The 115,343-nt window shown below is 65.5% G+C and carries 96 protein-coding genes and 1 other RNA gene (1 of these 97 running past the window's edge); 57 read left to right on the plus strand and 40 right to left on the minus strand.

Annotated features, from left to right (window positions below):
- Together ABQY74_RS00470 and ABQY74_RS00475 are read right to left on the minus strand one after the other, a co-directional pair.
- Nucleotides 1-968, minus strand: partial view of a M4 family metallopeptidase gene (locus ABQY74_RS00470; protein ID WP_349792854.1) — the 5' portion only. Its footprint begins 103 nt before the window's first position; 968 of the gene's 1,071 nt are visible here — the first part of the coding sequence; its start codon is at nt 966-968; the stop codon falls past the left edge of the window.
- Between the two features lie 110 nt (nt 969-1,078).
- The gene (locus tag ABQY74_RS00475) at nt 1,079-1,735 is read right to left on the minus strand and encodes an SDR family oxidoreductase (protein ID WP_104544289.1); all 657 of its coding nucleotides are present in this window, start codon (nt 1,733-1,735) and stop codon (nt 1,079-1,081) included.
- Between the two features lie 322 nt (nt 1,736-2,057).
- On the opposite strand from ABQY74_RS00475, the gene ABQY74_RS00480 reads away from it, so the two are divergent.
- The 5 genes from ABQY74_RS00480 (at nt 2,058) to proP (ending at nt 6,638) form a co-directional block, all read left to right on the plus strand.
- Nucleotides 2,058-2,516 carry an NUDIX domain-containing protein gene (locus tag ABQY74_RS00480; RefSeq protein ID WP_228960798.1) on the plus strand — a complete coding sequence of 153 codons (459 nt, stop codon included), beginning with the start codon at nt 2,058-2,060 and terminating at the stop codon, nt 2,514-2,516.
- Nucleotides 2,517-2,797: 281 nt separating this feature from the next.
- Nucleotides 2,798-3,934, plus strand: a complete 1,137-nt coding sequence (locus tag ABQY74_RS00485) for an alpha/beta hydrolase (RefSeq protein WP_228608236.1) — start codon at nt 2,798-2,800, stop codon at nt 3,932-3,934.
- A 100-nt stretch (nt 3,935-4,034) separates the two neighbouring features.
- A complete protein-coding gene (locus ABQY74_RS00490) occupies nt 4,035-4,433 on the plus strand; it encodes a host attachment family protein (protein ID WP_016902952.1) in 399 nt (132 codons plus the stop codon).
- Nucleotides 4,434-4,454: 21 nt separating this feature from the next.
- A complete protein-coding gene (locus tag ABQY74_RS00495; RefSeq protein ID WP_349792857.1) occupies nt 4,455-4,790 on the plus strand; it encodes a thioredoxin family protein in 336 nt (111 codons plus the stop codon).
- Nucleotides 4,791-5,147: 357 nt separating this feature from the next.
- Nucleotides 5,148-6,638, plus strand: a complete 1,491-nt coding sequence (gene proP / locus ABQY74_RS00500; protein ID WP_349792859.1) for a glycine betaine/L-proline transporter ProP — start codon at nt 5,148-5,150, stop codon at nt 6,636-6,638.
- Between the two features lie 136 nt (nt 6,639-6,774).
- On the opposite strand, the gene ABQY74_RS00505 is transcribed toward proP, so the two are convergent.
- On the minus strand, nt 6,775-7,248 hold the full coding sequence (locus ABQY74_RS00505; RefSeq protein WP_104562078.1) for an SRPBCC domain-containing protein: 474 nt from the start codon (nt 7,246-7,248) through the stop codon (nt 6,775-6,777).
- A 173-nt stretch (nt 7,249-7,421) separates the two neighbouring features.
- On the opposite strand from ABQY74_RS00505, the gene ABQY74_RS00510 reads away from it, so the two are divergent.
- Nucleotides 7,422-8,210 carry an EcsC family protein gene (locus ABQY74_RS00510; protein ID WP_349793131.1) on the plus strand — a complete coding sequence of 263 codons (789 nt, stop codon included), beginning with the start codon at nt 7,422-7,424 and terminating at the stop codon, nt 8,208-8,210.
- 95 nt (nt 8,211-8,305) lie between these two features.
- Here the strand turns inward: ABQY74_RS00510 and ABQY74_RS00515 are convergent, their stop codons facing one another.
- Nucleotides 8,306-8,662: a hypothetical protein gene (locus ABQY74_RS00515; protein ID WP_126961714.1), complete on the minus strand. Its 357-nt coding sequence runs from the start codon at nt 8,660-8,662 to the stop codon at nt 8,306-8,308.
- A gap of 183 nt (nt 8,663-8,845) precedes the next feature.
- Between ABQY74_RS00515 and ABQY74_RS00520 the strand changes: the two genes are divergently transcribed.
- A complete protein-coding gene (locus tag ABQY74_RS00520; protein WP_349792861.1) occupies nt 8,846-9,490 on the plus strand; it encodes a DUF938 domain-containing protein in 645 nt (214 codons plus the stop codon).
- A gap of 127 nt (nt 9,491-9,617) precedes the next feature.
- Here the strand turns inward: ABQY74_RS00520 and ABQY74_RS00525 are convergent, their stop codons facing one another.
- From ABQY74_RS00525 to ABQY74_RS00575, 11 genes are all read right to left on the minus strand, one after another.
- Nucleotides 9,618-11,378, minus strand: coding sequence for a carboxypeptidase regulatory-like domain-containing protein (locus ABQY74_RS00525; RefSeq protein WP_349792863.1), 1,761 nt, complete (start codon nt 11,376-11,378; stop codon nt 9,618-9,620).
- 115 nt (nt 11,379-11,493) lie between these two features.
- Complete coding sequence (locus ABQY74_RS00530; RefSeq protein WP_349792866.1) at nt 11,494-13,761, minus strand: hypothetical protein; 2,268 nt, start codon at nt 13,759-13,761, stop codon at nt 11,494-11,496.
- Nucleotides 13,758-14,945: a BatA domain-containing protein gene (locus ABQY74_RS00535; RefSeq protein ID WP_349792867.1), complete on the minus strand. Its 1,188-nt coding sequence runs from the start codon at nt 14,943-14,945 to the stop codon at nt 13,758-13,760. Before ABQY74_RS00535 ends, ABQY74_RS00530 begins: the two co-directional genes overlap by 4 nt.
- A gap of 43 nt (nt 14,946-14,988) precedes the next feature.
- Nucleotides 14,989-15,885 (minus strand): DUF58 domain-containing protein, encoded by an 897-nt coding sequence (locus ABQY74_RS00540; RefSeq protein WP_349792869.1) that lies wholly within the window; start codon nt 15,883-15,885, stop codon nt 14,989-14,991.
- A gap of 13 nt (nt 15,886-15,898) precedes the next feature.
- Nucleotides 15,899-16,891 carry a MoxR family ATPase gene (locus ABQY74_RS00545; protein WP_024940482.1) on the minus strand — a complete coding sequence of 331 codons (993 nt, stop codon included), beginning with the start codon at nt 16,889-16,891 and terminating at the stop codon, nt 15,899-15,901.
- Between the two features lie 95 nt (nt 16,892-16,986).
- A complete protein-coding gene (locus ABQY74_RS00550; protein ID WP_349792871.1) occupies nt 16,987-17,805 on the minus strand; it encodes a DUF4159 domain-containing protein in 819 nt (272 codons plus the stop codon).
- The gene (locus tag ABQY74_RS00555) at nt 17,802-19,136 is read right to left on the minus strand and encodes a TldD/PmbA family protein (protein WP_024940480.1); all 1,335 of its coding nucleotides are present in this window, start codon (nt 19,134-19,136) and stop codon (nt 17,802-17,804) included. Before ABQY74_RS00555 ends, ABQY74_RS00550 begins: the two co-directional genes overlap by 4 nt.
- Before the next feature lie 14 nt (nt 19,137-19,150).
- A complete protein-coding gene (locus ABQY74_RS00560) occupies nt 19,151-20,785 on the minus strand; it encodes a TldD/PmbA family protein (RefSeq protein ID WP_161961326.1) in 1,635 nt (544 codons plus the stop codon).
- Nucleotides 20,786-21,540: 755 nt separating this feature from the next.
- On the minus strand, nt 21,541-23,169 hold the full coding sequence (locus ABQY74_RS00565) for a TldD/PmbA family protein (protein ID WP_349792874.1): 1,629 nt from the start codon (nt 23,167-23,169) through the stop codon (nt 21,541-21,543).
- A gap of 195 nt (nt 23,170-23,364) precedes the next feature.
- Nucleotides 23,365-24,519, minus strand: a complete 1,155-nt coding sequence (locus ABQY74_RS00570; protein WP_349792876.1) for an epoxide hydrolase — start codon at nt 24,517-24,519, stop codon at nt 23,365-23,367.
- A gap of 1 nt (nt 24,520) precedes the next feature.
- Entirely contained in the window at nt 24,521-25,435 is a 915-nt protein-coding gene (locus tag ABQY74_RS00575; protein WP_349792877.1) for an NmrA family NAD(P)-binding protein, read from the minus strand.
- 178 nt (nt 25,436-25,613) lie between these two features.
- On the opposite strand from ABQY74_RS00575, the gene ABQY74_RS00580 reads away from it, so the two are divergent.
- Entirely contained in the window at nt 25,614-26,255 is a 642-nt protein-coding gene (locus tag ABQY74_RS00580; RefSeq protein ID WP_039529326.1) for a TetR/AcrR family transcriptional regulator, read from the plus strand.
- 149 nt (nt 26,256-26,404) lie between these two features.
- Here the strand turns inward: ABQY74_RS00580 and ABQY74_RS00585 are convergent, their stop codons facing one another.
- From ABQY74_RS00585 to ABQY74_RS00605, 5 genes are all read right to left on the minus strand, one after another.
- Nucleotides 26,405-26,659, minus strand: a complete 255-nt coding sequence (locus ABQY74_RS00585; RefSeq protein WP_039509942.1) for a DUF2164 domain-containing protein — start codon at nt 26,657-26,659, stop codon at nt 26,405-26,407.
- Between the two features lie 119 nt (nt 26,660-26,778).
- Nucleotides 26,779-27,165, minus strand: a complete 387-nt coding sequence (locus ABQY74_RS00590) for a hypothetical protein (RefSeq protein WP_104574792.1) — start codon at nt 27,163-27,165, stop codon at nt 26,779-26,781.
- A gap of 79 nt (nt 27,166-27,244) precedes the next feature.
- Nucleotides 27,245-27,712, minus strand: a complete 468-nt coding sequence (locus ABQY74_RS00595) for a LuxR family transcriptional regulator (RefSeq protein ID WP_104574794.1) — start codon at nt 27,710-27,712, stop codon at nt 27,245-27,247.
- 312 nt (nt 27,713-28,024) lie between these two features.
- Nucleotides 28,025-29,041 (minus strand): class 1 fructose-bisphosphatase, encoded by a 1,017-nt coding sequence (locus ABQY74_RS00600; protein ID WP_016903904.1) that lies wholly within the window; start codon nt 29,039-29,041, stop codon nt 28,025-28,027.
- A gap of 262 nt (nt 29,042-29,303) precedes the next feature.
- Nucleotides 29,304-30,506: an amino acid aminotransferase gene (locus tag ABQY74_RS00605; protein ID WP_349792880.1), complete on the minus strand. Its 1,203-nt coding sequence runs from the start codon at nt 30,504-30,506 to the stop codon at nt 29,304-29,306.
- A 157-nt stretch (nt 30,507-30,663) separates the two neighbouring features.
- On the opposite strand from ABQY74_RS00605, the gene ABQY74_RS00610 reads away from it, so the two are divergent.
- From ABQY74_RS00610 to ABQY74_RS00625, 4 genes are all read left to right on the plus strand, one after another.
- On the plus strand, nt 30,664-32,802 hold the full coding sequence (locus ABQY74_RS00610) for a TonB-dependent receptor (protein WP_349792882.1): 2,139 nt from the start codon (nt 30,664-30,666) through the stop codon (nt 32,800-32,802).
- 137 nt (nt 32,803-32,939) lie between these two features.
- Entirely contained in the window at nt 32,940-33,239 is a 300-nt protein-coding gene (locus ABQY74_RS00615; RefSeq protein ID WP_115510599.1) for a hypothetical protein, read from the plus strand.
- A gap of 123 nt (nt 33,240-33,362) precedes the next feature.
- A complete protein-coding gene (locus tag ABQY74_RS00620; protein WP_039517928.1) occupies nt 33,363-33,743 on the plus strand; it encodes a cupin domain-containing protein in 381 nt (126 codons plus the stop codon).
- Nucleotides 33,653-34,432: a hypothetical protein gene (locus ABQY74_RS00625; RefSeq protein ID WP_260400692.1), complete on the plus strand. Its 780-nt coding sequence runs from the start codon at nt 33,653-33,655 to the stop codon at nt 34,430-34,432. The genes ABQY74_RS00620 and ABQY74_RS00625 overlap by 91 nt, the downstream gene beginning before the upstream one ends.
- Before the next feature lie 123 nt (nt 34,433-34,555).
- Here ABQY74_RS00625 and ABQY74_RS00630 read toward each other — a convergent pair whose 3' ends face one another.
- Nucleotides 34,556-36,445 (minus strand): sigma-54-dependent Fis family transcriptional regulator, encoded by a 1,890-nt coding sequence (locus ABQY74_RS00630; RefSeq protein ID WP_349792884.1) that lies wholly within the window; start codon nt 36,443-36,445, stop codon nt 34,556-34,558.
- A gap of 238 nt (nt 36,446-36,683) precedes the next feature.
- On the opposite strand from ABQY74_RS00630, the gene adh reads away from it, so the two are divergent.
- From adh to ABQY74_RS00645, 3 genes are all read left to right on the plus strand, one after another.
- Nucleotides 36,684-38,213, plus strand: a complete 1,530-nt coding sequence (adh, locus tag ABQY74_RS00635) for an aldehyde dehydrogenase (RefSeq protein WP_104554704.1) — start codon at nt 36,684-36,686, stop codon at nt 38,211-38,213.
- Between the two features lie 131 nt (nt 38,214-38,344).
- The gene (adhP, locus tag ABQY74_RS00640; RefSeq protein ID WP_053046109.1) at nt 38,345-39,373 is read left to right on the plus strand and encodes an alcohol dehydrogenase AdhP; all 1,029 of its coding nucleotides are present in this window, start codon (nt 38,345-38,347) and stop codon (nt 39,371-39,373) included.
- A gap of 21 nt (nt 39,374-39,394) precedes the next feature.
- Nucleotides 39,395-39,790: a DUF779 domain-containing protein gene (locus tag ABQY74_RS00645; RefSeq protein ID WP_016902914.1), complete on the plus strand. Its 396-nt coding sequence runs from the start codon at nt 39,395-39,397 to the stop codon at nt 39,788-39,790.
- 49 nt (nt 39,791-39,839) lie between these two features.
- On the opposite strand, the gene ABQY74_RS00650 is transcribed toward ABQY74_RS00645, so the two are convergent.
- Nucleotides 39,840-40,019, minus strand: coding sequence for a hypothetical protein (locus ABQY74_RS00650; RefSeq protein WP_039529303.1), 180 nt, complete (start codon nt 40,017-40,019; stop codon nt 39,840-39,842).
- 154 nt (nt 40,020-40,173) lie between these two features.
- Between ABQY74_RS00650 and ABQY74_RS00655 the strand changes: the two genes are divergently transcribed.
- Complete coding sequence (locus ABQY74_RS00655; protein ID WP_349792887.1) at nt 40,174-41,124, plus strand: Ku protein; 951 nt, start codon at nt 40,174-40,176, stop codon at nt 41,122-41,124.
- A gap of 9 nt (nt 41,125-41,133) precedes the next feature.
- Nucleotides 41,134-43,914 carry a DNA ligase D gene (gene ligD / locus ABQY74_RS00660; protein WP_349792889.1) on the plus strand — a complete coding sequence of 927 codons (2,781 nt, stop codon included), beginning with the start codon at nt 41,134-41,136 and terminating at the stop codon, nt 43,912-43,914.
- Nucleotides 43,915-43,979: 65 nt separating this feature from the next.
- On the opposite strand, the gene ABQY74_RS00665 is transcribed toward ligD, so the two are convergent.
- Complete coding sequence (locus ABQY74_RS00665; protein WP_349792891.1) at nt 43,980-45,143, minus strand: TDT family transporter; 1,164 nt, start codon at nt 45,141-45,143, stop codon at nt 43,980-43,982.
- A gap of 112 nt (nt 45,144-45,255) precedes the next feature.
- Between ABQY74_RS00665 and ABQY74_RS00670 the strand changes: the two genes are divergently transcribed.
- Nucleotides 45,256-46,173 carry a LysR family transcriptional regulator gene (locus ABQY74_RS00670; protein WP_349792894.1) on the plus strand — a complete coding sequence of 306 codons (918 nt, stop codon included), beginning with the start codon at nt 45,256-45,258 and terminating at the stop codon, nt 46,171-46,173.
- Nucleotides 46,174-46,250: 77 nt separating this feature from the next.
- Here ABQY74_RS00670 and lldD read toward each other — a convergent pair whose 3' ends face one another.
- Entirely contained in the window at nt 46,251-47,414 is a 1,164-nt protein-coding gene (gene lldD, locus ABQY74_RS00675; RefSeq protein WP_349792896.1) for an FMN-dependent L-lactate dehydrogenase LldD, read from the minus strand.
- Nucleotides 47,415-47,811: 397 nt separating this feature from the next.
- On the opposite strand from lldD, the gene ABQY74_RS00680 reads away from it, so the two are divergent.
- On the plus strand, nt 47,812-48,924 hold the full coding sequence (locus ABQY74_RS00680; RefSeq protein ID WP_349792898.1) for a serine hydrolase domain-containing protein: 1,113 nt from the start codon (nt 47,812-47,814) through the stop codon (nt 48,922-48,924).
- A gap of 1 nt (nt 48,925) precedes the next feature.
- Here ABQY74_RS00680 and ABQY74_RS00685 read toward each other — a convergent pair whose 3' ends face one another.
- The 3 genes from ABQY74_RS00685 to ABQY74_RS00695 all read right to left on the minus strand — a co-directional run bounded on the left by ABQY74_RS00685 (nt 48,926) and on the right by ABQY74_RS00695 (nt 51,666).
- Nucleotides 48,926-50,443: a carotenoid oxygenase family protein gene (locus ABQY74_RS00685; protein ID WP_349792900.1), complete on the minus strand. Its 1,518-nt coding sequence runs from the start codon at nt 50,441-50,443 to the stop codon at nt 48,926-48,928.
- Between the two features lie 26 nt (nt 50,444-50,469).
- Nucleotides 50,470-50,892 carry a DUF2141 domain-containing protein gene (locus ABQY74_RS00690; RefSeq protein WP_238150248.1) on the minus strand — a complete coding sequence of 141 codons (423 nt, stop codon included), beginning with the start codon at nt 50,890-50,892 and terminating at the stop codon, nt 50,470-50,472.
- A 207-nt stretch (nt 50,893-51,099) separates the two neighbouring features.
- On the minus strand, nt 51,100-51,666 hold the full coding sequence (locus tag ABQY74_RS00695) for a PEMT/PEM2 methyltransferase family protein (RefSeq protein ID WP_349792902.1): 567 nt from the start codon (nt 51,664-51,666) through the stop codon (nt 51,100-51,102).
- 33 nt (nt 51,667-51,699) lie between these two features.
- On the opposite strand from ABQY74_RS00695, the gene ABQY74_RS00700 reads away from it, so the two are divergent.
- The 3 genes from ABQY74_RS00700 (at nt 51,700) to ABQY74_RS00710 (ending at nt 54,591) form a co-directional block, all read left to right on the plus strand.
- On the plus strand, nt 51,700-52,926 hold the full coding sequence (locus ABQY74_RS00700) for a sensor histidine kinase (protein ID WP_349793133.1): 1,227 nt from the start codon (nt 51,700-51,702) through the stop codon (nt 52,924-52,926).
- Nucleotides 52,923-53,555 carry a response regulator transcription factor gene (locus tag ABQY74_RS00705; RefSeq protein WP_024939865.1) on the plus strand — a complete coding sequence of 211 codons (633 nt, stop codon included), beginning with the start codon at nt 52,923-52,925 and terminating at the stop codon, nt 53,553-53,555. Before ABQY74_RS00700 ends, ABQY74_RS00705 begins: the two co-directional genes overlap by 4 nt.
- A gap of 577 nt (nt 53,556-54,132) precedes the next feature.
- On the plus strand, nt 54,133-54,591 hold the full coding sequence (locus tag ABQY74_RS00710; RefSeq protein WP_349792903.1) for a hypothetical protein: 459 nt from the start codon (nt 54,133-54,135) through the stop codon (nt 54,589-54,591).
- 298 nt (nt 54,592-54,889) lie between these two features.
- Here the strand turns inward: ABQY74_RS00710 and ABQY74_RS00715 are convergent, their stop codons facing one another.
- Together ABQY74_RS00715 and ABQY74_RS00720 are read right to left on the minus strand one after the other, a co-directional pair.
- Nucleotides 54,890-55,294, minus strand: coding sequence for a hypothetical protein (locus tag ABQY74_RS00715; RefSeq protein WP_024939867.1), 405 nt, complete (start codon nt 55,292-55,294; stop codon nt 54,890-54,892).
- Nucleotides 55,291-58,641, minus strand: a complete 3,351-nt coding sequence (locus tag ABQY74_RS00720; RefSeq protein ID WP_349792904.1) for a winged helix-turn-helix domain-containing protein — start codon at nt 58,639-58,641, stop codon at nt 55,291-55,293. The genes ABQY74_RS00715 and ABQY74_RS00720 overlap by 4 nt, the downstream gene beginning before the upstream one ends.
- A gap of 293 nt (nt 58,642-58,934) precedes the next feature.
- On the opposite strand from ABQY74_RS00720, the gene fabV reads away from it, so the two are divergent.
- Nucleotides 58,935-60,143, plus strand: a complete 1,209-nt coding sequence (gene fabV / locus ABQY74_RS00725; RefSeq protein ID WP_349792905.1) for an enoyl-ACP reductase FabV — start codon at nt 58,935-58,937, stop codon at nt 60,141-60,143.
- A 167-nt stretch (nt 60,144-60,310) separates the two neighbouring features.
- Nucleotides 60,311-60,598: a hypothetical protein gene (locus tag ABQY74_RS00730; RefSeq protein ID WP_349792907.1), complete on the plus strand. Its 288-nt coding sequence runs from the start codon at nt 60,311-60,313 to the stop codon at nt 60,596-60,598.
- Between the two features lie 169 nt (nt 60,599-60,767).
- Here ABQY74_RS00730 and ABQY74_RS00735 read toward each other — a convergent pair whose 3' ends face one another.
- Entirely contained in the window at nt 60,768-61,790 is a 1,023-nt protein-coding gene (locus tag ABQY74_RS00735; protein ID WP_039517872.1) for a sugar kinase, read from the minus strand.
- A 285-nt stretch (nt 61,791-62,075) separates the two neighbouring features.
- On the opposite strand from ABQY74_RS00735, the gene ABQY74_RS00740 reads away from it, so the two are divergent.
- The 16 genes from ABQY74_RS00740 to ABQY74_RS00815 all read left to right on the plus strand — a co-directional run bounded on the left by ABQY74_RS00740 (nt 62,076) and on the right by ABQY74_RS00815 (nt 82,513).
- Nucleotides 62,076-64,856 carry a TonB-dependent receptor gene (locus ABQY74_RS00740; RefSeq protein ID WP_104596915.1) on the plus strand — a complete coding sequence of 927 codons (2,781 nt, stop codon included), beginning with the start codon at nt 62,076-62,078 and terminating at the stop codon, nt 64,854-64,856.
- A 245-nt stretch (nt 64,857-65,101) separates the two neighbouring features.
- Complete coding sequence (locus tag ABQY74_RS00745; RefSeq protein ID WP_039517866.1) at nt 65,102-68,302, plus strand: TonB-dependent receptor; 3,201 nt, start codon at nt 65,102-65,104, stop codon at nt 68,300-68,302.
- A gap of 13 nt (nt 68,303-68,315) precedes the next feature.
- Nucleotides 68,316-69,293: a pectinesterase family protein gene (locus ABQY74_RS00750; protein ID WP_349792910.1), complete on the plus strand. Its 978-nt coding sequence runs from the start codon at nt 68,316-68,318 to the stop codon at nt 69,291-69,293.
- On the plus strand, nt 69,293-70,321 hold the full coding sequence (pelA, locus tag ABQY74_RS00755; RefSeq protein WP_349792912.1) for a pectate lyase: 1,029 nt from the start codon (nt 69,293-69,295) through the stop codon (nt 70,319-70,321). The genes ABQY74_RS00750 and pelA overlap by 1 nt, the downstream gene beginning before the upstream one ends.
- A gap of 88 nt (nt 70,322-70,409) precedes the next feature.
- Nucleotides 70,410-74,249, plus strand: a complete 3,840-nt coding sequence (locus ABQY74_RS00760) for a LamG-like jellyroll fold domain-containing protein (protein WP_349793135.1) — start codon at nt 70,410-70,412, stop codon at nt 74,247-74,249.
- Between the two features lie 55 nt (nt 74,250-74,304).
- Entirely contained in the window at nt 74,305-74,604 is a 300-nt protein-coding gene (locus tag ABQY74_RS00765) for a hypothetical protein (protein WP_349793146.1), read from the plus strand.
- A 160-nt stretch (nt 74,605-74,764) separates the two neighbouring features.
- Nucleotides 74,765-75,439, plus strand: coding sequence for a hypothetical protein (locus tag ABQY74_RS00770; RefSeq protein ID WP_349792914.1), 675 nt, complete (start codon nt 74,765-74,767; stop codon nt 75,437-75,439).
- 197 nt (nt 75,440-75,636) lie between these two features.
- Nucleotides 75,637-76,542: a hypothetical protein gene (locus tag ABQY74_RS00775; RefSeq protein WP_349792916.1), complete on the plus strand. Its 906-nt coding sequence runs from the start codon at nt 75,637-75,639 to the stop codon at nt 76,540-76,542.
- Entirely contained in the window at nt 76,487-76,948 is a 462-nt protein-coding gene (locus ABQY74_RS00780) for a hypothetical protein (RefSeq protein WP_372470003.1), read from the plus strand. The genes ABQY74_RS00775 and ABQY74_RS00780 overlap by 56 nt, the downstream gene beginning before the upstream one ends.
- An 84-nt stretch (nt 76,949-77,032) precedes the next feature.
- Nucleotides 77,033-77,647, plus strand: coding sequence for an AbiV family abortive infection protein (locus ABQY74_RS00785; RefSeq protein ID WP_349792920.1), 615 nt, complete (start codon nt 77,033-77,035; stop codon nt 77,645-77,647).
- Nucleotides 77,648-77,820: 173 nt separating this feature from the next.
- Entirely contained in the window at nt 77,821-78,474 is a 654-nt protein-coding gene (locus tag ABQY74_RS00790; RefSeq protein WP_349792922.1) for a hypothetical protein, read from the plus strand.
- Between the two features lie 146 nt (nt 78,475-78,620).
- A complete protein-coding gene (locus ABQY74_RS00795; protein ID WP_372470004.1) occupies nt 78,621-79,517 on the plus strand; it encodes an HNH endonuclease in 897 nt (298 codons plus the stop codon).
- Between the two features lie 80 nt (nt 79,518-79,597).
- On the plus strand, nt 79,598-80,407 hold the full coding sequence (locus ABQY74_RS00800) for a hypothetical protein (RefSeq protein WP_349792924.1): 810 nt from the start codon (nt 79,598-79,600) through the stop codon (nt 80,405-80,407).
- A 123-nt stretch (nt 80,408-80,530) separates the two neighbouring features.
- Nucleotides 80,531-81,004: a nuclear transport factor 2 family protein gene (locus ABQY74_RS00805; RefSeq protein WP_349792926.1), complete on the plus strand. Its 474-nt coding sequence runs from the start codon at nt 80,531-80,533 to the stop codon at nt 81,002-81,004.
- 363 nt (nt 81,005-81,367) lie between these two features.
- Nucleotides 81,368-81,721, plus strand: a complete 354-nt coding sequence (locus ABQY74_RS00810; protein WP_349792928.1) for a SymE family type I addiction module toxin — start codon at nt 81,368-81,370, stop codon at nt 81,719-81,721.
- 54 nt (nt 81,722-81,775) lie between these two features.
- Nucleotides 81,776-82,513, plus strand: coding sequence for an RNA polymerase sigma factor (locus ABQY74_RS00815; protein ID WP_349792930.1), 738 nt, complete (start codon nt 81,776-81,778; stop codon nt 82,511-82,513).
- Nucleotides 82,514-82,647: 134 nt separating this feature from the next.
- On the opposite strand, the gene ABQY74_RS00820 is transcribed toward ABQY74_RS00815, so the two are convergent.
- The 3 genes from ABQY74_RS00820 to ABQY74_RS00830 form a co-directional block, all read right to left on the minus strand.
- Nucleotides 82,648-82,953: a hypothetical protein gene (locus tag ABQY74_RS00820; RefSeq protein ID WP_349792931.1), complete on the minus strand. Its 306-nt coding sequence runs from the start codon at nt 82,951-82,953 to the stop codon at nt 82,648-82,650.
- A 103-nt stretch (nt 82,954-83,056) separates the two neighbouring features.
- Complete coding sequence (locus ABQY74_RS00825) at nt 83,057-83,344, minus strand: hypothetical protein (RefSeq protein ID WP_078537354.1); 288 nt, start codon at nt 83,342-83,344, stop codon at nt 83,057-83,059.
- A gap of 1,421 nt (nt 83,345-84,765) precedes the next feature.
- A complete protein-coding gene (locus ABQY74_RS00830; RefSeq protein WP_349792933.1) occupies nt 84,766-85,011 on the minus strand; it encodes a hypothetical protein in 246 nt (81 codons plus the stop codon).
- A 361-nt stretch (nt 85,012-85,372) separates the two neighbouring features.
- Here ABQY74_RS00830 and ABQY74_RS00835 point away from each other — a divergent pair, with 361 nt between their 5' ends.
- Complete coding sequence (locus tag ABQY74_RS00835; RefSeq protein WP_349792934.1) at nt 85,373-85,942, plus strand: hypothetical protein; 570 nt, start codon at nt 85,373-85,375, stop codon at nt 85,940-85,942.
- A gap of 124 nt (nt 85,943-86,066) precedes the next feature.
- Here ABQY74_RS00835 and ABQY74_RS00840 read toward each other — a convergent pair whose 3' ends face one another.
- The 3 genes from ABQY74_RS00840 to ABQY74_RS00850 form a co-directional block, all read right to left on the minus strand.
- Complete coding sequence (locus ABQY74_RS00840) at nt 86,067-86,798, minus strand: carbon-nitrogen hydrolase family protein (RefSeq protein ID WP_349792936.1); 732 nt, start codon at nt 86,796-86,798, stop codon at nt 86,067-86,069.
- A 236-nt stretch (nt 86,799-87,034) separates the two neighbouring features.
- Nucleotides 87,035-88,270 carry a hypothetical protein gene (locus ABQY74_RS00845; protein WP_349792938.1) on the minus strand — a complete coding sequence of 412 codons (1,236 nt, stop codon included), beginning with the start codon at nt 88,268-88,270 and terminating at the stop codon, nt 87,035-87,037.
- Between the two features lie 303 nt (nt 88,271-88,573).
- On the minus strand, nt 88,574-89,239 hold the full coding sequence (locus ABQY74_RS00850; RefSeq protein ID WP_166775298.1) for a hypothetical protein: 666 nt from the start codon (nt 89,237-89,239) through the stop codon (nt 88,574-88,576).
- A gap of 284 nt (nt 89,240-89,523) precedes the next feature.
- Between ABQY74_RS00850 and ABQY74_RS00855 the strand changes: the two genes are divergently transcribed.
- The gene (locus tag ABQY74_RS00855; protein ID WP_104574493.1) at nt 89,524-90,144 is read left to right on the plus strand and encodes a DUF4142 domain-containing protein; all 621 of its coding nucleotides are present in this window, start codon (nt 89,524-89,526) and stop codon (nt 90,142-90,144) included.
- A 173-nt stretch (nt 90,145-90,317) separates the two neighbouring features.
- Here the strand turns inward: ABQY74_RS00855 and ABQY74_RS00860 are convergent, their stop codons facing one another.
- On the minus strand, nt 90,318-90,557 hold the full coding sequence (locus tag ABQY74_RS00860) for a hypothetical protein (RefSeq protein WP_146097978.1): 240 nt from the start codon (nt 90,555-90,557) through the stop codon (nt 90,318-90,320).
- Nucleotides 90,558-90,922: 365 nt separating this feature from the next.
- On the opposite strand from ABQY74_RS00860, the gene ABQY74_RS00865 reads away from it, so the two are divergent.
- The 9 genes from ABQY74_RS00865 (at nt 90,923) to ABQY74_RS00905 (ending at nt 104,298) form a co-directional block, all read left to right on the plus strand.
- Entirely contained in the window at nt 90,923-94,039 is a 3,117-nt protein-coding gene (locus ABQY74_RS00865; protein WP_349792941.1) for a maltotransferase domain-containing protein, read from the plus strand.
- Nucleotides 94,036-97,383 (plus strand): maltose alpha-D-glucosyltransferase, encoded by a 3,348-nt coding sequence (treS, locus tag ABQY74_RS00870; RefSeq protein ID WP_104574490.1) that lies wholly within the window; start codon nt 94,036-94,038, stop codon nt 97,381-97,383. Before ABQY74_RS00865 ends, treS begins: the two co-directional genes overlap by 4 nt.
- A gap of 11 nt (nt 97,384-97,394) precedes the next feature.
- Nucleotides 97,395-99,578 (plus strand): 1,4-alpha-glucan branching protein GlgB, encoded by a 2,184-nt coding sequence (gene glgB / locus ABQY74_RS00875; RefSeq protein ID WP_349792945.1) that lies wholly within the window; start codon nt 97,395-97,397, stop codon nt 99,576-99,578.
- Nucleotides 99,579-99,966: 388 nt separating this feature from the next.
- Entirely contained in the window at nt 99,967-100,266 is a 300-nt protein-coding gene (locus ABQY74_RS00880; RefSeq protein WP_104553765.1) for a hypothetical protein, read from the plus strand.
- Nucleotides 100,256-100,528: a hypothetical protein gene (locus tag ABQY74_RS00885; RefSeq protein WP_349792947.1), complete on the plus strand. Its 273-nt coding sequence runs from the start codon at nt 100,256-100,258 to the stop codon at nt 100,526-100,528. Before ABQY74_RS00880 ends, ABQY74_RS00885 begins: the two co-directional genes overlap by 11 nt.
- Entirely contained in the window at nt 100,525-102,090 is a 1,566-nt protein-coding gene (locus ABQY74_RS00890; protein ID WP_349792950.1) for a PepSY-associated TM helix domain-containing protein, read from the plus strand. The genes ABQY74_RS00885 and ABQY74_RS00890 overlap by 4 nt, the downstream gene beginning before the upstream one ends.
- Before the next feature lie 156 nt (nt 102,091-102,246).
- Nucleotides 102,247-102,720 (plus strand): metallophosphoesterase family protein, encoded by a 474-nt coding sequence (locus tag ABQY74_RS00895; RefSeq protein WP_349792952.1) that lies wholly within the window; start codon nt 102,247-102,249, stop codon nt 102,718-102,720.
- 103 nt (nt 102,721-102,823) lie between these two features.
- A non-coding RNA gene (locus ABQY74_RS00900) (sX9 sRNA) lies at nt 102,824-102,896 on the plus strand.
- A gap of 253 nt (nt 102,897-103,149) precedes the next feature.
- Entirely contained in the window at nt 103,150-104,298 is a 1,149-nt protein-coding gene (locus ABQY74_RS00905) for an aldo/keto reductase (RefSeq protein WP_349792954.1), read from the plus strand.
- 78 nt (nt 104,299-104,376) lie between these two features.
- Here ABQY74_RS00905 and ABQY74_RS00910 read toward each other — a convergent pair whose 3' ends face one another.
- From ABQY74_RS00910 to ABQY74_RS00920, 3 genes are all read right to left on the minus strand, one after another.
- Nucleotides 104,377-105,330, minus strand: coding sequence for a rhamnogalacturonan acetylesterase (locus ABQY74_RS00910; RefSeq protein ID WP_349792955.1), 954 nt, complete (start codon nt 105,328-105,330; stop codon nt 104,377-104,379).
- A gap of 165 nt (nt 105,331-105,495) precedes the next feature.
- Complete coding sequence (locus tag ABQY74_RS00915) at nt 105,496-107,118, minus strand: carboxylesterase/lipase family protein (protein WP_167705020.1); 1,623 nt, start codon at nt 107,116-107,118, stop codon at nt 105,496-105,498.
- The gene (locus ABQY74_RS00920; RefSeq protein ID WP_372470007.1) at nt 107,115-108,185 is read right to left on the minus strand and encodes an alpha/beta hydrolase; all 1,071 of its coding nucleotides are present in this window, start codon (nt 108,183-108,185) and stop codon (nt 107,115-107,117) included. The genes ABQY74_RS00915 and ABQY74_RS00920 overlap by 4 nt, the downstream gene beginning before the upstream one ends.
- A 140-nt stretch (nt 108,186-108,325) precedes the next feature.
- Between ABQY74_RS00920 and ABQY74_RS00925 the strand changes: the two genes are divergently transcribed.
- The 6 genes from ABQY74_RS00925 (at nt 108,326) to ABQY74_RS00950 (ending at nt 115,018) form a co-directional block, all read left to right on the plus strand.
- The gene (locus ABQY74_RS00925; RefSeq protein WP_039514172.1) at nt 108,326-109,147 is read left to right on the plus strand and encodes a 2-keto-4-pentenoate hydratase; all 822 of its coding nucleotides are present in this window, start codon (nt 108,326-108,328) and stop codon (nt 109,145-109,147) included.
- A gap of 37 nt (nt 109,148-109,184) precedes the next feature.
- Nucleotides 109,185-110,183, plus strand: coding sequence for a TRAP transporter substrate-binding protein (locus ABQY74_RS00930; protein WP_024939517.1), 999 nt, complete (start codon nt 109,185-109,187; stop codon nt 110,181-110,183).
- Between the two features lie 10 nt (nt 110,184-110,193).
- Complete coding sequence (locus tag ABQY74_RS00935; RefSeq protein ID WP_349792957.1) at nt 110,194-110,715, plus strand: TRAP transporter small permease; 522 nt, start codon at nt 110,194-110,196, stop codon at nt 110,713-110,715.
- Nucleotides 110,715-111,998 (plus strand): TRAP transporter large permease, encoded by a 1,284-nt coding sequence (locus ABQY74_RS00940; protein WP_016901232.1) that lies wholly within the window; start codon nt 110,715-110,717, stop codon nt 111,996-111,998. Before ABQY74_RS00935 ends, ABQY74_RS00940 begins: the two co-directional genes overlap by 1 nt.
- A gap of 236 nt (nt 111,999-112,234) precedes the next feature.
- Entirely contained in the window at nt 112,235-113,818 is a 1,584-nt protein-coding gene (locus tag ABQY74_RS00945; RefSeq protein ID WP_349792959.1) for a family 43 glycosylhydrolase, read from the plus strand.
- Nucleotides 113,819-113,959: 141 nt separating this feature from the next.
- Nucleotides 113,960-115,018: a LacI family DNA-binding transcriptional regulator gene (locus ABQY74_RS00950; RefSeq protein WP_024939515.1), complete on the plus strand. Its 1,059-nt coding sequence runs from the start codon at nt 113,960-113,962 to the stop codon at nt 115,016-115,018.
- Nucleotides 115,019-115,343 lie beyond the last annotated feature (325 nt).

Below are 115,343 nucleotides of genomic sequence, written 5' to 3' on the forward strand. Positions count from 1 at the left end.
AAGGTGGCGAAGTCCGCACCGGCGGCCAGGTTGCCGCCGCTGAGCGCGCGGTACCAGATGCGCCCGGTCTTCTCCCAGGCGTGGCCACCGATGGCCACGGCCGCGCGATAGAACGCGTGATTGGGAATGCCGGAGTTGTAGTGCACGCCGCCATCGTCCTCTTGTGTGTCGACGTAGCCGGCCATGCTGGCCGGTTGCGGATCCTTGCCCAGGGCCGGGTCATCGTACGCCGTGCCGGGCGCGCGCATCGAGCGCAGGCCCACGCCGTTGATGCCGGGCATCAACAAGCCGGCGCCGATGATCCAGTCCGCCTCGCTTGCCTGCTGCTGCAAGGTGTACTGCTTGATCAATACGCCGAACACATCCGACAGTGACTCGTTCAAGGCACCGGACTGGCCCTGGTAGATCAGGTTGGCGGTGCGCTCGGTCACGCCGTGGGTCAGCTCGTGGCCCACCACGTCGATGGCGATGGTGAAGCGGTTGAAGACCTCGCCATCGCCATCGCCGAACACCATCTGCTCGCCGTTCCAGAAGGCGTTGTCGTAGCCACGCTCGTAATGCACGGTGCCGATCAACGGCATGCCGTCGCCGTCGATGGAATTGCGCCCGTACACCGTCTGGAAGAAGTCGTGCGTGGCGCCGAGATAATCGTAGGCTTCGGTCACCGCCACATCGTCGGTGGCGGCAGCGCCTTCGGCACGGACCAGGGTGCCGGGCAGCGCGGTGCCTTGTTGGGCGTCGTAGATCTGCCGCTGCACCGCTTGCGCGGTGGGGGCGCTGGCAGCATCGGCGGCCAGCGCCTGGGCGCGTGCGAGCAGGCCGAGCGCGCGCTGCTGGCGCAGCTGCGCGGTGATCTGCCGCGACAACAGCGCGCACTGACGTGCCCGCTCGGGCGCGGCCTGGGCCACATGGTCCAGCAGATACGGCGGCAGGATGCCGGCACGGCGTGGCGTGACGAATGCAGACATAAGCGACCTCCACAATGGGCTGCGCCCGCGACTATGCCGAGGCCGGCTTTAGGAATTCGTTAGGCCGGTGCACGGTGCGCCGCGTGCAGGCATCGCGATAGGCCTGGCGTTCATTCCAGCTGCGACAAGGCCTGCTGGATCGGCGTCTGCCCGTCGATGAAGCCCACCGTCTTGCCGATGGTGGCCGGCATGGCCAGTGCCGCGGCAATGACCTGCGCCACGTTGGCCCGCGACACGCCGCCATCGGCATCGCTGCCCGGATCGCGGGTGATGCGGCCGCTTGGCGGCTCCAGCGTGAGCCGCCCCGGCCCCAGCACGGTCCAGTCCAGCGTGGTGGTGCGCAGCTGCGCATCGGCGGCGGCCTTGGCCTGCGCGTAGGCGAAGAAGCCATCGTCCGGGCCGACGCCGTGTTCCAGCCCGGCGCCGAGATAAGACACCATCACGTAGCGGCGCACGCGTGCCTGCGCGGCGGCATGCATCGACCGGATCGCCGCATCGCGGTCCACCGCATAGGTGCGCGCCGCATTGCCGCCACCGGCGCCGGCCGACCACACCACCGCATCGTGGCCGGCCAGTTGCGCGGCAATCGCATCGGTGTCGGCCTGTTCGATATCGAACACCTGCGGGGTGGCGCCGTCGGCAATCACATCGTCTGCGTGCGCAGGATTGCGAAACAGTGCGGTGACCGAGTGCCCACCGCGCACCAGCAACGGCGTCAGCAGACGCGCGACCTTGCCATGGCCACCAATCACGACGATACGCGACATTCCAACCTCCAAGACGGTGCGCCATGACGGCGCGGGCTGCACGCATCCTCGCCAACCTGGCGCTAAGGCAGCGTGGATGGGCGTGGAGAGGCGCTTCGCATGCGCATGCACTTGCAGGTGCGTGGATTCGATCCAGCGGGTGCTTGCGTAGTGCGGCGCCATGGCGATCGCCCTGCGCATCACGCGAGCAGGTACGTGCGATGCACCGCATCGACTGGCGGCATCGCGCAGCCTTGCCGGCATCCTCGTCACCGGCATGCAAGGCGTAGATGCACCACCTGCCTGCCGCACATCTGGGACACTACGCGCCACAACGTCCGGAATGCCTATGTCCAACTCAATCGATACCGACCTACGTCCACGCGTTGGCTGCGGCGCGTTCATCCGCCGCGCCGATGGCCGCCTGCTGCTGGTGCAGCGCGGGCGTGCGCCCGAGCAAGGCCATTGGGGCCTGCCCGGCGGCAAGGTGGACTGGATGGAAACGGTGGAACACGCGGTGGTGCGCGAAGTGCTGGAAGAAACCGGCCTGCACGTGCAACTGCAAGGCGTGCTGTGCATCGTCAGCTACTTCGAGCCGGACCTGACGCCGCCGCAGCATTGGGTCGCGCCGGTGTATCTGGCCGCGATCCAGGGCAGCGAGCACGCCGAGCGGCGTGAGCCCGAGGCGATCGCCGACATCGGCTGGTTCGCACTGGACGCACTGCCGTCGCCACTGACCACCTCCACGCTGCAGGCGGTGCAGCATCTGCCACCGACTGCGGCGTCGACACCTGCCGCCTAAGCGCAGCGCTTTGTGCATGCGTCGATGCACCGGCACGCGCCGTAGCGGTGCCGGTGATCGCGATGTCGATGTCTGCCGGATGCAAGGAAACGCATCCACCTGCCTGCGATAGAGAACGCTAGCGCACGCTTGATGCGATGCTCCGATTGCACGCTGTGGTGTGCGTAGTTGCAGCATTTGCGTTACATCGCGTCGTTACATGCAGCGCCATTATCTGCACGCGATGCAAGCCGGCCGCTGACGGTATCCTTGGCGGTTCGACTTGCCTGGGAGGGCACTGCATGACACGTCATTGGTTAAACAAAACGCTGGCGCTCACGTTGATCTGTACCGCGTGCAGCGTGCACGCAACCGCCGCCGAACCGGCACCACCGGCGACCGCATCGGCCCCCGATGGCATCCGGCATGTGCCTGCGTTCGACCTGCCGGTGTCGGAATATCTGAGCCCGGCCGCGCGTGCGCATATGGCCGCCGGGGTGGCCCGCGCCGATCCGTTGGACAAGGCCGACAACGCCACCTTACTCAAGCAATTGCCGAGCATCCGCGCCGACACCGAGCGTTGGGCCAAAGGCGTGATTGCGCAGCTGCGCACGCGCTACGCGGTGGAGATCACGCCCGAAACCTGGAACGGCGTGCCGGTGCTGCGGGTGGAGCCGCGCACGCGCACACCCGAGCAGGCCAAGCGCATGTTGATCGAGCTGCATGGCGGTAGCTTCGTGATGGGCAGCGCGGCCTCGTTCGGCTTGATGGAAGCCATTCCGCTGGCGGCGATGACCGGCATGACCGTGGTCGCGGTGGATTACCGCATGGGGCCCGAGCACCATTTCCCGGCCGCCAGCGAGGATGTGGCGGCGGTGTATCGCGCCGCGCTCAAGAGCTATGCGCCAGAGCGCATCGGCCTGTTCGGTTGTTCGGCCGGCGGCGTGCTCACCGGTGAATCGCTGGCGTGGTTTGCCAAGGAGAAGTTGCCGATGCCGGCGGCGGCCGGGCTGTTCTGCGCCGCAGGCGATGCGCGCTACCGCGGCGATTCGCGCATTGTGGTGGCGGCGGTCAACGATGCCTTGTTGCCGGACAAGGCCGGTGCGTTGCCGATCTGGGAAGACCTGTACTACGGCGACAACGTGGACTTCCACGACCCGCTGGTGTCGCCGGTGTTTTCCGATGCGGTGCTGCAGCAGTTCCCGCCAACGCTATTTCTGACCGCCACGCGTGCTGCCGAGCTGAGCAATGCCGCCTACACGCATGCGCGCCTGGTGGATCTGGGCCGCGAATCGGACCTGCATGTGTGGGACGGCTTGGGGCACGCCTTCCACCTCACCAATGCACTGCCGGAGAGCCAGCAGGCGCTGCGGGTGGCCGCACGTTTCTTCAGCAAGCACCTGGGCCTGCCGCCGCCGCCGCTGGCCGCACCACGCTAACGCCACGCTGACACCGGCTAGGCGCGGCGCTTACATCCTCTCACCTAGGTTGAGGCCGACTGGCGTTGCACATGCAACGCCGTTCTATCAGGAGAATCGAATGAGTCTGCAAATTCCTCAGGGTGCGTTGGTGGTGGTGGCCGATGGCGGCGAAGCGCGCTGGTTCACCAACACCGGTAACGAAGCCAAGGTGGTGCTGCGCCAGCACGCGCGCACCGATGTGCAGAACGTCGACGACGATGGCCCGGCTGGCAAGGCGCCGCAGGATCTCAGCGAGGCGGACATGGACGAAATGACCTTTGCCAAGCAGTTGTCGCATGCCTTGAACGATGGCGCGCTGAAGCACGAGTACACGCATCTGGTGCTGGTCGCCGACCCGACCACGCTGGGTCGCGTGCGCCCGCTGCTGCACAAGGAAACCCAGCAGCGCCTGGTCGGCGACCTGGCCAAGGACCTGACCAACCTGCCGCTGGAAGAGATCCAGCGCGCGTTGTCGTAAGCACACCGGAGCGGCTAGACGATGGGGTTTGTTCGCGACTACGCCACCCAGGCACCCGAACGCAGCGAGGTGGATGCACAGGCCGGTCTGCAGGTGCTGGAATTCGGCACCGACTGGTGCGGCCACTGCATTGCCGCACAACCGCTGCTGCAGAAACTGCTGGGTGGCGTGGCGGCGCTCGACTATCGCAAGATCGAAGATGGAAAAGGGCGGCCCCTGGGCCGCTCGTTCCGCGTCAAGGTATGGCCAACCATCATCCTGCTGCGCGATGGTGTGGAAGTGGCGCGCGCCGTGCGCCCGCAGACGCGCGAGGATCTGCAGCCGCTGCTGTCGCAGCTGGGTGAGGCGCTGGTGTAAGCATGCACCGCGCCTGATCGATGGCGCGCATTACGTCATGACATGCGCAGTGCACTGAGGGCGCAATGTACGCGCCCAATCCGCCAGATGTCTTGAAACAAGCACTTTTCAGCGATGCGCCGCCATCGCTGCTGCAGCGATCTGCGCGCTGTAGTACCATAACGGGCTGATCAAGCCCTTGGGCATTGCCCATCCCTTGGTCGTCTGTCCCGCAGCGTCGCTGAGTCCACGCGGCCGTCCGGGAATGCCTCCGGCGTCATCTTGTGCATGTGCCATTGCCATGCCTGCGTGATGCGCCGTGTCCTGTGCGTTGCCAGGGCGAGCGGGCAGCGATGGCCGCACATGGAGACACAACACATGCACGACACGCGCGCGATTGCCTCGCACTTCGGTTGGTTCAAGCGCCGCCGCCAACTGCAACTGGACGAAGTCACCGTGGTGGACCGCGGCATGCTGCGCAAGGCAGTAGGCGCCGCCGCGCTGGGCAATGCGATGGAATGGTTCGACTTCGGCGTGTACGGCTACCTGGCGGTGACGTTGGGGCAGGTGTTCTTTCCGGCCAGCAATCCCACCGCGCAGTTGATCACCACATTTGCCACCTTCACCGTCGCCTTCCTGGTGCGGCCGATCGGCGGGATGGTGTTCGGCCCGCTCGGCGATCGCTACGGGCGGCAGAAGGTACTGGCCGCGACCATGATCCTGATGGCCCTGGGCACCTTCAGCATCGGCCTGATTCCGTCCTACGCCAAGATCGGTCTGTGGGCACCGGCGCTGCTGTTGCTGGCGCGGCTGTTGCAGGGGTTTTCCACCGGTGGAGAATACGGCGGCGCGGCGACCTTCATCGCCGAATACGCCACCGACCGCAATCGTGGATTGATGGGCAGCTGGCTGGAATTCGGCACCCTGGGCGGCTACATCGCCGGCGCCGCCACGGTGACGGCGTTGCACATGACGGTGACCCAGGCGCAGATGCTCGACTGGGGCTGGCGCGTGCCGTTCCTGATTGCCGGCCCGTTGGGGCTGCTGGGCCTGTACATGCGCATGAAGCTGGAAGAAACCCCGGCATTTCGTGCCTATACCGAGCAATCCGAACAGCGCGAGCGCGAAACCGCCGCGCAGGGCCTGCTGACGATGCTGCGCCTGCACTGGCCGCAGCTGCTCAAGTGCGTGGGCCTGGTGCTGGTGTTCAACGTCACCGACTACATGCTGTTGACCTACATGCCCAGCTATCTCAGCGTCACCATGGGCTATGCGGAGAGCAAGGGCCTGTTGCTGATCATTCTGGTGATGCTGGTGATGATGCCGCTCAACATCGTCGGCGGCATGTTCAGCGACAGGCTGGGCCGCCGGCCGATGATCATCGGCGCCTGCATCGCGTTGTTCGCGCTGGCCATCCCCTGCCTGCTGCTGATCGGCAGCGGCCATGACGGCTTGATCTTCGCCGGCCTGATGCTGCTCGGTCTGGCGCTGGTGTGCTTCACCAGTTCGATGCCGTCCACGCTGCCGGCGCTGTTCTACACCCCGGTGCGCTACAGCGCGTTGTCGATCGCCTTCAACGTGTCGGTGTCGTTGTTCGGCGGTACCACGCCGCTGGTGACCGCCTGGCTGGTGGAGCGCAGCGGCGACCCGCTGGTGCCGGCGTACTACCTGATGGGCGCGGCGGCGATCGGCCTGGTGACGATGCTGTTCGTGCGCGAAACCGCCGGCCTGCCGCTGCGCGGCTCGCCGCCGGCGGTGGCCACCGATGCCGAGGCGCGCGCATTGCTGCGCAGCGACAGCCCGGTGACGGTGGATGCGCAGCTGCCTGGCAGCACGGCGCCTGCCATGGGCCAGCCGCACACGGCGTAAGCGGACCCGGCGTGAGCGAGCGGTCCGCTATGTCGCCATCGGGGACGACAGTTGGCACGCCAGGGCGCGTGGCTTGATGGATGGGCGTCTACCGTGTCGCCCTCATGCCAGCGGGCGGCCGTGACATCAGCCGCCACTAGCGCAGCGTGCGACCGCCGCTGTCGGGCAGCTCGGGGTCGTGCATGTCGGCCGACGGCATGCCTTCGCCGGTTTCCACATAGCGCTTGAGGCTGCTGCCCAAAAAGAAGCGCCAGCCGCGTGCGCAGGCTTCCTTGCAGGGCGAGTCGCGGTAGCCGGAATGTTCGAACTCCACCTGCGTGCCCTGGCTGGTGGAACGCAGGTCAAAGCGCATCACCGTGCCCTTCCAGGCATCGGTGTCGAGCATGTTGGAGGCGTGGCAGCGCCAGCGCACCAGGCGGTAGTCGGCACCGTCGTCGATGCTCAGCTCCACCCGCCAGCCCTGCCGGCTCCAGTCCAGCCGCACCCGGTTCTCGACCAGGCTCACCTCGCGCGTCCACCAGCGCGCCAGCTGCATGGGCTCTGACAAAGCGGCGCAGACCACTTCCGGCGCGGCCGCAATGACGATGCTGTGGCGGATCTCACGATTCATCTGATCGGCATTCGCTGCTTGAACCCCGATGATGGCGCATTTTGCCAGCCAATTGCAGGGTAGTGTTTTTCGCTTGCCGAGTTCGCTCGTCCGGCGCTCACATGGCGCTGGGTACCATCGGCGCAAGCCCCCAACGACGAAGAGCAGGCATGACGACGCTTCCGATCCCGGTGATGGATGTTGCCGCGCAACGCGATCTGGCCACCGCGCACGCGCTGTTGGAAAACCCCGGCGTGGCCGCTCGACTGGCCAATGCAATGGGCGCGCCGATCGAGAGCCTGATCACCCGACGGCTGCCGAAGCTGGTCACCCGCAGCATCGACGGTGTCACCCGCCGCGCGCTGCAGGTGGCGATGAAATCGGCATTACTGAGCCTGCGCGGCACGACCGATCTGCAGCAGCCTGCATCCACCGCACGCCACACCATGGCGGTGGCCGTCGCTGGTGGTGCGGGCGGATTCTTCGGCCTGCCCGGGCTGTTGGTGGAGCTGCCGGTGACCACCACGGTGATGCTGCGCTCCATCGCCGATATCGCCCGTTCCGAAGGCGAATCGCTGCACGATCCGGAAACCGCGCTGGCCTGTCTGGAAGTGCTGGCGCATGGCGGGCGCAGTGTCAGCGACGACGGCGCCGAATCGGGCTACTTCGCGGTGCGCGCAGCAATGGCGCAACAACTCAGCGCTGCGGCGCATTACGTCACCGCGCACGGCTTTGCCAGCAAGGGCGCACCGGTGCTGGTGTCGCTGGTGTCGCGCGTTGCGGCCAAGTTCTCGGTCAATGTCGGCGAAAAACTCGCCGTGCAGGCAGTGCCGTTGGTCGGTGCGGTGAGCGGCGCAACCCTCAATACCGTGTTCATGCGCCACTTCCAGGCGATGGCGCGCGGGCACTTCATCATGCGCCGGCTGGAGCGGCGCTATGGCGAGGATGCGGTGCGACGTGCGTATGAGAAATTGACCAGCTAAACGGTGATAAGGCACCGGACCCGCAAGGATGGGGACAGATCCTTGCGATCCGGTGCCACTTTCAGCTGATTAGCAGACGATGTTCCTGCCTGAGTTCAGAGCGGTTGCGGTGTACAGAGTGCGCGCGCACTCGCCGAGCCGATGAACTGATTGTTGGCGTCGCTCACCATTACATTGGCGGTGATGAACGTACTGCTGCGTGGGCAATAGAAGTTGCAATCTTCGCTGTTGTTGCAATTTCTGGGGAAGATGGCGCCAGCAGTATTGTTGAAGGTCCATGCATATTTGAATGGCGTTGGTGATCCCGGGCTATCTACGCCAGCCCAGCAATAATCACTGCCTGTGCAGTCGAGTATTACAGTGGAAGCTTGTGCATTTGCAGTGGGTGCGGCAGCAAAACTCGCAGCAATCGCTAGGAAACTCGTGGTCAAAAAAGCAACGGCCTTGTTCATGCAGATCTCCTCTGGAGTATGTCCCCGCGTCATCATGCACAAACGATAGCGAGGCATTTGGGATGGGGATCGCTAAATCGATGGGCATGCGCCTGCGTGAAAACCACCGATGAGCGCATGAGCTCGCTGGATGTTTTGCATCCATAATGCAGAGATGTCCTGACGTTTCTCTCGATGCTTCCCATGACCAAGCCGTTCTCACCAGCCTCTGCACGCAACCGCGACCCGATCCTGGAGGTGTTGCAACGGCACTTTGCCGACCGCCGCAATGTGCTGGAAATCGGCGGCGGGACCGGGCAGCACGCGGTGCATTTTGCGGCGGCGATGCCGTGGTTGCGCTGGCAGGCCAGCGATCATGTCGACCATCTGCCGGGAATGACGCAGTGGCTGGACGAGGCAGCATTACCGAATACGCCGCCACCGATTGCATTGCAGGCGGTGCTGACGCCGACCACGGGCCTGGCGCCCACGCCGCCATTGCCGCCTGCGCAGGCGGGCGAGCCTGCCGGCTACGACGCGGTCTACAGCGCCAATACCTTGCACATCATGGGCTGGCCGCAGGTACAGGCGTTGTTTGCGGGGCTGCCGGCGGTGATGGCGCCGGATGCGCTGCTGGTGGTGTACGGGCCGTTCAACCGCGATGGCCAATTCACCAGCCAGAGCAATCGCGCGTTCGATGCGATGTTGCGCGAACGCGATGCCGCATCGGGCATTCGCGATGCCGAAGCGGTGGATGCACTGGCGGCGTCGGTGGGCTTGCAGTTGATCGACGATGTAGCGCTGCCGGCGAACAACTGTTGCCGGGTGTGGTCGCGCCAGTCGCGTTGAAAGTGTCGCCGAGAGATTGCTGATGTTGCAGCACTGCTGTTTTCCAGTGCGGTGGAGTGCCAAAGCCCTGTCTGACAGCGCACCGCACGCGAGCCTGCGCTGATGAAGTGGCCGTGCGCTGCGGCAGTCAGCGCCGGCGTCGCTCCAGCCACCACAGTGCTGCGGCCAGCGTGAGCCAGGCCAGCAGCCAGGGCCAGCGGGCGCCGGGTTGTGCTGTTGGCGCGCCGAGGCTTGCGGGCGTGTCGATGGCGGCCATGGCAACGGTGGCGTCGCGGGTCTGCTGGGTGTGCAGCGCGGGGGCATCGCCGGGCGCGCGGACATAGAGCCAGCGCTGTTCGGTGCCGGCCTGCAGACGATGCCAGCCTGCGTCGGCCGGCCAGTAGGCGGCGCAGGCCCGCGTGCCGCTGGCGGGATCGATCAGCAACGCTTGAGATGCGCCGGTAGGGCCGGTGACAGCTGCGTCCGCGGCGATACCGCACAGCGTCATGCGGTGCTGCGACCAGCCTGTCTGTACCGCAGCGGGCGCGTTGCCGCCTGCGCGGGCGACAGCGCTCACCAGCTGCGCCCACAGCGCGGCATGCAGGTCGCCGCGGCCGGCCAGGACCAGGGCGAAGCTGTCTTCGATCAGGCCGATGCCGATGCGGCCGCGGCCTTGCGGACGCCACCAGCCCAACGCGCTGCCGTCGTCTGCGCGTGCGGCGATCACGGCGTCGGCCTGTTGCGGCTGCAGGGTGCGGCGTTGCAGGGGCGGTAGTGGCGCGGCGTCGGCCGGCGCTGCGGCTGGGTCGCTGGCGCCGGGCGATGCCAGCGAGCGCGGCGCGGGGACCGCTGCGCTGGTGCTGCCGCCTGTCACGGCCAGGCCCAGCTCGCCGAGCGCGGCGCGGGCGGCAGCATCCAGGGGGCCGTCGGTGCGCACCAGCACGCCCAGGCCGCGGCCGATCGCGGCGCGCACGCCCTGGCGCTGCGCGTTGCCCAGGGCGACCAGGCGGCGCTGGTCGATGACCAGCAGGTCCAGCGCATCCAGGCTGGCCGCATCCAGCGCAGCACCCTCGCCCAGTTGCACGCCCGGGCCGACGGCGATCTGGCTGCGCACCTGCATGCCGGCATCGCTGGCCCAGCGGCGCAGGTATTTCAGTTCCGGCTGCGGCGCGCCCGCCAGCAACAGCACGCGTGCGGACGGCACTGCGGCGATCAGCACCGGCACCGGCACGCGGCCGCGTTCGGCGCCTGCGCCATCGCGCAGGCGCAGCGCGAACAGCAGCTGCCCCGGTGCGCGCGCCAGGCCACGTAGCTGCACCTGGCCGGCCGTATCGGCGGCGGCGGTGTCGACCACCTGCCCGGCCGGGTCCAGCAGCTCCACCCGCGCGCCCGGCAGGCCCTGCACACGCGCGCTGATGGCGATGCGTTCGCCGGGTGCGGCCGGCGGCGGCGTGGAGACGGCGACCAGACCGGTCGGCAGCGGAGCCAGCGCCAGCCGCACAGGGACGCGCAGGCCGTCGCGGTCGCGCGCCGGCAGGCCGCTGCCATGCACGACCAGCGCGGTGGTGCCGGGCGCGCGCCGCAACGCGGTGGCCAGGTCTGGGACGCGTGGCACGCTCGGCAAGGCGGGCGCTTCGGGCAGGGCGACCCACGGCGCAGCAGTCGGGCGAACCTGGTCTGCCTGGGTGCCCGCGGTGGCGACGTGCAGTTCGCTCGCACTACCGGCGCGCGGCGGCGGCAGCAGCACCGGGTAGAGCAGGCCGGCCAAGAGCGGTTGGGCGGCGAGCAACAGCCACAGCCGGGCGCGCGTGCGTGGTTGCCGGGCATGTGCGCGCAGCAGCCGGAACCAGCTCAGCATCACCAGCAGCAGCAAGGCACTGCCGACCAGCCAGGGCAGCGCGAGCGTCATGCCTGCGGCTCCGCTTGCGTGCATCCAGCCCGCCGTGGCCCCAGGCGCCGGGTTGCCGCGCGCGGGTGCAGCAGGCGCACGCTGCCGCGTGCGGTCAGCCGGGGCGGTGGCAGCATCATGGTTGCGGCTCCTGGCGCAGGGCATCCAGATAGCGCTGGCCGCGCGCGTCGGCAGGGGCGCGGCGGTGCAGCGGGGCCGGCGGGGCGACCAGCGTGCGCCAGACCTGGGCGCGCAGCTGGGCGCGGCAGCTGGCGCAAGCGGGTTCGGCGCGCAGGGTTTCCACCGCCGCGGCCAGGCCCAGCGGATCCTGCAGGCGCTCCTGCTGGGTCTGCAGCCACTGCGCGTAGCGGGCCAGGGTGGCGTCGGGCACCGGAGCCTGCTCGCCGAGGGCGTCCCACAACTGCAGCGCCGACGGGTCCGGATCCGGGCGGCTGTCCAGGCCGGCGGCACGGTCGCCCAGGCCGGCGCGGTCGCCGCTCAGGCGGCGGCCGGGGTCGATCGGCGGCAACTGCGTGCCGACCCGCGCCAGGTAGATGCGTTCGGCCTGCTGCACCTGCTTGATGAAACCCAGCGCCTTGTTGGCAAACGGCAACGCACGCTCCGGGTGGCCCTGGCGCAGCTCGCCCTCGGACTGCCACATCTGGTCCAGCGCGGCGCGCAGCAGCGCGCGGGTCTGCGGGTCGAGCAGGGTGGCGGCTTCGGCGTGGTCGTGGGTGTGCCCGAACTCGGACAGCACGTCCTGCGCCTGGCCGAAGCCGCCGCGCTCCGGCGCCCCGTCGCCATGCGCATGGTCGTGGTCGTCCAGCGCGGCAGCGCCGGCCTCGGCGGCATGGTCGTGCGCATCGTGCCCGTGTTCGTCCCGGGCGGGCGCGGGCGCCGCAGGCGTTGCCGGCGCATCCGCGGTGGGCATGTCGGCGGTGGGCAAATCGTCGGCCGGGGCGTCGCTGGTTGGCGCCTCGTCGGCGGTCGGCGGGCCCTTGGGCGCGCCTTCGCTTTCTTCGCCCAGGAACTGGCCGTAGCGCAGCCGCAGCAGGCGCTGGTCCACGCCGATGGCGTCGGCGCGCTTGAGGTAGGTGGCCGGGTCCAGGCGCGGCTTTTCCTTCAGCAGCGCCTCGGCGTCGATGATGATCTGGCGCTGGCTGCGGAAGTAGGCCGGCAAGGTCTGCTTGACGTTGGCTTCCAGGCCGGCGGCCATGGTCTGCTCCGGCGGTGGCCAGCGCAGGATCAGGCTGGCGCTGCGGCCTTCCTGCGGGCCGGGCTGGCGGGTGTCGCGCACGATGAGCTGGGCGATCAGGTCGTCGCCGGCGGCCATGCCCAGCGCCTGCGGCTGCAGCGTGGTGGAAAAGCCGCGCAACCGGGCCGGGCCGCTGCCAGTGAGGGTGCGGCGCTGGGTCTTGAAGGTGATGTTTTCGCCGCTGCCCTGGGCCAGGGTCAGGCGCAGCTCGGCGCTGGCGGCGACCGCGTAGTCGTCGCTGGCTTCGAAGCGCAGCGTCCAGCCTCGATTGCCGGTCTGGGACGGAGTCCACAGCACCAGGCTCTGTTCGGGCGCCAGCACGCGCACCTGTGGCGGGCGGTCTGGCAGCACGTCGAGGCGATGCAGCTGGCGGTCGGCCGGCGCGCCGTCGATGAGGATGCGGTACAGGCTGGCGCGCTCGGCAACCCATTGGCCCTGCCATCGATCGGTGCTGCCTTGCCGGGCCAGCGCGATGCGGCGGCCGTCACTGAGCCGTAGCGCCACGCTGCGCGGGGCCGGGTTGACCTGCAGCTGCCAGTGCAGCCGGGTGCCGGTGGGGACACGCGCATCCAGGCCGGGCAGGGGCGCGGGCGGCAGGCCGGTGTAGGCGGGCGGGGTGCTGTGCAGCCGCGCCTGACCCAGGGTGGGGGCGCCGGTACCGGCGCGTGCGGCGGCGATCCGGTCGTTGCCTGCGGTGGGCCGGTGAGCGGGGTGCGGCCACAGCAGCACCGCGGCGCAGGCGAGCAGGCCGGGCAGGCCCCATGCCCAGGCGCGCCGCCAGGGCCAGGCCGGGCGCAGATCACGCGGGGTGCTGCGCAGGCGTTGTTCCAGGCGCTGGCGTTGCAGGGCCTGCAACGGGCCGAGCTGCCCGGCCGGGGCGAACAGCAGGTCGCTGCTGTCTTCCAGATCCGCGTCGCGATCCAGCCGGCGGATCAGCCAGGTCTGGTCGAGCCGGCGTGCTGCCAGCAGCGCCACGCCGATCAGCACCAGCAGGCCCAGGAGCAGCAACGGCAGGATCGCCGGCTGCGTACCGGTGCGCCACACCAGCAGCGCCGGCAGCACGGCCAGCGGCAGCCCGCACAGCAGCACGCCTGCGGCCTGCCGTCGCCGCGCGGCCTGCCAGGCCTGGTGCAGGGCAGGCGTGCTCATGCCGCGTTGCTCCGGCGGGGCGCGGTGGCCAGCCAGCGTTCGATCGCAAACAGCAGCAGTACCAGGCCGATCAGCCATGGCGCCAGCGGCCAGGGGGCATTGACCAGGCGGATGGCGGGGCCGCGTTGCGGCTGCTGGGTCTGCGCCAGCGCGCGCTGTGGTGCGGGTGTCGACAGCAGGGCGTCGTGCAGGCGGGTGGGGAAGTCGGCATCCAGCAGCGCCGGCAGCCGCTGCGGCTGCAATGGCGCGGCCCAGCGCAGCAGGCGGCCGCGGCCAACCGTTGCGGCATCGATCAGCGCGGCGCCGTGTGCGTCCTGCAGCAGCGCTTGCAGCGGGCCCGCCAGTGCGGGCGGGGCCGGCGTCTGCGCATCGAGCAGCAGCTGCCCGCCGGCCGCGACCCAAGCGATGACCGGCGCCGGCGGTGGGCGCTGCGACAGCCAGGCCACCACCGTGCCGGCTGGCCAGCGCGCCGGCTCGGCCGCGCCGGGGGCGCTCACCGGCAGCGCGCCGGGCAGTGCCCAGGCGGCATGCACGGCGCGCAGATAGCGCAGGGCCGGCTCGGTGGGGGCATCGGCGATTGCCTGCAACCGCAACGGTGGGACGGGCGCCACCTTGGCAAGCGGCGACTGGCCGGGCAGCACCTGCCAGCGCACCTCGCGCGACAGCTGCAGGCGTTGCGCATCCAGCGGCCCCCACTGGCTGGGCACGATCACACTCAGCGCGGTGTCCGGCGGCAGGCTGGCATCGAGTTCGCGCAGCAGGCTGCCGACCGGCGGCGCGGTGCCGGCGGGCGTGGCGGGTGGGTGTGTGGCATCGGCAGCGATCGGCGGGAAGCCTGGGGCCAGCCACACCCACTGCGCGTTGGCCGCGTGGCCGAGCGCCCGGGCCGCGGCCAGATCCACGCCGGGACTGACCGCAATGCGCGGGCGCGCTTGCTGGTGGTCGCGCAAGGCCGGCTCGGCCAGCAGCAGCGCCACTGCGGCCAGCAGCAGCAGGCGCACCAGCAGCAGCGGCCATTCGTCGAAACGCAGCCGATGCCGGGGCCGAGGCTGCGCGCGCAGCCAGCGCAATGCGGCAAAGTCGGTGGGCCGGTGTTCGCTACGTCGGGCCAGATGGATCAGCAACGGCAGCAGCAGTGCGGCCAACGCGGCCAGGCCGGCGGGGAACAGCAGGAGCAGGTTCATTGCTGCGCTCCCTCAGCTGCGGTGTTGGCGCCGGTGCGCTGGCTCATCGCCGCGCACCGTGTGCAAACAGCTCGCGCAATGCCGCATCCGGTGGCGCATCCAGATAATGCACCGCGTGCGCAATGCCGGCCGCCTGCCAGCGCGCCTGTAGCGCGCGCTGGGCAGCGCCGAAGCGTTGCAGATACGCAGCGCGCATCGCGGTGCCGTCGCCGAGCAGTTCTTCGCCGGTTTCCGGGTCGTGGAAGCGGTGCCCGCCGCTGAAGGGAAAATCGCGTTCGTCGCAGGTCAGCACCTGCAGCTGCATCACCTCGCGGCGTGCGGCGGCGAGTTTTTCCAGCGCGCCGAGCAGGTCCTGGTCGAAGCCGTCGCCGATCGACAGCACCAGCGCATGGGCGGCGATGCGTTCCCACAGCGGACGCAGCGCGTCCATGCCCGGCCAGCGCCCACCGGCGCGCAACCCGTGCAGGGCCAGCCAGAGCCGGTCGCGCTGGCGCGGCCCGCCACCGGCCGGCACGGCCACCAGGCCATCGCCATGCACCGCGAACAGGCCGACCTGGTCGCCTTGCCGCAGCGCGACCTCGGCAGCGCACGCGGCCAGGGTCGCCATCGCCTGCAGGCGCGTGACCTGCGGGCGCGCCTGGTCGGCCTGGCCGGCGGAGGCGGTGGCGTCGAGCAACACCCACAGCGTCAGCGGGCTTTCGCGCTCGGCCTCGCGCACGAAGAACCGGTCCGAGCGGGCGTAGAGCTTCCAGTCGATCTGGCGCAAGGCATCGCCGGGCTCGTAGGCGCGGTATTGCGAGAATTCCAGCCCGGCGCCGCGGCTGCGGCTGGCGTGCTGGCCGATCCCTTGCGCGCCCTGCGCCTGCCGCGCACGCAGCTGCAGGCCGCGCAGGCGGCTGCGCAGCTCGGCGGGAATCAGTGCAGGCACGTCCATGCTCACGCCGCAACCCGCCTCACGCCGGGAACGGCACGGCGCGCAGCAGCGCGGCGACCACATCGTCGGCGCTGCGTTGCTCAGCCTCGGCGGCGAACGACAGCAACAGGCGATGGCGCATCACCGGCGCGGCCAGCGCGACGACATCCTCGCGGGTGGCGGCAAGGCGGCCATGCAACAGCGCACGCGCCTTGGCCGCCAGCACCAGCGATTGCCCGGCGCGTGGGCCGGCGCCCCATTTGATCCACTGGCGCACGTCCTCGCTGGCCTGCGGGCCGGGGCGGCTGGCCCGCACCAGGCGATTGATCCAGGTCAGCAGATCCGCGCCCACATGCACGTGCCGCACCTGTTGCTGCAGCGCCAGCACGCTGTCGGCGTCCATCACCCTGGGCACCTGCGCGCTGCTGGTGCCGGTGGTCTGGCTGAGGATGTCGCGCTCTTCCTGCTCGCTGGGATAGTCCACCCGCACATGCAACAGAAAGCGGTCCAGCTGCGCTTCCGGCAACGGATACGTGCCGGCCTGTTCGATCGGGTTCTGCGTGGCCAGCACGAAGAACGGCGCCGGCAACGCATAGGTGGTGCCGGCGTAGCTCACCGTGCGCTCGCTCATCGCCTCCAGCAGCGCGGCCTGGGTCTTGGGTGGGGTGCGATTGAGCTCGTCGGCCAGCAGCAGGTTGGTGAAGATCGGCCCCTGCTGGAACCGGAACTGGCGATGCCCGGTGCCGTGATCCTCTTCCAGCAGCTCGGTGCCGAGAATGTCGCTGGGCATCAGGTCCGGGGTGAACTGCACGCGGCGGAACTGCAGCTCCAGCGCCTGCCCTAGCGAGCGCACCAGCAGCGTCTTGCCCAGGCCGGGCGCGCCTTCCAGCAGGCAGTGGCCGCCGGCGAGCAGGCCGATCAGCAGTTGCTCCACCACCGCGTCCTGGCCCACCACCGCCTGCGCCAGGGCCGCACGCAACGCGCCGAGTTGGGAGAGCTGCCGGGTGAGGGTGTCGTCGTTGGGGGAAGTCATGGGAACCGTCTCGTTGTGGGACTGCTGGCGTAGGAGCGTGCGATGCGGCGTTAGCGCTAAGGCATCGCGCGCCAGCGCGCTCCTACAGGGGGGTTTCAGTTGGTCAATGCATACATCACGATGTTCACTGCGAACTTGGTGTTGTCTTCGGCCAGGAAGCGTTTGTTGCGCCAGTCGTAGTCCCATTCGCAGCCGTAATCCTTGTTGCTGTACAACACGCCGAGCCGGCCGTCGATGCTGATGCCCCTGAGATAATCGTGCACCAGGTCGTCGCCCCAGCCATTGAGTTCGAAACTGGTGGCCGGCGGGCCGTCGGGGAATTTGAAGAATGCGCTGTAGAGACGGTGGTTTTTGGGCAATTTCTGCAGCGCGGTCTTGCCGAAGATGGAGGCCATCTGCGCTTCGAACGAGGTGGCGAACAGTCCGTCGATATCGTGGTTGCAATCGTCCACGAACACGAAGCCGCCATTGCGCACATAGCGCTCGAAGTTGCGCCGCTCGGCGGGATTGAACTCCACCAACTTGTGCCCGGACAGATAACAGAACGGCGCCTGCAGCATGCGCGGATCGGCCAGGTCCAGCACATGTTCCTGCGGGTCCACGCGCAGCTGGGTGTAGTCGATCAGCGAGGTGATCAGGTTGGACGGCATGCGCGCATCCACATCCCAATCGCCCGAGTCGTAGCGCAGCCGGGTAAACCAGAAATCGTAATTGCCCGCCGCCCGCGCCTGCCGCGGTAGCGCCAACGCAGCGACGCTACCGAGCAGCAATCCAAGGAAATGACGGCGCGTCGCGGGCGCCGCCAGGGCGTGTAGACCGGGAACGGGATGTGCAGGAAAACCATCGGGCCACGAAGAGCTTGCTCCGCTCTCCCATTCCCGATTCCCCACTCCCGATTCCCGGCTCTCAGTCACACCGCATCCGACAACGAGGTAAACGTAAAGTCGCGCAGCCGCATCGGCGGAATCATCATCACGTAGCTGGATTCATCGCCGGCCACGCGTACCGGCCTGCCCAGCTCGTCGATGTTGTTGAGCATGATGATCGGCGATTCGTTGAAACGGAAATTCTTCACCGGGTACTTGATCTGCCCGTTCTCGATGTAGAAGGTGCCGTCGCGGGTCAGCCCGGTCAGCAGCACGGTCTGCGGGTCGACCATGCGGATGTACCAGGTGCGCGTGACCAGGATGCCCTTCTCGGTGCCGCGCACCAGCTCGGCGATGTTCTTGTCGCCACCGGCCATCAGCAGGTTGCCTGGCTCGCCGACCGCGCGCTTGCCGTTCTTCTGCGCCCAGAACCGCGAGTACTGCAGGTTGGCGATCTTGCCGTTCTCCACGATCGGCATCTTCTCGCGCGGCAGGCCTTCCTCGTCCCACGGCAGCACGGCGGCACGCGCATCCCACGGGTCGGCGGTGATGTTCACGCGCGGGTCGTAGACCTGCTCGCCCAGCTTGTTGCCGCCGCCCTTCTTGGACAGGAAGCTGCGGCCCTCGTCGGCCATGCGCGCATCGAAGTAGCGCATCATGAAAGAAATCAGGCCTGCCGCCGCTGCCGGCTCCAGGATCACCGTGTACTTGCCCGGTTCCAGCGCCTTGGCTTCGGACGAGTCGCTGGCCTTGCGCATGGCGATGCGGATGTCCTGCTCGGCCTTGAAGTCGGCGGCATCCTTGAGGTTGCGCCCCACCCAGCCCGAGCCGCGGCCGTCTTCGGTGCGCACGGTGCAGGTGTAGTCGAAACGCGCGCCACGCTGGTAGCCGAAGTTGCCCTTGCTGTTGGCGAACGCGGTAAAGCTCTGGCCATCTTCCAGGAAGCCGGCCGCGATCAATCCCTTGCCCTTGCACGGAGCGATCGAATCGGCGGCCACCTGCGCGCGGAACGCCGGGTCGATGGCGGCGGTGGATTCGCTGAAGGTGGGGCTGGGCCTGTAGGTCTGCTTGTCCACCGCCGGCATGAACTCCGGGTTTTCCGGCGCCAGCCGCGCCAGGTCTTCGGCACGCCGCACAACGCGCTCCAGCGCGGCGTCGTCGAACTCGTTGATGGTGGCGATGCCCACGCGCTTGCCGAACGCCACCTGCACCTGCAGGTCGGTGTTGTCGACGATGCCGCTGGTGGACACGTTGTTGAGTGCGAAACGGATATTGCCGTCGATCGAGCCGCTGAGCGTGGCGGTGCACTCGTCGGCCTTGGACAGCTTGATGACCTTGTCCAGGATGGCCTTGGCCTGCGCTTCGGTAAGGATGCTCATGTGGGTTTCTCCTGTCAGCCGAGCGAGCGGGCGGTGTTGATGACGTTGATGCCGTCGAAACGGGCGGTGGACGAGCCATGCGAGACCGCCGAGGACTGGCTCGGCTGGCCCTTGCCGTCGAAGAACGAGCCGCCCAGGCGGTAGTCGCGTTGATCGGCCACCGCGCTGCAGGCGTTCCAGAATTCCGGCGTGCGGATCTGGTAGGCCACGTCCTCGAGCATGCGGGTGATCGCGCCGTTCTTGATCTCGTAGAACAGCTGGCCGCCGAACTGCGCGTTGTAGCGCTGCTGGTCGATGGAGAACGAGCCGTCACCGATGATGTAGATGCCGTTTTCCACGTTCTTGATCAGATCGCTCACGCTCAACGGTGTCTTGCCGGCGGCCAGCGACACATTGGCCATGCGCTGGAACTGCACGCTCGACCACGAGTCGGCGTAGCAGCACCCGTCGGAGGCGGTCTTGCCGAGGATATGCGCCTGGTCGCGGATGGCTTGATAGTCCACCAGCTTGCCGTCGCGGATCAGGTCCCACTGCTTGGTCTTGACGCCTTCATCGTCGTAGCCCACCGCGCCCAGGCTGCCGGGCTGGGTCTTGTCGGCCAGGATATGCACCTTGTCGCTGCCGTACTGGAAACCGGCCTTGAGCTTGTCCAGCGTGGCGAAACTGGTGCCGGCGAAATTGGCCTCGTAGCCGAGCACGCGATCCAGCTCCAGCGGGTGGCCGACCGACTCGTGGATGGTGAGCCAGGTGTGCGAGGGGTCCAGCACCAGATCGTACTTGCCCGGCTTCACCGACGGCGCCTTGAGCTTTTCCTGCGCCTGTTTGGCCGCGGCGATCGCGTCCTCCTTCATGTCGTAGGACAGGCCGTAATTCACCACGCCATTGGGCGAGACGAACTTGCCCGCGGCGGCGCCATCCAGATACTCGTAGCCCAGGCCCATCGGCGCGGACAAGCCGTCGCGGGTGCGGAACTTGCCGCTGGCCTTGTCGATGGCGGTCACGCTCAGCGGCGCCCAGATGCGGTGCACGTCCTGGTCGATATACGAGCCGTCGGTGCTGGCAAAGTATTTCTGCTCGTTGACCACGAACAGCATCGAATTGACGAAGTTGGCGCCGGCAGCGGTGGCGGCAGCGTTGACGCCCAGCAGCAGGTCCACCTTGTCCTTGATCGGCACTTCCATCGCGTTTTTCTTGATCGGCGTCTTCCAGCTGACCTCGCCCACGCCCGGCGTGGGCGCCAGCTGCACCGGCGTGCCCTGCACCTTGGCATTGGCCTTGGCGATCGCGGCGGCCTGCGAGGCGGCCTTGGCCACGCCCTGTTCGGTGAGCTCGTTGGTGGCGGCAAACCCCCAGGCGCCCGCCACCAGGACGCGCACGCCCGCACCGATGGATTCGGTGTTGACCACGTTCTGCACCTTGTCCTCGCGGGTGATGACGAACTGGCGCAGATAACGGCCGATGCGCACATCGCAATAGCTCGCACCGGCCTGGCGCGCGGCGTTGAGGCCGGCATCGGCCAGGCGCTTCTTGCGGCCCACATCCAGCTGCGTCACCAACTGCTCGGCGGCGATCGCCTTGCCGAAGTAGGCGGGCACGATCAGCCCACCCATGGTCAGCCCGGTCAGGGCCAGGAAATCACGTCGCTGCACGGCAACTCCCCAATGATCCCGCGCGGCGCGCAGGTAGTGTGGTGACGCACAGATCGCTATCTGCGCGGTATCGCCGATTCTTGCCGGGCGATGAACGCTGCGTCAAATGACTTTCGGCAGGGGTCCGTGCGCAAACGCTGTACCCGCATGAAGCGAGTAGCGCAGCAGGCCTGCGCGTGTGGCGAGCGCTGCTGACCGGCTGCGATGGATGTGGCCGCGCGTTGAGAGCTCTGGATGTCAGGCATGCGTGGTTTGTCTGCGATCGTGCATGTGCGATCCGCAGGTCGTCGGGGGCGGTGTTTGCTTCATGTGGGTCTGGCTGAAAGCGTTTGGTCTGCGGCTTGGTTGCAGGGCCCTTGCCCGCCCACCATCGCGGGACACGCCGCGAGTACGTCCGTGTAGGCTCTTACGCGGCATCCATGCCGCGTAAGGTCCCGCGACGGTGGGCGGGCAAGGACCTGTCGAGATGGTCGGCGCGCATGGTTTTCGATAAGGCAACCGACGGACTTTCTGGTGCGGTGTCCTCGCAGCGTTCTCGACGCTGTGGGTTTGTTGCGTGGCCCTCGCCCGCCCACCATCGCGGGACACGCCGCAAGTACGTCCCTGTAGGCTCTTACGCGGCATCCATGCCGCGTAAGGTCCCGCGACGGTAGGCGGGCAAGGACCAGTCACGATGGTCGGGGTGCATGGTTTTAAACAAGGCAACCAATCAACTGTTTGGTGAAGGCACCGCGCCCTCTACCGACCAGGTTCCCTCAACCCAAGGCGCGCGCGGTGTTGATCACGTTGATGCCATCGAAGCGCGCGGTGGACGACCCGTGCGAGACCGCTGATACCTGGCTGGGTTGGCCCTTGCCATCGAAGAACGAGCCGCCCAGGCGGAAATCGCGTTGATCGCAGACCGCGCTGCAGGCATTCCAGAATTCCGGCGTGCGGATCTGGTAGGCGCCGTCTTCCACCAGACGCGTGACCTGGCCGTTCTCGATTTCGTAGAACAACTGCCCGCCGAACTGCGCGTTGTAGCGCTGCTGATCGATCGAATACGAGCCGCGCCCGTGGATGTACAAGCCGCGCTCGACGTTCTTGATCATGTCGGCAACAGCCAGCGGCGCCTTGCCTGCCGCCAGCGAGACATTGGGCATGCGCTGGAACTGCACGCTGGACCACGAGTCGGCATAGCTGCAGCCATCGGACGCGGTCTTGCCGAGCAGATGCGCCTGATCGCGCGTGCATTGGTAATCGACCAGGATGCCGTCCTTCACCAGCTCCCACTGCTTGCCCTTGACGCCCTCATCGTCGTACCCCACTGCGCCGAGGCTGCCGGGCTGGGTGCGGTCGGCGACGAAGGTCACCGCATCGCTGCCCCAGCGGAAACCGGCATCGCGCTTGTCCAGCGTGGCAAAACTGGTGCCGGCGTAATTGGCCTCGTAACCGAGTACGCGATCGAGCTCGAGCGGGTGGCCCACCGACTCGTGGATGGTGAGGAACAGGTTGCTGGGGTCGATCACCAGATCGTATTTGCCCGCCTTCACCGACGGTGCGGTGAGTTTGGCGCGTGCCTGCTTGGCGGCGGCGATCGCATCTTCGCGCGCGTCGTAACTGTGGCCGTAGCCGATGAGTCCGCCAGGCAGCTGGTGCTTCTGGCTGGCATCGCCATCCAGGTATTCGTAGCCCATGCCCATCGGCGAAGACAGCCCGTCGCGGGTGCGGAACTTGCCGCTGGCCTTGTCCACCGCGGTGACGGTGAACGGTAGCCACAACCGGTGCACATCCTGATCGATGTAGGAGCCATCGCTGCTGGCGAAGTACTTCTGCTCGTTGATCGCAAACAGGCGCGAAGCCACGAACGTGGCGCCGGCATTGAGTGCGGCCGCGTTGACGTCCATCAGCAGCGCCACCTTGTCCTGCAGTGGCACCTCCATTGCGTTCTTCCTGATCGGCGTCTTCCAGCTGACCTGTCCGGCCGGCGTCACCGGCGCCAGCTGCACCGGCGAGCCGCCCAGCCGCGCGTTGGCCTTGGCGATCGCCACCGCCTGGCGCGTGGCGGTGGCCACGCCATCGCTGGTGAGCGTGTTGGTGGCCGCAAACCCCCACGCGCCATCGGCCAGCACGCGCACGCCCACGCCGCTGGATTCGGCGTTGACCACGTTCTCCACCTGCGCCTCGCGGGTGATCACGAACTGGCGCAGATAACGGCCCACGCGCACATCGCAATAACTGGCACCGGCTGCCTTTGCGGTGCTGAGCGCGGTATCGGACAAGCGACGGCTGCGCGCGGCATCGTTGGGTGTGAGCAACTGCTCGGCCGCGATCAGGCGCGTGTTCGGCAGCAGCAGCCCGGCAGCACCAATGCCTGACAGGGTGAGGAAGGTACGACGGTCCACGGCGGTTCTCCGTTGAAGGCCAGCGGCACGACTCCCCGCCGCGCCAGCCCCCGAGACTGGCCCGTGCAGGCGACGGCGGTCAAGGGGGCGGTGCCGGCATGGCGTCAGGCAGCTCCAACTGCAAAGCAGGAGACGCCGGCGCCGTCGGCAGGGCGTGGCGCGAAGGCCGTGCCGGCATGCCGGGTGCGGTCGCCGTCACCTAAGCGACCGAAAGGTCGTTCGCAGATGATCGACAAACACCGGCGGATTCTCCATTGCCGCAAAATGTCCGCCCCGCTCCGCTTCGCCGAAAAAGCGGAGGTCGGCAAAGCGTCGCTCTGCCCAGCGCCGGGAAACGCGCACCTGCTCCCCGGGAAACATGCTGATGCCGGTGGGCGTGGGCATTGGATGCGAAGGCATCTCCGCCATCGCCTCATGCGCGGCTTCCCAATACAGGCGTGCAGAGCTGGGCCCTGCGTTCGGGAGCCAGTACAGCATGATGTCATCGATGAGGTGGTCTAACGCGAACACCTTCTCCGGCTCGCCGTCGCTTTGTGAGACGTCCTGAAAGAGTGCATAGATCCATGCCGCCAGGCCCACCGGGGAGTCAGCCAAACTGAAGCCCACCGACTGCGGCCGTGTGCTTTGCAGCTTCATGTAGCCGGAAAATTCCGCGTAGTAGCGCTGGGCGTCTTCCAGCATCTTCTGCTCGGCCGGTGTGGCTTCGGCGATTTCCTGCGTGCTGGGTTCGAACATCACCATGTTCAGATGGAGACCCCGCAAGCCGGGCGGCTGCATGAATCCAAGCGCGGTGGTGATCGCACTGCCCCAATCGCCGCCCTGTGCGGCCCAACGCTCGGCATAACCCAGACGGCGCATCAGTTCGACCCATGCGGCAGCCGTGCGCCCGACGCCCCAGCCACGGGCGGTTGGCTTTGCAGAGAAACCAAAGCCAGGCAAGGATGGGATGATGAGATGGAAGGCGTCCGACGCCTGCCCGCCATGGGCCACCGGGTCGCTCAAGGGGCCGATCACCTCGCGGAATTCGAGCACCGATCCGGGCCACCCGTGCGTCAGTAGCAACGGAAGCGCACCTGGCTCCGGCGAGCGGACATGCAGGAACTGGATCTCCAGTCCATCGATCGTGGTGCGACTGCTGTTCCAGCCGTTCAATAACCGCTCGGTCGCACGCCAGTCGTAGCCAGACTGCCAGCGGTCCACCAGGCGCCGCATGCGCTCGCTCTGCGGGCCCTGGCTGTGGTCCTCCACGGTTTCCCTACTTGGCCACCGCGTTTGCCTAAGCCGGTGTGCGAGGTCATCCAGCTCCGCCTGTGCAACCTGGATGTGGAACGCTGCAATGCCATCGCGCATCTCAGGACTCCCGTACATAGGTATTGGCCAGTGTCTGGCGGGCTGTTTGCCAGGAGCGCGCACCGTAGCGATCGTTATCCAGTGGGACCAGTTTGCCGCGCCCGCTCATCATGTCGCGCAGGTATTGCATGCCCTGCCAGGGAGGGAAGGGATCATCGCTTGCGGGCGTGAGTGCACGCACCGCACTGATGATTGCCGACATCGTCCCGAGCCCGCCGGGCCTGAGCGTGCGATAGCGCTGCCCGGTGAGTTGGGTGAGCAGTTGCGCGATGTCGTTGGGTGAAATGCTGTTGCCGGCAATGCGCAGGTCCCGTGGGGCCCTGGAATCCAGTGCCGCCGCCGCCGTGTAGCGGGCGACGTCATCTTTGGCGGTGAAATCGAGCTGCTGGTTGGCGTCGCCAAAATGCATGACGCGACGGCCCGGCACCACAAGGCGCGCACTGCCCTCGAGAAGCTCCAGAAAACCGCCGCACAGAACCGAGGTGGCCGCGATCGGCGCGGCATCCAGTTGATCTCTGAACCGGCGCCGCAAATCCAGGTTTCGATTGTCGCCCGGCCGTGTCTTCGTATAGTCGAGCGAGAAATCAGACGGGATGAAGCGATGCACGCCAGCGCTGACCGCTGCATGCAACAGTTTTCCCTGTTGACCCAGCATGACGTCTTCCAGGCCGTTGAGCGCGGAAACGACGCATGCCGCATTCCCGACCGCTTCACGCAATGAGTTGGCGTCTTCCATCTCGACGTAGCGGATCGTGATGTTCCTGCGTTGCAAGGCCGCAATACGGTCCTTGCCTGCGCCTTGCCGCACAAGCGCAACCACCGCGGCGCCCTGGTCCTGCAGGGCAAAGGCGATGCGGCAACCCAGGTCGCCGGTGGCGCCTGCGACAACGATTGGGGATCTCACATCTGACGTCATGACTTGCCTCTCGCTTGGGTCTTTTGCGCCAACGACGGCAACGGGAACTGCGACAGAAGATGCAGGCTGTCTGTCACGCAGCACCCAGGCCATTCGCCGGCTTGGCAGACCACGCAGCGAATAACTGAACGATAACGTTCAGTTGATGGCAATGCAAGCGGCGTGTAAGTTTTCGTGCATGAAAGCGGTCAAGCAAAAATCAAAAGGCGGACGGCCGCCACTCGATAAGGCGGGCGATGTCGAACGGCGCTTACTCGATGCGGCACTGCAACTCTTCCTGGAACGCGGGTTCGAGCACACCTCGTGCGAGGACATCGCGCGGCTGGCAGGCGCGGGCAAGGCAAGCCTTTACGCGCGCTATGCCAACAAAGACGCCATCTTTGAGGCGGTGGTCCGCCGCGATGTCGACACCCAGCCGCTGCCTGCCGCAGCCAGCGTCCCCATGGATCTGGAGGGGCGCCTGAGACACGCAGGACAAGGGATACTTGCGCATGCATTACAGCCCCAGACGGTGGCCATGATGCGCCTGGTCGTCGGCACCTCCATCCGCGCGCCAGCGCTTGCCGCTGAAGTCAACCGCATCGGCTGGGAGGGCGGGCTGCGGCGCGTGCAGATGACGATCCTGGACGGCCCGGATCAACCGGCCAATCCGTCTGCGTTGGCAAGCCACTTCGTCGACCTGGTCTTCGCTCCGCATCAACTGCGCGCGCTGCTGGGCGAGCACCCGGACGACCTGATCGCCACCGCATCGGCGCGTGTGGAGTGGGCGCTTGCACTTCTCAAGGCTGCTGGCCAGCTGGAGACCGGAAGTCCTCAGTGACACCCTTGAGTTGCAGGAATCCTTGAACAACGCAACGGAACGACGCGACTTGATGGCGTATCGGCGGTGTCCTTGGGCACGCGCATGTTGTCCCTGCTCTCAGCAGCGAAATGAAACTTCTCAGTGCTGCGACATCGTGAGGTGGCGGATCACTTTTTGAAGTCGGTAGGGCGTTCCAATTGGTAGATCGCCTCACCCAGGTCATCCAGCTTGCTGGCAACGATCGCCTGCGCATCGTAGACGCCCCGATTGTAGAAATAGGCCCCCACCTCTTCGGCGAAGAAATCCAGCAGAAACTCCGCATCGAAGCGGCCGATCTGCTGCTTCAGTTCCTCGCTGAAATATAGCTGGATCTTTCGGGTGATCGCCGCCCGCTCGCCTTCGGTGAATTTGATCTCGGTCATGGATGCTCTGGTTGGCTCAACTGCGGTATCGGGGCGATCTGCGTTGCGACACAGGCAACTTGGGGCGATGGCTGGCGGTTGAACCCAAGCGCTTGCCCGGTCGGCATCGAGATGAAGGGTCAGATGGCAACCGGCCAACGGGAAGGCCTGCCTGCCCGAAGGTAGTCAAGGTATTCGGACTCGGCAATCCCGAGGTTAGTCCAGCGCGTAGGGTCCGCCGCCAGGAATGTGCTGGCATACGTCACAGCAGCGGCTGCGTCCGCAAAGATGGCGGCAGGGGCACGGGGTCCGTCTGGCTCGAAATATGCGAAGTCATACAGATCCGAATAGTCTTCGCTGCCAACGTCCTCGACGTCATACACCCATACCTCGATGCAATTGTTTGCCGGCCGCAACTCGACATGGCGAATGTATGCTGCATCGACTGGACTTTTTCCGAGAAACTGCTCGACCGACCTGCTGCGCCGTAATGTGGCTGCAAGATCGATCGGTAAAAGATAGCGCATACAGGCTCCCTGCCTTCAAACTGTCGCTGCTCCTCAAATAAACGAGCCGCGCCGCGATGCGGCGTCGGCTCGCCCGTGTTCACTTGGACTGACTTGCCGCGCGTTTGAAATACGCCGTGCGCATCACCGGGTTGCCATCCTTGAAGTACGCTTCAATCTCGGTCATGACCTTGCCGTCGGCACTGACCGTATAGGTGCGTGTGGATGCCGGGACACCTTGATACATCAACTGCATCACCAGCACGCCGGGCTCGGGCATTTTGACTGCGGCGCGATCCACCAGGTAGGTGCCCGAGGCCTTGCCCGGTGTGCCGTCCAGCAACAGCGTGGATTGCGCCTGCAGCGTCTTGTTGTCGTGTTCGATGATCTCGGCGTTGGTGGCCCACTTGTTGCCTGGAACCTGTTTGAACTCCAGGACGACACGTTTGGGTCGTGCAGCCGGTGGCATCGGCAGGCTGCTGGTATCCAGCAGCCAGGTTCCGACCAGTGGCGATGGCGCGGTTGATGCGGAGAAGGCGGGTGTGGCCTGCAACATGACGGCAGCCACTAGTGCAACACATGCGGTCTTCATGTGAACTCCCTGATCGATATGTGATCCCTGCGGGCAGTCAGGCGACTGCTTGCAAGGCATTGCGCGTAGAGATCGACTTCCCGTAGACCGTCCCACTCCGGCCCGAGGGCGATACTCACCGCTGCCCGGTGGTGAGTCAACCGACCGCAGGATGTGGCTGCTGGCGCAGTTCTCGTCGCTCTGCAGACCATCATTGATTGCACAATCAGCCGTGGTGACAAACAAAGACACCCGCACGGGGCGGGTGTCTGGCATGCGTCAGCGCGGCGTGTGGCTTGCGCCGAAAATTCAGCCCTGCGCCTTATCGAACTCCACGTGATAGCGCGTGGCCTCGTTCACTTCGTTCTTCGACCCCAAGAACACCGGCACACGCTGATGCAGCTGCGTCGGCTGGAGGTCCAGGATGCGCTCGCGCCCGGTGGTGGCCGCGCCGCCGGCCTGTTCCACCAGCATGCTCATCGGGTTGGCTTCGTACATCAGGCGCAGCTTGCCCGGCTTGGACGCGTCCTTCTTGTCCCAGGGGTAGATGAAGATGCCGCCGCGGGTGAGGATGCGGTGCACGTCGGCAACCATGCTGGCGATCCAGCGCATGTTGAAATCCTTGCCGCGGGTGCCGTCCTTGCCGGCCAGCAGGTCGCTGACATAGGACTGCATGGCCGGTTCCCAGTGGCGCTGGTTGGACATGTTGATGGCGTATTCGGCGGTGTCTTCGGGCACGCGCATGTTGGCCTGGGTCAGCAGGAAGCTGCCTTCCTCGCGCTCCAGGGTGAAGGCGTGGGTGCCGTGGCCGAGCGTGAGCACCAGCATCGTGCTGGGGCCGTAGATGCAGTAGCCGGCGGCAACCTGCTGGGTGCCCGGCTGCAGGAAGTGCTCGTCGCCGGGCTTTTCGGTGCCCTTGGGCGCGCGCAGCACCGAGAAGATGGTGCCCACCGAGACGTTGACGTCGATGTTGGAGCTGCCGTCCAGCGGATCGAACAGCAGCAGGAAATCGCCGCTGGGGTACTGGTCGGGCACCGGCTGGCTGTGATCCATTTCTTCCGACGCGCACGCGGCCAGGTGGCCACCCCAGGCATTGGCTTCGAGCAGGATGTCGTTGCTGAGCACGTCGAGCTTCTTCTGCGCCTCGCCCTGCACGTTGCCGGTGCCGGCATCGCCGAGCACGCCGCCCAGGGCGCCCTTGCTCACGGCGATGGAAATGCGCTTGCAGGCGCGCGAGACGATGGTGATCAGCTGGCGCAATTCCGGGTCGATACGGCCGGCGTGTTGCTCTTCGATCAGGAAGCGGGTCAGCGAGGGACGCGACATGGGAGCGGGCAGCCTGTGTAGGAAGTGGTCCGCCATTGTCGCTATTGCGCCGTTAGATTTCGATCACTGGATGCGCGTTTTGCAGCAAACCTGATCGAACATGCGCGAATGTGGTGCCCAAGACTGGGGTTGCCGACATGTACCACGCGGTCTTGGCGCAGCTCTGCACACGCGCAGGAGCGGCGAACACGCATAAAAAAACCGGGAGGCTGGCGCGCTCCCGGTTTGCAGGTGTCGGCCGTGTCGGCCGATCGCGATGCGCTTACATGCGGCTGACGGTGGCCACGGCCTGTGCCACGTAGTCCAGGTTGCGCTGGCTCAGCGCGGCCACGCAGATACGGCCGGTGCCAACCGCGTAGATCGCGAATTCCTCGCGCAGGCGGTCCACCTGGGTCCTGGTCAGGCCCGAGTACGAGAACATGCCGGCCTGGCGCTGGATGAACTCGAACTCCGGCGCGCCCAGCGTGGCCAGCTTGGCCACCAGGCCCGCGCGCAGCGCGTGGATGCGCTCGCGCATCTCGGTCAGCTCCTGCTCCCACAGATCGCGCAGCTCCGGGCTGGTCAGCACACCGGCCACCAAGGCGGCGCCGTGCGTGGATGGGCTGGAGTAGATCGTGCGGATGATGCGCTTGACCTGCGATTGCACGGCCTTGGCTTCGGTCGCAGTGGCCGAGACCACCGACAGCGCGCCCACGCGCTCGCCATACAGCGAGAACGACTTGGAGTACGAGCTGGCGACCACGTAGCTGTCGATGCCTTCGGCAGCGAGCAGGCGCACCGCATACGCATCGGCCTCGATGCCCTTGTCGAAGCCCTGGTAGGCGATGTCGACGAACGGGAACAGGTTGCGTTCCTTCAACAGCCCGGCAACCTGCTTCCACTGCTCCTTGCTCAGGTCCGCGCCGGTCGGGTTGTGGCAGCAGGCGTGCAGCAGCACCACCGTGCCCGGTTCGAGTTTTGCCAGATCGGCGAGCATGCCGTCGAAGTTCAGCCCATGGCTGGCGGCATCGAAGTAGGTGTAGTCCACGACCTCGAAGCCGGCCGCGCCGAACACTGCGCGATGGTTTTCCCAGCTCGGGTTGCTGATGGCGATGGTGGAGGTGGGCAGCAGTTTCTTGAGCAGGTCCGCGCCCACGCGCAAGGCGCCGCTGCCGCCGACGGTCTGCGAGGTCGCCACGCGGCCGGAGGCCACCAGCGCCGACTCGGCGCCGAACAGCAGCTCCTGGGTGGCCTTGTCGTAGGCGGCCAGGCCGTCGATGGGCAGGTAACCGCGCGGTTTGGCGTCCAGCGCGAGCTGCTGCTCGATCTTGTGCACGGCGCGCAACAGCGGGATGCGCCCGTTTTCGTCGTAATAGATGCCCACGCCCAGGTTGACCTTGTTGGGGCGGCTGTCGGCGTTGTAGGCCTCGGTCAGGCCCAGGATGGGGTCGCCTGGAACCTGTTCCACGTTTGCAAAGAAGGACACGGCATGACTCGCTGAAGGACGAAAGAGTGAGGGACTTCCGGGATGTTCGGCCGCGGCTGGGCCAAACCACTTCATCGTAGCAGCCCATGGCCGGCGTAGCATGCTTCGTTCCGTACGCAACGATGCGGCCACAGTACGGATGAGGGACACTACGCCCATGCCCAGACTTACCTTGTTGGCCGCCGCCTGCGGCCTGTTCGCCACGAGCGCCGCGCCGCCCGTCCTGGCCGCCGATCCGGCGCCGCCCGCCTCCACGCCGATCCAGCGATTGCCCACCGTGCAGGTGGACGCCGCACGCGTGCGCGGGGTGGACGACTTCGACCTGCCGGCCTCCTTCACCGTGGTGGCGGCCGATGCCGACAACCGCCGCGGCGCGCAGGTGTCCGAGCTGCTGGACGGCATCCCCGGCCTGGTGGCGCGCGATCGCCAGAACTACGCGCAGGACACCCAGCTGTCGATCCGCGGCTTCGGCGCGCGCTCCACCTTCGGCGTGCGCGGCGTGCGCCTGCTGGTCGACGGCATCCCGGCCAGCATGCCCGATGGTCAGGGCCAGCTCTCGCATTTCAACGTGCTGGGCGCCGAGCGGGTGGAAGTGCTGCGCGGCCCGTTTTCGGCGCTGTACGGCAACTCCTCTGGCGGCGTGCTGCAGCTGTGGAGCGCCGACGGCAAGCCGGGCGACCCGTGGCGGCTGCGCGCCACCTACGGCAGCAATGCCACCGTCAACACGGGTGCGCAATTGCTCGGCCAGCAGGGCGCGGTGCACTACAACCTGGCAGCCAATCATTTCGAAACCGACGGCTTCCGCGCCCATAGCCGTGCAAAGCGCGATTCGGTCAACGCCAAGCTCGGCTTCGATCTGGCCGACGGCCGCCGGCTGGACCTGGTGCTCAATTACCTGGACGCACCCGACGCGCAGGACCCGCTCGGCCTGACCCGCGCGCAGTTCAATGCCGACCCGGCGCAGGCCACGGCGGTGGCGACCCAGTTCAACACCCGCAAATCGGTGCGCCAGTCGCAGGCCGGCGCCATCTTCACCCAGCAGTTCGACAGCCAGACGCTGCGGCTGATGGCCTACGGCGGGCAGCGCAGCGTGGAGCAATTCCTGGCGATCCCGGTGGCAGTGCAGCGCAACCCGCTGCATTCGGGCGGGGTGATCGATCTGGACAGCAATTACGAAGGCGCCGATGCGCGCTGGGCCTGGCAGGGCGAGGCGCTGGGCCGGCCGTTGCAGCTGACCGTGGGCGCGAATGTCGATCGTCAGCGTCAGCACCGCACCGGTTACGAAAACTTCGTCGGCGACACGCTGGGCGTCAAGGGCGCGCTGCGCCGCAACCAGCGCGACCAGGTCGAGAACGTGGACCAGTTTGCGCAGGCGTGGTGGCAGTGGAGCGCGCGCTGGTCCGCCTTGTTGGGCGTGCGCCATAGCCAGGTGCGCTTCGACTCGGACGATCACTACATCCTCGGGCGCAACCCCGACGACAGCGGCCAGCGCGATTATTCGGCAACCACGCCGGTGGCCGGCATCGTGTTCCGTGCCGCCGAGGACCTGCGTTTCTACGCCTCGGTCGGGCGCGGGTTCGAAACGCCCACCTTCAACGAGCTGGGTTATCGCAGCGACGGCGGCGCCGGCCTGGCGCTGGATCTGGGCGCGGCGACCAGCCGCAATTATGAGATCGGCAGCAAGTGGCGCGCGCAGAGCGGCGCAGCGGTGGAAGTGGCGCTGTTCCGCGCCGACACCGACGACGAACTGGCCGTGGCCAGCAACACCAATGGGCGCAGCACCTATCGCAACATCAGTGCCACCCGCCGCCAGGGCGCGGAGCTGAGCTGGAATCAACCGGTGGGCACCACCCAGCAGCTGCAACTGGCCTACACCTTCGTCGATGCCACCGTGCGCGATGGCTACCTCACCTGCGCCAGCAGCGGCTGCGCCACGCCCACCGCACCGGTGGCCAGCGGCGCGCGCCTGCCGGGCGTGCCGCGCCAGCAGCTGTTCGCGCGCTGGCAGTGGCAGCCGGCGCAATGGCAGTTCGCCGCCGAAACGGTGGCCTCCGACGCCACCGTGGTCAACGACCTGGCCAGCGAGCGTGCGCCCGGCTACGCGCTGGTCAACCTGGAAGCGTCCCGGCGCTGGACCACCACGCTGGGCGGGCTACGCACCTTCGCCCGCATCGACAATGCGCTGGACCGGCACTACATCGGCTCGGTGATCGTCAACGACGGCAACGGGCGCTATTACGAACCGGGTCCGGACCGCACCTACACGGTCGGCCTGCAATGGGATTTCGGCGGCTGAGCTACCGCAGGCGGTGCGCATTCAACAACATGCACACCGCCCGTAGGAGCGCACCCGGGCGCGACGAAGCGGTCCCGCCAACGCACGCGGTCCGCCATCGACACGCCACACCTATGACCACCACACCAGAGCCCACCATGATCGTCATCGATCACGCCCCCGCAGGCTGGTTTCTCCTGCGCGCAGACAACCGCTACTGGCTGGACATCAACTGCACGATCTCGGCCACCGGCTTCTCGCTTCTGCTGGCATTGAACGCAACCGAGCAGGCCGACGTGCTGGCAGACGGGCATGCCGCCTGCGCACGGCTGGCCGCGAAGGTGCAATGGCGGCCGCACGATTTTGCCGCGCGTGATGTCAGCGCCAGTCACGGTACGCAGGTCATCGCAGCGGTGCGGGCGTGGCGCGCGGCAGACGCCAGCAACGCGCGCGCATGAACCCATCGCGCCGGGCAAACCGCTTGCGCTGTTCGCCGCGCGGCTGCAATGCGCCGCGTTGATGCAGCGGTGACTGCCGGCAATGCGATGCACTAAGCTTGCAAGCGCATTCCCCGCACAAGGATGTTCCCGTTGAACACGCGCTACGCCCCGATCGATTTCAGCGACAAGCTCGCCCTGCTGTCGCAGCACTGGTCCCCGCGTGTCGTCGCGGAAATGAACGACTACCAGTTCAAACTGGTCAAGCTGCAAGGTGCGTTCGTGTGGCATCAGCATGCGGACACGGACGAGGTGTTCATCGTGCTGGACGGCAACATGACCATCGAATTTCGCGACGGCGTGGTGGCGCTGTCGGCCGGGCAGATGCACGTGGTGCCCAAGGGTGTCGAACACCGCCCGGCGGCGGAGCACGAATGCAGCGTGCTGCTGGTCGAGCCGCGCGGCGTGGTCAATACCGGCGATGCGGGCGGCGCATACACCGCAGACAACGACGTCTGGATCTGATCGCTGCGCTCGGCGCGCGGGTGCTGGCGGCATCGGTTTGCATCGACGCAGCCACTTCTGCATGGCGGGTTATTGCAAACACCGAGCTGGGTAGGGCGCACCTGGTCCTGCACGGCATCGCCCGCAGCGCCTGCGGCCAACCGGTCGTGGGGTGCGTGCTAGGCTCGGATTTCTGCACACAACGCATGGAGCATGGGATGACATTCCTGCACGTGATGTCGGTTGCGGCGCTCGGCGCGACCAGTCTCCTGAGCGGCATCATCGCCAATGCCGCTGCACCCGCGGAACCAGGCATGCTGCAGGTAACGCGGACCTTTCCGGCCGATAGCCCCGCCGTGGCGCAGGTGCATCGCTGGTTGCTGGCGCAGCCGTCCAGGCAACAGCCCCCGGCAAGCGCCGCCGAGCTAGGCCAGCTGCGCACCAGTTACCGCACGCACGCGCCAGCTGCCGGCGGGCGTGCAGACCTGGCCAGTAGCGAGGTGGCCTTCCCGGAACATGGTCAGCCTGGCGATGCGGTCGCCATCGACGCATGTGGCGCGGGGATGCGCTATCACTGGACGTATCGGTGGACTGCGGCATCGGCCACAGCGGGTTGGCAGTTGCAGTCCTATCACCTGAGAAACGTGCAGGACTGCGCTGCTGCCATGGCCGATCCCGACGTCTTCAAGCCGACTGCACCGCGCGGCTGAGGTGCGTGCGCATGGCGTGCAAGTCACCCGTCGCGATCCACGGCGAGGGGTTCTTGGCGGTGGGCACGCGCATCCGCGCCCTGCCGGGCCGCGTCGGTGGGCGATGCGTTTGCGCGCCCAGTGTCAGGCCCGTTGCGGGCCGAGCCGGCGATACAGCGTGCTGCGGCTGATGCCGAGCCGGCGTGCCGCCTGCGCGACGTTGCCGCCGCAGGCGTCCAGCGCCTGCCGCATCGCCGCCTTCTCCATCTGCTCCAGGCTATCGGCCGGTGCCGGTGCCGGTGCCGGTGCTGCACCGGCGACCGCCGACACTGCGGTCCGGGTGGCGAGGTAGCCCGGCAGTGCGTCGCGGTCGATGCACTCGCCGGGTTCGCTCAGCGCCACCAGCGTGCGCAGGCAGGCCGAGAGCTGGCGCAGGTTGCCCGGCCAGTCGTAATCGGCCAGGACCCGCAGCGCGTCGCTGCTGAGCCGGCGGCCCTGGCCCAGGCGCTGCCACAGCTCCTGCACCAGCAGCGGGCGGTCGGCGTGCGCGCGCAGCGCCGGCAGCGCCACCGCATGATGGGCGATGCGGTAGTACAGGTCGGCGCGGAAGCGGCCGTCGGCGATCGCCGCTTGCAGGTCCTGGTGGGTGGCGCAGATCAGCGCGAAGTCCAGCCGCACCGGCTTGCCGCCACCCAGCGGCGACAGTTCGCGCTCCTGCAGCACGCGCAACAGCCGCGGTTGCAGCGCCAGCGGCATGTCGCCGATCTCGTCGAGAAACAGCACCCCGCCCTCGGCCTGGCGCAGCAGCCCCGGGCTGCCGTGCTTGCGCGCTCCGGTGAAGGCGCCGTCCTCGTAGCCGAACAACTCGGCCTCGATCAGACCCTCGGGCAGCGCGGCGCAGTTCACCGCGACGAACGGGCGGGCGGCGCGCGTGCAGCGGCGGTGCAGCTCGCGCGCGAACACCTCCTTGCCGGTGCCGGTCTCGCCTTGCACCAGCACCGGGAGCTCGGCATCCAGCACCCGGCAGGCGCGCCCGAGCAGGCGCTCGATCTCGGCCTCGAACAGCGGCGCGTCGCGGTCACCGTCCTGGCGGGCGGCCGAGACCGTGATCGGTGGCTGCGTGGCGCGCCGGCGCGGCCGCGCGTCGCCGCGCTCGTCCACGCGCCCGTACAGGGCGCGGCCCTGGCGATCGAACAGGGCGCCGTCGTGGCGCAGCCGGGTCAGCGGCTCCTCGAACAGCGCGTCGTAGCGCGCGCGCCCCAGTTCATGGCGCTCCAGCCCGAACAGCTGCAGGCCGGCGCGGTTGGCTGCCACCAGGCGCCCGCCGCGGAATGCCAGCAGGCCCTCGCGCGCGGTGCCGAGCAGGGCCGGGTCGTGGTGCACGCGCAGCAGTTCGCAATCGGCGATGCCGTCGTCGAAGTAGCGGTGCTCGATGCTGGCGACCGCGCGCCGCGCCAGCCCCAGCGCGTGGATATGCTGCAGACGCGCGTCGCCGGAGATGTCGAGCACGCCCACCAGCTGCCCGTAAGGGTCGAAGATCGGTGCCGCGGCACAGCTGAGGATGCCGTGCGGGGCGAGGTAGTGCTCGCCGCCGCGGACCTCGATCGAGCGGCTCTCCACGATCGCGGTGCCGATGGCATTGGTGCCGAACACGCTCTCGCTCCAACAGGCGCCAGGCATCAGCGCCACCCGCCCGGCGCGCTCGAGAAAGCCGGTGCTGCCCTCGGCATCGAGGATCCAGCCAGCCTCGTCGGTGAGTAGCACGACGCTGCCGGTGGCCGCTGCGTCGGCCGACAGCCCTTCCAGCTCGGCGCGCGCGCGCCGCCACAGGGTTTCGTGGCGTTCGCGCATCTCGCGCAGGCGTGCGGCGCTGACCGGTTCGATCGCCGGTGCCGCCTCGGCGGCCAAGCCCTGGCGCTGGCAGCGTCGCCACGATTGCAGGATCGCGTCCGGTACCTGCCCGGCCGGCATCGCGCCACGCTCGAAGAACGAGCGCCGCGCCCGGCCCAGCTGCTGCTCCGTCGACATCGCCATCCGCCACCTCGTGTCGCAATCTGCGACAGTCCAGAAGATCACTGTCGCGATAAACACCATGTTTGCGGACACAGCGCAAGCGCCGCGCGTGATGCGCCGCAGCGAAGACCGCGCCCATCGGTCGCACCTGCGGCGTGATCGGGCTGACGCAGTGCAGCAGGCAAAACCTGGCATCGCCCTTGCGTGACAACGGAGACGCCCGTCACGGGCTTCCTCCCATGTACCGCAGGAGACACCGATGAATGCCGTCACATCCGCCAAGCCGCTGAACACCGACCCGCAGTCCATCTTCAAACCGCGCTATGACAACTTCATCGGCGGCAAGTGGGTGGCGCCGCACAGCGGCCAATACTTCGACAACACCACGCCGATCAACGGCAAGGTGTTCACCTCGATCGCGCGCTCCAACGCACAGGACATCGAAGCCGCGCTGGATGCCGCGCACGCGGCAAAGGACGCCTGGGGCAAGGCCTCCACCACCGAGCGCTCCAATGTGCTGCTCAGGATCGCCGACCGCATCGAGCAGAATCTGGAACTGCTCGCCCATGCCGAGACCTGGGACAACGGCAAGCCGGTGCGCGAGACGCTCAATGCCGATGTGCCGTTGTGCGTGGATCACTTCCGCTATTTCGCCGGCGCCATCCGCGCGCAGGAAGGCGGCATCTCCGAGATCGACAGCGACACCATCGCCTATCACTTCCACGAACCGCTCGGCGTGGTCGGGCAGATCATTCCGTGGAACTTCCCGCTGCTGATGGCGTGCTGGAAACTGGCACCGGCGTTGGCCGCCGGCAACTGCGTGGTGATGAAGCCGGCCGAGCAGACCCCGGCCTCGATCCTGGTATTGATGGAAGTCATCGGCGACCTGCTGCCGCCGGGCGTGCTCAACGTGGTCAACGGCTTCGGGCTTGAGGCCGGCAAGCCGCTGGCCAGCAACCCGCGCATCGCCAAGATCGCCTTCACCGGCGAAACCACCACCGGCCGGCTGATCATGCAATACGCCAGCCAGAACCTGATCCCGGTGACGCTGGAGCTGGGCGGCAAGTCGCCGAACATCTTCTTTGCCGATGTGATGGCCGAAGACGACGATTTTCTCGACAAGGCGGTGGAAGGCTTCGTGCTGTTCGCCTTCAACCAGGGCGAGGTGTGCACCTGTCCCTCGCGCGCGCTGATCCAGGAATCGATCTACGACAGGTTCATGGAAAAGGCGCTGGCGCGCGTGGCCGCGATCAAGCAGGGCAACCCGCTCGATCCCAACACCATGGTCGGCGCGCAGGCCTCCAGCGAGCAGCTGGAAAAGATCCTGTCCTATATCGACATCGGCAAGCAGGAAGGCGCGCAGGTGTTGATCGGCGGCGAACGCAACACGCTCGATGGCGAGCTGGCCGAGGGCTTCTACGTCAAGCCGACGGTGTTCAAGGGCCACAACAAGATGCGCGTGTTCCAGGAAGAGATCTTCGGGCCGGTGGTGTCTGTGACCACCTTCAAGGACGAGGCCGAAGCGCTGGCGATCGCCAACGACACGCTGTACGGCCTGGGTGCCGGTGTGTGGAGTCGCGATGCGTCGCGCCTGTACCGCATGGGCCGCGCGATCCAGGCCGGGCGCGTGTGGACCAACTGCTATCACGCGTATCCGGCGCATGCCGCGTTCGGCGGCTACAAGCAGTCGGGCATCGGCCGCGAGAATCACAAGATGATGCTCGACCATTACCAGCAGACCAAGAACCTGTTGGTGAGCTATTCGCCCAAGGCGCTGGGCTTCTTCTGACACCCATGCCGGTCGCGCTCGTGCGCGGCGACGATCGGCTGGCACCGCGCGCGCCGCGGCTTTGACCTCGATCAAGGCCCCGGTTGCGGCCCGGGGCTAAGGTTCCTCAACGACAGCGACAGGAGTGCAATGTGGACAAGACGATGAAAGCTGCAGTGGTACGTGAGTTCGGCAAGCCTCTGGTGATCGAGGAAGTGCAGGTGCCGCGCCCGGCCGCCGGCGACATCCTGGTCAAGATCGAAGCCTGTGGCGTTTGCCACACCGACCTGCACGCCGCCGAAGGCGACTGGCCGGTCAAGCCGAACCCGCCGTTCATTCCCGGCCACGAAGGTGTTGGCCACGTGGTGGCAGTCGGCGAAGGCGTCAAGCACATCAAGGAAGGCGACCGCGTCGGCATCCCGTGGCTGTACTCGGCCTGCGGGCATTGCGAGCACTGCCTGGGTGGCTGGGAAACCCTGTGCGAGGCGCAGCAGAACAGCGGCTACTCGGTCAACGGCGGCTTCGCGCAGTACGCGCTGGCCAATGCGGACTACGTCGGTCACCTGCCCAAGGGCATCGGCTTCGTCGAGGTCGCGCCGATCCTGTGTGCGGGCGTCACCGTCTACAAGGGCCTGAAGGTCACTGATACCAAGCCGGGCCAGTGGGTGGTGATTTCCGGCATCGGCGGGCTCGGCCACATGGCAGTGCAATATGCCAAGGCGATGGGACTGAACGTGGCCGCCGTAGATGTGGACGACGCCAAGCTGGCACTGGCCAGGCGCCTGGGCGCCACGGTGACGGTCAATGCGCGCACCACCGATCCGGTGGCGTACCTGAAGAAGGAAATCGGCGGCGCACACGGCGCGTTGGTCACCGCGGTATCGCCCAAGGCGTTCGAGCAGGCGATCGGCATGGTGCGGCGTGGCGGCACGGTGTCGCTCAACGGCCTGCCACCGGGCCAGTTCCCGCTGGACATCTTCGGCATGGTGCTCAATGGCGTGACCGTGCGCGGCTCGATCGTCGGCACCCGGCTGGACCTGCAGGAGTCGCTGGCCTTCGCCGAGCAGGGCAAGGTCGCGGCGACCGTGGCCACCGACACCCTGGACAACATCAACGACGTGTTCGCGCGCATGCACGCCGGAACGATCGAGGGGCGTATCGTGCTCGACATGGCGGCCTGACCGCGCCGCAGGAGGCAGACGATGCAGGGCACCACCACGCAGACAGACCCGCCGTTGCAGGTGATGGCCACGCTGGCGGCGTTGCAGTTGATCGACACGCTGCGCGCTCGCCACGGCGATGTGCTGTTCCATCAATCCGGCGGCTGCTGCGATGGCTCATCGCCGATGTGTTTCCCGGTGGGCGACTTCATCGTCGGCGACCGCGACGTGCTGCTGGGCGAGATCGGCGGCGCGCCGTTCTACATCAGCCCGTCGCAGTTCGAATACTGGAAGCATACCCAGCTGATCATCGATGTGGTGCCGGGGCGCGGTGGCATGTTCTCGCTGGAAAACGGCGAGGGCGTGCGCTTTCTGGTGCGCTCGCGCCTGTTTGCCGACGAGGAGTTCGCCCAGCTGCAGCGGGCAGGCCGGGCGTAACCCAGGCCCGCCTGGCTGTGCTGCCGGGCGGGGAATCAGCCGGCTGGTTTCAGCGGTCTGCCACGGTCGACGGCGCGGTGCCGGGCTTCTTGGCCGGGGTGTCGCCATCGGCGGGAACCAACGTATCGGGCGCATCGCCGGCACCGCGGTCTTCGTAGTGTTCGGCATCGCGTTTGCCGTGCTGTTCGCCTGGCTGGGTCGGTTGGTCGCGCAGTGGGTCGCGGGACATGCGGTACTCCTGGTCATGGGGATGGATGCGCAGTTCACCGCGCGCCTAGTGAAGGGGGCGCAGTGGCTGCTGCAGACGCACGGCTCACGCATGGATCACGGTGGCCGCGCTACAGCTATGGGTTAACTCACACACCACCCGGAGTCACACGCCGATGGCACGACCGATCTGGACCGGAACGCTCTCGTTCGGCTTGCTCAATGTACCGGTGTCGTTGATGTCGGGCGAGCGCAAGGTGGATCTGCATTTCCGTATGCTCGATTCGCGCGACAAGAAGCCGATCCGCTTCGAGCGCGTCAACGCCGACACCGGCGATGAGGTGCCGTGGAAGGAGATCGTCAAGGCGTTTGAGTACGACAAGGGCAGCTATGTCATCGTCGAGGAACAGGACATCCGCTCGGCCTCGCCGGAAAGCCACGAAACGGTGGAAGTGGAGACCTTTGTCGACGCCGCCGATATCGACCCGCGTTATTTCGAAAAGCCCTACATCCTGGTGCCCGGCAAGAAGGCCGAAAAAGGCTATGTGCTGCTGCGCGAGACACTGCGCGACACCGGCAAGGTGGGCATTGCCAAGGTGGTCATCCGCACGCGCGAATACCTGGCCGCGGTGATGCCGCAGGGCGATGCGTTGATCCTGCTGCTGCTGCGCTACCAGCAGGAAGTGGTGGACCCGCAGGACTTCAAGCTGCCGGCCGGCGCGGTGGGCGAGTACCGCATCACGCCCAAGGAACAGGAGATGGCCAAGCAGCTGATCGAGTCGATGTCCGGCACCTGGCAGCCGGAGGATTACCACGACGAGTTCCGCGGCAAGCTCGAGCAGATCCTGCGCAAGCGCATCCAGGCCAAGGGCGGCACCACCACCGTGGATGTCGAGCCACCGCAGCACGAAGACGCCAGCACCAACGTGGTCGACTTCATGTCGCTGCTGCAGAAGAGTCTGCAGGCCAATACGCGCACGCCGGCCAAGAAGAGCAGTGCGCCGGCAACGGGGTCGGCCAAAAAGACCGCCGCCAAGAAAGTGACCAAGAAGGCCACCAAGAAGACCGCGGCCAAGGCCACCAAGACCACCGCCAGCAAGGCGGCACCGCGCCGCAAGGCCGGCTAGGCCCTGCCCATGTCATTGCACGATTACAACGCCAAGCGCCGCTTCGACCAGACCCCGGAACCGACCGGCGACACGCCGGCGCGCGCCAGCAAGCAGCCGATCTTCGTCGTGCAGTTGCATCACGCCAGCTCGCGCCATTACGACTTCCGTCTGGAAGCCGACGGCGTGCTCAAGAGTTGGGCCGTGCCCAAGGGCCCATCGTTGCGCGTGGGCGAAAAGCGCCTGGCGGTTCAGGTGGAGGACCACCCGCTGTCGTATGCCAGCTTCCAGGGCGATATTCCGCAGGGCCATTACGGCGCCGGGCATGTGGATGTGTTCGACCACGGGCATTGGCAGTGCGAAGGCGATGCGTTGGCGGCACTGGAAGCCGGCAAGCTGGAATTCGAACTGCAGGGCACGCTGCTGCGCGGCGGTTTTGCATTGGTGCGCACGCAGATGCGCGGCGGCAAACCGCAATGGCTGCTGTTCAAGCGCAGCGATGCGTACGCGGCCGATCTGGATGCCGATGCGCTGGTGGCGCAGCAGGCCGCCGGCGCATCGGCTGCAGTGGCGCCGGCAACCCGTGCCAAGGCTAGCCGGGCGCGGCGTGCGCCGGCAGCAACGGCGAGCGCCGGGACGACTGCGGCTGGCAAACGCGCGCGCCCGGCGCGTGCGGACGCCCGGCAATGGCGTACCCGCGCCCTGGCGCTGGACGGCGCGCGCGATGCGCCATGCCCAACCGAGCTGCGCGCGCAACTGACCTTGCTGCGCGAGCAGGCGCCGGATGGCGAGCGCTGGTTGCACGAGATCAAGTGGGACGGCTACCGCCTGCTGGCCGACATGGTCGATGGCCAGGTGCAGCTGCGCTCGCGCAACGACCAGGCCTGGACGCAGCGCTTCCCGGACGTGGTGCGCGCAGTGCAGGCCCTGCCGGTGCGCGATGCGCGCCTGGATGGCGAGCTGGTGGTGCTGGACGCGCATGGGCGCAGCGACTTCTCGGCATTGCAACGCGCGCTCGATGGCAGCGTCACGCAGCCGCTGCGCTACATCGTGTTCGACCTGCTCGGCGTGGCCGGAGTGGATCTGCGCGACACCCCGCTGCTGCAACGCAAGCAATTGCTGCACGACGTGCTGGGCGATGTGCCGGGCACGCTGGCGTTTAGCGACCATGTGATCGGCCACGGCCCGGAGGTCTTTGCGGCCAGTGCCGGCACCGGCTGGGAAGGCATCGTCAGCAAGCTCGCCGATGCGCGGTATCGCGAAGGGCGCAGCGCCGATTGGGTCAAGACCAAGCACGAAGACAGCGATGAGTTCGTGGTGGTGGGCTACACCGATCCCAAGGGCGCGCGCAGCGGCTTCGGTGCCTTGCTGATGGCGCAGCGCGAGGGCAAGACGCTGCGTTACGTCGGGCGTGTGGGCACCGGCTTCGACGATGCCTTGCTCGGTAAGATCACCGCGCTGTTGCAGGCGCTGCACAGCGACACCGCCACGCTGGAATTGCCGACGCACATCCCCGGGCGGCCACGCGATGTGCATTGGGTACGGCCGGTCTTGATCGCCGAGGTCGCCTTCCGCGGCTGGGCGAAGGAAGGCCTGCTGCGGCAGGCCGCGTTCAAGCGTCTGCGCGAGGACAAACCCATGAGCGAGTTGGGCGGCGACCGCGCCGCGCCGGGCAAGGCGCGTGCTGCAGGTAAAGGCAGTGCTGCGACCACGGCCACTGCGCCTGCGCGCAAGGCGGCGAGTAAAAAAACGTCGAGAACGACGGTCGACGCATCCACCAGCACCGCCAGCAAGCGCGTGCGGTCGACGGCATCGAAGACGACCGCGACCACGACATCCAAAAAGGCTGCAGCGCCCACGTCCACGGTCTCCAAATCTACGGCGTCCAAGTCCACAACATCCAAATCCAAATCCAAATCCAAATCCACGTCCACGTCGACGGACGGCATCACCATCACCCATCCCGAGCGGGTGGTGTTTCCTGCAGCGGGCATCAGCAAGGGCGATGTGGCCGACTATTACCGCGCAGTGGCGCCGCTGGTGCTGGCAGAGATCGCACGCCGCCCCTTGTCGCTGCTGCGCTGCCCTGACGGCGCCGGCGGCGACTGCTTCTTCCAGAAGCACGAAGGCCGCCACCTGGGTACGCATATCAAGGTGATTCCGCTGCAGCAGAAGAGCGGCACCGAGGACTACATCTACGTCGAAGATGCCGCCGGCCTGCTCGAGCTGGTGCAGATGAACACGCTGGAGCTGCATCCCTGGGGCGCGCAGGTCGACGATGCGGAGCATCCGGATCGGCTGGTGTTCGACCTGGACCCGGGCGACGGGGTGTCCTGGGCCGACGTGGTGGCGGCCGCGCGCGACATCCGCGCCAAGCTGCGCAGTGCCGGCCTGGAGAGCGCGGTGCGCCTGTCCGGCGGCAAAGGCCTGCATGTGGTGGTGCCGATCGTGCCGGAAGCGGACTGGGAACAGGCGCGCGATTTCTGCGCGGCCTTCGCCCAGGCGCTGGCAACGCACGCGCCGGATCGCTACGTGGCCACCATGAGCAAGGCCAGGCGCCATGGCGTGATCTTCGTCGACTGGCTGCGCAACGGGCGCGGCAATACCAGCGTGTGTTCGTGGTCGCTGCGTGCGCGCGAAAAGGCCACCGTCGCCGTGCCGCTGCGCTGGGAAGAACTCGGCAAGATCAGCGGCCCGGACGCCTTCCCGATGGACAAGGCCCTGCAACGGGCCAAGCGTCAGCGTGCAGATCCCTGGGAATCGGTGCTGGCGTTGCAGCAATACTTGCCCACTGCCGACAACGCACGCTGAGCATAGCGGCGGCCACCAACGGCGCCGCCGCTGCCCCGCGCGCAGGCTCAGCGCGGGCGTTGGCTTCAACCTGGCTTGGTCAAGGACGCGATACAGGGCGAGACGAAAAGGTTGCCGCGGTAGGCACCGGCCACCGTCTTGGAAAAGACGAGCCCCCACATGACCGCCAGCAACAACACCAGCGCCGTGCCCAGGCCTTGGAAAAACACCAGATGCAGGCTCGCTCCCAGGCGCAAGGTCGTTACCGCATACACCCCGAGCGGGAAGGTGAAACCCCACCAGCCGAGGTTGAAAGGAATGCCTTTCCTGACGTAGCGCGCGGTGATGAGCACCGCCAATGCCATCCACCACATGCCCAGCCCCCAGAGCAGCAAGCCGCTGATAAGGCCAAGGCCGGCTGCCATGCTTCCGGCGTCACGCAATCCCTGCGCGGCAAAGATCGCCGGCGCATCGGCGCCGAGCACCAGCATGCCCAGCGCGCCGGTCCCGATGGGTCCCAACGACAACCAGCTGGATGCGGCCATGCTTTCGTGCGGAAGCTTGTGCAGTGCCATGCGTAGCAACAGGATGACCAGGATGCTCAGCGCCACCGGCACCGAGTAGGCCCACAGCACGTAGCTGGTGATGAGTACCGTGTATTGGCCGGCCGTGTCGGCCAGATGCGGTGCCAACAAGCCACCGCTGGCTGCGGCGACCTCCGCAGCCACCACAGGCAGCAGCCAGACGGCGGTCATCTGGTCGATGCTGTGCTGCTGCCGGGTGAACATCATGAAAGGGATCAGCACCCCGCACGCCAGCGACATGGCCACGTCGATCCACCACAAGGTCTCGACTAGCGGCAGCACTCCGCTCCCCCAGCGCGGCAGGCCATACAGCACAAATCCGTTGACGATGGTCGCCAGGCCCATGGGAATGGTGCCGAAGAACATCGAGACGGTGGAATGGCCGAAGATCTGCTTGGCTTCGTCGAAAAACAGCATCCAGCGGCTGGCATACAGGACGCTGAACACGACGAACAGCGCGATGTTGAAGCACCACAGCAGTTCCCCAATGGTCTTAAGCCAGGGCGCTGCAAACGGCAGCTGTCCCAAGGCAAGCGCAAGAATCCCGGTGCCCATGGTGGCGGCAAACCAGTTCGGGGTGAATTGCCGGATGGCTTCCCTGGGAGTGGAGAGGGCCGCCAGGGGCCGGTGGTCGCCGACGATGGCGCTCAGTCTGCTTTCACGCATGGCAATGGGTCCGTTTGGCGATGCAGAGGCGATGGATCAAGTCTAGAGCGCGCCGGGTCATTCGGATAACGGGTAATATCGCTAACTGTTACCTGTCTGGAAGGTTACGCAGATGAGGCTGACCCTGCGTCACATGCAGATCTTTTGTGCCATCGCCGAAACCGGCAGCACCACCGGCGGCGGGGTGGCGATCTCGCTCTCGCAGTCGGCCACCAGCGCCTCGCTCAACGAGTTGGAGGGTGTGCTCGGAACGCGGTTGTTCGACCGTGTGGGCAAGCGGCTAGTCCTCAACACCGAAGGCCAGCTTCTGCTTCCGCAAGCCAGGCAATTGCTGGATGCGGCACAGCAGATCGAGGCGGCCTACCGGCCCGGTGCCGGCGACCGCAAGGCCCGCTTGCGGGTCGGATGCAGCACCACGATTGGCAACTACATCCTGCCGCGCCTGCTCGGAGCGCTGCGCAAGGCGGCCCCGTTGCTTCAGGTGGATGCCGACTTGGCCAACAGTGCCGCCATTGCGCGCAAGGTGGCCGATTTTCAACTCGACATGGGGCTGATCGAAGGACCGTGCCACCTTCCTGAGCTACAGGCCGAGCCCTGGCTGGTGGACGAGTTGCTGATCGTCGTAGGGGCCCGACATCCGCTGGCCCACGCGTCGAAAGTGACGAAGGCAGATCTTCGCCGGGCCGACTGGCTACTGCGCGAATCGGGCTCGGGTACCCGGGAGGAAGTGGAATTGCTGTTGTTGCGTCACCTGCATGATTTGTCGGAGACGCAGCAGGTGGGAAGTTCGGAGGCGATCAAGCACACATTGGCGCAAGGCATCGGCATCAGTTGCCTGTCCCGCTGGGTCGTGAGCGACCTGCTGGCGTCAGGACAACTGGTGGCACTCACCGGTGTGCTTCCCTCGCTGACACGACGCTTCTTCCTCATCCGCCACCGCGAAAAGTTCGTCTCCCAGAGCCTGGACGCGTTCGGGAGGGCGTGCCGGAACTTCAAAGACGACGCGGGCGCAGCGACGCACCACGGTTGACCGCACCACTGCCAAGCCGATCGGAGCGCCAAGCGCCCGGTGACCGTGCAGTTCATCGAATGTGACCAACGCGAAGCTCAAGCTTGTGCTTCTTCCATCCCACGCGTCACCCGGCTCAACGCATCGCTGCTGATCTCGGCAATCGAATGGGTGCCGGTCAGGGTCATCGCCACGCGCATCTCGCGCTCGATCAGGGTCAGCAGATTCTCCACGCCGGCCTGGCCGTTGGCCGCCAGCGCATAGACGAACGCGCGCCCCAGCAGCACCGCATCGGCGCCCAGCGCCAGCATGCGCACCACATCCAGGCCGCTGCGGATGCCGGAATCAGCCAGGATCTTCAGCTGCCCCTTCACCGCATCGGCAATGGCCGGCAATGCGCGCGCGCTGGACAGCACGCCGTCGAGCTGGCGGCCGCCATGGTTGGACACCACGATGCCGTCGGCGCCGAAGCGCACCGCATCGCGCGCATCGTCCGGGTCCAGGATGCCCTTGATCACCATCGGCCCGGTCCAGAACTCGCGGATCCATTCCAGGTCTTTCCAGGCGATGGACGGGTCGAAGTTGGCGCCCAGCCAGCCGATGTAGTCCTGCAGGCCGGTCGGGCTGCCGCGGTAGGTCGAGATATTGCCCAGATCGTGCGGGCGACCCAGCAAGCCCACGTCCCAGGCCCAGCGCGGATGCGTCACCGCCTGCAGCATGCGCCGCAGCGACGCATTGGGCCCGCTCATGCCCGAGTGCGCATCGCGGTAGCGCGCGCCCGGCGTGGGCATGTCCACGGTGAACACCAGCGTGGTCACCCCGGCCGCCTTGGCGCGCTCCAGCGCGTTGCGCATGAAGCCGCGATCCTTGAGCACGTACAGCTGGAACCACATCGGCCGCGTGATCGCCGGCGCCACTTCCTCGATCGGGCACACCGACACCGTGGACAACGTAAACGGGATCCCGCGTGCGGCCGCCGCGCGCGCGGCCTGCACTTCGCCGCGCCGCGCATACATGCCGGTCAGCCCGACCGGCGCCAACGCCACCGGCATCGCCAGCGTCTCGCCGAACAGCTCGGTGCCCAGGCTCAGGTCCGACATGTTGCGCAGCACCCGCTGGCGCAGCGCGATATCGGCCAGATCCGCGACATTGCGCCGCAAGGTGTGCTCGGCGTACGCCCCGCCATCGATGTAGTGGAACAGGAACGGCGGCAGGCGCGCCTGCGCGGCGGCACGGTAGTCGGAAGCGGCGGAAATGATCATCGAAGACGAACGGCAGCGGCGGGGTAGCCGCTGAGTGTAAGACCATCGGTGTGGCCGGTGGACCGCTGCGCGATCTGCACGTTGCGCAAGCCGCGCGCGATGTGCGCGGCGTTTCGTCGGACGTACAGGCGGTTTGGTCGCATCGCGCTGGCATCCGAAGCGATGGATCGCAAGACTGCCTGCGCTGCTGCAGCGGGGTCGCCGCTTACCGCCGCCCATGGTGGGCATCTGCAGCAACCACATCACGGACGGAGGGCGCCATGCGTGCAGGCACAGCAGCGGGATGGACGGTAACGGTCGGGCTGGCGATCGGTGTGCTTTGCAGTGGTCAGGCGTGGGCGGGCGGGCCGGTCAGCCGCCCGCGCCGGACGCCATCACACGCACACTGCAGCAACACATGGACGCCGCCGGCGTCGTCGGCCTGGGCGCGGCGATCATCCGCGACCGCAAGGTGGTCTGGACTGGCGGCGTCGGTTTTGCCGACCGCGCACGCGGCACGCCGTTCACGCCCGACACCGTCATGAACATCGGCTCGATCAGCAAGACCGTGACCGGCGTGGCGCTGATGCAGGCGGTGCAGGACGGCAAGCTGGCGCTGGATGCGGACATCAACACCTATCTGCCGTTTGCCGTGCGCAATCCGCAGTTTCCCCAGGTGCCGATCACCCTGCGGCAATTGGCCACGCACACCTCCAGCCTGACCGACCGCTGGGAGGTCTACCGCGACACCTATCGCTGGCAAGGCCTGCCGGTCGCGCCGTTGGGCGACTTCTTGCGCGGCTATCTGGCGCCCGGCGGGCGCGACTACCAGGCGCAGAACTATCTGCAGGTCAAACCCGGCACGCATCGCGAATACTCCAACATCGGTGCCGGCCTGGTGGGCTACATCGTCGCGCGTGCGGTGGGCCAGTCGCTGGAGCGCTATACGCACACGCGCATCTTCGCGCCACTGGGCATGCAGCACACTGCCTGGCATGCGGCCGATCTGCCGGTCGCCGCGCAGGCCACGCTGTATGTGAGCCAGTTCGGTGTGAGCGTGCCGATCCCGCCGTACGAACTCACCACCTACCCTGACGGCGGCGTGCGCACCAGCGTCAACGACCTTTCCAGGCTGTTCATCGCCCTGCTCGATGGCGGGCAGTACCAGGGCGTGCGCATCCTGGACGCCACCACCACCGCGCAGATGCTGCGTTTCCAGTACACCGCCGCCAACAAGCCCGACAATGCCGCGTTGCACGAGAAGAACTCCGGCATCTTCTGGTCCACCAAGTACAACGTCACCCGCATTGGCCACGGCGGCTCGGACCCGGGCGTGCACACCGAGATGCTGTCGGACCTGGCGCACGACAATGCGGTGGTGCTGATCAGCAACACCTCCCTGGACAGCAGTGATGCGAGGGTCAATGCGCAGCTGTTCGACGATCTGTGGGCGTATGCATTGGAGCTCAGGCAGCAGGCGGCGCCCGCTGCCGGCCACGCGACGGCAGTGCAAGCGCTACCGCGACGCTGACTCACCCGGCAGCCGCAAAATGCCCATGAAAACCCAGCGGCAATGCATACGGCAGCCAGGCTTCGGCGATCGGTCCCGCATCGATGTGGCGCGCGTCCAGCACCATCAGCCCGCTGCGTGCGCGCGCTGTGTCCAGCACGGTGCCGACCAGCCAGCCGTCATCGGGACGCTGGCTGCCGGGTCTGGGCACGAACACGTGTTCCTCGGCCAGCACCTCCGGGCCGTAGCGGTGCACCTGGCGGCGGTCGCGCTCCAGGTCGTAGCCGGCAACCGCATTGAGAAACGGCGAGGTATTCGGCCCGTCGATGCACGGTGCGTACAGCCGGGCACCGCGCGTGCCGGGTGTGCGGCGGTCGAACAACGGCAGCTCCAGGTTGTCCACCGGGTGCGCCTGCCAGTGCGCGCTGCCGGTCGCCAGATCCAGATGCAGGCTGCGCAGCTGCACCGCGGCCGGCTGCGCATGCGCATCGCCGAGCATGGCCGCGCGCATCGGCGAACGTGCTTCTTCCGGATCGGTATGCACCACCGCGCGCGCCACGATGCGGTTGCGGTGTTCGTAGGCATCGGCAAAGTGATAGGCCACTGCGAAGTCGGCCTCGAACCAGCGCGGTTGGTCCAGCGCGTCCTTGGGCACCACCGCAATCCGGCACGGCGCGTCCGGGGTGAAACGCAGCTGTTCGAAGAACGCACCATCGCCATCGAGTCGCCGGTACGGCGCCAGCACGAAGATCAGATGGCGCTGCGTCATCGCAAAGCTGTGCAGGTAGCCGGGCGCATCGGTGTGCATCAGCTGCACGTTGCGCAGCGTCGCATCGGCGCCCAACTGCCAGATCACCACCCCGGTCGAGCCGATCACGCCGATCGAGCCGAAATTCCAGGCGCTGCCGTCGTCATCGATCAACGGATGCGCCGAGAACGGCATCGCCGCCAGATCGTCGCGCCAGGTCACCGGGCCAAGCGTGTCCAACGCATCCGGATCCAGTTCGATCGCCGAGCCGGCCTCCCATAACGCGAACAGGCGCCCATTGAGCATCGCCACCGAGGTATTGGCGGTGTTGACGTCGTCGTTGTTGCGGCCCGGCTGCATGTCTGGCACCGAGGTGCCGGCAGCGCGATAGAGAAAGCGACCGGCCTGCTGCTCCCGGGTGAACTTGTGCGTGGCCACCATGCGCGCCTGGTGCTGCACCTGCGCCCCGCCCAACCGCCAGCGGTGCACCATGCCGTCGCCGTCGAACCAGTGCGCGTAGCGGAATCCCGCGCGCTCGGTCCAGGCCGGGCCGTTGCGATACAGGCTGCCGGCCAGCCCATCGGGCAGCGTGCCGCGCAGTGTCGCCATGGTTGGAGCAAAGCTTGGGCTGGTGACGCTGCGCCAGCCCAGCAGCCACGGAGTGCGTTGCAATTGCGCATGAAACGCCGCCGCTTCTGCGGCCTGGGCCGGCAGGCTGCGCACAGCCCAGCTACCGAGTGCGGCGCTGCCGGTGGCGGCCAGCAAGGACTGCAGAAAGCGACGGCGGTGCATGGCGGTTCTCCTTGCGCGTGCCGGCGTCAGCGCATCTGCACGCTGATGCGTTTGCCGGCAGCCGGCAGCTCGAAGACGATCTCATCAAAGCTGGGTTTGCGCATGCCGGTCGGGTTGTTGCTGAAGCCGTAGCCTTCCACCGGCATGCCGATCAGGTTGGTGTCCAACTTGCCGTTGCTGTTTTCGTCGTGATTGATCATCACCGCGTAGCGCCCCGGGGCAAGGTTCTTGAACTGGATCTGCGGCGTGGTGCTGGTGATCGGCACCGTCTGCGCCTGCACAGGCGGCTGTGCGCCATCCAGCTGCGCGGGCGCGGCGATCACCGCAACGCGCAACTTGCCTTGCTGCGAACGCAGGCCGCTGACCCCCACGTCCAGATCGGCGGCGTTGGCGGCAGCGCTGCCAAGCAGTCCGGCGAGGGCGACAACGGCATAAGTGCGGGCAAGCATGCAACTCTCCTGGCAACGATGGGGATGCGGCGCGTGGAGCTCGATGGTACGCAGCGCACCAGCCTGGCTGCGGTGGCGGCCGTCGCACATCGACCGATGCACGCCGACGCCAGACAGTGCGGCACTGCGCGCACGTGCATGCAGCACATGCCGAACCGGTGTACGAGCGCGCGAAGCGCTGCTGCGTGCCATCCGCGCCTGCCGACCTCACCACACCAGCGGCAGCAGGCGCCGGCTCTGCGCGGCATAGGCCGGGTAGGCAACCGGAAACGCACGCCGCAATGCGGCCTCTTCGATCCGGATGCGGTGCAGAAACGCCAACGTCACCGGCACCACGATCGCCGCCACCGACAACGCATTGCCCATGCCCAGCGCCAGCCCGTAGAACGCCATCAGCGCGCCGGTATAGGACGGGTGACGCAGCCAGCGGTATGGGCCGCTGCGTACCAGTTGGTGGTCTGACTGGATGGTCACATCCACCGTGAACCAGCGTGCCAGCACCTGGATGGCCCATACGCGCAACGCCAGCCCACTGACGATCAGGGCGCAGCCGGCCCACTGCAGCGGTGCGTACCAGCCCTGCGGCCAGCGCGCCAGCCCGCTATAGGCCAGCGCCACCGCAATGGCTACCGCCACAGACAGCACCCGCCACAGCTGCTGCAGCGTGCCCTGGTCGTGCGCGCCGCCATCGTTGGCGCGGCGACGGCGGCTGAGCAGCATTTCATAGCCCCCCCAGACCAGAGTGAGGGCGAGAAACAGACTGGAAGCAGACATGGTGTGACTCCGTGGCGATGGGGTGGCGGGGTGATGCCAGTGTGCGCACGCGCTGCGCACGGCACAGGGGCCGCAGGTCATCGATCGCACCTGCCGGAAGTCACTTTCTGCACGCGCACCATTGCCGAGCGGCCACGCGGCGGTCAGCATCGCCACATGCATTCTTCCCTGAGTCATCTCTCGCATCCGCTGCGGCTGGCCGGTGCGTTCACCATTGCGGCGGTGGCGTTGTCGTTCATGCCCGATGCGTCACCACAGGGCGCCTGGCGCTGGGGCGTGCTGGCCGGCTTCACCGCCTTGTTCCTGCTGCACACCGTGTTGCCGTCGCTGCACGCCTTGCGCACTGTCGCCACACTGCTGCAGGCGGTCCTGGCCTTGCTGCTGGTGTGGATGGAGCCGCGTGCCGGCACCGCCCCGGTGCTGCTGGTCATGCTGGTGGCGCAGGCGGGCATGACCTGGCCACCGGTGCGCGTGCTGTTGCTGGCGCTCGCATTGAACGCGGGCATGTATGCGCTGCTGGTGCAGGCCGGGTTCGAGCGCCCGTGGTTGATCGTCGGCATCTACGCCGGTTTCCAGGCCTTCGCCGCGCTGACCGCGCATTACGCGCGCAGCGCCGAGCGTGCGCGCGATGCGCTGGCCTACGTCAATGCCGACCTGCTGGCCACCCGCGCGCTGCTGGCCGACAGCGCGCGCGATGCCGAGCGCCTGCGCCTGGCGCGCGAGCTGCACGACGTGGCCGGGCACAAGCTCACCGCCATGCGCATCAACCTGCGCCTGCTCGGCGCCGACCCGGCGTTGGCGCGGCGCGAAGAGGTCGCGGTGGTGGAGCAGCTGTCGGCCGAACTGCTGTCGGACATCCGCAACGTGGTGCAGTCGCTGCGCGACGATCAGGGCCTGGACCTGCAGACCGCCTTGCGCGCGCTGGCCGCACCGTTCCCGCGCCCGGCGCTACGCCTGCAGATCGACCCGGCCGTGCGCATCACCGATGCCCGCGTGGCCGAACTGCTATTGCGGCTGGTGCAGGAGGCGCTGACCAACGCGGTGCGGCATGCCGACGCCAACGAGGTCGCGGTGCACCTGCACTGCGCGGGCGCGCAGCTGCAGGTGGACATCTGCGACGATGGCCGCCGGGCCGAGCGCATCCGCGAAGGCAACGGCATCACCGGCATGCGCGAACGCCTGGCCGCCCTGCACGGGCAGCTTGAGCTTGGCCGCACGCCCACTGGCGGCATGCACCTGATGGCGAGGCTACCGGCATGAGTGCACATCGCATCGCGCTGGCCGACGACCAGATCCTGGTCCGCGCCGGCCTGCGCGCGCTGTTGCAGCAACAGGGCGTGGAGGTGGTCTGCGAGGCCGACGACGGCCAGGGCCTGCTGGACGCGCTGGTCAGCACCACCGTGGACGTGGTGCTCAGCGACATCCGCATGCCCGGCGTGGACGGCATCCAGGCGCTGCAGCAACTGCGCGCCCGTGGCGACCGCACCCCGGTGCTGCTGCTGACCACCTTCGACGACAGCGACCTGCTGCTGCGCGCCACCGAGGCCGGCGCGCAGGGCTTCCTGCTCAAGGACGCCGCCCCGGAAGACCTGCGCGAGGCGATCGAGCGGGTCGCCCACGGCGAGACCCTGCTGCAGCCGGTCAGCACCGACCCGGTGCGGGCGCGCTACCAGTTCCGCGACCAGCAGCCCCCGCGCGAGACCTTCAGCGAGCGCGAGGTGGCGATCCTGCGCCTGCTGGCCGGCGGCTATTCCAACAAGGAGATCGCCCGCACCCTGTTCCTGGCCGAAGGCACGGTGAAGAACTACGTCTCCACCATCCTGGAAAAGCTCGGCACCCGCGACCGCACAAGGGCGGTGTTGAAGGCGATCACGTTGCGGGTGATTTGAGGGCGGGGATTGGGGAGTCGGGATTGGGGATTGGTCAGAGCGGACTCAAGAATCGGGAATCGGGAATCGGGAATCGCAGGAGCGGGGGTTGGGGGTTGGGGTGAGGGTACAGGGGGCGAAGCCGCTCCTGGAATGAGATGCCAGGAGGCTTCGCCCGTGCCCTCATCCGCCCCTGCGGGGCACCTTTCTCCCGCAGGGAGAAGGAAAAGCCGGCGGTCAGCCCGGAGCGCTTGGCGTCTGCCCCTCGCTGACCGAGCTCGCTGTTGTTGGTGCTGGCGTTGGCCCATTCCTCCCAGTCGAAGGGCGGTCCTCCCAGCCGAAGGGCGGTGGCTCTAGAGCGCTGCCACTGCCGCATGCGGGAGCTGGCGCAACGCTCGGACACATCGCCACCATGGATGACGCGATCTCACCGGATTGCATGGCATTGTTTCATAAGGGATTTCCCGGATTCGGCAGGGTTGGGCAACAACCGTAAGGTTGCCGTCAGGTCGTGTGGGCGGCCAGGCGGGAAGGTCGTCCGGCGGCCACCGAGGTCGCTCGGGGACGCGCCGCGCTCCGGTCCGCTGCGGAGTCCGTCATGCGCCTGGTCCGGTATCTGTTCGTGTTGATCGTCGTGCTGTCCACCAGCGCCTGGGCGGCGCCTACCCAGGCCGACTTGCCGATCGCCTGGGTCCAGGCCGCGCTGCATACCCAGCCGCCAACCGAGCGCGACCTGCGTGTCGGCGTGGCGCTTTGCGACCTGACCGCGCAGGGCGCGGCGGCACGAACCTGCGACAGCTTGTCCGCCCAGACCGACCAGGGCGGTTGCAGCCCGGGCCCGGCCTGTCGGGCATGGGCAGGGCGTGGCGTTGGCAGCACCCATCGCATCGCTGCCGGCACGCCCGGCGCGTGGTCTAGCCGCGGCCAGTTCAAGGTGGCTTTCAGCAACGGCTCCGAGCGCGATGACCGGCGGCACCCGGTGGCGCCGCACTGCACTACCGGCCTGGCGGACGCGCCGGCCGGCATCCAGCCGCGCGCGCGGGACTGCGTGGGATAAGTAAGAACGTCGCCAGGCGACGCGGGCGACACCGCGGCAGGCCTGCCTGCCGCCATCTACGGTTGGCCGGAGCGCCCGGCAACGCGCTCGCCAGCCAGCTCGCAGCGAGATATATCGCGACCGCCAGGAGTCTCCTCCGTGGCAACTGGTCCAGTGTGCAGGTCGACCTTAGGTACCTGCGGCAGTGGCTTGGCCATCGCTGGCCCAAGTCCCGCGCATGCGCACGCTGTGCCTCGGCAACACACCGCAGCAACACACCGCCTGGCGGCGAGCCGCCAGACGGTGGTCGACGCAGGGCTTACGGCCGGGGCGGGGTTTCCTGCGGGTTGATCTGCGGATCGTTGCCCACCTGGGGGTCACAGCTGAACCAGGTCTTCTTGTCCTTCCGGCTTTCGTCCTCGACGATGATGGTCAGGAAGATCAGGGTCGGGACGCTATTGGCGTTGGTGACCTGCACGCTGCGGCCGTCGGGGCTGATCGTGGGTTGCCCGATCTGTTTCAAGGCATCGGAACTCAGCAGGCTCCTGATCTTGAAATGCCGGGGGACGACGTCTTCATCGAAGTAATAGTGCAGCGTCGATGCCTTGTCGTGCTTGTCCACAATCAGCAGGTCCGGGGCGAAGCTGTAGAAATACTCGCCGGCACCGGTGTTGCCGCCGAATCCCACCCGCGCCACCGTGAGCTTGATCTTGAAGTCCGTCATGAGCTGTCCTGTTCCTTGAAAAGCGGGGCATAGAGGGAGACGAATCCCGGGTGGCGGTAGCCCGCGTGATACAGCCATCCGAGCTGTTGCGTAACGGCGCTGCGCTGGCCCAGATGCACCTGTGCGCGAATCCAGGGGTCCAGCAGGTTCTTGTCGCGGCTGTTGCCGATGTCCTTGCCCAACACCGCCACCGCGCGCTGCCACGCCGCGCGTGCGCCGGCCGCGTCGCCGGCGGCGGCCTGTTGTTCGCCCTGCCAGACCAGCGCCTGGGCCAGCGCGGCCAGACCGAGCAGATCGTCGGGCCTGGCGCGGTGCAGGGCATCCAGTTGCGCAACGATCGGCGCCAGGCCATCGGCGTGGGTGCCCGCGCGCGCGCGCTGCACGCGCTCAAGGCGCAGCGCGATGATGGCATCCAGCCACTGCCACTCCGGCAGCGGTTGTGCCTGTGTCAGCAACCCGGCCATGGTCTGGCGGGCGCGCTCGAGGTGCCGCACCGCCAGTTCGGGCTGCCCGTCCAGCGCGGCCATCCAGCCGATCTGGGCGTCGGCATGCGCCAGATCGCGGCGCCAGGCGACATTGTCCGGCTGCAAGGCCACCAGCGCCTGCAGCATGCGCAGGCTGTCCTGCGCATCGGTCTGCGCCTGGTGCAGCTGGCCGCGCGCCAGTGCCAGGTTGGAGACGCGGATCAGCGAGCCGGCCAGACGCCTGCGCCAGGCATGCGCGTCGGGATCGTGGTCGACCAGCACACGCAGCATGGCGATCTGCTCGCGGTAACCCTGCTCGGCGGGGGCCAGCGAGCCCTGCATTTCCTGCGTCAGGCTCAGCCAGGACAGGCTGTCCACCAGCTCGTAGCGCAGCGCCGCGTTGTCCGGTGTGCGCGCCAGCAACTGGCGCTTGAGGGCGATCGAGCGTGCAAACAAGCCGATCGCCGCGCCGGTCCGGCCCTGTTCCTTGGCCAGCGTGCCGAGGTTGTTGAGGGCGTAAGACAGTTCCAGTTGCCAGTGCGGATCCTGCGGCGCGGCGCGCACCAGCTGTTCGCAGGCGGCCAGGTACTGCGACCAGTAGCGTTGCGCCACGGGCAACTGCTTGCTCCGGTAGGCAAGATCGCCCAGCCAATACGCGGTCTGCCCGGTTTCGGCGTGCGCCTCCAGGGACGCCGGTGCACGCGCACGCGCCTGCTCGGCAGTGACGGCGGCACGCGTAAATGCCGCCTGCGCCTCGTCCAGCTTGCCCTGGTTCATCAGCACCTCGCCGGTGGTGCGCAGCGCACGGGCGTGGTTGATCAGATCGCCTGGCTGCATGCTCGCGCTGGGCAGGTCTTCCAGATAGCGCAGCGCGCGGCTGCCCACGCTGTCGAGTAGCTTGAGGTTGCCCACCGTGCGCAACTGCTCGGCCAGGTCGCCGAGCATGTAGCTCACCAGTTGCTGGGCCTGGTCGCGCCGTTGTTCGGCCACCTGCTGCGCTTGCCGCGCCTGCCAGCCCAGCAGCATCGAGGCGCTTGCCAGCACCACCAGCAAGGTCGCCGCCGCTGCATACAGGCCGCGGCGGCGCCGTTGCGAGCGCTCGCAGGCATGCAGGAACGCGTGATCCAGCGCATCCAGATCCTGCGGCATGCGCCGCGCCGCCTCGCGCGCTTCGCTCAACGGGCGCCCGCTGTTGAGCAGGTGATCGCTGCGCCGGCCTTCGGCAGCCCAGCGCTGTGCGGCCAACTGCAGCCGCTTGCGCGCCTGCAGCAGACGGCGGTTTTCGTGGATCCACTCGGCCGCGCGCGGCCATTGCCGCAGCAAGGCTTCGTGCGCGACCGCAAACCCCGGCTCGCCGGCCACCAGCTCGCTGACGAACAGGCGCGCCTGCACGAAGGCATCCACCAGCACGCGCGCTGCGCCATGCGCCGGCAGCGCCGACCACAGCGCACGCCGCGCGGTCACCGCATCGCTGTCGGGATGGATCACGCTCAGCAAGCTCAGCACCCGGCCCAGCGCCGCCTGTGCGGCAGCCGGCAGGGCACGGAAGGTGTGTTCGGCATGGTGCGCCAATGCGCCTTCCAGCCCGCCCAATGCACGGTAAGCGGCAAAGGTCAGCAGGCCGTCGTCGCTGCGTTGCGCGTGCAAGGCATGCAGCAGATGCTGCAGCAACGGCAGGGCATCGGGCTGGCGCGCGGTGGCATCGCGCAGCACATCGTCCAGCCGGCTGGCGCTGTCGCGGTCCTCTTCGAAGCGCAGCCCGGCCATGGCCGCCGGCACGCGGATGATCTGGCCGATCTCGCCATCGCGCGGCGCCAGCAGATCCACGTGCCCGTCGCCGCGTTTGAGTTCGACGATCTGCGGCAAGGCGTCGATCAGGCGCGGGTAGAAATCGCTGCGGGTGAGCATCAGCACCGCCACCTGCGCGCTGCTGCACAGCGCCTGCAAGGCCGCGGCCAGTGCGGCGCGGTCGGCATCGGTGATCCCGGGCGTGGCCACCAGCGCTTCTGCGTGGTCGATCACCAGCAGCAGATGGCGCTGGGTCTGCGCGCTGTCGCGCGCTGGTGCGCGTTGACGCATCGCCTCGCCAATGGCCGCATGCAGCGGGGCAGGGCGCTGAAGCCACTCGGGCAACGCCGCCATCTGCGCCGGCGAAAACACCGCGCGCCCGCCCGCTTCCCAGTCGCCGAGTGCGCGCGCCAACGTGTCGAGCACATCGCCGCCACGACATTGCGCCAGGTTGCAGTACGCCACCGCAATGGCTTCCAGCCCATCCAGCCCGCCGGGCTGCGCCAGCAACGGCACCACGCCGGCGCGCAGCAACGAGGTCTTGCCGCAGCCGCTGGCACCGCTCACCAGTACCAGCCCGCGCTGGCTGTGCAATTGCGCGCGCATCGCGCCCAGCACCTGCGCAATCGCATGGCTGCGGCCGAAGAAGACCTCGGCATGAGCGGGATCGAACGCCTGCAGCCCCACGTACGGGCTGCCGTGTCCCCACACCTGCGTGCCCATCACCGCACCGCGATAATCGTCGGGAAACACCACCTTGGGCAGCAGCCGGTACCCGCGCTTGCGGATGGTTTCGATGTAGCGTGGTTGGCGGCTGTCGTCGCCCAGCTTGCGACGCAGTTGGGCGATGGTCTTGTGCACCGGGTTGTCGCCGTAGAAGCTGCCGTGCCACACCTCGATCAGCAACTGCTCGGCGCTGACCACCTCGCCGGCGCGTTCGGCCAGCGCGATCAGCACTTCCATCATGCGCGGTTCCAGCGCGATGGTCTGGCCGTCGTCGATCAGCGCAAGCCGTTCCGGCTCGACCAGCAAGGGCCCAAGCCGAAACCGCGGGACCGAGCCAAGCTGCGTGACGCGCTCGCTTCGAAGAGACATTCGCTCGGATACCGGTCGCACGGTGGGAGGAGCCTCGACGATCGCCATCAGGCGCGGCCAGGCACGGCACGGCAGGCGCAAAAGTAGCACAGGCGCTGACGCAGGAAATCGATGGTGATCGCCGTTCGTTCGCGTCCGTGCGCGGAAGATGCATGCCCGGTCGTGCGGCATGCCTGGCGCTGCAAGCGGGCTTCACGCAGCGCCATACAGCGGCGTGTGGTGTGCCTCAGGCTGTTTCGCCAGCAGGCCAGCGATTAAGATGCCGCCAGCATCTTGCTGACCAGGAGTCCACGTTGATCATCCATCCCAAAGTGCGCGGCTTCATCTGCACCACCACGCATCCGCTTGGCTGCGAGCGCAATGTGCTCGAGCAGATCGCGGCCACGCGCGCGCGCGGCGTCCGCAACGACGGCCCGAAGAAGGTGCTGGTGATCGGCGCATCCAGCGGCTACGGCCTAGCCTCGCGCATCACCGCCGCGTTCGGCTTCGGTGCCGACACGCTGGGCGTGTTCTTCGAAAAACCCGGCAGCCCCAGCAAGGCCGGCACCGCCGGCTGGTACAACTCCGCCGCGTTCGACAAGCACGCCAAGGCCGCGGGCCTGTACAGCAAGTCGATCAATGGCGATGCGTTTTCCGATGCCGCACGCGAGAAGGTCATCGAGCTGATCAAGACCGAGATGGGCGGCCAGGTCGACCTGGTGGTGTATTCGCTGGCCTCGCCGGTGCGCAAGCTGCCGGGCACGGGTGAAGTGAAGCGCTCGGCGCTCAAGCCAATCGGCAACACCTACACCGCCACCGCCATCGACACCAACAAGGACACCATCATCCAGGCCTCGATCGAGCCGGCCAGCGCGCAGGAGATCGAAGACACTGTCACCGTGATGGGCGGGCAGGACTGGGAGCTGTGGATCGACGCGCTGGAAGGCGCCGGTGTGCTCGCCGACGGCGCGCGCAGCGTGGCCTTCAGCTATATCGGTACCGAGATCACCTGGCCGATCTACTGGCACGGCGCGCTGGGCAAGGCCAAGGTCGACCTGGACCACACCGCGCAGCGGTTGAACGCGCGCCTGGCCAAGCGCGGCGGCAGCGCCAACGTGGCGGTGCTCAAGTCGGTGGTCACCCAGGCCAGCGCGGCGATCCCGGTGATGCCGCTGTATATCTCCATGGTCTACAAGATCATGAAGGAAAAGGGCCTGCACGAAGGCACCATCGAGCAGCTCGACCGCCTGTTCCGCGAGCGCCTGTACCGCGAAGACGGCCAGCCCGCCGAGGTGGACACCGAAAACCGCCTGCGCCTGGACGACTGGGAACTGCGCGACGACGTGCAGGACGCCTGCAAGGCGCTCTGGCCGCAGGTCACCACCGAGAACCTGTTCCAGCTCACCGACTACGCCGGCTACAAGCACGAATTCCTCAAGCTGTTCGGCTTCGAGCGCGACGATGTGGACTACGACGCCGATGTGGAGACGGACGTGAAGTTCGACTGCATCGAGCTGAGCTGAGAGCAGGGATTCGGGAATCGGGATTTGGGATTTGCAAGCGCGGTGGGTGGCTGCATCGTTGATCTTCGCTGGATCCAAATGCGTTGCGGCAAGGACAATCGGCAATCGATGCCGGTTGCCCTTGCTGTTACGAATCCCCACTCCCCAATCCCAAATCCCCGCCCCCAATGGACAAACTGATCGCCTTTCTGGTGCTGGCCGTTGTGGTCAGCGTGGCCTGTGCCGTGTTGCTGCGCTTCGTCAGGTTGCACTGGTCATTGAAGGCGATCGCCAATCTGTTGATCACCACGGCCGTCGTCTGCGCCGTGGTGATGCAGGACGGCTCTGCACCGCCCTGGAACCACGCCTTGCTGATCACGCTGTTCTTCAGCGTCCCGGCGTCGCTGTGTGTGGTGCTGCTGAGCGCAGGCTTCAAATGGATCGCCAACAAACGCCGCAGCCGTGCGCCCGCCTGAAACGTGTGAGCGCAGCGAACAACACCTAGCAAGCACCTGCCCGCCGCCCACGGGCGCATCAGCCCTCAGCGCACCGCGCTCCGTTAGCAACAAGCCTGGACAGAGCGCCGAAAGCCAGCGCTCTTAAGCTCTTACGATTCCCCAATCCCGATTCCCGATTCCCAGCGCGTCAGCGCCGCACATCAAACCGCGCATCCCCCACGCAGGCCTGCACATCAGCCACCGACAGCGGATTGAAATCGCCGGGAATCGAGTGCTTCAGGCAGCCGGCCGCCAGGCCGAAGCGCACCGTGTCGTCCAGCGACCAGCCTTCGATCAGGCCGTGCAGCACGCCGGCGGCAAACGCGTCGCCACCACCGATGCGGTCGATGATCGGGCTCAGTTCCTCGCTGGGCGCGCGCGCCACCGCGCCACTGCGTGGCACCAGCAGCGCGCCCAGGCTGTGGTGGTCCACGTTATGCGCCACGCGCTGCGTGCAGGCCATCAGCTGCAGCTGCGGGAATGCGGCAAAGGCCTGCTGCGCGGCCGCTTCCACGCGCGCTTCCAGCGTCTCCTGCGGGAACTCGCCGCCCAGCACCACGCCGATGTCGCGGTAGTCGGCAAACACCACGTCCGCACAGGCGAACAGCTGGTGCAGGATGCCGCGCGCATCGCCCTGCCAGCGTTGCCATAGCTTGGGCCGGTAATTGCCGTCGAACGAGACCTTGACCCCGGCCGCACGCGCCGCGCGTGCCGCCGCCAGCGTGGCCTGCGCCACGTCCGCACCCAGTGCCGGGCTGACCCCGGACAGATGCAGCCACTGCACCCCGTCCAGCAGGGCCGGCCAGTCGTAGGCGTCGGCCGGGGCCAGCGCAAACGCCGAGTCGGCGCGGTCGTAGACCACTTCGCTGGGGCGGTGGATCGCGCCGGTGGTCAGGAAGTACAGCCCCATGCGCCCATCCACCCGCCGCACATGTCGCGTGTCCACGTCGTGGCGGCGCAACTCGCCCAGCACCGCCGCACCCAGCGGGTTGTCCGCCACCGTGCTGACCATGGCCACGTCATGGCCGAAATGCGCCAGCGACACGCCGACATTGGCCTCGGCCCCGCCGCAATGCACGTCCAGCCGCGGTTGCTGCAGCAGCAGCTCGTGACCAGGCGCCCCCAGGCGCAGCAACAACTCTCCAAAGCACAGGATACGGGCACGACTCATGCGGCAATTACCTCGGCTGTGTGGTGCGTCACGGTGTGGGGGAACCGTCGCGCGTCAGGATGACCATCGGTGTCATTCTAGCCGGCGCCAAACGCGCCGGGCGAGGCCCATGATGCGACGCGCAGTGACCGCTTGCACCCCTTTTGGGCAAATTTGGTGACGTTTTCTGCTGCGCTGCAAGATGTTACGGGAGGATTCAGCTGGTAACGTCGTTTTGACCAGCGGTGTCATTGCCGCTCACAACCAGACTTTCATGTTGTTCATGGACCCTTGGGAGGGGAGGACATGCAATTTCGGACCACCAGCCGGAAGACACCGGTTACCTTGCTGGCGTTGTCGATCGGCCTTGCGCTGAGCGGCCACCTGGCAGCACAAGAAACCACCCAAGCGCCCGCAGAACCGGCCGTCGACCTGGACACCGTCACGGTGACCGGCTATCGCGCCTCGGTGGAAAAGGCCCTGGACATCAAGCGCGGCGAAGCCGGCGTGGTCGATGCAATTGTCGCCGAGGACATCGGCAAGTTCCCCGACCTCAACCTGGCCGAGTCGCTGCAGCGCATCCCCGGCGTGGTGATCACCCGTGAGGCCGGCGAAGGCCGCGCCATCTCGGTGCGTGGCCTGGGCCCGGAGTTCACCCGGGTGCGCATCAACGGCATGGAAGCGCTCACCACTGTGGGCGCCGGCGACCAGAGCGGCGGCACCAACCGCGGCCGCGGCTTCGACTTCAACGTGTTCGCCTCGGACCTGTTCTCGCAGCTGATCGCGCGCAAGACCGCCTCGGCCGATGTGGAAGAAGGCTCGCTCGGCGCCACCGTCGACCTGCGCACCGCGCGTCCGTTCGACTACAACGGCTTCACCTTCGCCGCCAGCGGCCAGGCCGCCTACAACGCCATGGCCGAGAAGGCCAACCCGCGCGTGGCCGCGCTTATCGCCAACACCTGGGCCGACAACACCTTCGGCGCCCTGCTGTCGGTGGCCTACACCGAGCGCGAGGTGCTGGAAGAAGGCGCCAACACCGGCCGCTGGGCCAACGGCCCCAGCAACGGCAACTTCAGCCCCGCCTCGCCATACGCCGCGGCGCGCTCGGCCGATGTCTACCACCCGCGCTTCCCGCGCTACACCCAGCAGATCCACGACCAGGAACGCCTGGGCGTCACCGGCTCGCTGCAGTGGAAGCCCACCGACCGCACCACGCTGTCGCTGGACGCGCTGTATTCCAAGATCGACGCCAAGCGCGACGAGCACTATATCGAAGCGATCTCCTTCAGCCGCAACCGCGACGGGCTCACCCCGCGCCGGCCGGAGCGCGACGGCAAGCCGGGCACCATCGTGCGCAACGGCGAGATCCGCAACAACGCGCTGGTCTATGGCGAGTTCGACAATGTCGATATCCGCTCGGAAAACCGCCACGACGAGTGGAACACCAAGTTCACCCAGGTCAGCCTGGACCTGGAGCACCGCTTCAACGACGACTTCAGCATCAATGCCCGGGTCGGCACCTCGCGCTCTGCGCACGAGAACCCGGTGCAGACCACCATCATCATGGACAAGTACGACGTCGACGGGTACAGCTACGACTACCGTGGCAACAGCCGCGCGCCGGTGCTGAACTACGGCATCGACCCTACCAACCCCGCCGGTTGGGAACTGGCCGAAATCCGCCTGCGTCCGCAGTCGGTGGACAACGACTTCGACACCGGCCAGATCGACTTCAACTGGAACATCAGCCCCGGCTTCCGCCTCAAGGGCGGCGTGCTGGCCAAGAACTACAGCTTCAGCACCGTCGAGCTGCGCCGCGCCAACGAACTGTCCGTGCCAACCTTCGCCAACGGCAGCACCATCGTGCCGGCCGACCTGACCGAACAGGCCGGGCTCAAGGGCATCAACGGCAGCCCGTCCAGCTGGGTGGTGCCCAACCTGGATGCGGTGGCCGACCTATTCGGCATCTACAGCAACAGCGGCACCTTCGCCGTGGCGCCGCGCGTCAACAACAGCCGCAGCGTCGAGGAAAAGGACCGCGGCGTGTGGTTGATGGGCGAGTTCTCCACCGACCTGGGCTCCATCCCGCTGTCGGGCAACTTCGGCGTGCGCTATGTGCGCACCGAGCAGGAGTCCACCGGCTATGCGCTGATCAACAACGCACCGGCGTTGACCACCGTGGGCCGCAAGTACAACAACACGCTGCCCTCGTTCAACCTGGTCGCCGAGCTGGCACCGGACCTGCTGCTGCGCCTGGGCGCGGCCAAGGTCATGAGCCGCCCCGGCCTGGGCAGCCTCACCCCCGGCGTGACCGTGGCGGTGGCCGGTGGTGCGCGCACCGTGGCCGGCGGCAACCCGGACCTGGACCCGATCGAAGCCACCAATGTCGACCTTGGCCTGGAGTGGTACTTCAACGAAGGCGCCATGCTCGGTGTCGGCCTGTTCTACAAGGACATCGAGAGCTTCATCCAGACCGCGCGCGAAGTGCGTCCGTACTCCAGCAGCGGCCTGCCGGCCTCGTTGCTGGAGGGCACCGGCGCCACCATCAACGACGACTTCGCCTTCAGCATCCCGCTCAATACCCCGGGCGGCGAATTGAAGGGCGTAGAAGCCAACTACACCCAGCCCTTCACCTTCCTGCCGGGCAAGTGGGCCAACCTGGGCGTGCAGCTCAACTACACCTGGGTCGATTCGCAGATCCAGTACCTGGCCAGCAGCGGCGCACCGGTGATGAAGAACGACCTGCTCGGGCTGTCGCGCTCGTCGTGGAATGCCACGCTGTTCTACGAAGGCGACTCCTTCGCCGGGCGCGTGTCGGCCACCAACCGCGACGACTACCTCACCCAGGCACCGGGTGCGGAAACCGGCTTCAACGTCGACGGCGTGCACGGCATGACCGGCACCACCATCCTCGACGCCTCGCTGCGCTACAAGATCAGCAAGCAGCTGGAGCTGAGCCTGGAAGGCATCAACCTCACCAACGAAGCCTCCGACGAATGGGTGTCCTCGCCGCGCACCGGCCAGCTGCCGCTGCAGTACGCCGAAACCGGCCGCCAGTACCTGCTGGGCCTGCGCTACAAGTTCTGACCCGCTGTCTGCCCGCTGCGCACACGCGCAGCGGGCCCCGATCCGACGCCTGATCGCTGCGCATGCGTTGCCGTTGCTGCACGCATGCAACGCGGTGGGCGTGATGTTGGAAGCGTCAGGCACCACGCAGCAGACAGTCGCCTGACGACTGCGCAGCGGTGCTGTCGGTCGCTCATGTCGACGCCGGTGGCCCGTGGGGAGGCTGAGCGCGTCATTGCAGCCAGTGCCATTGGAGTGAGTGCATCATGCAAGCCCGTTTGCGTCGTCCCGCCGCCGAGGCAGGCGTCCGCCTGTCCGCCGCACGTTTGTCGGTGGCCATCGTCCTGGCCTTGCACGGTGTGAGCGCTGCCGCGCAAACCGTCGGCCCGCCGGCCACGCCCACCGATGCGGTCGACCTGGACCGCGTGCAGGTCAAGGCCACCTACCGCGAAAGCCTGCAGCAATCGCTAGACGCCAAGCGCTACAGCGTGGAGCAGGTGGATGCCATCTATGCCGAAGACATCGGCAAGTTTCCCGATCTGAACCTGGCCGAATCGATGCAGCGCATCGCCGGCGTCTCCATCGACCGCGAGGGCGGCGAGGGCAAGCAGATCTCCGTGCGCGGCCTGGGCTCGGACTTCACCCGCGTGCGCATCAACGGGCTGGAAGCGCTGGCCACCGCCGGCAGCGGCAGCGATGGCGTCAACCGCAGCCGCGGTTTCGACTTCAATACCTTTGCCTCGGAACTCTTCAGCCGCGTCACCATCAGCAAGACCCAGTCGGCGCAGATGGACGAAGGCTCATTGGGTGCCACGGTCGACCTGCGCGGCTCGCGCCCGTTCGACTTCGACGGCTTCGAAGCGGCGGCGTCCACGCAATACGGCTACAACGATCTCTCGCGCGAAAAGGACCCGCGCTTTTCCGGTCTGATCAGCAACATCTGGGCCGATGGCCGCGTCGGCGCGCTGATGTCGGTGTCCTACAGCGAGCGCCACCTGCGCGAGGAAGGCTACAACCCGGTGCGCTGGGAGCACGGCAACTACCGCAACTCCAACCAGAGCACCGCCACCAACAACGGCACCTACGGTTTCTGTTCGCCGGTGGGCTACAACCCGCAGACCCCGCGCAACCCGCTGGCCAACGAAACCCCTGCCGGGGTCGGCTCGCAGGCCAACCAGGACCGCAACAACGGCTGGGGCAGCTACGGCATCAGCGCCACCAACTGCGGCACCGGCATTGCGCGCCCGGCCAACACGCCGGAGAACATCCAGGCCTACGAAACCGCCACCAACGCCTGGATTCCACGCTACCCGCGCTACATCCGCACCGATCACGAGATCAAGCGCCTGGGCGTCACCGGCGCGCTGCAATTCAAGGTCAGCGACGACACGCTGCTGAACTTCGACATGCTGTATTCCAAGCTGGACAAGGACCAGCGCGAAGACTCGGTCGGCGCCAACCTGCACCGCACCGCCAACTTCGGCGGCAAGACCCAGATCGCCGTGCGCGAAGCGCAGGTGGACGACCAGAACCGCCTCACCTACGGCGTGTTCGACAACGTCGACTTCCGCACCGAATCCAGCAACATCGAAGAATCCACCGAGTTCAAGCAGTTCAGCCTGGACCTGCAGCACCGCTTCAACGACCAGGTGCGCGTCAACGCGTTGGTCGGCCACTCGACCTCGGACTACGAACGCCCCGAGTTTTCGATGGTGAGTTTCGACAACACCAACCTGGACGGCTTCGTGCTGGACCGGCGCGGCGGTGGCGACTACCCCAGCATGAGTTTCCCGTTCGATGCGGGCAACCCGAATAACTGGCAGTGGCTGGGCTACGGCGCAGTGCCGGTCAACAGCAACGGCACCGCGCGCGGCACCAACATCAGCGAGGTGCGGCTCAACCCGCAGTCGGTGGGCAACACCTTCGACACCGCCAAGGTGGATCTGGAATTCAACATCAGCCCCACCTTCACCTTCCGCACCGGGCTGGCCTACAAGAACTACGACATGGACACGTCGGAGTCGCGCAACATCTCCTACGGCCGACTGGCGCAGGCATTGCCGGCCGGTGTGGGCGTGGGCGATTTGAGCACCAACCTGGACGGCTTCGGCCGCAGCTTGAACGGCAGCTTCCCCACCACCTGGGTGATTCCGGATTTCCAGAAGGTTGCCGACCTGCTCAACATCAATTGCGACTGCGACACCGGCGTGCCCGGCGGCGACTACCGGCTGGCCGATGTCGGCCACTTCGGCTCGTCCAACAACAATTTCGCCGTCAACGAAAAGAGTCTGGGCACCTACCTGCAGCTGGACTTCAACACCGACCTGTGGGGCCGCGCGCTGCGCGGCAACCTGGGTGTGCGCTATGTGCAGACGCAGATCGCCGCCAGTGGCTATGCGCCGTGCACGGCCACTGCGGCCGGTGCGATTTCGCCCAACTGCCAGTCGTTCTTCGGCGTGGCCAGCGCCACCGCCGCGGCCGGCGAGCGCCTGCTGGTGCCCACCACCGTCAACCACAACTACCGCGACATCCTGCCCTCGTTGAACCTGTCCTGGGATGTCAGCGACGAGGTGGTGCTGCGCTTCGGCGCGGCCAAGACCATGGCGCGCCCCACGCTGGCGTACCTGTCGCCCAGCGTCAGCGGCGGCCCCACCCAGTATTTCGACGACGGGCGCTTTTTCTCGATCAACCTGGGCAACCCCAAGCTCGACCCGTTCCGCTCCACCAACTACGACCTCAGCGCCGAGTGGTATTTCCGCGAAGGCTCGCTGCTGTCGGCGGCGGTGTTCTACAAGGACATCGACAGCTACGTGCAGCGCACCCGCGTGCTCAGCACCTGGGAAGCGATGGGTTACTCGCTGGACTTGCTGCCGGCAGGCTTCACGCCGGACACCATCTTCAACGTGCAGAGCTACTTCAACACGCCCGGCGGCCCGCTCAAGGGCTTCGAGCTGACCTACCAGCAGGCCTTCGACTTCTTGCCCGGCTTCTGGCGCAACTTCGGCGTGCAGCTCAACTACACCCAGGTCGATTCCAAGATCAATTACCTGTTCAGTACCGCAGGCAGCAGCAATACCAGCATCACCACCACCGCCACCGAGCGCGACCTGCTCAACCTCTCCCCGCAGTCCTACAACGCCACCGTCTATTACGACGACGGCCGCTTCAGTGCGCGCGTGTCCACCAGCTACCGCGATGGCTACATCAACAACATCCTCGCCCAGGAAGACGTCTACGACCTGGATGGCAAGCGCCTGGTCACGGCCGACGTGACCGGCAAATACAGCGTGGAAAACGTGGATTTCAACATGTCCTACAAGCTCAACGACCAGCTGTCGCTGACCTTCGAGGCCATCAACCTGCTCGACACCCCCGACCGCCGCTACGTCGATTCCACGCTGGAACTGCCCGACAAGTACACCGTCACCGGGCGCCAGTACTACATCGGCGCGCGCTACAAGTTCTGACCAGGAGAGCGACATGCAAGTGCATCGCAGAACCGTCTTACGTCAGTTGGCCGCCACCGCGTTGGTGGCCGTGGCAGGCCTTTGCAGCAACGCCGCCATTGCCGCCGACCCGGTCTACACCGTGGCCAAGCAGGGCAGCGCCGGCTACCGCACCGTGCAGGCCGCCATCGATGCCGCCGTGCAGGGCGGCAAGCGCGCGCAGATCAACATCGGCGCCGGCACCTACCAGGAACTGATCGTGGTGCCGTCCAACGCACCGGCGCTCAAGCTCACCGGCGCCGGCGCCACCCAGACCGTCATCACCTACGACAACTACGCCTCACGCATCAATCCGGCCACCGGCACCGAGTACGGCACCTCCGGCTCGTCCAGCGTCATCATCGCCGGCAACGACTTCACTGCCGAGCAACTGAGCTTCGGTAATCACGCCGGCCCGGTGGGGCAGGCGGTGGCGGTGCGCGTGGATGGCGACCGCGCCGCGTTCCGCAATGTGCGCTTTCTCGGCTACCAGGACACGCTATACCTGCGCGGCGCCAAGCTGTCCTACTTTCTCGATTGCTATGTCGAAGGCACCGTGGACTTCGTGTTCGGCGCCGGCACCGCCTTGTTCGAAAACGTGCAGCTGCACTCGCTGGGCGACGGCTATCTCACTGCCGCCTCCACCCCGCAGGAGAGCGCACGCGGCTTCGTGTTCCGCAACGCGCGCGTCACCGCTGCCAGCGGCGTGACCCGGGTGTTCCTGGGCCGGCCGTGGCGCCCGTATGCCAGCGTCAGCTTCATTGGCAGCCAGCTCGGCGCGCACATCCTGCCCGAGGGCTGGAACAACTGGGGCAACACTGCCAACGAAGCCACCGCCCGATACAGCGAATACCAGAGCAGCGGCGCCGGCGCCACCCCGTCGCGCCGCGTGAAGTGGTCGCGCCAGCTCACCGCTGCGCAGGCCGCCGCGCTGGATCGCAACACCATTCTCGGCACCTGGAGGCCGTTCTGATGCGCAAGCTCACCACCTTCGCCCTTGCCACCGCGCTGCTGCTGGCACCGCTATCCGCACTGGCCGACAAGATCGCCGACAACATGCTGTTGCTGCAGACCGCCTCCGGTGGCTGGTCCAAGCAGTACAAGGGCGTCGCCGTCGACTACAACCGCACCTTCACCGCTGCGGAAATCGCCGAGCTGCAGCAACCCGGGCGCAAGGACGACGCCACCATCGACAACAAGGCCACCACCTACGAGATCGGCTACCTCTCCACCCTCTACAAGGCCGAGAAGAACGCCAAGTACGTGGCCGCCGCCAAGCGCGGCGTGGACTATCTGCTCACCGCGCAATACGCCAACGGCGGCTGGCCGCAGTTCTACCCGGACCTGTCGTCCTACCATCACCAGATCACCTACAACGACGATGCAATGGTGCGGGTGCTCAACCTGCTGCAGGACATCAGCGAGGGCAAGGGCGACACCGGCACGCTGCTGCGTGCCAGTCACGGTGCACGCGCCCGCCAGGCGGTGACCAAGGGGCTGGAATGCGTGCTCGCCACCCAGGTCAGGATCGGCGGCACGCTCACCACCTGGGGCGCGCAGTACGACGAAGTCACGCTCAAGCCGGCCAAGGCGCGTGCGTATGAGCTGGCGTCGCTGGCCTCCAGCGAGTCGGTCAGCATCGTGCGCTTTCTGATGCGCCAGCCCACCCCGTCCGCACAGATCAAGAGCGCGGTCGAGGCCGCTGCGCGCTGGTTCGACACCCACCGCATGCGCGACCTGGCCACCAAGAAGATCGACGACCCCACCCAGGAAACCGGCCAGGACGTGATCCTCGTCGCGCAACCGGGTGCGTCACTATGGGCACGCTTCTACGACCTGCAGAATCAACGCCCGCTCTACGCCAACCGCGACGGCAAGGCCTTGACCGAGTACATGCAGGTGCCCAACGAGCGCCGCGTCGGTTATGCCTGGCACGGCACCTGGCCGGACAAGCTGTTGAAGGACGACATTCCCAAGTGGCGCACCGCCAACGGTCTGTAAGTGCGTCGTCGCCACCGCGTGCAAGCGCGCGGTGGCTGTTTTACGTTTTGGAATTGACGAGGTGAGCGTGTCGAAGTTCTTGTTGGGAATGCTGTGCCTGATCGCGCTGCCGGTGAGTGCGGCCACCACCACCGCGCCGGAGCTGTTGTTCCGGGTGTCGGCCGACCGCGACCTGCAGGCCGATGTGGCCCGCGGCGACGGCGTGCCCAACTTCCGCGACAAGATCACCCTGGTGCCCACCGGCAAACGCGGCAACGCCATCGAATGGGCCGACGACGGCGTGCTGTCGTGGAATGCGCCCGGCAACCTCTACACCCAGCGCGGCACGCTCGGCTTCTTCTGGCGCGCGCGCTATCCGGTGGGCGAAGCGCCATTCGTGATCTTCCGCGTCGGCTATGCCGACCACACCAGCTGGGACATGGCCTGGCTGCGCATCGACTGGAACGGCCACGGCTTCGATGCCTTCATCACCGACGCCAACCTCGCACGCACCCGCGTCTCCTTCAAGCTCGACAAGGCCCCGGCCGCCAGCGACTGGACCCACATTGCGTTTGCCTGGGACGAAACCCGCGGCGTGCGCCTGTATGTCGATGGCAAGGAAGCCGCCCGCGTGGACTGCGGTGCGCCTTGTGCCAACGGCGGCGCGCTCGACTTCGACGCCGCGCTTGACCAGTTTGGCCTGGCCGGCCGCGTGATGTCGCCGCACCAGGTGCAGAGCCGCTACAACTTCCTCCGCGGCAGCGACTTCGACGAGATCCGCATCTACGACCGCATGCTCGACGCCAGCGGCGCTGCCGCGCTGGCACGCCTGCAGGAGCCCGCCACCGCCGAGCCGGCCACACCGGCATCGCAGCACGCCGCCTTCCTGCACCGCTTCGGTTGGGACAACGGCCACGCACCGCCGCTGCTGGACGCGCCGGTCACCCGCATCCGCAAGGTGGAGTTCGCCGACGCGCGCGACCTCAAGCAATGGATGTGGAAGGCCACCGACGGCATCGCCGAAACCACCTGGCCCGGCGTCTACAACCGCTCGCGCCTGCCCGGGCGCGACGACTACTTCCAGCTACCCGACTGGAACACCTATGTCGAAGGCGGCAAGGCGCTGGACCTCACCCTGCCGGACGAGTCGGTCAACCGCATCGAGCTGCGCGGCGCCGCCTACGGCCAGGCCACCTACGCCGCGCCCAACGCCCAGGCGCAGCCGCTGTTCGCGCGCAGCCAGGGCGTGGTGCGCAGCGTGGACCAGTTCGCCGAGCGCCGCGGCGGCACGCTGCGCTTTGCCAACACCACGCAGGAAACCCCCATCCAGGAAATCTGGGCCTACAACGTGCAGCCAGGCGAGGTGCCCAAAGGCAGCGCGCAACTCAGCTACACCGTGCGCAGCGACATCCAGCCCGACTACGACAACCTCGCCCCCTTGCGCGATGTCATCGCCGGCCGCTACCCGCCGGGCGAGCGCCAGACCGTGGTCGCGCTGCCTACCAAGGCGCCGGCGCGCAAGCGCCCCAGCGACAAGGCTGCAGCAAGCGCGCAGCAGCCCATCGTGCACATCCTGGTGCCCTCCAGCCTGGGCGACCCGCCGCCGGACCAGGCGTTGATGCGCAGCTGGTCCTACGGCTGGGAGAACATGCACGACGGCCTGGATGGCATCGCCGTCACCCTGCCGGCGCTCAACCTGCCGGCCACCCACAACGGCAGCATCCCGCTCAACATCCGCATCAAGGACCCCATCTGGCCCGCACGCGACATGATTGATGTCTCGGTCGCGGTCGCCCCCGGCCAGGCCCGCACGCTGTGGCTGGACCTGCGCGACCGCATCCTCAGCAACGACAGCCTGATGCTCAGCATCGCCGCCGCCGCGCCCGGCTTCAACGCCAACGCGCTCGATGGCACCCAGCTGCAGCTGGTGTTCAAGCCGCGCGCCGAGGCCCTCACCGAGCACGTCGCCGACCGCTTCAACCAGGTCAAGGACAACTGGGGCTTTCTGGTGGAAGAACACACCACCTCCAAGCGCCAGTTGCTCTACAAGCGCCTGGACGCCGACATCACCGACCTGCTGCGCGTCGACCCGGACCACGCCCTCGGCCGCCAGTACTGGAACGACATCAGCTACGCCAACCAGGGCGCGTTGCCGGTGGAGATGCCCAGCGTACCCAAGGGCGTGCCCGCCTGGGCGTTCTGGCAGCTGCAAGACCTCAGCGCCACCCGCCGCTATATCCGCTGGTGGATCGAGCAGCGCCAGGTGGCCTACGGCGATTTCGGTGGCGGCATCTCCGACGACTCGGACCTGGTGCAACAGTGGCCCGGCGTCGCCCTGATGGGCGTGGACCCGGACATGCTCAATGCCTCCATGCTGGCGTTGTCCGATGCCAACTACCGCAACGGCATGTTCACCAACGGCCTGTCCACCATCGAAACCGACGAGCTGCATTCCTACGAGGAGGGCATCAACCTCAACAGCGCCCTGCTGTATCTCAACTGGGGCGACCCGCGCACCGTCGAGCGCCTGATGGAAACGGTGAAAGCCTTCGACACCATCATCCAGGTCAACCCGCAAGGCCACCTGCTGTTTGCCAGCAACTGGTTCGGCGGCCGCAAGGTCTACCGCGAGCCCAACTGGCAATGGCAAAAACCGTACTCCTTCCCCATCGTGCACCCGGCCATCCTGCTGGGCGGCTATAACGCCGACCCCAACAGCCGCCGCATCGTCACCGGCCTGGCGGATGGCTATCTCGCCCACGCCTACACCAACGCCAAGGGCAACTGGGTCCTGCCCAACGAGATCAACTGGCAAACCGGAAAAACCCGCGGCGGCGAACTGTTCGAAGGCAGCGGCGGCGCCGACACCTTGCACACCTTCTGGGCCGCCTACCGCTTCACCGGTGAAGATCGCTATCTCAAGCCGATTAACTACCGCGTCGCCAACAGCGGCCCCAATGGCCTCTCGCTGCTCAACGAAAACTTTCTCGATGTCATGGGCAAGCGCAGCGACTGGAGCGGCAAGCTCATCGACGCTGCCAACAAGGACGACGGCAGCGCCCCGGACTTCGCGCACCATGTGGCCTGGGAGCAGACCGGCAACCTCGAGTATCTCGCCGCCATTTACCGCAGCGAGGCACGCGAGAAACTGCAGAACTTCTACATGAACACCGAAGGCCACTGGTGGAGCGACCGCGTGGAATCCCCCACGGTCAACCTGCAGCGCGCACGCCTTGGCGGCGTGGCCCTCAAGCGCAACCAGACCTACCCCGGCCACACCGTGAGCTGGCGCTTCAATGATCCAGAGGCCGCCACCCAAGTGGCCATCGCCATCCCCGCACCCCAGCAAGACCGCTTCACCGTCATCGCCTACAACACATCGAACAAAAACCAGCGCGCCAGCATGACCGGCTGGAACGTCGCCCCGGGCCAATGGCGCATCACCCAGGGCATAAGCAAAGCCAATGACGGCAAGCTCGACAGTACCGCCAAGACGCAAGAGGTCGCTTTCGAAAAAAGCGCTTCCATCGACATCGACTTCCCCGCAGGCCGTACCACCGTCCTGCAGCTCGAACGCATTACAGAAAGCAGCCCTGTCGAACTGCGCCCGGACCTGGGTATTGGTCATGGCGACGTACGCGTGACTGCAGATGCCATCGAAGTGACCGTGCACAGCCTCGGCCACGCAGATGCGCCGGCCGGGTTTGTGGTGTTGGAGGATGCACGTGGGAAGGAGCTGGCGAGAGCGGCGTTCCCGGCACTCGCGGCACCACGCGATCTGCAGCCAATCACCATGCAAATACGCCTGCCGCTAACCAACGCAGCAAATATAAAAACCGCGCAATTGCGTGTGACTGCCGAAGGCAAGGTGCCGGAGATTACCGAACTCAACAATAATCTCGCTATACCCGCACCGGCTATGCCCACAACCGCAGAAAACCGCCAATAACCGGAGACACCAAGCCCTTCTCCCGCGCGTGGGAGAAGGTGCCCGAAGGGCTGATGTGGGCAAAGCCGATAAAGCCGGCGATCAATCGCGCAAGCGCATTGACGCAATCCAAAAACTCGGCGAGGATCAAGGCACGCAGGACTTAATGCAGCCGCAAAGCCACACATTTCTTCAGGGGGAAGAAAAAATGTTGAGCAAGGCATGGAGTATCGTGGCACTGACTGTGGCCGCACTGGGATTGTTTACCGCATCCGCGCAAGCGCGCGTCAGGGCCGCCGGCACGCACCACACCACCAGTCATGGCAGTCACTACAGCGCAGGCCACGGCGCCTCGCACAAAAGTGGGAGCTATTGACCAAAAGGGCAGCTATTGTGGGATTAATTGTCTCCGTCCCCCTGTTTCTGCGTTTCACAAGTGCTAGGCCAAGTTGATGGAAATCAATGCTTCGGTGGATATCATGCGGGGCAATGCTCGATTGGCTTAATGAACGTAAGTCATAGCTCAAGGATTGATAATGGCCGGACCGAAGATTAGTCTTAACAAGCTAGGTGAATACTTGACGGCCACTCCGTCACGGCGAAAACGCATCATCTTAGATCAACAAGATCCTAAAGCCTTCATCGTAGCAAGATACTCCGATGCTCGAGCTGAGATAGTTCAATTCCTCGCATCTGGCATGGATGACGATTCGTCTCTCATCGCATCGGCAAAGCGACTTCGCTCAGATCGTAGTGGGACTGATTTTGCATGCCAGGATCGGATTGCGTCGGCCGAGGCAATAGAGAATTTCCTTGAGGCGAGCGACAAAATACAGCTAGAGGATCTGATTGTTGTTCCCGTAGAAAATTCTTCTTCAGAGGCTATGCAAATCAGTGGAGTCTCTGTGTCAATACGTCCAGATGCCTACCTAAAGGATCCTGTGACTGGCGATATCAAAGGGGCCATAAAGTTGCATTTTCCTAAGACAACACCTCTTAGTGAGCAGGCTGCAGAATATGTTGGTGCTGCGACGAAAGTATTCCTACAGCAGGAAAAGCGATCGCCTGTTGTCGACCACCGCAAGTGTTACGTCGTGGATGTTTCTACTCAAGAAGTTTACTCGGCTCCAAAATCTCATGTCCGTAAGATGAATGACATAGCTGCAGCCTGCGAGGAGATAGATGCGCGTTGGAAGCGGGATAGAGGCTGAACTAAAAATTGCTCAATCTGAAGCGGACGAAGAACGGAGTCAGATTCACTTAACGAAGTCAACCTGACTCCGTCCCCGGACCCTAACCTTGCTACGCGGGTCGGCGCCGCTGATTTCGGATGTTATGGCGTATCCCAATCTTTTTCGCAACTTGTGAGATAGAGTTGATCTAAACTGGATTTCCTACAGGGGAAGCAATGCAAGCGACTTACTACCAGTACTACTTCACAAAAGGGAACGGTCAAAAGAGGTACTCAGTCGACCTTCGGCCTTTCCTCCAGAAGTACTGCTCATGGAAGACTCCCATATTTAAGTCTCAGTTCGAGCACGCGGGCGAACGCCTTTATCTCATTCACACCGTCGGCGATCAATACCTCTTCTTGCACACTCTTGATAACGAAATTATCAAGAAAATTGACTCTAAGAACCTGACTTTAGGTGACCTCAAGGCTTATCTCGCAGGAGACTCAGCTGGCTTTGCGTCATACTTGAACTTTAGAGACGATTTTTTTGGGATTGCCTGCAAAATTCTCTCGCCACGCGGCGCAACCTTCTCGAGCTACATCAACCAAGTTATTGAAGCTCTGAACTTGCCTTACAAGTTCCATGCGGTTGCATTAACACACCAGATGCAGCGAAAAGACATTTCGAAGCTTAGTCGCGTAGGAAAAATCACCGTCGAACTACAGCGAGAGAACCAGCTTCACGAAGACCTAGTTGAGTTCATAAGCGGAAAGACCGGCCAGAACTACGCGGAGGTTGGCCCGATCGAAATAACCATTCGGCCAGAGAAAAGATTTGGAAACATTAAGGCGGTGCTACAAGGCGTTTCTTCACAGATTGGCCAGAAGGGCGTAACTGATTTTGAGGCCCGCGCGGTCACAGCAGTCGCGGACAAAGTCATTGACGTGTATCTCGTTGGAGAAGGCGCGGTACGCCATCCAATTAGCGGGGACACTGACGCGAAGATTCAGACCGACTTTGAAAAGCAATTGAGCCGGAACGCGCTACTCCAAGAAAAGCTCAAGGAAATGAGGGCAAACGGTAATGTACAGAAAACTACGTTTGCTGACCTTGATAGTCCTACTAAGCCACGGGCTTAGCTATTGGATTACATTTCTCGTCCCGGACGGTGCCGCTGCAACTATCAACGGCACCCCCGGACGAATTGAGTCGTTAGCTGCACTGCTTGCTAGCTTCGCCTTCACCATGCTCGGATTTTTAGCTGCAGTACTTGCTCTATTTGGCATCATGTCAGGCTCCTCACTTCTCGCCAGATATAAAAGGCATGGGCATCTAGACACACTACTCTTGGTGATCGGCTTAACAATGGTTGAGCTCGTTGCAACCTTTGCAACTTCCGTAGCTCTCTACTTTCACCCACTGACCGACAACTACTCTAAATTCTTAGCATGGCTCGTCACAACTAATTCTGTGATGCTGCTGGTGAGTACGCTGCCTGTCGTCATGCTGGTCAAAGGCACGCTTGATAGCATCAGGCATGGGTAGCAATATGTCCTAACAATTCATTAAAGCCAAAGCCGCTCCGCGGCGCGGCTTAATTTAAGCGGCGGCTGCTTAGGAGGAGGCGTTGTGAAAAAAGGATTCCATTTGGCACATGAAGCGTCTTCGATTATTTCAGATGAATACACTGGCCTGCATGATCGTGATGAATATAACGCTGCAATTTTACATGTTTCCGAACTGATTCGTGCTTCATATATACTGTTTGCAAATGGCAGTTTCGCCCCATCTCTTTTCCTGGCCATTACAGCATTTGAAGAAATAGCTAAGATTAAATCTGGTCATATGCGTTCATGGGGAGAAGATCGTAAAAGGGTTCAAAGAGGAACAGATCCGCTGTTCAATCACGGGACAAAGCATAAGATTGCAGTTGACTCAATTTATTTAATTGGCGACCGCATTGCGAATAGTATTGGCCATGAAAGAGCAAAAGAAATTTTTGAAAAATATGAGGTTGGAGAATACTCGACTCTCAGGGAGGACTCTCTTTATTTTTCGCGAAACAAAGATGAATTGCATATACCAGCGCAAAAGATAGAGCCTCGCTTGGCTGCCGAGCATCTCCTGATTGCAATTGAGATATTTTGTGATGAATTCTGGGGCATGACCGCCAAAGCATCAGAAATTTGCGAAATAACCGATTCGATATATTCGGAAGTCGAAAAGACAATTGAAGGCAGCTAACCTATGAATATGCAGACGCCACTTAACTTCATAAAAATTATTTCGGCGGATGTTTGGCATTCAAATAACGGGGTCAGGTTCACTTAATAGGTTAGCCTGACTTCGTTCCCTACATCCAAGCCGAACTTGCTTAGCGGCTCGGCTTAATTCAGGCATTGGCCAATGGATCGAAAATGAAGATATCTGAGAGAGAGTATCTAGCGTCTTTTCCGCCCGACAAGCGTTCCGAGACATTCAAGTACGCCATTGACACCCGAAAGTTCGAGATTGAGCTGTATTGGAAGCGTGCGACCTATTTCTGGACATTCATCGCTGCGACATTGGCGGGGTACTCTGCCATCCAAGTATCGTCATCGGTTTCGGACAAAACGGATCTTTCGGTAATACTTTCTTGCCTGGGTGTTCTCTTTTCGTTTGGCTGGCACTGCGTCAACCGGGGCAGTAAGCAATGGCAAGAGAACTGGGAAAACCATGTGGACATGCTTGAGTCTGATGTCGTCGGCCCGCTATTCAAAACTGTGCTACGTCGACGTAAACCCATCGGCATAGCAGAGCAGACACTAGAGATCGCCACCGGCCCTTGGGCGGTTTCTGTGTCCGGCATCAATCAAATAATCAGTATTTTCGTTGTTATTTTGTGGGCCGTTCTGCTACTCAAGTCTCTTCACCCTTTTAGCTTCCATGCGCCATTTGACTTTGAGCACCTAGTTCTCGTTTCGGGGACACTTCTCTGTTGCGTCGGATTTGTGACGGCGGGCCGCACTTACAAAGGCACGCATGGTCATACAGCCGACCTCAGAGAGTCACATATTGAGCCATTGACCTAATAATTCAATCAGCCGACGCTGCTTCGCGGCGCGAATTAATTCAGGCATTAGACCTCTTTCAAACTATGTCGATCCCTGTAAAAACGCAAAAAATGCTGTGGGGGCGGGCAGCGAACAGGTGCGCGATCTGTCGCAATGAACTCGTGATGGATGCTAGCGAAACCGATGATGACTCCGTGGTTGGAGAGGCTTGCCACATAGTTGCGTCAAGTCCAGACGGTCCTCGTGGCGATTCCCCGTTAACACAGGAGCAGCGAGACAAGTACGCGAACCTGATCCTGCTCTGCAATGTTCATCACAAGCAAATTGACGATCAACATATAGCCTTCTCTGTCCGGAGACTTGGCACCATCAAAGCAACCCACGAAGACTGGGTTCGGACGCAACTCGGATTCGACACTACAAAGCAGCGCGAAGAAGAATTCTACGCAGCCGTCCTTGATGAGTGGGAGTCACGAATTGACCTCGATAACTGGATTAACCACGCCTCTTCAATCCTGTGTAACGGCCAGCCCTCGATCGACAAAGAACTGTTTAAAGCGCTCGAAGAAGTACGGGGCTGGCTGCTCTCAAGGCACTGGCCAGGAAGATATCCGGCCATTGAATCCGCCTTCTTAAACTTCAGGCTCGTCGTTCAAGACTTCTGCACAACATTTAACGAAAATGCTGAGCCCATGTGGGGAACGTCGCTACAAACAAAAAAATTTTACAAGATCTCTCAGTGGAATCCAGGCCTTTATCAAAAGCTTAGCAATGACTTTGATTACCACGTTGCACTCGTCTGCGACCTGATGCTAGAGATAACACGTTCTATCAATTACGTGTGCTCCTCAGTCCGCGATGGTCTGATGCCAAGTTACAGATCGAAGGAAGGGGCCACGCTAATACAAAGCGGTCCTCTAATGGACCTCTCGTACAGGACCTACCGCGTCGAGTATCGAGACGCAGAACGCATCGCGTATCCGTATCCTGGGTTAGCACAGTTCAAGATTGACCGTGAGAGCCGAGATATTCATTTTGGCGAGGAGCGGGCGGAGGTCTAACAATTCATTGAAACCGAACCTAGCTTGGAGAGCGGCTCAAGTCAGGCATAGACGTCAGCATAGCAATTCCGGGTGCCCCAATGGATGATCTCGCAACTCGAGCAACAAAGATGCTCCGAACAGGCGAACCGTTCCGGCTCGTTGGAACGAACCGCTCGCTCCATTTCCTGAGAGGTGTATTCTCACGTGCCAGCATGTGTATTCCAGCGTTTTACTACTTTTTGGGCTCAGCTTCAGCGCATGGGGCGGCAAAAACAACAAGTGATTACCCATTCAAGATCGCGCAGACTTACTCCGAGTTCTCGGACCTAAACACGCTTACCTTGGCGTGCCGAAAGATGTTCGATCATGCGGCGAAGCCTGATCTCACAGGAGCGAACTTTGGTAAGATTTCGGATCAAGTGCTCTCAGAGCACGCGAAGCACTGGGAAAAGTACTCCGATAAAAATGCAGATGAGTGTTTGAGCGCATTAGTATTCTTACGTAAATTTTTCTCTGAGTATTCGAAGAGTGATAGCATTCTCCTTAAAAAGAGCGGCTGCCTACATAAGCGGATTGGACTGCTGAAGCAGCACGCTGATCGAGCTGCCGCTCACCTTTCTCTTGAGGGCTACGCACTCGACATCATCGACTTGGCCCACTTCACTGCATCTGTAACAATTGTGGGCGAAATAGTCCGTAGCTTCGATAACCCAGGGGCCGGAGAAGAATACTTCAATGAAATAGACGAAGGATCGCACTCAGCCGCGAAAAGGATTTTCCCGCAGATTGCAGACTTTCGGCTTTTTGGTCATATGCAAGTGCATCGGCAAGCTCGCTTCTACTGGAAGCACCAAGACTATGAAAGTATTGAGTATTACTTTGACCAGTTGCAATGTGCGCTTGGTTGATGTAATCAGGCAGGTATGTAAGGAACAGGGTCAGGTTCACTAAAAAGGCACCCTGACCCCGTAGTTGAGAAGCGCGGAATGATCCTGTAGCTAGCCAGCGAGACTCTGTCAGGATTGAGACATATGAGCCGATCAATCATTGCCGTTTTTGTCTTCAGTCTCGTGCTTGCCATGGGGCCATTGCATGGTCAGCACATCACAGAAAGGACCAAGCCAACAGCGGTTCCCAGCGTGCCGTTACCGCCCAAACTTGATCGTGTACTCCGCGACTATGAGCGCGCATGGCGTAAGGGCGACGCGAGCGCTCTTGCTGCGTTATTTGCGGAAGATGGCTTTTTGCTGCAGAGCGATCGTCCTCCAATCCGGGGCAGGGCAGCTATTCAAGCGGCCTATGAAGGTAGCAGCGGAGGCCCGCTACGTTTGCGCTCACTCGGTTTTTCCGCCGAAGGTAATGTCGCCTACATCATAGGTGCGTACGGCTACGGAGATGCACCCGGCGACATGGGAAAGTTCACTCTCACGCTGCATCGAGCGCCCGGCAAGCCATGGTTGATCTTCTCGGATATGGACAATCTCAATTCTTCGGCCAAACGGTAGTCCGCTGCATGGTGCGAAGCGAGCAAAGAAGGGGAGCGATCTGCATGCTCCTCGTAGTGGCCGCACTCAAAAATCACCGTCACTTTGTAGCTCGAAGCAGTTGACATCCCAATAAACCCGCAGCAATCTCTACCACAAGGAGCGTAGAAACTCCTAAGACAGCGGTACCCACCTCCGAAATCCCGGTGGGTTTTTTGTGCCTGCAGCTTCCTGCTGGCGCAGCCGACGCGTTGCCTGCGTCGGGAGGGCGGCTAATACAACATCCTTCGGGGAAATACGCCCGCCGTCTGTCTTCGGTTTCTAACCTCCCGACATCCCGTCGCCACCCGGCGGCGGGGCCTGTTCGTCAAGGAGGGCTTTGCCATGCGTCGACCCACGTCCAGTCCCAAGCCAGCGCGCAAGTACGCCACGGTGCCGCCGCCCACCGAGATCGGCTGGCACTCGCTCGATCCCTCGATCCCGCCGCGGCCCTACCTCGAGCGCACCCCCATCCCCGAGCCCCGCCCCGATCCCAGCAAGCCGCGCCGCCCAGGCCACCCGCGTGCCCCGCAACACTGCACCGTCGGCTACGGCTACTACCCCGACAGCCACCAACGCATCCCCACGCTGCGCCTACGCGGCCGCTGGCTCGAACAACTCGGCTTCACCATCGGCAGCAAACTCAACATAAGCATGCGCAACGGCGAGCTGGTCGTCACCGTGGCACCTGCAGAGTGACCAACCCGCCGCACCTCACGCTCCGCGCGTGCACCCCGCAGTTGGAGAACTCGCATGGTGAATGACACCCTGGCCGGCACCTTTGGCACATTCCCGCACTTCGGCAGCAAATGGATGCCGCTGCCGGTCGAACGCGCGACCAACATCTGCACCGCCTGGCATCGACGCAGCGCCTCAGGCACAACCGCCACTACACGCACGCCGTACGTCGTACATCCGTGCGCCGCATCTATGGGCGGCTACACCCGCACACGCCACACCACGCGTTGGCGCGTACGCGAGGAGCCGGCAGCGGGCAGGGCGCGTTTCGACCAGGCCATCGGCCTATTGCATGCCGACCTGCTTGCCTACATGCGCCGGCGCCTGCGTGACCCCGACACGGCCAACGACCTCACCCAGGAAACGCTACTCCGCCTGCTGGCCTACCGCGACGCGCCCGACATCGGCGACTACGCACTGCTGATGTACCGCATCGCCCACAACGTGGTGCTGGAGCATTGGCGCACACGTCACCGCCGCCACGCCAACGCTCACGTCGCACTGGACCTGATCGCACCACTGGCCGCAGACGGCGCCCACGTCGATCAGATCGCCGACGCCCGCCGCATCCTGCAGCACCTGCACACCCACACGCTGCCCGCACTACCGCCCAGATGCCGCCAGGCCTTCATCCTCAACCGCATCGACGGCCTCACCTACCCGCAAGTGGCCGCAGCCATGGGCATCTCGATCAAGATGGTGGAAAAGCACATCAGCCGCGCACTGGCTGCGTGCCGGGCCGCTATGCAGTGATGTGCCCGGGGTGCGTTGCCTGCCGGATGAGGCATCAGGATGCATTCTCGCTGTGTTGTACATGCATGCGGGTGCGCTGCGACCCGCAAACATCGATGCAGATAAAAAACCCTGCCGAGGCAGGGTTTGACGCATCAGTAACCGGATCCATAAGGATTGACAGAGTCGGCCCTCGATGGTTCGTAGATTGGCTGTGGTGCTGGCTGGCGATAAGTGTTCTGTTCTTTATACGGATCGACAGTTCCAATTCTTCCGGTGTATGGATTCACGTTCCCACGTGTCGAATAATTGTCGAGCGTTGTGCTGTTGGCCGCACTGCGATAGTGAGGTTGCACATACGTGCCATCAGCGCGGTGGTAACCATTGACACGGGTCTGCGCGCACACTGAAGCGGAGGCGAGTGCTACCACGATCGCCAAAACGATCTTTGCCTTTTTCATGGATGTTTCCTCGTAACTACTTGTTGGTTATGCAGGGCCGCAGAAGACGAACGACGTGAGAGCCGTTTGGCCCGAATGGTGTGGCAAGCTTGGGACATCGGCTTCACTGCGCTCCAGCTCGGTAGTCGGCAATCATTGCCTTGGTCACGTCCTTCGGGTAGCACAACGGGGCGTAGCCACCGCCACGGCTGTATGCGCTTCTACCGCCGCAGCTGCTGCCATTGCGTGCCGCGTTGTACGGGCAGGGGCAGTTGCCGGGATATGCATTAATCGATTGTTGAATCAGCAGCGTCCTGATGTTGGCATCAGACAACGCTGTAGAAGGGCCTTTGGCAAGTGCGTGTGGCGCAAATGCCATTGCTAACGCAAGCAAGCAGAACTGCAGTCGCATGGGTTCGTCCTAATGTCGCACGTTAGGTGCGCAACAGAACATGCAAGGCTTATTCCCACGTCTTATCGAGTTCGCTCTCACATACGCTATAAATGGCTGTGCTCGCTTTCCGCCGTATTCAAACGCCTACACCGCGATGCCTGAAGGTGGAAGCTAGCGAGCTCTTCAACAGCCAGGACCAGAAATGACTCCAAATGACTTTGTTAGTGCGCTGAAGACCCAATGCGCGGACGCAGCCGTTCACGACTGCGTGGAACTTCTTAAGGCCCCGCCGGGCCGTAGGCCCGAACAATCTTTGGTTAGCTTGTCCGTCTGGTATCGCGGTCTCGCTCCTGCCGACAAAGCCAACGTTGTCGCCGCATTGCAAATGGCGGCAGATGCAACGCTGTTCGGCGTCTTGCGCGTTATCGACGGTGTTCGCGCTATCGAGGATCACTCAACCAAGTCCAAGTTCAGGCTCACAGCCACATGCAACGGTTCAACGTCACTCATAGCGCCCGGACCCGAAGATCTTCATGCTCTTCTACAGACAGATTCTCTGTAAGAAAAGAAGTGCGCCGCGCATATGCAGCAGACACCGTCTAGCTCTGGCGTAGCGCGCCGCAGGTGAGCTGGGCTGCACCTTACAAAAGGCGATGAGACCACAAGAAGTGGGGTCAGGTTAATCTAATGAGTCGACTTGACCTCTCATTCCTTCATGGCGCATCCGCAATGCAAACGTGGTTGCGATTTTTATACTGGACTCGATACCGTTGAATGATTGACCAAGAGCCCAGAGTGCGGGAATATCGTACGGTAGTAGTCTAACGCTCACCGCTGGTTAAAAAGGATTTCATGGATGAATAAGAAGATGCGCCCTTCTCTTGGGGGGGCTGATCAACCCTTATGGCAAAATCGGACTCATATTATTGGCGGTGGCCGCATTGGTTTTCTTGAGGGGCCTAATCAAGGCTCCTTCGTCCAGCGATGAGATCCGGCAGTTGGTTGTCATTGGCCTTGCCGTGATGGGTGTCATCCTGTGTACGCTTGGCATTCTTACGGTCAAGCAGCCTGATGGCAGATAGGCTTTGTCTAACTCTGGCTTTGATAGATGTCCATTGACAATTTTTTATCAACGCAGCTTGCTATGAAAGTTGGCTTATGCCGACTCATTTCAGTGTGCTGAGGTCTCTAATCTGCACGACATTAACCGGGCCAATGAAAAGCAAGAGAGCGATGGATGAGCAGGCGCTGTCGCGCCACGGGACTGTACTAGCTACCAGCGCATCTCTGCTCGGCGGCCAACCGGCTGTGTCTAGCCCTCACATCGCGCGCGGTCGACATGCTACCCTGACCACCGCCATTCTGGCGAAGACGGAACATCAGGTGACCCAGCCGACACCATTGCAAGCGGTGTCAGGGGCTTTCTCGCTGAGCCACGCTTAAAGCAGGTCGCCCAGAGACAAGCACGTCATTTCAATCACTACCAGGGACGTATTCATCATGAAGCTACGTAGCATTGCCACCACTTTCGCATTGGCTGCAGCTTTAAGCCTTGGCTTGAGCGCTCCAGCCCGCGCCCAGGCGGGAGATCCTTGCTCGGTCTTTCTTTGCATGGCCAGCATGACCGCCCCAAGCAAGCCAGGAGGTCCTGCTTGTGCAGCGCCGATCGCCGTCTTCCATTCCATTCAGATATGGAGCCCCGCCTTCAACCCTTCAGCCACGGCTGCGGCACGCCGGGCATATCTGATGACATGCCCAGGCGTGGTCCCAGTGAATCAGGCCACCTTGGAAGCTATCATCGGGCAGTGGGGCTACACGCCTTGACGTAAATTGTCCGCTGACTCAGAAATTTGCTTTTAAGTCAGGGGGAATGCCGCCACGCCCCTGTTTGCCATGCGCATCGCGCAAGGCCTTTCGATACCACTGTGCTTCGACGAGATAGGTGGTGCCTGGCTCCTTCATCTCTCAAGATGATCGTGCGAGTTCGGCGCCAACAGCCCTGGCGATGCCGGAAGACAACAGGTATGCATTTGATCTTATCTCCTGATGTTGCTTCGCACCGTGGATGGCGAATTCCAAGACCATGAGCAATTGACGGCAAGCAGTGCCTCGACGACGATCGCCCGACGCAATTCGTCTGGAGCTACAATGCCGCCCGAAGTACAAGAACTGCAAGACGCCATTGCGTCAATTCCCGGCATTACCGATGCAGCGGTGGACAAGGTGGATCTTTCTGATGTCACGGAAAGCGACTTCAGTCTTCTTCCGTATGCCGACCTGCCGCTCGGTGCGTTGAAGCGCACAAAGGGAGGCTTGGCCAACGAGCTTGCCATTTCCGTCAACTTTGGTATCACGCGCGATCCGAAAGGCCTCAAGGCACTCGAGTTCATTTCCTGGTGGGTACGCGATTCGGCGCGAGCGGGTGAACCAATGCAGATCAGGAGTGTTGCGCTTCCACCCATCGGCGATCAGTTTGGCACGTCACTTCGCTTTTGCATCGATTATTTTTACGCTGATCCCGAGCAGGATATCGGCAAACTACTGTCCAAGGTAGGGAAGTTGGCCGTTGAGCTCAACAGCGCAAAGGGCTTATATCCCCAGGTCGTTGCGTCCTGATAATGCGTTCAAGCCAAACCTGCCGCCGCGGATGTCCTCGCGCAGATGCCGACGCAGCGGGCAATTGGGATTGCCGAGTGTCACCGCACAGACAGGGCTGCCTGTTACTGGCCTTGGCCTGATCTCAAGCTAAGCTGAAGACGCTCGCTTCTCCATTCCTTGTGTCGTACGCCACTAATGCCTCCTGGAAGGCATCAGCGCTGCAAACGAGGTCACCGTCATTGCTCCAGATGGCAGACCGCCCCGCTCCTACGAAGGTATCGGCGGGGCCTACACAATTCGCCATCAAGACAGTCATGGAATGCGTTTTTGCAATCGTCGGATAATGGCTGTAGGCCGATGTCGCGCCTCTCTCGGATTTGGCCACGCTTGCCAGATACACGCCAGCACCTGACGCTGCAGCTTGTTCTGCATGGCTTGCCTGCAGTGACTCATAGCAAATGGCAGGCGCCAGCAGCTGATCTGCGTGTCTGAGCACAAGCTGCTCGGTACCGGCGGTGAAGAACGGGAACTCGTCGGGGTGTAACTGCTGTTTGGAGTAGCTTGTGCGCTCCAGCCCCGGCTGGAAGCAGAGCATGTTGATTTCGGTACCTTTTGCCCCCTTCGTGGGCGCGCCAACGGCGATGAGCATGCCGTACCGGTCACTTGCCAGCTGAAATTGATCAAAGCGCTGATCAGCCAGCTGCACCGCCAGCGCCTGCGCCAATCCGGGTTCGTAACCAGTGAGGGAAAGCTCGGGAAAGACCAGCACGTCCGCACCCTTGCTTGCCGCCAGGCGAATGACATCAAGGTGCTTACTGATGTTCTCTTCGATTTGGCCAGGCGTCGAAAGGATTTGCGCAGCTGTCAGCTTCATTGCCTGTCTCGTGTCCACGTATTAGGGCTGAGCGTAGCGGATTCCGAAAGGCGGGTAACCAGAGTGCGCTTGAAAGCCCGGATATGCTGCTCGAACGCCTACACTTTCGAACGCGAGACGTCTTGCCTGGATGCCCATCTTCAGCGCCGGTCTCGAGGATAGGTTGCCCGGATGGTTACCGGTCTTCTCCAGCGTGATTGGTTATAAATCAGGGGGCGCCGCACCGAAGCAGGGACTCATTTGTTGAGCACCTTGGTTGTCCACACCTGGTCGTAATCGGCATTGTGTGCCTTGGTGAATCCGTTGGCATCGCTGCGTCCATCGTCGACTTTCTGGCCATCCTTGTAGATCACGTAATGGCGCCCGCCGGCAGCCTGGTCGCCGTGGTAATGCAGCTGCATCCGGTACACCAGCCTGCTCTCTTCTACTGCTGGCGTCGCCTGCTGCCGTATAACGCTGCTGGCCATTTGCTGTATCTGCAACAGCGGTGTCGTCTGCTGCGGATGGGCCATCACCCAGCGCATGAAATTGGCCTGGTCCTGCGCTGACGCTTGCCCGGATGCTGGCCATATGTAGAGAAACGTTGCGGGCGTATTGGGTGCCGTGCTGACGGCCGGCATGTGCCACTCGTAGACCTGTTGCGTGCCGTCGGCTGTCGTCATCTCGAGTAGGCTGGCACTGCCTTGCGATGGGTTGCTGGCGGCGCCCGGCAGTTCACTGATAGGCGCCAGGCCGGAGTCCGGTACGGCGCCCGCCAGTGCGAGCAACAGATCGCGCTGGTTTGTCACTTCCTGTTCGTTCAACGACAGCGAGCGCAGGTAGCGCGAGCGCAGACTGAAACGGTAGCGCGTTTCCTGCAGGGTGAATTCTCCCTCGACCCTGGAGGCTTCGTGCCAGTCGTGTCCCGGCGCCAGATTGACGGTACCGTGCATGACGCAAAACCCCTGCTGGGACTGTGCCGCTGGCGGGAAGGGGGATGCGCTGCTGGTGATCGAGGCCAGGATTTCCTTGGTGCGCCGTTCGGTGATGTCCTGCAGGCGGCTGATGGCCGTCTTTTGAAAGCGAAAAGTGGTGCCATCGCGATGGGCGAAGCCGGTGACCTGTACGACATTCGGGTCGAGCGGCAACGTGTCTTCCGCGTGTGCGACGATGACCCTGCCATCATCCTGTGCCAGTGTTTCCACCGGCTTGATCAGTTGGCGCACCTTGCCATCGCTGGCCGGCGCTTGTGCGCTCAGCAGGCGCTGCTCGTAGCTGGCGGCGTCTTCGCGGTAGGTATCGATGTCGCCCCAGTAAAACTGCGCGGAACTTCCCAGAAAATGCAGGGACACATCGGTCGTCACGGCAAGACGCCCGACGCAGTAACTTACGTTGCCGGGATTGTCCGCCGATGGCGGCAACGATTTGTTGGTGGTGTTGGTTGTGCTGCAAGCGGCAAGCAACGCCATGGCAGCAAGCAGCGGTGCGCGCATCAAACGCGTGGCGGAACGTCTCAACGCAATTCCTTCAAAACAGCAATCGGCAATGATAGATGACGCCGGTCTACGTGGTGCGTCACCCCTGACAAGGTCTTTTGGCGCGTCCTGCTGCTATCAGCATCCACCGTACCGCTGCGGGATCGAGCGAGCCGAATTCGTTCTGGTCGTTGCGGGCCACCGTAAACCGCAACGCGCTGCTTCGCATCGGCTTTTATGTCGCGCGGTGGTCGATGGCGTGCCTGCCTCGATGCGCCTGCCACTGCAGGCGTGCGGCGCACCGGGGGGCTAGGGTTGCGATTACTTCTTTCGGTACACCCCGCCGAAGGAAACGTTCATTCCGCCGCATTCCAGGTTGTCGTCGGCCAGCAGCATGTCGCCCAGCAATTGCAGGCGCACCTTGCACGTGTCCTCGTTGACCTCGACGCGGTTGCCTTCTGGATAGCCGCGCGCGGTGACCGAGCCCGTGTGTGGACCGCCCGGCGTCTGTTCCGGGTCGGGAAAGGCGCTGGGCCAGTACGCATCGCCGTTGACGGTGATGCTGCCATCTGGGTTGGTGGTCAATTGCAGCGTGTTGTCGCCGTCGTGCCAGTGGCCGTTCCACGCCTGCGGTGTGGGTGTGGCCGCGCTTGGCTGCATCTGCAGGCTCGACTGTGCGACCCAACCAGCATTGCCGCCTCCCTTGTTGGGATAGAGCACGCAGACGTAGGCATTGCGGCGCTGCGCCGTCAGGACGATATCGTTCTTGACGACGTAGGCGCGCCCCTGGCATGCGGCCCCGCCCGTGTCCGGGCAGCCATCGGTGTCCTTGAGCAGGTACAGGCGCGGCGGGATGACCTTGCCTAGTGAGAACGCCACCGGCGCGCTGGTGAACAACCCATTGCGGCAGGTGGCATCGTCGTCGGCAGGCGCGGCGTGGACCAGTGGCGAAACGCCCAGCAGGGCAAGCATCCAGGCCTTGTGCATGGCAATCACTCCAAATGTGGCGCGGTAGTGTGCGGCAAACCGGGCCGTCTTTCAGCAGGAAAGTGCCACCACACGCCACGCATGCCACAGCTGCGCTGACCACGTCCTGTTCCACGCCCGCGCACAAACGCGGGCCGCCGATTGCGGCGTGGTGCCGCGCGTGGTGCGGCGTTGTGCGTTCGCCTTCGGTCGATGCGCACGTCTGAATAACGCAGTGGACGTGTATGAGCCTTCTTCACCTGGGCAGGCAGATGCTGCTGTCTCCAATCGAGAGGGAGTGGAGCATGAAACAGTCACTGTTGGTCCTGTCCATCGTCGCGGCGCTGGCGCTCGCTGGCTGCAAGCCGAATGCCGACAAGGAGGCCGCAGCGCCTGCCGCGTCCACCGAGCCGACGCCGACCGGTGGCGCGGCGACCCCGACCACGCCGCCTGTCGGCGAAGCCAGCCCGGCGCCTGAAGGCGCGGCGCGTGCGAGCTCCGGAGACGACATCGCCCTTGGCTTGCTCGGGGCGGTGGACAACCACGAGATCGCCGCAGCGAAGCAGGCGCAGGACAAGAAGGTCACCGGCGCAGTGCTGGACTACGCGAAGATGATGGAGAAAGAGCACACCGAGAATCTGGACAAGACCAAGGCGCTGGGAACGCTGGCCGAAACCCCGGACGTCAAGAAGCTGGAGAACAAGGGCGAGCAGGACCTGTCCACGCTGGGGCAGAAGTCCGGCAAGGACTACGCGGCGGCCTACATCGATGCAATGATCGCCGGGCACAAGGACGCGTTGCAGCTGATCGAGACGCAGATGATGACGGTGGCGTCGACCGAGCCGGTCAAGCAGCACCTGACCGAGACCAAGACGCACGTCGAGCAGCACCTGGCGAAGGCGGAAGCCATCAAGAAGGCGATGTGAGCGTGGGCGTGGCAGATCGCCGGTCTGCCACGCCTGGTCTGCAAGCGGCGAGTGGGCGCGACGTCGCCCTTTTAAGCGTCAGGGACCTGCGCGGACGTCGATCAAATGTTCTCTGGCGATGCGTTCGAGCCCACGTCGCGTTGCCGTAAACGCGATGGCAATCGACTTTCTGCTCAGCGGCAACGATCGAAGGTTCTGACACCCGAGCAATACGAAGAACTCAGATAGACGATCTCATCGACTCCATCCTTGTCCAGGTCGACGACCTGCACGAAGCCGGCGTAGTCCTCCTTGACGATGTCGTCCTCGACGCTGACGTCTTGCCAAAGCCCTACGATCTCTCCGGCACGGCTCGGGCTCAGCCTCTGATCCTTTGCCGTTGCAACTGTGGCGATGGCCAGCAGCGCCGCCATGACGTAGCTCCGCATCTTTGCTCTCCCTGCAGATTGAGGCCATAGCCTACAACCCTTGGGAGTTGGCCAGCGCTGCCTGAGCCCTCACCACTGCCGCGCTTGTTTGATTTTCGTCAATTCCACCGACACATGAAATTCGCAGTGGGGGTGCTTGACTGCATCGGTCAAGAATCGTTGCGGAGTTGCGCATGAGTGCAGTCACGGTAGAAAGGGTCGACCAGGCCTTGGGTAGGCAGGGGTCGATCCGGACGGGAGTTGGACTGGTGCGTCGTGACCGAGCGCCGGTGGATCTGCGGGGTGGGTCGGCCCGCGTCGTCTCCTTTGTCACGGTGCGTGCGCGCGCCGTGGTCTGCTGAGGGGGCGCCATGCGGATCTGTGTTCTCAATGAGGCAACCGGCGAGCAGGCCGGGCTGGAGCAGCGCTGCAAGTCAGCGCGTGAGGCGGGCTTTGACCATGTGGTGCTCGCGCCGCCATTTGCACGCGACGCCGAAGGCCGGCTGAGCGAGATCGCCACCACCGGCGAGGAAGACGCGCAGCGTCTGCGCGAGGTGGTGCAGGCCGCGCACCGGGCCGGCGTGAAGCTGCTGCTCGATGTGCGCCTGGATGAAGTGGGCGGTGCCAGCGCCGTGGTGCGCGACAACCCGCAGTGGTTCCGCGCGCGCAGCACGGCGGTGCCGGACCCGCGCCAGCCGCGCGCCACGCCCGAAGTGGCCGAGGCACGCTTTACCTATGCGCAGGAAGGTGCGGCGCTGGTGGAGTGGTGGAGCGCGCGTTTGCTGGACTGGGCATCCCAGGGTGTGGCCGGCTTCCGCCTGCTGCAGCCGCAGCAGGTGCCGGTGCAGCGCTGGCGCGAGTTGATCGCCCATGTGCATGCGCAGGCACCGGAGGTGGTGTTTGCGGCGTGGACGCCGGGCCTGGGCATCGAGGCCTTGCAGCAGCTGGCCGGTGCCGGGTTCGATGTGGCGTTCTCCTCGCTCGCATGGTGGGACGGCCGCGGCAGCTGGTTCTTCGACGAAGACACGGCGCTGCGCGCGTTGGCGTCGCAGGTTGTCGCAGTGGTGGGCGCGCCCGATGGCAAACATGCCGCCACTGCCGGGCAACACTGGCAACTGGCCCAGGCACTGGGCGGAGCATGGCTGCTGGACGAGACGCAGCTGGAGACATTGCCCTTGTCGATCAGGGCCCGCGATGGCGTGCCGCCCAGCAATGCCGGCCTGCGGTTGCGTCCGCTGCTGCGCGAGGGCACTGGCCTGACGGCGGTGGCGATCGAGCCGCTGGGCGGCTTGCCGTCGCTGTTGTTGATCAATGGCGATGCCGACCATGTGGTGCCGGTCCCGGCGCCGGATCTGCTGCGCCTGCTCGGCGATGCCGAAGCACTAGTGGGCGAGGACGGCAGCACGCTTTCCGGCGCGACGCTGGAAGCATTGGAGCCGGGCGAGGTGCGGGTCTATCGCAGCGTGCCGGCCCGGCACGTACTGGCAGTGCCGCGCATGCGCCCGCGCCCGCAGACCGCGGCCGCCTGGCCGCGCGTGTGCATCGAGTCGGTGACGCCGTCGGTCGATAACGGCCGCTTCCCGGTCAAGCGCACCGTGGGCGACCGCATCTGCGTGGAAGCCGATGCGTTCTGCGATGGGCACGACCGTATCGCGGTGGCGGTGCTGTGGCGCCCGGCCGATGCCAAGACCTGGGCCAGTGCGCCGATGCGTGCGCTGGGCAACGATCGCTGGCGTGCGGAGTTCCCGCTGGAGCGCATCGGCACCTATGAGTTCCGGGTGGAAGGCTGGCGCGATGTGTTCGCCACCTTGCATGCGGATCTGGAAAAGAAGCGCGCCGCCAACACGGTGCTGCCGGTGGACGTGCAGGAAGCGGTGGCCGTGGTGCAGGCCGCGCACGCACGCAGCAGCGGTGCCTTGGCCGAGCGCCTGCAGGCCGTCCTCACCCGCATCGGTGCGCAGAGCGAGCCGCTGCAGCAGCTGGCGATCGTGCTGGAGCCGGACACCGCGCAGGCAATGGCAGCGGCCGACGACAAGCCGTTCCGCTCCGAGACGCCGGTGACCTTCCGGGTGGAGTCCGAGCGGCGCGCGGCGCATTTCGCCAGCTGGTACGAATTGTTCCCGCGCTCGCAAAGCGGCGATCCGCAGCAACACGGCACCTTCGACGATGTGATCAAGCGGCTGGCGCATATCCGCGCGATGAACTTCGACGTGCTGTACATGCCGCCAATCCATCCGATCGGCGCGAAGAACCGCAAAGGCCGCAACAACTCGGTCACTGCGGTCGACGGCGAGCCGGGCAGCCCGTATGCGATCGGCGCGGCCGATGGCGGGCATACCGAGGTGCATGCCGAGCTCGGCGGGCTCGATGGCTTTCGCCGCTTGATCCAGGCCGCACGTGCACATGGGCTGGAAGTGGCGCTGGACTTCGCCATCCAGTGCGCGCCGGATCACCCGTGGTTGAAGGATCACAAGGACTGGTTCACCTGGCGCGCGGATGGCTCGATTCCGTATGCGGAGAACCCGCCGAAGAAATACCAGGACATCGTCAACGTCGACTTCTACGCCAGCGGCGCGGTGCCGGACCTGTGGAACACGTTGCGCGATGCGGTGCTGTTCTGGGTCAACGAGGGCGTGACGCTGTTCCGCGTCGACAATCCGCACACCAAGCCGTTCCCGTTCTGGGAGTGGTTGATTGCCGATATTCGCGGGCGCCGGCCGGATGTGGTGTTCCTGTCTGAGGCCTTCACCCGGCCGAAGATGATGTACCGCCTGGCCAAGTGCGGTTTCTCGCAGTCATATACCTACTTCACCTGGCGCAACCACAAGCACGAGTTGCAGGAGTATGTGGAAGAGTTGAACCAGGGCGTGCCGCGCGAGTGCTTCCGCCCGCACTTCTTCGTCAACACGCCGGACATCAATCCGCTGTTCCTGCAGACCAGCGGGCGTAACGGGCATCTGATCCGCGCCGCGCTGGCAACCACGCTGTCGGGGCTATGGGGTATGTACCAGGGCTTCGAACTGTGCGAGGCCACGCCATTGGCGCCGGGCAAGGAAGAGTATCTGGACTCGGAGAAGTTCCAGCTGCGCGCCTGGCCCGAGCGTGCGCCCGGCGACATCGTCGATGAGATCACCCGCTTCAATCAGCTGCGCCGCATGCACCCGGAGCTGCAGTCGCACCTGGGCACGCGCTTCTATCAGGCGCATAACGACCAGGTGCTGTACTTCGGCAAGTTCCTGGATGCCGGCTACCTGTCGCGCAGCCGCAGCATGGTGTTGGTGGCGATCAACCTGGACCCCAACGCTGCGCAGGATGCCGCAATCGAAGTGCCATTGTGGGAGTTGGGCCTGCCCGATCACGCCAGCGTGGCGGTGGACGACCTGTGGGACGGCCACCGCTTCACATGGCAGGGAAAACAGCAACACATCCGTTTAGAGGCGACGCGGCCGTTCGCGTTATGGCGCATCCGCGCAGGAGAGGTCGCATGAATGCAGTCCCATCGTTACAAGCCGACGCGGAACAGTCCGCGGTGGTTGCAGACCAGCTTTGGTATAAGGACGCGATCATCTATCAGGTGCACGTCAAGTCGTTCTTCGACTCCAACGACGATGGCATCGGCGATTTCCCGGGGCTGATTTCCAAGCTGGATTACATCGCCGAACTCGGCGTGGACACCATCTGGCTGCTGCCGTTCTACCCCAGCCCGCGCCGCGACGACGGCTACGACATCGCCGAATACATGGCGGTGCATCCGGACTACGGCAGCATCGAAGACTTCGAGCAGCTGGTGGCGCAGGCGCATGCACGCGGCATCCGCATCGTCACCGAGCTGGTAATCAACCACACCTCCGATCTGCACCCGTGGTTCCAGCGCGCACGCAACGCGCCGGCCGGCTCGCCGGAGCGTGACTTCTATGTGTGGTCTGACACCGATCAGGAATACGAAGGCACGCGGATCATTTTCTGCGATACCGAAAAATCCAACTGGACCTGGGACCCGGTGGCCGGGCAGTACTTCTGGCATCGCTTCTATTCGCACCAGCCGGACTTGAACTTCGACAACCCGGCCGTGCTGGAAGCGGTGCTGGAAGTGATGCGCTTCTGGCTGGACCGCGGCGTGGACGGCTTGCGCCTGGATGCGGTGCCGTACCTGATCGAGCGCTCCGGCACCTCCAACGAGAACCTGCCGGAAACCCACGCGATCCTGCGCAAGATCCGCGCCACGCTGGATGCCGAATACCCGGACCGCATGCTGCTGGCCGAAGCCAACATGTGGCCGGAAGACACCCAGCAGTACTTCGGCCAGAACGCCGACGAATGTCATATGGCGTTCCACTTCCCGCTGATGCCGCGCATGTACATGGCGATCGCACGCGAAGACCGCTTCCCGATCACCGACATCATGCGCCAGACCCCGGAGATTCCGGAGAGCTGCCAGTGGGCGATCTTCCTGCGCAACCACGATGAGTTGACGCTGGAAATGGTCACCGACTCGGAGCGCGATTACCTGTGGCAGACCTATGCCGCCGACCGCCGCGCGCGCATCAATCTGGGCATCCGGCGCCGGCTGGCGCCGCTGCTGGAGCGTGACCGCCGCCGCATCGAGTTGATGACCTCCCTGTTGCTGACCATGCCCGGCACGCCGGTGCTGTATTACGGCGACGAGATCGGCATGGGCGACAACATCCATCTGGGCGACCGCGATGGCGTGCGCACGCCGATGCAGTGGTCGATCGACCGCAATGGCGGCTTCTCGCGCGCCGACCCGGCGCAGCTGGTGCTGCCGCCGGTGATGGACCCGCTGTACGGCTTCCAGGCGGTCAATGTGGAAGCGCAGATCCGCGACCAGCATTCGCTGCTGACCTGGACCCGCCGCGTGCTCAGCGTGCGCAAGCGCTACCAGGCCTTCGGCCGCGGCAGCCTGCGCTTTCTGTATCCGGGCAACCGCCGCATGCTGGCCTACCTGCGGTGCTACCAGGACGAGACGGTGCTGTGCGTGGCCAACCTCTCGCACACGCTGCAGGCAGTGGAGCTGGACCTGTCCGAGTTCGAGGGCCGCGTGCCGGTGGACATCATCGGCGGCGGCAGTTTCCCGCCGGTCGGGCGGCTGACCTATCTGCTCACCGTGCCGCCGTTCGGCTTCTACGCATTCCAGCTGGTTAGCGAGGGCACCTTGCCGGACTGGCATGTACCCAGCCCGGTGCCGTTGCCGGACTACCGCACGCTGGTGTTGCGCAGCGACACCGAGAGCAATGCGCTGCTGCCGCATCTGCCCACGCTGGAAGCGGAGATCCTGCCGGCCTGGTTGTCGGCACGGCGCTGGTTCTCTGCCAAGGACCAGGCACTCAAGCACGTGCGCATCTCGCGCCGTACGCCGCTGCCAGGCGCCGAGCCGATGAGTTTGCTGGAGCTGGAAGTGGAGCTGGAAGACGGCCACCACGAGAGCTACATGCTGCCGGTCGGCATCGTGTGGGAGCGCGACCAGCCCAGCACCCTGGCCGAGCAGCTTGCACTGGCCCGCGTGCGCCAGGGCCGCGAGGTGGGTTACCTCACCGATGCCTTCGCGCTCAAGCCGATGGTGCGCGGGGTGATCGACGCATTACGCGACAACGCTGCGCTGGAGTTCTGCGATGGCGACGATGCCTCGCAGCAGGGGCAGGTGCGCTTCGAGGCGACACCGGCGCTGGCCACGCTGGAAATACCGCAGGATCCGGAGATCCGCTGGCTGTCGGCCGAACAGAGCAACAGTTCGCTGGTGGTGGCCGACAAAGCGGTGTTCAAGCTGCTGCGGCACGTGGCCAACGGTGCCAACCCGGAGATCGAGATCGGCCGTCGCCTGACCGAGATGGGCTACGCCAACGCCGCGCCCTTGCTGGGCAGCGTCAGCCGTATCGATGCGCAGGGCACCATCACCACGATCGCACTGCTGCAGGGCTTCATCCGCAACCAGGGCGATGCCTGGCGCTGGACGCTGGACCATCTGGCACGCAGCTTCGACGAGTACGCCACCGCGCAGACCGACGAATCGCGTGCCGAGGCCATCGCCGGCTACGACGCCTTCGCCGCGGTGGTCGGCAAGCGCCTGGCCGAGCTGCACGAGGCCTTGTCGCGCGACACCGACGATGCCGACTTCGCCCCGCAGCGCATCGACCTGCCCACCGCCAACGATGTGGTGGCTGGCGTCGCACGCCAGGTCGAAGAGATGTGGGACACGGTCAATGCACGCCTGGCCGGCAGCGACGATGCCACCGAACGCGAAGCGCTGCAGGCAGTGCTGGCCGAGCGCCCGCAGCTGGATGCCTTGCTCGCCCAGGCACCGAGCGTGCTGGCAGACTCCTTGTTGACCCGCGTGCACGGCGACTTCCACCTGGGCCAGATCCTGGTGGCCTTCGACGATGTGGTGCTGATCGACTTCGAAGGCGAGCCGGCCAAGCCGCTGTCCGAGCGGCGCGCCAAGGCCAGCCCGCTGCGCGATGTGGCCGGCTTCCTGCGCTCGCTCGATTACGCCAGCGAAGTGTCGGCACGTGGCGAGGAAGGCACCGCCGCCCGTGCGGGCGTGGGCGTGGACACGCATCTGGACGAGTTCCTGGTGCAGTTCCGCCGCCGCTCCACACAGGCGTTTCTGGACGCGTACCATGCCGTGCTCGACGCCAGTACGCACCCGTGGATCGCACCGGCAGCGTTCAACGCGGCCACCTTGCTGTTCCTGGTGGAGAAGGCCTGTTACGAGGTGCGTTACGAGGCTGCCAACCGCCCCGGCTGGCTGATGGTGCCGATCGAGGGCTTGCGACGCATCCTGCACCGCGCGCGCGCTGGTGCGGGAGACACATGATGAGTGGAGTGATGACAGCAGTGACCAATCGATGGGATCCCGGCGCAACCCGCGCCCTGGCCGAGGCACGCCATGGCGACGCATTCGCCATCCTGGGCGCGCACCCGACCGACAGCGGTCGGCTGCTGCGCACCTATCAACCGGGTGCCGACTACGTCAATGCCGTGCTCGACGATGGCAACGTCATCGCGCTGGAGGCAGGCCCGGAGCCGGGCCTGTTCGCCGGCGCGTTGCCGGCGCAGGGCGGCTACCGCCTGCGCATCGGCTGGCCCGGCGGCGAGCAGGACACCGCCGACCCGTATGCGTTCGGCCCGCAGCTCAGCGACTTCGACCTGCACCTGATCAGCGAAGGCCATCATCTGCAGTTGGCCGACGCGCTCGGCGCCAACGCGATCGAAGTCGATGGCGTGCGCGGCACGCGCTTTGCGGTGTGGGCACCCAATGCCACGCGCGTGGCGGTGGTGGGCGACTTCAACAGTTGGGACGCGCGCCGGCATCCGATGCGGCTGCGGCACCAGTCCGGCGTGTGGGAACTGTTCGTGCCCGACGTCGGCCCGGGGGCGCATTACAAGTACCAGCTGCGCGGCCCGCATGGGAACGAGTTGCCGGCCAAGGCCGACCCGGTGGCGCGGCGTGCCGAGCTGGCGCCGGGCACCGCCTCCATCGTGGCCGATCCCACCCCGCATCAGTGGAGCGATGACGGCTGGATGGCCACGCGCGCGCGTCGGCAGGCGCACGACGCACCGATGAGCATCTACGAGATCCATGCCGGCTCCTGGCTGCGCGAGGAAGGCGTGGACCTGGACTGGGATGGCCTGGCCAACCGCTTGATTCCGTACGTGGCCGATATGGGCTTCACCCATGTCGAGCTGATGCCGGTGACCGAGCATCCGTTCGGCGGCTCGTGGGGCTATCAGCCGCTGGGCCTGTTCGCGCCGACCGCGCGCTTCGGCTCGCCGGATGGCTTTGCCCGCTTCGTCGATCGCTGCCACCGCGAAGGCATCGGCGTGATCGTCGACTGGGTACCGGCGCATTTCCCCACCGACGCCCACGGCTTGGCGCATTTCGACGGCACCGCGCTGTACGAACATGCCGACCCGCGCGAAGGCTTCCACCGCGACTGGAATACGCTGATCTACAACCACGGGCGGCGCGAGGTGTCCGGGTTCCTGATCGCCAGTGCGCTGGAGTTCCTGCAGCGCTTCCACGTCGACGGCCTGCGCGTGGATGCGGTGGCCTCGATGCTGTACCGCGACTACAGCCGCAATGCCGGCGAGTGGGTGCCCAACATCCACGGCGGGCGCGAGAACTACGAGACCATCGCCTTCCTGCGCCGGCTCAACGAGGTGGTGCGCGAGCACACCCCGGGTGCGGTGATGATTGCCGAGGAATCCACCGCGTTCCCCGGCGTCACTGCTGATGTGGCGCACGGCGGCCTGGGCTTCCACTACAAGTGGAACATGGGCTGGATGCACGACACCCTGCATTACGCCGCACTGGATCCGATCTACCGCCGTTATCACCATGGCGAGCTGACCTTCAGCATGGTCTACGCGTATTCGGAGCGCTTCGTGCTGCCGATCTCGCACGACGAAGTGGTGCACGGCAAGGGCTCGTTGCTCGGCCGCATGCCGGGCGACGACTGGCAGCGCTTTGCCAACCTGCGTGCCTACCTGGGTTACATGTTCACCCATCCGGGGCGCAAGTTGCTGTTCATGGGCTGCGAATTCGGCCAGCCCACCGAGTGGAACCACGACGGCGGCATCCCCTGGCATCTGCTCGACGACCCGCGCCATCGCGGCGTGCAGACCCTGGTGCGCGATCTGAATCGGCTGTATGTCGAATACCCCGCGCTGCACGCGCAGGACGACGACCCGGCCGGGTTTGCCTGGGTGGTCGGCGATGACGCAGCCAACAGCGTGGTCGCGTTCCTGCGCAAGGCAAAGCGCGGCGATGCGCCGGTGCTGGTGGTGATCAACTTCACCCCGATCGTGCAGCACGGCTACCGCATCGGCGTGCCGCAAGGCGGCCAGTGGCGCGAGGTGTTCAATAGCGATGCCGGCATCTACGGCGGCGCGAATCTGGGCAATGGCGGTGTGGTGAGCGCCGAGCAGCAGTCCATGCATGGTCATGCGCAATCCCTGCCGCTGTTGTTGCCGCCGCTGGGCGTCATCGTGCTGACGCCGCAGGGCTGATGCAGCACACACAGCGCCGGACCGCTGGTCCGGGGCTGTGGCACCTGTTAGATTGCGCGCCGTAGAGCGGCCAACACCTCGCTGCGCCCACCCACCGGGCGGTACAGCAGGGGTGCCACCCGCTACTTAGGCGGCCCGGGGAGGGCTGCCGGGCACAGCCGCCGCCATGCCTTCCGTCGACCGTGTGTACGGGAGTGTTGTGCGTGGGCGTTTTGATGGCTGTGGTTTCTTCGATGGTTGATCCGTTTGTCCATGTTGTGCGCATCGCTGGATGCGCGCATGCACTGGTGTGGGTTACATATTCGCTGTGTGCCGGCGCGCAAGGTGGCGGCGCGCGGCCAGCGCAGCTCGGTGTGTTGCGTTTCTCCGCTTCGACGCGGGCGCAGGCATGAGCGGTTTGATGACCTGGTGCTACCTGCTCACCGCTGCGGCGTCGGCGCTGGCGTTCTATCTGGCAACACGGCATCAACGCCTGTGGCCGCAGCGCCGGCTGTCGGCGCGCGCGCTACGCATCGGCGCCAGCGCATTGCTGCTGCTGTCGCTGGGTTGCGCCATGCAGGCCTTGGGCACCTGGGCCGGCATCTTCGCCGCAGTGACTGCGCTGATGCTGGTGGCGGTGGCGCTGCCGTATCTGGATGCCTGGCAGCAGGCGCGTACGCAACGCAGGCAGGTGCGCCATGTGGGCTAGATGGCTGGCTGCAGTGATGCTGGGTCTGCCGCTGGCGGTCGGCGTGGTGGGCCTGTGCGCCCTGTTGCTGCCGGGGCCGCAGCAGAGCTACACGCTGGCGTGGTTGCTGCTGATGTTTCCGGCCTGGGTGGGCGCGATGGCGCTGCCGTTCGTGTTCCGTCGCGCATCGCGCGCCTGGGGCGTGCTCGGCGGGCTGACGCTGCTGTGCTACCTCGCGCTTGCAGGCATCAAGGCATTGGGTTGGACGGAGCTGGGCGCATGAAAGCATCGACCTTGCGCGCGTTTCTGTCGGTCCACAGCTGGATGGGTCTGTTGGCGGGCATGGCCTTGTTCATCGCCTTCTACGCCGGCGCCATCACCGTGTTCACGCATGAACTGAGCGGCTGGCAGACCACGCCGCCTGTCACACAGCCTGCGCCGGCAGATCCTGTCGCCGCCACGCAGACCTTGCTGGATGCGGTGATCGCCCGGCATCCGCAGGTGGCCGAATCCTTCCTGGTGCTGCTGCCCGGCGAGCACGGGCCGACTCCGCGGCTGTACTGGTATGGGCCGCAGGCCGAGGCCAGTGGCGGCATGCGGCAGTATCAACAGGCCGCCGATGGCCGCCTGCTGGAATTGCCGCAGCGCGTGGGCTTTGCCGATTTCCTCTACGACCTGCACTTCACCGCCGGCCTGCCACGCGTGTTCGGCACCTATCTGTTCGGTGTGGTGAGCGTGCTGTACGGGCTGGCGTTGCTCAGCGGGGTGGTGCTGTACGCGCCGGTGTTCTTCAAGGACCTGTTCGCGCTGCGGCCGGGCCATAACCTCAAGCGGCTGTGGCAGGACGCGCACAATGTGGTCGGCATGTTGTCGCTGCCGTTCCATGTGATCTTTGCCTGGTCCGGCGCGGTGTTGTGCCTGGGCGTGCTGTTGCTGGCGCCGTTCCAGTTCCTGGTGTTCGACGGCAAGCTGATGCAGATCCTGGCGCCGGAGTTCGAACTCACCCCGCATGTGCAACCTGCCAGGCGTGCGGCGCCGGTGTTGCCGCTGGCGGTGCTGCTGGACAAGGCGCGCGCAGCCAGCCCGGGCTTGGTACCGGAGAGCATCGGGTTCCATGATGCAGGCGATGCCAATGCACGCGCGGAAGTGTATGGCCACAACGATCAGCGCCGCCTCAACACACTCGGTGGCGTGGCATTGGACGCGGCAACCGGCCAGGTCCTGCGCGTGCTCGAACCAAGAACAATGTCGCCAGGCACCTCCGCCTTGCGCGGGCTGCAAGGGCTGCACTTCGGCAATTTCGGGCATGCGCCGGTGCAGTGGCTGTATTTCCTGCTTGGGTTGGGCGGTGCGTTCCTGTTCTACAGCGGCAACCTGTTGTGGATCGAAACACGCCGCAAGCGTCGGCTGGTGGATCAACCGCGCCGCACGCACGCGATGGCACGCCTGACCATCGGCGTCTGCCTGGGCAGCGTCGCCGGCATCTCGGCCTTGTTCATCGCCGCACGCCTGCTTGCGCAAGGACAGGAGCGTTATGTCTATTACGCGGTCTTTGCGGCCGTGCTGGTGTGGGCGCTGGTCCGCCCCACCGCACGTGGTGCGTACGAGGTGTTGCTGGCCTGTGCTGTCCTCACGGCGCTGATTCCGCTGGCTAGCTGTGTTTCCGCGAGTGGCGTGGTGCTGCCGTGGCAGGACGCAACGGTGCTGGTCGTGGACCTGATCGCCTTGGCATTGGCATGTGCGTACTGGCAACTGGCGCGTGCGAGCAGGCGGCGCGGGCTGCAGGGCGATCCCAACAGCGTCTGGGCGTGGAAGCGCGCGCAACGCGCTGAGTCGACGCACTGACGCGATTGATGCCTGGCACGCCACGGTGTGCCAGGCATCAGCTGCAGCGGAGCGCTTGGTCGCTGACCATGCGGCTGGCCCGACAACCTGGCCCGTTGACGCGACGGCATCGCCGGGCAGTGCATCCTGATCGCCCGCCACCTTCACCCACACCCGATGACGGCTGCCGTCTTACGCATTGGCCTGATCTCCGACACGCACGGCGTGCTGCGGCCCGAGGCCGTGGTTGCGTTGCAGGGCTGCGCGGCGATCATCCATGCCGGCGATGTAGGCAAGCCGGAGATCCTCGCCGCGCTGCAGGCGCTGGCACCGTTGCATGCGATCGCCGGCAATATTGATAACAAGCCATGGGCAGCGCAGCTTCCGCAAACGCTGGATCTGCTGATCGCAGGCGTGCGCATCCATGTGTTGCACGATCTGAAAACGCTGGCAGCGGATGTTGCTGCCGATGTGATCATCAGTGGGCATTCGCACAAACCGTCGATACAGACGCACGACGGTGTGCTGTACATCAATCCGGGCAGCGCCGGCCCGCGTCGCTTCAGCTTGCCGATCAGTATGGGCACGCTGTGGCTGGGCGATGGTCCGCCGCGTGCGCAGCTGCAGCTGCAGCTGCTGGAAATACGCTGACGGAAGTTGGATTCCGTGCAACAAAGACTTGTGCAGGGATCTGGAGCGGCCAGCAAAAGACTGCGCGGGCGTCAGGCGGGCACGGTCGCTGCCCGGAATCGGCATGTGCCATGCGTGCACTACGCTTCTGAGCGCGCCGTCCGCACCCACCTGAAGATCGCTACGTTTTGTTAGCCGCTTTTAGACAATGCAGTGCGATGAAATGCATCGGCCCGGCACACAGGCCACTTCCGCATATCGTGAGCATGCGGTGCATGCGATGACCGCCAGCAGCGACCGCTGACAACCAGTGCTGACGTGCCTGCTTGTCCAAACCCGCACGTGAGTTGTTCGTTGCCTGCATGTGTACGCTCGCGACCCCTGCGCTGACCTTGTCTGCACGCAGGCGGGACCATCCTTGTGTATCGAGTCGCCGCAAGGATTTCCCCCATGAATACCCGTCGCCAGTTCCTTTCCGCCGCCGCTGCCGGCACCGCCGCATTGGCCGCCGCCCCGTTGTTGGCACAGACCTCCGCACCGGGCAGCGTGATGCCCACGCGCGGCAAGGCCGCCGCATCGGCGTTGCCGACCAATCCCGCAAGCAAGGGCGCACGCTATCGGCCCTCGAGTCGATTGGGCTTTGGTGGCGTGGCGATCGGCAATGGCTTTGCGCCCACCAGCGATGCGCAAAGCGAAGCGACCCTGGCTGCGGCGTGGGAGTCGGGCGTGCGGTACTTCGATACCTCGCCGTGGTACGGCCTGGGCCTGTCCGAGCGCCGTACCGGGCACCATCTGCACAATCACGCTGCAGACCACTATGTGTTGTCGACCAAGGTCGGGCGCCTGCTGACCGCCACCGACAAACCGCCGAAGACGATGTGGCAGCAGCCGTCCCCCTTCGACTATCGCTACGACTACAGCGCCTCCGGCGTACGCCGCTCGATCGAAGACAGCCTGCAGCGGCTAGGCGTGTCGCAGATCGATATCGCCTACATCCACGATCTGTCGCCGGAGAACGAGAAAGACCTGGGCATGCCGTGGGAACAGCGCTTTTCCGAAGCGGTGAAAGGCGCGATGCCCGAGCTGACCAAGATGCGCAAGGAGGGCTTGATCAAGGCCTGGGGCTTTGGCGTCAATCGCCCCGAGCCGGCCCTGCGTGCGATCGAAGAGGCCGATCCGGATATCTTTCTGCTGGCCTGCCAGTACTCGCTGCTCGATCACGCGCAGGCGCTGCACGACACCTTCCCGAAGATCGCAAAGCATGGCGCGTCAGTGGTGGTCGGCGCGCCGCTGTTGGCGGGCTATCTGGCCGGGCGCGAGCGTTATCTCTACGACGGCACCGTGCCGGAATGGGCGCCGGCCAAGCGCCAGAAAGCACTCGCCATCTGCGAGCGCCACGGCGTGGATCTGCGCACGGTCTCGCTGCAGTTTGCCGCCGCGCCGAAGGTGGTGTCCGCGGTGATTCCGGGTGCACGCACGGCCGAGCAGGCGCATGCGAATGCGGCCTCGATGCGCGTGGCGATTCCGGCAGCGGTATGGGAAGAGCTCAAGCGCGAGCAGGTGATCGAAGCGGATGCACCGGTGCCTGTGCGGGGCTGAGGCTCACACGTGGTGGGTGCATCGCAAACGCCTGCGCTTGCGATGCACCACGTCACGCAGCAGGCGTCACCTCACCCATCACGGAATCAACAGCGGCCGCAACGCAGGGACCTGTTTGGCCAGCTCGTCGGCGACAATCGCCGCGAACAGATCGGCACCTTCGGCACCCAGATGGGTGTAGTCGAATGCCAACTTGGCCTGGCCCATCGGCTCGGCACTGGCGTTGTCCTGTGCACGCGCAGTGGCGACAGCAGGCGTGGCGGGCGTCGATGTGGTCTGCGCCGGGGTCTTGCCGATGGTGGTGCCCGATTGCGCGGCTAGCACCTGCTCTGGGTCGGCCGGCCGCTGCGCCAGGCGCATTGCCAGCACCGGGCCCATGCCTTGCACCAGGGCGCGGCTGCGCGCGTGCAGGTCGATCAACGGCACCTGCAATTCCTGCGCGAGCGTGCGCGTGGCCTCGGCCCAGGGCGCCAGATCGTCCAGCAACTGACCGCGCGCGAACTGCCGCCGCGTCAACGGCGTGACCAGCACCGGAATCGCACCGGCAGCACGCGCCTCGGCCACATAGCGGCGCAGGTTGGCGGGGAATTCGGTCGCCAGGTCGGTGGAACGCCCCGGCTTGCCCGGTTGATCGTTGTGGCCGAACTGGATCAGCACATACACCTGGCGATACCCGCCGCTGCGCAGCTCGTGCAACGCGATGTCCCACGAACCTTCGGCACGGTAGTTGGACGTGCTGCGGCCGCCGCGCGCCAGATTGAGGCAGCTCAGAAACGAGGTCACATGCTGTGCGCAAAAGCTCGGTCCCCAGCCGCCCTGCACGGCGGTGGTGGAGTCGCCGACCAGCACGATCTTGCTGACCGCAAGCGCGGGCGCAGCGACTGGCGAATTTCGCGCAGCGGCGGTGGAGGCCGATGCCCTGGATGCGCGCGGCGTGCCGATCTGCGCGGCAGCGGCCGCATCGGCAAACATCAGGCAGGCAGCGGCCAGCGCTGTCAGCAGCATCGGTGCAACAAAAGAGTACTTACGCATGCATCACCTCGAAAACGACTGAACCACGGCTGCGCGCTCGCCGGAATAGGGGGCGGCCAGCGCTGCGGAATTGGCGTGTCCTGCGCAGACATTCCGGTCTGGAACGTTCGTACCCGTGTGGCGCCCGCACACCACGTGCTGATCGCCCCGCCGGAACGAAAGCGTTCAGAACGTACCGCGCTGGATGAAGGGCGCCTGCTGGTAGAGCCGCCGTTCGCCACCGCGCGGGTCGTTGTCCATCCGGCTCGGCACATCGAACAGCAACGTGTCGCGGTGCTGCAGCGAGTACTGGCGCCAGCGTGGCAGGCCGCGATGATTCGGGTCGCCACTGCGTGCGAAGGCGAGCAGCGCCTCGCTCATCTGCTCGGCCATGCGCTGCGCAGCGGCGCCGTCGCCGGTGCGCGAGCCGGGCTGCGCAATGGTGTCGAAGACCAGCGGGATATCCAGCGTGTGGAAGGCGCCGAACTTACCGCCGTCCAACGGCGAGCCCCAGTCCAGCTGATACACCCAGGTCGGTGCGCCCTGGCGTGCACGCGCCTCGGCCTCCTCGACCGCGCCGCGCCACGAGCGGCCCGCCGTGGTCGCGGCAAAGAACACGTCCGATGGCGAGTACTGCGGATACAGCCGGCGATATTCGGCAATCACCACCTGCGGCAGCAGGTCGACGTACTGCTGGCTTTCCAGCCTGGCCGGCAGCTCGTCCCAGCTCAACGCAAAGTTCTTCGCGTCGTTGCCGAGAAACGCGCGCGTCTCGTCGCGGGTATTGCCGATCACCAGCGGAATCCTGGCCGATTGCAGTGGCGCGGTCGGCCAGAACGGATGCACCGGCACATTGCGTGCATCCAGCACCGGGCCGAAGTACAGCGCGCTGTTTTCCACCCGCGAGGGGTCGCGCAGTTGCGCGGCAGCCAGCAGCTGCGCAACCGGCAGCGTGCGGATGCGCGCAAGCTCGCCGGGCGCGAGTTTCAAGGCATCCAGCAGCAACTGCGCACGCTGCGTGGCCGCACGCGGGCCGGCCACGGTGACCTGCTGCCCGCTCATGGTCCAGGCACGGTGGAACAGGCCACGCGCGGCCGGCATCGCCATCAGGGTGGCGATCTTGGCGCCGCCACCGGACTGGCCGAACACGGTGACATTGCCGGCATCGCCGCCGAATTCGCCCGCGTGCTGGCGCACCCACTGCAGTGCCTGGATCAGGTCCAGCTGCCCGGCATTGCCGGAGTCGGCAAAGCCGGCATCGCCCAGCTGCGCCAGCGACAGGTAGCCGAACAGGTTGAGCCGGTGATTGACGGTGATCACCACCACATCGCCGCGTTTGCACAGGCGCACGCCGTCGTACAGCGGGTCGCTGCCGGAGCCGGTGGTGTAGCCGCCGCCGTGGATATAGAACAGGATCGGGCGCTTGCCGCCATCGCGCAGGCCCGGCGTCCATACGTTGAGGAACAGGCAGTCCTCGCTGGTGGGTTCGCTGGCCTTGAGCTGCGGCGCAGCCGCCGCGTAGGCGCTGGCATCGCGCACGTCCTGCCATGGATTTTCCGGCACGGCTGCCTGGAAGCGCCGCGCGGCGGTATCGCCGCCGTACGGGATGCCCTTGAACACGCAGATGCCCTGGTCGCGATGACCGCGCAAAGCGCCGCCACGCACGCGTGCCAGCGGCGCGCTGGCCTCGCGCGGCGGCGGCGGGACGGCGGTGCCAGCAAAGCCGGGGAGCGCTGCGGCGGCAGTGGCGAGCAGGCCGCCACGCAGCAGCGTGCGTCGGCGCGCGTCGGGAGTGGACGGCGCTGTCATCGCGCCACGTCCTGCGCCGGTCCCGATGCAGCTGCCGGCGGCTGCGCCTTGGTGACATGCGCGATCCAGGCTTGTGCCAGCTGCGGCCAGGTGGCCACGGTCAGGCCGCTGCCGCTGGCGGTGCCGAAGCCATGGCCGCCCTGCGGGAAGACGTGCAGCTCGCTCGGCACGCCGGCGCGCAGCAGCGCGTCGTGCATCAGCAGGCTGTTGCGCACCGACACCACGGTGTCGTCCTGCGCATGCAGCAGAAAGCTGGGCGGGGTGCGTGCATCCACATGCAGTTGCGGCGAATACGCGCGCACCTGCACATCGGCTGGACTGCTGCCGAGCAGGCGCTCGCGCGAGCCGGGGTGCGCGTTGGCGCTGTCCATGTCGATGACCGGGTAGATCAGCAGCGCAAAATCCGGCCGCGCGTTCAGTGCATCGGCCGCATCCACCTTGGGGTAGACCTGCGCGGCGTAGCGGGTGGCCAGGCTGGCGGCGACATGGCCGCCGGCCGAGAAACCCATCACCCCGACCCGCTGTGTGTCGATGCCGTAGCGGGCGGCGTTGGCGCGGATCAGCCGCAGCGCGCGCTGTGCATCGGCCAGCGGCACGTCGGCGCCGTTCGGGTGGCCTTCGCCGGGCAAGCGGTAGCGCAGCACGAACAGGGTGATGCCGGCCTGGTCGACGAAGCTGGGCACCAGTGCGCTGCCCTCGTTGTCGAGCACGATGCGCTGGTAGCCGCCGCCGGGGGTGACCAGCAGGGCGGTGCCGTTCGGCCGCTTGGGCCGGTAGACCACCAGATACGGCGTGCTGATCTGCTGGATGTAGCGATCGGGCAGGGCCGGGTCGCTGCTGCGTTGGATGATGCGCTGTGGCTGCGTCAGCGGCTTGTCCCCCGGTGCCATCCCCTTGGGCCACAGCAGGATCCGGCTGGCCTGCTCGGCTGCGGTATCGGCGCCGGGCACCTCGGCTGCCAGCACTGGCGCGGCCAGCAGCGCTCCCACCATCACCACCACCGTCATGCACTGGCGCATGCGGCTCGAAAACGCGGCAAACACACGCGTCGGGCTTGTCTGTTCCATCCACCCCTCCCAGGGTTGCTTCGTTGCTGCGGCCAGTTTTGCCGCACTGCACATTGCCAATGACACCGGTTTACCATATACAGCACACCGTGCCACTGTCGATTGGCAGTGCAACAAAAACACCTATCAGGGAGACACCCTTGAGCAACGACGCCGCCACCCCACCATCCTCCACATCCTCGCTGTCGCAGATCGCCCAGCGCTTTGTGGAGGCACGCCGTGCAGGGGCATCGCTGCCGGACTTTCCAGGGCAGATCCCCGACGATCTGCTCACCGCCTACCAGGTGCAGGATATCGCCATCAGCCAGTGGGACGACCAGGTGGTCGGCTGGAAGGTGGGCTACATCGCCGCCGAGCGCCGCGATGCATCGGGCGACGAGCGCCTGCTGGGCCCGATCTTCTCGCACAAGCTCTGGAATGCTACCGGTGGAACAACCGAATTCCCGATCTACGAAGGCGGCTTCGGTGCGGTGGAGGCCGAGTACGTGCTGCGCCTGGACGCGGACGCGCCGGCCGAGCAGACCCACTTCACTCCTGACCAGGCGGCGCAGCTGCCGGCCACGCTGTTCATCGGCGTGGAAATCGCCAGCAGCCCGTTGGCCACGATCAACAAGCTGGGCCCGCGCGTGGTGATCTCCGACTTCGGCAACAACAACGGCCTGATCCTGGGGCCGGAAGTGACCGATTGGCTGGCGCGCGACGAATCCGCGCTGACCGCCGAAACCCTGATCGACGACCAGCTGGTCGGCACCGGCGGGGCCACCACGCTGCCGGGCGGCTTGCGCGCGGCCTACGCATTTGCGCTCAGTCGTTCGGCCCGGCGCGGGCGTCCGCTCAAGCGCGGTGATCTCATCGCCACGGGCAATGCCACCGGTATCCATGACATCGAAGTGGGACAGCATGCCCTGATTCGCTTCGCCGGCATCGGCGACATTTCCTGTACGGCTGTGTCCGCCAAGTAACGCCGGACCCAGTGACCAGACGCTTGGGAGGGCGCCAATGATCACACGCAGACATTTCCTCGGTGCCGGGCTCGGTGCCGCCGCGGCCGGCCCCTGGCTGGGCGCGGGTGCCACCACGCCGATTCCCGGCGGGCAGCTGCTGACCGCCACCGATGTGCATGTCGGCGACTACCCTACCGTGGAGGCGGTGCGGTGGTTCGGCAAGCAGCTGGAGCAACGCAGCAACGGCCGGCTCAAGCTGCGCCAGTACCACTCCGGCCAGCTGGGCCGCGAGTCCGAGGCGATCGACATGGCGCGCTTTGGCGCCATCGACATCACCCGGGTGTATTCGGGCGCGTTGAACAACACCTTTCCGCTGACCCAGGCGCTGTGCCTGCCGTACGTGTTCGACTCGGTGCCGCACCTGCGCCGCGCCATCGATGGCCATGTCGGCGACAGCGTGCTGCGCAGCTTCGAGCAGCGCGACCTGGTGGGCCTGGCGATCTACGATTCCGGTGCGCGTTGCTTCTACAACACCAAGCACCCGCTGCACCGCCCGGAAGATCTCAAGGGCCTGAAACTGCGCGTGGCCTCGTCGGACATCTTCCTCAAGCTGATGCGCATGCTGGGTGCCAACCCCACCCCGATGTCGCTGGGCGAGACGTTCTCGGCGATGGAAACGCACATGATCGACGGTGCGGAAAACAACATGCGTAGCTTCCAGTCCAGCCGGCATTTCGAAGCCGCGCATTACTGGTCGCAGAGCGAGCATTCCTATGCGCCGGACATCCTGGTGATGTCGCGGCAGAGTTTCGAATCGCTGCGCCCGGACGATCGCGCCCTGGTGGTGGAACTGGCACGCGCCTCGGTACCGGTGATGCGCAATCTGTGGGATGCCTCGGAGACCGTGGCGCGCAAGCAGGTGATCGATTACGGCGTCAAGCTCAATCAGGTCGACATGCCGGCGTTCCGCGCCGCCGCCGCGCCGCTGCTGGCCGAATACCGCAAGCAGCCGGAGATCGAAGCGCTGTACCGCCGCATCCGCGATTTTGCATAGAGGTGACCCGATGACCGAACCCGAGACCATCGCCGTCCCGGTCGCGCCGTTGCAGCGCGCGCTGGACCGCGTTTCCGATACCGCCGTTGGCGTGGCATCCATCGCGCTGCTGGGCCTGGTGGTCGTGCAGGGCTGGCAGGTGTTCACCCGCTACGTGCTCAACGACTCGCCCAGCTGGACCGAGCCGGTGACGCTGCTGTTGCTCAGCACCGCGCTGAGCCTGGGCGCGGCCGCCGGCGTGCATACCAACCGCCACTTCGGCTTCTATTTGCTGGGCGAACACGTGCCGCCGCTGGTGCGCAGGGTGTTCGACCTGATCCGCCCGTTGATGATCATGTCCATCGGTGCGGTGCTGGCGTGGTGGAGCGCGGCGCTGCTGCTCGATGGCCTGGACATCAAGATGGCCGGCGCGCAGATGCCGCAGAGCATCAACTACCTGCCGCTGTCGATCGGCGGTGCGCTGATGGTGATCTTTGCCTTGTACAAGCTGTGGCGTGTGCTGCGCCCGATCCAGGCCGGAGGAGTGCGCTGATGGGCATTGCGATGTTGTTGGGAACCTTCGTGGTGCTGCTGCTGATCGGCGTGCCGGTGGCGTATGCGCTGGGCGCGGCCGCACTGGCCACGCTGCTGTATCTGGACCTGCCCACGGTGGTGCTGGTGCAGCAGATTTCCGCCGGCAGCGGCTCGGCCTCGTTGATCGCCATCCCGTTGTTTATCTTCGCCGGCGAGCTGATGCTGCGCGGCGGTATCTCCGAACGCCTGATCGCGTTGGCCTCCTCGCTGGTGGGGCGCGTGCGTGGCGGCCTGGGCCAGGTCAGCGTGCTGTCGTCGCTGTTCTTCGGCGGGGTGTCCGGCTCGGCGATCGCCGACGTCTCGGCGGTCGGCGGCACCATGATCCCGCAGATGATCAAGCGCGGTTACGACCGCGACTACGCGGTCAACGTGAGCATGACCGCCGCGCTGGTGGCGTTGCTGGTGCCGCCTTCGCACAACCTGATCCTGTTCTCGGCCGCGGCCGGTGGCGGGCTGTCGATCGCCGATCTGTTCGCGGCCGGCATCTTCCCGGCGCTGCTGATGACCGCGGCGATGATGGTCACCGGTTATGCGGTGGCGCGCCATCGCGGCTACGGCACCGAGCCGTTCCCCGGCTGGCGCGCAGTGGCGCTGCGCCTGATCGGCGCGTTGCCGGGCCTGGGGCTGGTGGCGTTGATCTTCATCGGTATCCGTGCCGGCATCTTCACCGCGGTGGAGAGCGCGGCGATCGCGGTGGTGTACGCCTTGATCGTCACCGCGCTGCTGTATCGGCAGCTGCGGTGGGCCGAGTTCTTCGCCGCGGTGACGCATGCGGCGCGCACCACCGGCGTGATCCTGTTCGTGATCGCCACCGCGGCAGTGTTCGGCTGGTTGCTGGCCTACCTGCAGGTGCCGGCGGCGGCGGTGAAGTTCCTGCAGGCCATCGCCGACAGCAAGAACACGGTGCTGTTGATGATCGTGGTGATGCTGTTGCTGCTGGGCATGTTCATGGACCTGGCGCCGAAGATCCTGATCTGCACGCCGATCTTCCTGCCGGTGGTCAAGGCCTACGGCATCGACCCGATCCACTTCGGTCTGGTGATGGTGCTGGCCGGCGGCATCGGCCTGATCACCCCGCCGATCGGCTCGGTGCTGTTCATCGGCACCTCGATCGGGCAGATCACCATCGCCCAGAGCATGCGCACCATCTGGCCGTTCTGGCTGGCGGCGCTGGGTGTGCTGCTGATCGTGGCGTTCTTCCCCGAACTGTCGCTGTGGTTGCCACGCGCGCTGCGCGCGTAAGTGCCCGCGATCCCGACTGCGTCGGTCAGGCGGGCGTCGTCGGTGCATGGCAGCGGCCTGCACGGCGCGTGCGATGCGATGTCCGCACGCCGCGCCTCGCTCGACAAACGCCTGGCGACGTTACCGGCGCGCTGCCCGGCGTCGCTGCTGGCAGGTAGTTCCGCCTTCGTCCAGGCGGCCGACGCTCCAGGCGCTGGCCGCCGCATCGCCCCGCCGTGCGGGGACTAGGAGCAAGCATGCGTGTGCGTATCGCTTCAACCCGTTTGCGTTGGCTGCTGGCCGGCGGCCTGCTGCTGTGTGCCGGGCTCGCTGCCGCGGCCGACTGGAAGCGCGGCATCGAACACCAGCGCATCGCCGACCAGGGCGACGGCACCTTCCTCAACCCGGTGCTGGCTGGCGATCACCCCGACCCGTCGGTGCTCAAGGACGGGCAGGACTACTACCTCACGCTGTCCTCGTTCGATGCCTACCCGGGCCTGCCGATCTGGCATTCGCGCGATCTGGTCAACTGGCAGCCGCTGGGCCACGCCATCACCCAGAACGTCGGCGCGATCTGGGCGCCGGACCTGATCAAGTACGGCAAGCGCTACTACATCTACTTCCCGGCGCGCCGCGGCGACCAGGGCGAGCGCAGCAACTTCGTGGTCTGGGCCGACGACATCACCGGCCCGTGGAGCGCGCCGATCGACATCGGCCTGGGCAAGTACATCGACCCCGGCCACGCGGTGGGCGAGGACGGCAAGCGCTATCTGTTCCTGAGCGGCGGCGATTACGTGCAGCTGTCCGACGACGGGCTCAAGGTGGTCGGCACGCCCAAGCATGTCTACGACGGCTGGAAATACCCGGAAAGCTGGGACGTGGAAGGCTACGCGCAGGAAGGCCCCAAGATCACCCGCCACAACGGCTGGTACTACATGACCACCGCCGTCGGCGGCACCGCCGGCCCGCCGACCGGGCACATGGTGATCACCGCGCGTTCGCGCTCGATCCACGGCCCCTGGCAGAACGCGCCCAACAACCCGATCACCCGTACCAAGAGCGCCGACGAGCCGTGGTGGTCGCGCGGCCATGCCACCCTGGTGGAAGGCACCGACCAGCGCTGGTGGATGCTCTACCACGGCTACGAACACGGCTACTGGACCCTGGGCCGGCAGGCCTTGCTGGACCCGATCGAGTGGACCCCGGACGGCTGGTTCGTCGCCAAGGGTGGCGACCTGGGCACGCCGCTGAAAAAGCCCAGCGGGCAGGCCTTGCCGCATGGGCTGGCGCTGTCGGACGACTTCCGCGCCAGCACGCTGGGCCCGCAGTGGGCGTTCTTCAACCCGGCCGCCGACGAGGCCAAGCGGCTGCAGGTCGGCGATGGCGTGTTGCGCCTTCAGGGCAAGGGCAGCGCCCCGCGCAACGCCTCGCCGCTGACGGTGATCGCCACCGACCAGGCCTACCAGTTCGAGGTGCAGATGACCGTGGCGCCGGGCGGGCAGGGCGGGGCGCTGCTGTTCTACAGCGACAAGCTCTATGCCGGCGTGGGCAGCAATGGCGAGAACTTCGTCATGCACCGTTACGGCGAGGAACGCCCCGGCACGCTGGCCCCCAGTGCGACCGGTGGCACCCTGTGGCTGCGGGTCACCAACAACCGCCACATCGTCACCATCCACAGCAGCACCGACGGCACCACCTGGACCAAGTACCCGGTGCAGATGGAAGTGTCCGGCTACCACCACAACGTGGCCGGCAAGTTCCTGGCACTGAAACCGGCGCTGTATGCCGCCGGGCAGGGCCAGGTGGAGTTCCGCAACTTCCGCTACCGCGCCCTGGACTGACCGTTCTGCATCGCCGGGCATGCCGCCGCGCTGCCGGCTGCGGCGTGTCCGGCACGGCGGGTCCGGGGTGGCGGCAGGCTTCGCTCAAGTCTGCCGGCCGTCTGGCCGGTAGAATCCAATCAACTTCACTGGTTGACCGCTATGCCCGCCCGCAAGATGCCTGAAGAGGGAATGCCCGGCCTGCCGAAGGGCAAGGTAGCCACGATCAACGACATCGCGCGGATGTCGGGCGTGTCCAAGAAGACCGTGTCGCGGATCATCAACAACTCGCCGCTGGTGCGGCAGGACACCCGCGAGAAGGTCGAGGCGCTGATGCGCGAGGTCGGCTACGCGCCCGACCCGCTGGCGCGCGGGCTGGCGTTCCGGCGCTCGTTCCTGATCGGCATGGTCTACGACAACCCCACCGCGCAATACATCGTGGACATGCAGTACGGCGCGCTGGACGCGCTGCGCGGCTCCAGCTTCGAGCTGGTGGTGCACCCCTGCGACAGCCGCAGCCCCGGCTACATCGAAGGCGTGCGCCGCTTCGCCCAGGCGCAGAAGCTGCATGGCGTGATCCTGGTGCCGCGCGCCTCCGAGGACCAGGCGCTGGCCGACATGCTGGCCGAGATCGGCTGCCGCTACACCCGCATCGCCTCGGTCGCGCTGGACACCACCTCGCAGACGGTGATCACCCACGACCGCGACGGCGCCGCCGAGGCCGCCGATTACCTGCTCTCGCTCGGCCACCGCGACATCGCCCTGGTCACCGGCCCCAGCGCCTACCGTTCTTCGATCGAGCGCACCTCCGGCTTTGCCGACGCGCTGACCCGGCGCGGCATCGAACTGCCGCCCGAACGCATCGTCGAAGCCGGCTACACCTTCGAATCGGGCGTGGCCGCCGCCGAAAAGCTGCTGCTGGGCAAGAAGCGCCCCACCGCCATCTTCACCGGTAACGACGAAATGGCCGCCGGTATCTACAAGGTCGCGCTGCGCGCCGGCATCAGCATCCCGCGCCAGCTGTCGGTGATCGGCTACGACGACAGCTCGCTGGCCTCCCGCCTGTGGCCGCCGCTGACCTCGGTGCGCCGCCACACCCGCGACACCGGCCGCACCGCCGCGGCCATGCTGATCCAGCCCGACAACGCCCCGCAACTGCCCACCGCCAGCGTGCGCCCGCACCTGATCGTGCGCGACTCCTGCCAACCGCCGGAAGATTGAGCGAGGTCAAAGCCCAGGCAAGGGGACGCCAGGCGAGCAACAAAGCCCCTCTCTCGTCGGGGCGAGAAGGCACGGCTTGCGCGCCATGGGCGCGCGTGCCTTGGAGCGCCCGCGCCGCCAGCGCGGGGCGGGGGTTGGGGCGGCAGACAGCCATCTGAGAAAGCTCAGCCATGAGCTGAGGGCACATAGGCCTCCACCCGACCAATCAAGCCCCGCACCCAACACCACGTGCAGCCTCGTCCCCTCATCCGGCGCTTCCGCGCCACCTTCTCCCGAGGGGAGAAGGAATTCCCACGCTGCCACGCCGCCATGCGGCTATCGTGCA

This window comes from Xanthomonas sp. WHRI 7064 (assembly GCF_040202355.2).
GTDB classification, from domain to species: domain Bacteria; phylum Pseudomonadota; class Gammaproteobacteria; order Xanthomonadales; family Xanthomonadaceae; genus Xanthomonas; species Xanthomonas arboricola.

Coding starts and splice junctions, on each gene's coding strand:
- ABQY74_RS00475 (WP_104544289.1), bottom strand. CDS start 1,735: ATGTCGCGTATCGTCGTGATTGGTGGCCATGGCAAGGTCGCGCGTCTG.
- ABQY74_RS00480 (WP_228960798.1), top strand. CDS start 2,058: ATGCCTATGTCCAACTCAATCGATACCGACCTACGTCCACGCGTTGGC.
- ABQY74_RS00485 (WP_228608236.1), top strand. CDS start 2,798: ATGACACGTCATTGGTTAAACAAAACGCTGGCGCTCACGTTGATCTGT.
- ABQY74_RS00490 (WP_016902952.1), top strand. CDS start 4,035: ATGAGTCTGCAAATTCCTCAGGGTGCGTTGGTGGTGGTGGCCGATGGC.
- ABQY74_RS00495 (WP_349792857.1), top strand. CDS start 4,455: ATGGGGTTTGTTCGCGACTACGCCACCCAGGCACCCGAACGCAGCGAG.
- proP (WP_349792859.1), top strand. CDS start 5,148: ATGCACGACACGCGCGCGATTGCCTCGCACTTCGGTTGGTTCAAGCGC.
- ABQY74_RS00505 (WP_104562078.1), bottom strand. CDS start 7,248: ATGAATCGTGAGATCCGCCACAGCATCGTCATTGCGGCCGCGCCGGAA.
- ABQY74_RS00510 (WP_349793131.1), top strand. CDS start 7,422: ATGGATGTTGCCGCGCAACGCGATCTGGCCACCGCGCACGCGCTGTTG.
- ABQY74_RS00515 (WP_126961714.1), bottom strand. CDS start 8,662: ATGAACAAGGCCGTTGCTTTTTTGACCACGAGTTTCCTAGCGATTGCT.
- ABQY74_RS00520 (WP_349792861.1), top strand. CDS start 8,846: ATGACCAAGCCGTTCTCACCAGCCTCTGCACGCAACCGCGACCCGATC.
- ABQY74_RS00525 (WP_349792863.1), bottom strand. CDS start 11,378: ATGACGCTCGCGCTGCCCTGGCTGGTCGGCAGTGCCTTGCTGCTGCTG.
- ABQY74_RS00530 (WP_349792866.1), bottom strand. CDS start 13,761: ATGAGCACGCCTGCCCTGCACCAGGCCTGGCAGGCCGCGCGGCGACGG.
- ABQY74_RS00535 (WP_349792867.1), bottom strand. CDS start 14,945: ATGAACCTGCTCCTGCTGTTCCCCGCCGGCCTGGCCGCGTTGGCCGCA.
- ABQY74_RS00545 (WP_024940482.1), bottom strand. CDS start 16,891: ATGACTTCCCCCAACGACGACACCCTCACCCGGCAGCTCTCCCAACTC.
- ABQY74_RS00555 (WP_024940480.1), bottom strand. CDS start 19,136: ATGAGCATCCTTACCGAAGCGCAGGCCAAGGCCATCCTGGACAAGGTC.
- ABQY74_RS00570 (WP_349792876.1), bottom strand. CDS start 24,519: ATGCGCGATGGCATTGCAGCGTTCCACATCCAGGTTGCACAGGCGGAG.
- ABQY74_RS00575 (WP_349792877.1), bottom strand. CDS start 25,435: ATGACGTCAGATGTGAGATCCCCAATCGTTGTCGCAGGCGCCACCGGC.
- ABQY74_RS00580 (WP_039529326.1), top strand. CDS start 25,614: ATGAAAGCGGTCAAGCAAAAATCAAAAGGCGGACGGCCGCCACTCGAT.
- ABQY74_RS00585 (WP_039509942.1), bottom strand. CDS start 26,659: ATGACCGAGATCAAATTCACCGAAGGCGAGCGGGCGGCGATCACCCGA.
- ABQY74_RS00590 (WP_104574792.1), bottom strand. CDS start 27,165: ATGCGCTATCTTTTACCGATCGATCTTGCAGCCACATTACGGCGCAGC.
- ABQY74_RS00600 (WP_016903904.1), bottom strand. CDS start 29,041: ATGTCGCGTCCCTCGCTGACCCGCTTCCTGATCGAAGAGCAACACGCC.
- ABQY74_RS00610 (WP_349792882.1), top strand. CDS start 30,664: ATGCCCAGACTTACCTTGTTGGCCGCCGCCTGCGGCCTGTTCGCCACG.
- ABQY74_RS00615 (WP_115510599.1), top strand. CDS start 32,940: ATGATCGTCATCGATCACGCCCCCGCAGGCTGGTTTCTCCTGCGCGCA.
- ABQY74_RS00620 (WP_039517928.1), top strand. CDS start 33,363: ATGTTCCCGTTGAACACGCGCTACGCCCCGATCGATTTCAGCGACAAG.
- ABQY74_RS00625 (WP_260400692.1), top strand. CDS start 33,653: ATGCAGCGTGCTGCTGGTCGAGCCGCGCGGCGTGGTCAATACCGGCGA.
- ABQY74_RS00630 (WP_349792884.1), bottom strand. CDS start 36,445: ATGGCGATGTCGACGGAGCAGCAGCTGGGCCGGGCGCGGCGCTCGTTC.
- adh (WP_104554704.1), top strand. CDS start 36,684: ATGAATGCCGTCACATCCGCCAAGCCGCTGAACACCGACCCGCAGTCC.
- ABQY74_RS00645 (WP_016902914.1), top strand. CDS start 39,395: ATGCAGGGCACCACCACGCAGACAGACCCGCCGTTGCAGGTGATGGCC.
- ABQY74_RS00650 (WP_039529303.1), bottom strand. CDS start 40,019: ATGTCCCGCGACCCACTGCGCGACCAACCGACCCAGCCAGGCGAACAG.
- ABQY74_RS00655 (WP_349792887.1), top strand. CDS start 40,174: ATGGCACGACCGATCTGGACCGGAACGCTCTCGTTCGGCTTGCTCAAT.
- ligD (WP_349792889.1), top strand. CDS start 41,134: ATGTCATTGCACGATTACAACGCCAAGCGCCGCTTCGACCAGACCCCG.
- ABQY74_RS00665 (WP_349792891.1), bottom strand. CDS start 45,143: ATGCGTGAAAGCAGACTGAGCGCCATCGTCGGCGACCACCGGCCCCTG.
- ABQY74_RS00670 (WP_349792894.1), top strand. CDS start 45,256: ATGAGGCTGACCCTGCGTCACATGCAGATCTTTTGTGCCATCGCCGAA.
- lldD (WP_349792896.1), bottom strand. CDS start 47,414: ATGATCATTTCCGCCGCTTCCGACTACCGTGCCGCCGCGCAGGCGCGC.
- ABQY74_RS00680 (WP_349792898.1), top strand. CDS start 47,812: ATGGACGCCGCCGGCGTCGTCGGCCTGGGCGCGGCGATCATCCGCGAC.
- ABQY74_RS00685 (WP_349792900.1), bottom strand. CDS start 50,443: ATGCACCGCCGTCGCTTTCTGCAGTCCTTGCTGGCCGCCACCGGCAGC.
- ABQY74_RS00690 (WP_238150248.1), bottom strand. CDS start 50,892: ATGCTTGCCCGCACTTATGCCGTTGTCGCCCTCGCCGGACTGCTTGGC.
- ABQY74_RS00695 (WP_349792902.1), bottom strand. CDS start 51,666: ATGTCTGCTTCCAGTCTGTTTCTCGCCCTCACTCTGGTCTGGGGGGGC.
- ABQY74_RS00700 (WP_349793133.1), top strand. CDS start 51,700: ATGCCAGTGTGCGCACGCGCTGCGCACGGCACAGGGGCCGCAGGTCAT.
- ABQY74_RS00705 (WP_024939865.1), top strand. CDS start 52,923: ATGAGTGCACATCGCATCGCGCTGGCCGACGACCAGATCCTGGTCCGC.
- ABQY74_RS00710 (WP_349792903.1), top strand. CDS start 54,133: ATGCGCCTGGTCCGGTATCTGTTCGTGTTGATCGTCGTGCTGTCCACC.
- ABQY74_RS00715 (WP_024939867.1), bottom strand. CDS start 55,294: ATGACGGACTTCAAGATCAAGCTCACGGTGGCGCGGGTGGGATTCGGC.
- ABQY74_RS00720 (WP_349792904.1), bottom strand. CDS start 58,641: ATGTCTCTTCGAAGCGAGCGCGTCACGCAGCTTGGCTCGGTCCCGCGG.
- ABQY74_RS00730 (WP_349792907.1), top strand. CDS start 60,311: ATGGACAAACTGATCGCCTTTCTGGTGCTGGCCGTTGTGGTCAGCGTG.
- ABQY74_RS00735 (WP_039517872.1), bottom strand. CDS start 61,790: ATGAGTCGTGCCCGTATCCTGTGCTTTGGAGAGTTGTTGCTGCGCCTG.
- ABQY74_RS00740 (WP_104596915.1), top strand. CDS start 62,076: ATGCAATTTCGGACCACCAGCCGGAAGACACCGGTTACCTTGCTGGCG.
- ABQY74_RS00745 (WP_039517866.1), top strand. CDS start 65,102: ATGCAAGCCCGTTTGCGTCGTCCCGCCGCCGAGGCAGGCGTCCGCCTG.
- ABQY74_RS00750 (WP_349792910.1), top strand. CDS start 68,316: ATGCAAGTGCATCGCAGAACCGTCTTACGTCAGTTGGCCGCCACCGCG.
- pelA (WP_349792912.1), top strand. CDS start 69,293: ATGCGCAAGCTCACCACCTTCGCCCTTGCCACCGCGCTGCTGCTGGCA.
- ABQY74_RS00760 (WP_349793135.1), top strand. CDS start 70,410: ATGCTGTGCCTGATCGCGCTGCCGGTGAGTGCGGCCACCACCACCGCG.
- ABQY74_RS00770 (WP_349792914.1), top strand. CDS start 74,765: ATGGCCGGACCGAAGATTAGTCTTAACAAGCTAGGTGAATACTTGACG.
- ABQY74_RS00775 (WP_349792916.1), top strand. CDS start 75,637: ATGCAAGCGACTTACTACCAGTACTACTTCACAAAAGGGAACGGTCAA.
- ABQY74_RS00780 (WP_372470003.1), top strand. CDS start 76,487: ATGTACAGAAAACTACGTTTGCTGACCTTGATAGTCCTACTAAGCCAC.
- ABQY74_RS00790 (WP_349792922.1), top strand. CDS start 77,821: ATGAAGATATCTGAGAGAGAGTATCTAGCGTCTTTTCCGCCCGACAAG.
- ABQY74_RS00795 (WP_372470004.1), top strand. CDS start 78,621: ATGGATGCTAGCGAAACCGATGATGACTCCGTGGTTGGAGAGGCTTGC.
- ABQY74_RS00800 (WP_349792924.1), top strand. CDS start 79,598: ATGGATGATCTCGCAACTCGAGCAACAAAGATGCTCCGAACAGGCGAA.
- ABQY74_RS00805 (WP_349792926.1), top strand. CDS start 80,531: ATGAGCCGATCAATCATTGCCGTTTTTGTCTTCAGTCTCGTGCTTGCC.
- ABQY74_RS00810 (WP_349792928.1), top strand. CDS start 81,368: ATGCGTCGACCCACGTCCAGTCCCAAGCCAGCGCGCAAGTACGCCACG.
- ABQY74_RS00815 (WP_349792930.1), top strand. CDS start 81,776: ATGGTGAATGACACCCTGGCCGGCACCTTTGGCACATTCCCGCACTTC.
- ABQY74_RS00820 (WP_349792931.1), bottom strand. CDS start 82,953: ATGAAAAAGGCAAAGATCGTTTTGGCGATCGTGGTAGCACTCGCCTCC.
- ABQY74_RS00825 (WP_078537354.1), bottom strand. CDS start 83,344: ATGCGACTGCAGTTCTGCTTGCTTGCGTTAGCAATGGCATTTGCGCCA.
- ABQY74_RS00830 (WP_349792933.1), bottom strand. CDS start 85,011: ATGGAATGGAAGACGGCGATCGGCGCTGCACAAGCAGGACCTCCTGGC.
- ABQY74_RS00835 (WP_349792934.1), top strand. CDS start 85,373: ATGTTGCTTCGCACCGTGGATGGCGAATTCCAAGACCATGAGCAATTG.
- ABQY74_RS00840 (WP_349792936.1), bottom strand. CDS start 86,798: ATGAAGCTGACAGCTGCGCAAATCCTTTCGACGCCTGGCCAAATCGAA.
- ABQY74_RS00845 (WP_349792938.1), bottom strand. CDS start 88,270: ATGCGCGCACCGCTGCTTGCTGCCATGGCGTTGCTTGCCGCTTGCAGC.
- ABQY74_RS00850 (WP_166775298.1), bottom strand. CDS start 89,239: ATGCACAAGGCCTGGATGCTTGCCCTGCTGGGCGTTTCGCCACTGGTC.
- ABQY74_RS00855 (WP_104574493.1), top strand. CDS start 89,524: ATGAAACAGTCACTGTTGGTCCTGTCCATCGTCGCGGCGCTGGCGCTC.
- ABQY74_RS00860 (WP_146097978.1), bottom strand. CDS start 90,557: ATGGCGGCGCTGCTGGCCATCGCCACAGTTGCAACGGCAAAGGATCAG.
- ABQY74_RS00865 (WP_349792941.1), top strand. CDS start 90,923: ATGCGGATCTGTGTTCTCAATGAGGCAACCGGCGAGCAGGCCGGGCTG.
- treS (WP_104574490.1), top strand. CDS start 94,036: ATGAATGCAGTCCCATCGTTACAAGCCGACGCGGAACAGTCCGCGGTG.
- glgB (WP_349792945.1), top strand. CDS start 97,395: ATGACAGCAGTGACCAATCGATGGGATCCCGGCGCAACCCGCGCCCTG.
- ABQY74_RS00880 (WP_104553765.1), top strand. CDS start 99,967: ATGAGCGGTTTGATGACCTGGTGCTACCTGCTCACCGCTGCGGCGTCG.
- ABQY74_RS00885 (WP_349792947.1), top strand. CDS start 100,256: ATGTGGGCTAGATGGCTGGCTGCAGTGATGCTGGGTCTGCCGCTGGCG.
- ABQY74_RS00890 (WP_349792950.1), top strand. CDS start 100,525: ATGAAAGCATCGACCTTGCGCGCGTTTCTGTCGGTCCACAGCTGGATG.
- ABQY74_RS00895 (WP_349792952.1), top strand. CDS start 102,247: ATGACGGCTGCCGTCTTACGCATTGGCCTGATCTCCGACACGCACGGC.
- ABQY74_RS00905 (WP_349792954.1), top strand. CDS start 103,150: ATGAATACCCGTCGCCAGTTCCTTTCCGCCGCCGCTGCCGGCACCGCC.
- ABQY74_RS00910 (WP_349792955.1), bottom strand. CDS start 105,330: ATGCGTAAGTACTCTTTTGTTGCACCGATGCTGCTGACAGCGCTGGCC.
- ABQY74_RS00915 (WP_167705020.1), bottom strand. CDS start 107,118: ATGACAGCGCCGTCCACTCCCGACGCGCGCCGACGCACGCTGCTGCGT.
- ABQY74_RS00920 (WP_372470007.1), bottom strand. CDS start 108,185: ATGGAACAGACAAGCCCGACGCGTGTGTTTGCCGCGTTTTCGAGCCGC.
- ABQY74_RS00930 (WP_024939517.1), top strand. CDS start 109,185: ATGATCACACGCAGACATTTCCTCGGTGCCGGGCTCGGTGCCGCCGCG.
- ABQY74_RS00935 (WP_349792957.1), top strand. CDS start 110,194: ATGACCGAACCCGAGACCATCGCCGTCCCGGTCGCGCCGTTGCAGCGC.
- ABQY74_RS00940 (WP_016901232.1), top strand. CDS start 110,715: ATGGGCATTGCGATGTTGTTGGGAACCTTCGTGGTGCTGCTGCTGATC.
- ABQY74_RS00945 (WP_349792959.1), top strand. CDS start 112,235: ATGCGTGTGCGTATCGCTTCAACCCGTTTGCGTTGGCTGCTGGCCGGC.
- ABQY74_RS00950 (WP_024939515.1), top strand. CDS start 113,960: ATGCCCGCCCGCAAGATGCCTGAAGAGGGAATGCCCGGCCTGCCGAAG.